The sequence below is a fragment of the Pleomorphomonas koreensis DSM 23070 genome, assembly GCF_000425185.1.
Lineage (GTDB): Bacteria > Pseudomonadota > Alphaproteobacteria > Rhizobiales > Pleomorphomonadaceae > Pleomorphomonas > Pleomorphomonas koreensis.
In genome coordinates, this window is record NZ_AULH01000001.1 from 1 (window position 1) to 115343 (window position 115343).

A 115343-nucleotide genomic window follows, 5' to 3' on the forward strand; every position below is an offset into this window, starting at 1 on the left:
GCCGGCCCCGGCTGCCGCGACCGCTCGCCCTGATGCTCGGCGAGATCGGCGAGGAGATCGCCCAGACCGGCATCGGTCCCGGCGCCGCCCCGGCCTCCGGCCTGGTCGAGCGGGTGCGCTCGCGCCTTGCCCGCCTGGAGGCGGCCGCCTCCCGTCGCGCCATGGCCGGCACCGGCCTTCTCGCCACCATCGGCTCCACCGCCCCGTTCATCGGCCTGTTCGGCACCGTCTGGGGCATCATGAACGCCTTCGTCGGCATCTCCGAAAGCCAGACCACCAACCTCGCCGTGGTGGCGCCGGGCATCGCCGAGGCGCTCTTGGCCACCGCCACCGGCCTCGTCGCCGCCATCCCGGCCGTCGTCGTCTACAACCACCTCGCCCGCCGCACCGCCGCCTACCGCGCCGAGATGACCGACCTCTCCGAGGGCCTCGTCCGCACGCTGTCGCGCGACATCGAAACCGGCCGCCTCGACGCCGCCGCCCTGGTGGCGCCGGTCCGGACCGCCAGCTGAAGGAGGATCGCCATGGCCGCCCGCCTCGACGACGGTGCCGAACTGTCCGAGACCCACGAGATCAACGTCACGCCGTTCATCGACGTCATGCTGGTTCTGCTGATCATCTTCATGGTGGCGGCACCGCTGGCCACCGTCGACGTGCCGGTCGACCTGCCCGGCTCGACGGCCGCCGCCTCGCCCCGCCCCGACAAGCCGCTCTACGTGACGGTCGGCGGGGACCTGTCGATCAGCGTCGGCGAGGACAAGGTGGCGCGCGAGGCGCTGGGCAGCCGTCTCGACGCGGCGACCGGCGGCGACAAGGCCGAACGCATCTTCCTCCGGGCCGACCGGACGGTGGCCTATGGCGACCTCGCCGCGACGATGAACCTCTTGAGGGCGGCCGGCTATCTCAAGGTGGCGCTGGTCGGCATCGAGCAGGCCGCAGCGCCGGCCCCGGCTGGCGGCTGAACGCCGGAGGGACGCAGGGCGAAGCGATGATCATCCGCATCCGACCGATGGCCGGGCTGTTGTCGCGGCGGTCCGGCCTCGTCCGCTGGTCGCTGGCCGGCGCGGCCGGCCTGATGCTGCACGGCGCGGTGCTGTGGTGGCTGCTGCCGACCGCTGGACCGGCGGCGGCGGTGGCGGCGCCCGAGACGGTGGTGATGATCGATCTGCCGCCTGAGCCGGAGCTGCCGCCGCTCGAAAGTGTCGAGCAGGCCGCCGTCGAGGAGGTCGAGGCCGAGACGCCGCCGGACGCGTCGGTCGAGACGCCGCCCGAGATGATCGACACCGTCGAACCGGTCGATACCGCCGACGTCGCCGAACCGCCCGATGCGCTGGAGACCGCCGAACCCGACATGCTCGACGCCGCCGAGCCGCCGGAGGAGCTGGCCGCGGCGGAGCCCGAGCCGGTCGAGCCGCAGCTGTCCGAGCCCGACATGCTGCCGCCCTCCGAGGTGGCCGTGCCGCTGCCGCCGCCACCGCCGCCGGAGATGGTCGAGACTGCCGAGGTCAAGCCCGAACCGAACAAGCCCGCACAGACCAAGCCCGAACGCAGGAAGCCCCAGCCGAAGAAGCCGCCGGTGAAGCAAGCCGAACAGCCCATGCCGCCGGCCGACGCGCAGGCGGCAGGCGCCGGGGCCGGCGGTCGGCTCGAAGACGCGCTCGCCGCCTACCGCGGCTCCATTCGCCGGGCGATCGTCGGCAAGCGGCGGGCCAGCGACGCCGACGGCGCCACCGGCCGGGCCGTGGTGCAACTGGCCATCGGCCGCGACGGCTCGGTGATCGGTCTGGCGGTCGCCGGTCCGCCGTCCGTCGCCGCCGCCGCCGAACGCCTCGTCCGCCGCGTCGGATCCTTCCCGCCCATCCCCGACGCACTCCCCGCACCGTTCAGGGCCACCGTCCCGATCGAGTTCGTCAGGGAGTGATGAAGCCAGGATTCGGGAGACGGACGACGACCGGAGCGAGATTTGGTCCGGCCTGTGGAAATTTTGGACTTTTTAACTCCACTATCCGTATTTCGATCAGGTGGAGACCGCCAAAATGCCGGATTCTCAGGATTTTTTTCGCGCCCGTCGCGGGAACACTTGCTCGGAGTTTGTGTTTTCGCAATGTTCGAGGCACTCTGTCGGCTATGTTGATTTGCTGATGGATATGTCCCTTATACCCGAGGTTGAAAAATGAAGACGCTCCTCCTCGCCGCTGCCGCCCTCGCGGTCGCCATCCTCCCCGCAACCGCTGCCGACTACCAGGTCAAGATGCTGAACAAGGGCGCCAAGGGCGTCATGGTGTTCGAGCCCGATCTCGTCAAGGTCCAGCCGGGTGACACGGTCACCTTCCTCTCCACCGATCCTGGCCACGATGCCATGAGCATCCCCAGCATGCTGCCCGAGGGCGCCCAGCCCTTCGAGGGCCAGCTCGGCAAGGACGTCACCGTCACCTTCACCCAGCCCGGCGTCTACGGCATCAAGTGCAAGCCGCACTACGTGATGGGCATGGTGGCCCTGGTGGTGGTCGGCGATCCGTCGCCCAACCTCGAGGCGGCCAAGGCGGCGAAGAACCCCGGCAAGGCCGGCAAGCTGTTCACCGAACTGCTCGGCAGCCTCTGACATGAACGGCAACGCCGGCCGACGGTGGCCGCTGCTCGCCGGCGCCTTCCGTCCGTTCTTCCTGCTGGCGGCGCTGTGGATGGCCTGCTCGGTCCTCCTCTGGGTGCCGCTCTACATGGGAGACGCCACGCTGCCGACGGCCTTCGCGCCGCGCGACTGGCATGTGCACGCCCTGCTGTTCGGGGGCGTGCCGGCCATCATCGCCGGCTTCGCGCTGACCGCCGTCTCAAGCTGGACCGGCCGGCCGCCCCTTTCGGGGTGGCCGCTCGCCGTGCTGTCTCTGATATGGCTGGCCGGCCGGGTTGCCGTGTCGGTGTCGGCGCTGACCGGGCCGCCCGTCGCGGCGCTGATCGACCTCGCCTTCCCGCTGGCGCTCGCCGTCGTTCTCGGCCGCGAGGTGATGCTGGCCGGCAACTGGCGCAACCTGCGCGTCGTCGGTCTCGTTCTCGTGCTGGCGCTGGCCGATGCCGGCTTCCACGCCGAGGCGATAACAGCCGGCCTCGCCGATATTTCCATCCGCGCGGCGCTGTCGGCCGTGCTGATGCTGATCCTTTTGATGGGCGGCCGCATCACGCCGGCCTTCACCCGCAACTGGTTGAAGGCGCGCGGCGAAAGCCGCCTGCCCGCTCCCTTCGACCGCCTCGACGCCGCCGCCATGGCGGTCTCCGGCCTCGCCTTCGTCAGTTGGACCGTCGGCCCCGCCTGGGTCGGCACGGCGCCGCTGCTGCTCGTCGCCGGCCTGTTGACGGCCGCCCGGCTGACCCGCTGGCGCGGCCTCGCCGCGCGGCGCGAGCCGCTGCTGCTGGTGCTGCACGTCGCCCTCGGCACCATCGCCGCCGGATTCCTGGCCGAGGGCCTTGCCATCTTCTGGCCGGCGGTGGTCGACCCGATGGCGGCACTGCATCTCTGGACCGCCGGCAGCGTCGGTCTGACCGTGCTCGGCGTGATGACGCGGGTGAGCCGGGGGCATACCGGCCGGCCGCTCATCGCCGGCCGGCTGGAGCTGGCGATCTACGGCCTGGTGTCGGCCGGCGCGATCCTGCGCATGGCGGCGCCCTACACGGGCGGCATCTACTATCACGTCATCGCCTGTGCCGGCCTCCTGTGGGCGGCGGCGTTCCTGACCTTTGCCGTCGGCTACGCCGGCATGCTGACCAGCCCGCGGTTCGACCAAAAGCCAATCTGAGCTGCGCCGCCAGTTTGTGCCAGCGCAACGAACGGCCGGGTTGTCTCCTTAAAATATGATGTAATAGTTCACCTTAGAAAGCATTGGTGCGGAGGGGCAATATGAGGCGGGCAGAAAGGACGGCGCCCTGGCTCGTCAGGCTGGCGGCGATGTGTCTTGCGTTTGCCGTGGCGATTCTCGCGGTGCCGGCCATGGCGGCGGGGCTTGCCGACTTCCTCGGCAAGGCGGCACCTTCCGAGCTGGTGCCGGGCGCCGACGCCTATGGCGACATCCGCGCCGACCTGCCGGCCGTGCCGGCGCTCAAGGGGGGGAACCGCATCGGCTGGGTATTCCTCAACACCGATTTCGTGCCGGCCACCGGCTATTCCGGCAAGCCCATCAACATCCTGATCGGCGTCGATGACCAGGCGGTGATCACCGGCGTCCGCCTCGTCAAGCATTCCGAACCGATCGTGCTGGTCGGCATCCCCGAGGCCAAGATCAAGGCGGTGATCGAGAAATACACCGGCCTCGACCTGAAGCGCGAGGCGAACGGCCCGGCCCACGACCTCGACATCGTCTCCGGCGCCACCGTCACCATCATGGTGATCGACGATTCGATCCGCCGCGCCGGCCTGAAGGCCGCCCGCGCCTTGGGTCTCGAAGGCTTCGGCGCCGGCGCCGGCCCGGTCGCCGACGCCAAGGTGGTCGACCGCTCCAAGGACGCGGTGACCGACTGGACGACGCTGCTCGGCGACGGCTCGGTGCGCCGCTTCAGCCTGTCGGTGGCCGAGATCAACGCCGCCTTCGACAAGCTGGGCGACCCGCGCGCCGCCGACCACCGCGAGGCCGGCGCCGACACCGATCCCTACATCGACATCTACGTCGGCCTGGCCAGCCAGCCGTCGATCGGCCGCACGCTGCTCGGCGAGGCCGCCTACGCCAACCTCGTCAAGCAACTCGGCGACGGCGGCGAAGCGATCTTCGTCGCCAGCACCGGCCACTGGTCGTTCAAGGGCTCGGGCTACGTGCGCGGCGGCATCTTCGATCGCATCACCCTTTTGCAGGGCGAGGCGACCATCCGCTTCCGCGACAAGGAGCATATGCGCGTCGTGCGCATGGCGCCGGCCGATTCGCCGAACTTCAACGAGGTCGATCTGTTCGTCATCCCCAAGGGGACCGGTTTCGATCCGGCGGCGCCCTGGCGGCTGCAACTGCTCGTCTCGCGCGCCGTCGGCGCCCTCGAGAAGCTGTTCCTGACCTACGACGTCGATTACACGCTGCCGCCTCCCTATCTTGCCGCCGCTCCAAAGCCGGCGCCCGCCGCGGTGGAACCGGCCGCCGGCGCTGCCGCCGACGTGGCGACCGCCGCCGACGAGGCGCCGGCCCGCGACCGGCTGTGGCTGCGCATCTGGGAGGCCAAGCGCACCGAGGTCATCATCCTCTCCGCCGCGCTGGCCGCGCTGACCGGCATCTTCTTCTTCCAGACCTTCGCGACGCGCAACGAGCGGGTGTTCAAGATCATCCGCCTGTCCTACCTCGCCTTCACGCTGGTGTTCGTCGGCTGGTACGCCAACGCCCAGCTCTCGGTGGTCAACCTGCTCGCCGTGCTCTCCGCGCTGGTCAGCGACTTCCGTTGGGAAACCTTCCTGATGGACCCGCTGATCTTCATCCTGTGGTTCGCGGTGGCGGCGGCCCTGCTGTTCTGGGCGCGCGGCGCCTATTGCGGCTGGCTGTGCCCGTTCGGCGCGTTGCAGGAATGGTCGAACCAGATCGCCCGCTGGCTGAGGGTGCCGCAGATCCGCCTGCCCTGGGGGCTGCACGAGCGCCTCTGGCCGATCAAGTACATGATCTTCCTCGGCCTGCTCGGCATCTCCTTCTATTCCCTCGACGTGGCCGAGCATTACGCGGAGATCGAGCCGTTCAAGACGGCGATCATCCTGAAGTTCGACCGCCCGTGGCCCTACATACTGATCGCGCTCGCCGCGCTGACGCCGGGCCTGTTCATAGAGCGCTTCTACTGCCGCTACGTCTGCCCGCTGGGCGGCGGCCTCGCCATCCCGGCCCGGTTGCACATGTTCCGCTGGCTGAAGCGCTACCGCGAATGCGGCAACCCCTGCCAGACCTGCGCCCACGAATGTCCGGTGCAGGCGATCCACCCGACCGGTGAGATCAATCCCAACGAATGCGTCTCCTGCCTGCATTGCCAGGTTCTCTACCGCAGCGCCGATCGCTGCCCGGTGGTGATCGGCAAACTGCGCAAGCGGGAGCGTTTCGAGCGTCAGAACGGTCTCGTCCGTACGGGGGCGGCGGCTGGCGCCGGAACCGCGGCCGCTTTGCCTGCGGGCGACGCGGCGGGTTCGGTGGAAGCGTAAAAAGACAACGAGGAGAGCATGATGAGTGAAGACACGAACAACCTGTCACGGCGATCGCTGCTGGGGGGAACGGCCAAGACGGCGGTGTTCGCCGGTGTCGCGGCCAGCGCCGTCGGCGGCCTGGTGGCCACCAGCGGCAGCCGCGCGGCCGAGCCGGCGGGCGGCAACGCCGAGGTGAAGCCGGGCGAACTCGACCAGTACTACGGCTTCTGGTCGTCGGGCCAGTGCGGCGAGCTGCGCATCATCGGCATGCCGTCGATGCGCGAGCTGATGCGCGTGCCGGTGTTCAACCGTTGCTCGGCCACCGGCTGGGGCCTCACCAACGAGAGCCTCAAGGTGCTGACCGAGAATCTCCTGCCCGACACCAAGGAGTTCCTCAAGAAGCGCGGCTGGGCCAACTACCAGAACGGCGACCTGCACCATCCGCACATGTCCTTCAACGAGGGCAAGTATGACGGCCGCTACATCTTCGTGAACGACAAGGCCAACACCCGCGTCGCCCGCATCCGTTGCGACGTCATGAAGTGCGACAAGGTCATCGAGATCCCCAACGCCTCGGACATCCACGGCCTGCGTCCGCAGAAGTGGCCGCGTACCGGCTATGTCTTCGCCAACGGCGAGCATCGTGTGCCGATCCCGAACGACGGCAAGATCCTCGACGATCCGAAGAAGTACTCGGCCATCTTCACCGCCGTCGACGGCGACGAGATGAAGGTTGCCTGGCAGGTGATCGTCGACGGCAACCTCGACAACTGCGACGCCGACTACAAGGGCAAGTACGCCTTCTCGACCTGCTACAACTCCGAAGAGGGCGTGACGCTGGCCGAGATGACGGCCGCCGAGCAGGACTGGGTGGTGGTCTTCAACATCGCCCGCATCGAGGAAGCGGTGAAGTCTGGCAAGGCCCAGATGATCGGCGGCGTGCCGGTGGTCGACGGCCGTCACGGCTCGCCCTACACCGCTTACGTGCCGGTCGCCAACAACCCGCACGGCTGCAACATGGCGCCCGACCGCCAGCATCTCTGCATCAACGGCAAGCTGTCGCCGACGGTGACGGTGATCGACGTCGATCTGCTCGACGCCGTCTTCGAGGGTGCCGATCCGCGCTCCTGCGTGGTCGCCGAGCCGGAACTGGGCCTCGGTCCGCTCCACACCGCCTTCGACGGTCGCGGCAACGCCTACACGACGCTGTTCCTCGACAGCCAGATGGTGAAGTGGAACATCGACAAGGCCAAGCGCGCCTTCAAGGGCGAGAAGGTCGATCCGATCATCAAGAAGCTCGACGTCGCCTATCAGCCCGGCCACAACCACTCGTCGATGGGCGAGACGCTGGAGACCGACGGCCAGTGGCTGGTATCGCTCAACAAGTTCTCCAAGGACCGCTTCCTCAACGTCGGTCCGCTCAAGCCGGAGAACGACCAGCTGATCTACATCGGCGACGACGACATGACGCTGATGCACGACGGTCCGGCCTTCGCCGAGCCGCATGACTGCATCATCGTGCGTGCCGACAAGGTCAACCCGCTGTCGGTGTGGAAGCGCGACGACCCGATGTTCGCCGACGCCGTGGCGCAGGCCAAGGCCGATGGCGTCGACATCGAGTCCGACAGCACGGTGATCCGCGACGGCAACAAGGTGCGCGTCTACATGACCGCCGTGGCGCCGGCCTTCGGCCTCGACAGCTTCGAGGTCAACCAGGGCGACGAGGTGACCATCTACGTCACCAACCTCGACGACGTCGACGATCTCACCCACGGCTTCACCCTCGGCAAGTTCGGCATCGCCATGGAAGTGGCGCCGCAGGCGACGGCGTCGGTGACCTTCACCGCCGACCGGCCGGGCGTGCACTGGTACTATTGCCAGTGGTTCTGCCACGCGCTCCACATGGAGATGCGCGGCCGCATGTTCGTGAAGCCGTCCGCCGCCTGAGGAAAGGGCCTGGTAACGCCATGACCAGCGTCGTCCGGCTTCTTGCCGCCGTCCTTCTCTGCTGCTCCGGCCGGCTGGCCGATGCGGCCGAGATCGTCGTCGGCCCGGCGCCGGACGCGCTCGCCAGGGCCATCGAGACAGCCGCGCCGGGGGATGTCCTCCGGCTCGGCGACACCTCCTACGACGGCCCGGTGGTCGTCGACAAGCCGCTGACGATCGTCGGCGGCCGCGACAGCCGCATCGTCGGCAAGGGCGAGGGCACCGTCGTCTCGGTCGAGGCCGACGACGTCACGCTGAAAGATCTCTACATCACCGGCTCCGGCCGCCGGCTCGACCGGCTCGACAGCGGCGTGGCGCTCGCCAAGGGCACGCGTCGCGGCCGCGTCGAAGGCAGCCGCATCATCAGGAACCTGATCGGCATCGACGTGCAGGGGGCGATCGACGCCACCGTCACCGGCAACACCATCGTCGGCCGCACCGATCTCCACCGCGCCGAGATGGGTTCCGGCATCTACGTCTGGAACGCCCCCGGCCTCACCGTCGAGTACAACGACATCCGCCGCGGCCGCGACGGCATCTTCGTCACCACCTCCAAGCAGGCGACCTACCGTTACAACCGCATGCAGGAGCTGCGCTTCGCCTTCCATTCCATGAACGCCGACGACATCGTGCTGGAACACAACGTGTCGCGCGGCAACGCGCTCGGTTTCGCGTTCATGTTCTCCCGCCGCATCACGGCGTCCGACAACCTCTCCGACGGCGACGCCACCCACGGCCTGTTCTTCAATTCGGTCACCAACTCCAGCCTCATCCACAACGAGGTGCGCGGCGGCGGCGAGAAGTGCATGTTCGTCTACGGCGCCACGCGCAACCGCATCGAGGGCAACCGCCTCGAAGGCTGCGACATCGGCATCCACCTGACCGGCGGCGCGGCGGAGAACGTCATCACCGGCAATGCCGTCATCGGCAACCGCACGCAGGTGAAATACGCCGGCACCCGCTGGCTCGAATGGAGCGGCGTGCCCGAGGACGCGGCGGGCGGCGCCTCCAGGCCGGTCGGAAACTTCTGGTCCGATCACGTCGCCTTCGACATCGACGGCGACGGCATCGCCGACAGCCCCTACCGCCCCAACGATACCGTGGACATATTGACCTGGAGCCAGCCGATGACCCGGCTGCTCCTGGGAGCGCCGGCGGTACAGCTCATCCGCTGGGCGCAGTCGCGCTTTCCCGGCCTGTTGCCCGGCGGCGTCATCGACAGCCATCCGCTGATGTCGCCCGACGGGACCGGCCCGCGTCCCCTCGCCACCGCCTTGACGGTCGGCTACGCGCCGGCCGGGGAGAACTGACATGTCGGACGCCATCCTCTCCGTCGAGGATCTCACCATCCGCTTCGGCGCCGTGACGGCGGTCGACGGCGTCAGCCTCGCCGTGGCGCCGAGCGAGCGGGTGGCGCTGCTCGGCCACAACGGCGCCGGCAAGTCGACCTTGTTCAAGACCGTGCTCGGCTTCCTGACCCCGACCGGCGGCCGCATCGACGTCGCCGGCTCGACGCCCGGTTCCGACGCGGCGCGCCGCGCCGTCAGCTACCTGCCCGAGCAGGTGGTGTTCCCGAAAGCGCTGACCGGCGCCGAGGTGCTGACCTATTTCGCCCGCCTGAAGGGCGTCTCGCCCGAGGCGGCGCTGCCGCTTCTCGACACCGTCGGCATCGCCGCCGCCGCCCACCGCGCCGTCGGCACCTATTCCAAGGGCATGCGGCAGCGGCTCGGCCTCGCCCAGGCGCTGATCGGTTCGCCGCGCCTGCTGCTGCTCGACGAGCCGACCTCCGGCCTCGATCCGGTGTCGCGGCGCGAGTTCTACGAGGTACTGGAGGCTTCGGCCCGCGCCGGCACGGCGGTGCTCCTGTCCTCGCACTCGCTGTCGGAGATCGAGAACCGCATCGATCGCATCGCCATCATGGCCAGGGGCGCCTTGCGCGCCGAGGGGTCGCTCGCCGAGCTGTCGCGCCGCGCCGGCCTGCCGATCCGCATCCGCGTCGAGGCGGCGGCCGGCCGCGCCGACGCCGTACACGCCCGCCTCGGCGGCGAGCGCGTCAACGGCCGCTCCGTCGTGCTCACCTGCCGCGCCGACGAGAAGGTTGGCGCGCTCGGCCGGCTCGCCGATCTCGGCGCCGACGTCGTCGACGTCGACATCGCCCTGCCGGACCTCGACGACGTCTACCGCCACTATTCCGCCGCCACCGACGAAGGAGCCGCCCGATGAACGGCCTCGACCGCATGGCGGCGGTGGCCGCCACCGAATTCCGCCTCGCCCTCCGCAACCGCTGGGTTCTCCTGTCGACGCTGGTCTTCACGCTGTTCGCGCTGGCGCTGGCCTTCCTCGGCTCCGGGCCGAGCGGCGCGCTGAAGGCCGACGCGCTGACCCTGACGGCGGCCAGCCTGTCGACGCTCACCGTCTACCTGGTGCCGCTGATGGCGCTCCTGGTCTCCTACGACAGCATCGCCGGCGAGATCGAGCGCGGTACGCTGGCGCTAGTGCTGGCGACGCCGGTGAAGCGCGGCGAACTGGTGCTGGCCAAGTTCTGCGGCCATCTCGCCGTGCTGACGCTGGCCATCGCCGTCGGCTACGGCATCGCCGGCCTGGTGATCGCCGTCGTCCATGGCGCCAATCCGGCCGGCCTCGTCGCCTGGGGGCGGCTGGTCGCCACGGCCGTGCTGCTCGGCGCCGTCTTCGTGGCGCTCGGCATGCTGCTGTCCAGCCTGCCGCGCCAGACCGGCACCGCCGCCGCAATGGCCATCGGCGCCTGGCTGGTGCTGGTGGTGCTCTACGACCTCGCGCTGCTCGGCGCGGTCATCGTCGACCAGGGCGGCGTCTTCACCAAGACGATCTTTCCGGCGCTGGTGCTCGCCAACCCCGGCGACGCCTTCCGCCTCTACAATCTGGCGCTGATCGAATCGAACGCCCCCATCGCCGGCCTCGACGGCCTCGCCCACACCCTGCCGTTCCCGGTTTCCAGCGCGCTCGTCGTGCTCGCCCTGTGGCTTTTCGCCGGCCTCGCCGGCGCCTGGGCCCTCACCCGGAGGATCCGTCCATGATCAACCGCCTCATCCCCGCGCTGGCGCTCGCCGCCTTCGTCGCCCTGCCGCTCGCCGCCTGCAAGGAAGAGACGGCGGTGAAGCCCGCCGCCATGGAGATGACTGACGAGGCGCTCGGCTACTATTGCCAGATGTATCTGGCCGACCACGGCGGCCCCAAGGCGCAGGTGCACGAGAAGGGCCAGGAGCAGCCGCTGTGGTTCTCGCAGGTTAGCGACGCGGTGGTCTACCTGCGCGGCGGCGAGAAGCGCGGCGACGTCACCGCCGTCTATGTGTCCGACATGGCCAAGGCCAAGAGCTGGGCCGAGCCCGGCCGCGACAACTGGATCGACGCCGATGCCGCCGTGTTCGTCATCGGCAGCCGGCAGGCCGGCGCCATGGGCATGCCGGAGGCCGTTCCCTTCGGCGATCGGAAGGCCGCCGAGGACTTCGTCGCCCGCGAGGGCGGCGCGATCGTCAAGCTCGCCGACATTCCGGACAGCTACATCGGCCCGGCCGGCCCCGGAACGGCCAGCCCCTCCGACATGCAGATGTGAGGTCCGCCATGGCAACTCTTCTCGATCGGCCGGTCGGCCGCCGCCGGTTCATCCGCGTCAGCGCGGCGCTGGCCGCCGCCGCTCTCCTGCCCGCCGCCGGGTTGGCTGCGGCGCCGGTCCGCCGCTGGTCCGGCCAGGCGCTTGGCGCCCATGCCTCGATCGAACTGGTCGGCGCCGATGCCCATCTCGCCGCCACCACCTTTGCCGAGGTCGAGGCGGAGATCGCCCGTCTCGAGGCGCTGTTCAGCCTCTACCGGTCGGACAGCGCGCTGAGCCGCCTCAACGTCGCCGGCCGTCTCGACGCGCCGGAGGCCGACGTCCTGCGCCTCCTGGCGCTGGTGCGCAGCGTGCATGACCGCACCGGCGGCCTGTTCGATCCCACGGTGCAGCCGCTGTTTGCCGCCTATGCCGCCCATTACGCCGGTGGCCGGACCGATGCCTTGCCCGCCGCCGTGCTGGCGGACAGGCTGGCGCTGGTCGGTTTCGGCGGCGTGGACTTCGACGAGGCCGGCGTGCGCTTCGCCCGGCCCGGCATGGCGCTGACGCTGAACGGCGTCGCCCAGGGCTACATCACCGACCGCGTCGCCGATCTCCTGAAGGCGCGCGGCTTTGCCGACGTGCTGCTCGACATCGGCGAGATCCGCGCCCTCGGCGGCGGCCGCGACGGCGACGGCTGGAAGGTTGGTCTTTCCGCCGGCCCCGACAGCGACGCGCTGGCCGCCACGCTGCGTCTCACCGACCGCGCCGTCGCCACCTCGGCCATGCGCGGCACCGTGCTCGACCCGGCCGGCCGCGTCGGCCACATCCTGCATCCGCGGCAGGGCGCCGTCGCCTCGGCCTTCTCGGCGGTCAGCGTCGTGGCGCCCGAGGCGGCGCTCGCCGATGCCCTGTCGACGGCGGTCGTGCTGATGCCGCCGGCCGAGGTCGCGACCCTCAATGGCGGCGGCGTCGAGGTCTACGCGACACCGGCCTGACGCCGCCCCGCCTGTCTCAGGCGGCGGGCGGCGTCAGGCCGCCGCAAACGAGGTCGGAATCACCGACGTCCTGGCGGCCATAGACCTTGAACATCGCGAAGACCTTCTGCATCTCGGCGCTGTCGAGGATGACCGGCGTGCCGACGGCGAGCGTCCGCCAGTACTGGGCGGCGATGGTCTCCACCTCGACCAGCAGCGACAGGGCCCGGCGCAGGTCGGCGCCGAGCACGATCAGGCCGTGGTTGGCGAGCAGGCAGGCGAGGCGGCCTTCCAGCGCCTTCAGCGCGTGGTCCGACAGCGCCTGCGAGCCGAAGGTGGCGTATTCGGCGCAGCGGATATCCTCGCCGCCGGCGGCGGCCACCATGTAGTGGACGGCCGGGATGTCGCGGCGCAGGCAGGAGATCACCGTCGAGAACATCGAGTGGGTGTGGATCACCGTGTCGATGTCCGTCCGCCGCTGCAAGATGTCGCGGTGGAAGCGCCATTCGCTGGTCGGCCGGCAGGGGCCGTAATAGGTGCCGTCGAAGGTCATCTCGACGATCTGGTCCTCGGTCATGTCGGCGTAGGGGATGCCGGTCGGCGTCACCAGGAACCGCCCGTCGCCGATCCGCACGCTGACGTTCCCCGATGTGCCCTGGTTGACGCCGGAGGCGTTCATGTCGCGGCAGGTCCGGATGATCTCGGTCCGGAGCGCGAGATGGGATCGATCGGCAAGGCTGGCGGGCATCATTGGGGTCCTTGGATGGAGGGACCGGCAGCGCCGGTCGACAGGTTGGTCGCGTGATGGCTCTTGGCGCGAGTGAGTGCCTATGTTAACTGAGGTTGTCAATTGTCAGGCCGAGGTGTCGCGCTTCGGACGATGGGGCTGGAAAGATCATGGCGCTGCGCTCTAGGACGAAGGACAAGGCCGAGCGGCCGGCCGCCACCGAGGCCGACGGCCGGACGCCGCTGCCGCGGCCGGGCGAATATCTCACCGATCCGCTGCTGTGGGCGTCCTGGCTCTACCACCACGACGAGCTGACGCAGAGCCAGATCGCCGACCTGATGGGCGTGTCGCGGGCGACGGTGGTCAACTATCTGCAGCAGGCGCGCGACCTGCACTACGTCAAGGTGGTGGTCCGGCCGGAGCTTCTGAATTCCATCGACCTCGCCCAGCAGCTGAAGCAGGCCTTCGGCCTCGCCGAATGCATGGTCATTCCCTTCGACGGCGGCATGCGGCCGCCGAGCGAGCGTATCGGCCGGGCCGGCGCCCAGTATCTCGACCAGATCCTGACCAACGGCGACGTGCTCGGCGTCGCCTGGGGACGCACGGTGCTGACGCTGGCCGAGAACCTGCCGGAGAAGGCCATGCCCGACAGCTGCGTCGTGCAGGTGATCGGCAGCCAGCGCTCGGCCTACGACGGCTTCACGGCCGAGGAATGCGTCGCCTTCATCGCCCGCCGTCTGCATGCCCGCTCGATCAGCCTGCACGCGCCGGCCGCGCTCTCCAACGCGGCGCTGCGCGACGCGCTGATGCGCGAGCCGACCATCCAGGAGCAGTTCGCCCGCATCCGTTCCTGCAACAAGCTGCTGTTCGGCATCTGCACGGTGAAGGCCAACAGCCTGGTGTTCGCCTCCGGCCTGATCTCGGTCGACGAGAGCAAGTATTACATCACGAAAGGGGCGGTCGGCGTCATCGCCGGCCGCTTCTACGACGTCGAGGGCAACTGGCTGCGCGGCAGCATGGACGACCGGATGATCGGCATCACCCTCGATGACGTGCGCGCCGTGCCGGCCCGCATCGCCGTTGCCGGCGGCCCCGACAAGACCGACGCCATCCTCGGCGCCCTGCGCGGCGGCTACCTCACCGCGCTGATCACCGACGAGCCGACCGCCCGCAACATCCTCGGCCGTCTCTAGGCGCTGGGCAGGCCGGGGCAGGCTCATGCGTCCCTCCGCTCGGGATAGAGCCCGAGCAGTCCCTCGCGGTTCGCCTCGGCGACGCCGCGCTCGGTGACGAGGCCGCTGACCAGACGGGCCGGCGTCACGTCGAAGCCGTAGTTGAGCGCCGGGCTGCCCTCGGGCAGGATGCCCACCGTTTCGAGCCGGCCATCGGCCGTGCGGCCGGTGATGTGGCTGAGTTCGCGGGCGTCGCGCTCCTCGATCGGGATGTCCCGGAGGCCGTCCTCGAGCGTCCAGTCGATGGTGGTGAACGGCAGGGCGACGTAGAACGGTACGCCGTTGTCATGGGCGGCCAGCGCCTTGAGGTAGGTGCCGATCTTGTTGCAGACGTCGCCGGTCGCCGTGGTGCGGTCGGTGCCGACGATCGCCATGTCGACGAGGCCGTGCTGCATCAGGTGGCCGCCCAAATTGTCGGCGATCACCGTGTGGTCGACGCCGTGCTGGCCGAGTTCGAAGGCGGTCAGGCTGGCGCCCTGGTTGCGCGGCCGCGTCTCGTCGACCCAGACGTGGACGGGGATGCCGGCCTCGAAGGCCATGTAGATCGGCGCCAGCGCCGTGCCCCAGTCGATGCAGGCCAGCCAGCCGGCGTTGCAGTGGGTGAGCACGTTGAAGCGCGGCGGCTTGCCCTTCTTCTCCCAGAGGTCGCGAATGATGGCCAGGCCGTGGCGGCCGATCGCCTTGCAGGTCTCGACGTCCTCGTCGCAGATCTCGGCGGCCCGGCGATAGGCAAGGCCCATGCGCTCGGACGGGGCGACGCTGGTGAGGCGGCCCCTGAGGTCGTCGAGGCCCCAGCGCAGGTTGACGGCGGTCGGGCGGGTGGCGAGCAGTGCCGCGTAGGCCCGCTCGAGGTTTTCGTCCGAGGAGTCCTCGCGCATGGCCAGCGCCAGGCCGTAGGCGCCGGTGGCGCCGATCAGCGGCGCGCCGCGCACCACCATGTCGCGGATGGCCGAGGCCGCCTCCTGCCAGGAGCGCAGGGTGCGCGTCCTGACCTCGAAGGGCAGCCGGGTCTGGTCGATGATCTCCACCCCCCAGCTGTCGTCCGCAACCCAGATCGTCCGCATGGTCTTGCCGTGGATCTTCATCAAAGCCTCCGGTCGCCGTCGCGCGCCCCAGGCGCCGAACAGTCCGTCGATGTGGGGTTATTGGAATGCGATCGTCCTGTCGTCAACGAGCGGCATCGGCGGCGACGACAGCCGCCGCCACGGCGCCGATATCGGCAAAGCGCGCCCGGTTGACCACCAGATCGCGGCCGAGCCGCAGCGCCCGCCGCTCGCCGCGCGCCCGCACCGCCGTGTCGGCGATGCTCTCGAAATCGGCGACATGGGCGAGGCCGAGGATGCGGCGGATCATCTTGCAGCCGGCAAAGCCCAGCGTGTCCTCGAACAGCGCCCGCATGTAGCGGGCCTGCTCCTCGGCCAGCGCCGCCCGGCTCTCGGCGTCGGTGAACAGCTCGGCGGTGAAGGCGTCGCCCTTGCCCTCGGTCGACCACAGCTCGACGAAGCGGGCCGAGAACAGCGTCCAGACGTCGACGATCTGCCTCAGGATCCAGGCGCGATAGCCGTCGCGGCCGCCCTTGTCGTCCTCGTGGCCGATCTGGCTGAGATAGGCGAGGATCAGGTTGCCGATCAGCGCGCCGACGTCGAAGCCCATCGGCCCGAAGAAGGCGAATTCCGGATCGATGACGCGCACGTCGTCGGCCGTCGCCATGATCGAGCCGGAATGCAGGTCGCCGTGCACCAGCGCCTCGGCGTGACAGAGGAACTTCAGCTTCATCGCCTGGGCCGCCGCCTTCAGCGGGCCGTCGGCGCGGAACTCCAGGGCGATGTCGTCCAGTTCAGGCGAGGTCCAGCGATTGAGCTTGGCCGCCCGGTAGGGGTCGGTGAACACCAGATCCTCGGTGATCCGGCAGAGTTCGGTATTGGCGCAGAACACCGCCATCTGCCGCTTCTTCTCGGCGGCCGGCAGATAGAGGTCGGAGGTCTTGAACAGGGTCTGCGCCATGAACTCGGCCAGCGTCGCCGCAAAGCGCGGAAACTCGACGCCGTCGATCAGTCCCTTGCGCATGATGACGTGCGGAGTGAGGAATTCCATCACCACCAGCGCCTGCATGGCGTCGAACAGCACCACCTTCGGCACCAGGCCCGGCGCGGCGGCATCCTCGGTCAGTAGCGCCTGGCTCTCGAAGAAGGCGCGGTCGAGCGGCAGCGGCCAGCCGTCGCCGACGAGACGCACGTAGGGCAGCGCCTGCTTGACGATCAGCGCGCCCTTCGGCCCGCGCACGATGAACACCAGGTTGAGATTGCCGTCGCCGACCTCGCTGACGTTCCAGTCCTGCGGCGCCGCGCCAAGAATGGCCGCGACCTCGGCAAAGCCGGCGAGATAGGACGCCAGCGTGCTTTCGGTCATCGGCCGGTAGTCGGCGCCGCCGGTGCGGGCGCTCCGAACGTCTGTCATCGGGTCTTCTCCATCCCTCGTCGCTGGTCCTGCCGCCGGCCGTATCGCTCCTCGCCGGCCGGCACAGGTTGTCGAGGGCGGAGGTTGGTCTGGTTTTCGTCATTTGTCAAGATCGATTGACAATTGATGTTCATGTGGCTAGGTTGCCGCCATCGGGTCTGGAGGAGGCCCCCTGCCAAGCATCCGTGGAGGCGGTTTTCGGCATGACAGAACCAGGGAGAGGGGTGATCCGCATCCGCGGGCTGAACAAGCGTTTCGGCAGCACGCATGCGGTCATCGACGTCGACCTCGACATCCGGCGCGGCGAGGTACTGGCGCTGATGGGCGCCAACGGCGCCGGCAAGTCGACGCTGATCAAGATTCTCTGCGGCGTGCATCCCGCCGATTCCGGCACGGTGGAGATCGACGGCGCGGCGGTGGACTTCCGCTCGCCGCTCGAAGCCTGCGCCGCCGGCATCCACACCGTCCACCAGATCATCAACGACGGCGTCGTGCAGCAGCTCACCGTTGCCGAGAACCTGGCGCTCGACGAGATCTGCCGGCCCGACGGGCCGCTGCTGCTGAGCCGCGCCGCCATCACGGCGCGGGCCCGCGACATCCAGGCGATCCTCGGCCTCGACCTGCCGCTCGGCAAGGCGATGAGCGAACTCGGCCAGGCCGAGCGCCAGCTGGTGGCCATCGCCCGCGCCCTGTCGCATGATCCGAAGGTGCTGATCCTCGACGAGCCGACCTCCTCGCTGTCCGAGGCCGAGGCGGCCCGGCTGTTCGCGCTGATCGAGGATCTGAGGGCGCGCGGCGTGGCGATTGTCTACATCAGCCACCGCATGTCCGACATTCGTCGCCTCGCCGACCGTGCGGTGGTGATGCGCGACGGCCGCACGCGCGCCGAGTTCGTCCGGCCGCTCGATTTCGACGGCATCGTCCACGCCATGGTCGGCCACCGGGTCGGCGAGGGCGGCCGCGAGCGCGGCACGGCCGGCGGCCGCACCGTGGTGGAGATCCGCGACTTCGCGCTGACGCCGACCTCGGCCCCCTTCGACCTCGACCTCCGCGAGGGCGAAGTGGTGGTGCTGACCGGCCTGATCGGCGCCGGCAGGACCGAGTTCGCCGATTGCCTGTTCGGCACCGCCGCGCCGCATGCCGGCACGGTAACCATCGACGGCAAGCCGTTCCGCGCCGCCTCGCCGCGCGAAGCGATCGCCGAGGGCGTGTTCATGGCCCACGAGGATCGCGGCAACTCGTCGCTGGTCGCCGAGTTCTCGGTACTGCACAACATGACGCTGCCGTTCCTGAGGCACTTTTCCCGGCTGTCGCTGGTCAGCCCCGACGACGAGCGGCGGGCGGCCGGCGGCCAGGTGGCCGACCTCGCCATCAAGTGCCCGTCGGTCGACGTGCCGATCGGCTCGCTGTCGGGCGGCAACCAGCAGAAGGTGGTGCTCGGCCGCTGGCTGATCCGGCCCTGCCGCCTGCTCATCCTCGACGAGCCCTTCCAGGGCGTCGACATCGGCGCCCGCCAGGACATCGGCCGCCGGCTGCGCGACACGGCGGCCGGCCGGGCGACGCTGGTCATCTGCGCCGACCTCGAGGAAGCGACCGAAATCGCCGACCGCATCCTGGTGATGCGCGACTTCTCGGTGGTCGGCGGCCATTCGATCGACGGCCTGTCGCTCGACGCGCTGGTCGCCGAGATCAGCGGTGCCGGCACCCACGCCACCTTCGCCTGACGCTTGAAGACAAAAGGCTTCCATCATGCAGACTCCATCTCCGAATCCGGCCGCGCCGACGGCTGCGGCCCCGGGCGGCTCGGCCAGACCGGCCTTTACCGTCAAGGACTTCGTCATCAAGTTCGGCCTCCTGATCATCCTCGCGGTGATGGTCATCGTCTTCTGGCGCCTGGAGCCGGCTTTCGCCAACGCCCGCAACCTATTCTCCATCCTGCAGGCGGTGTCGGTGACGGCTCTCCTGGCGCTCGGCGTCACCGTCACGCTGGCCATCGCCGGCTTCGACCTCTCCATCGGTTCGACGGCGGCCATGTCGCTGATGGCGTCGAGCTACGTGATGGTGATCCTCAACCAGGGCACCCTGCTCGCCGTTCTCGTCTGCCTGGCTCTCGGCGCCTTCATCGGCTTTCTCAACGGCGTGCTGATCGTCAAGGGCCGCATTCCCGACCTTCTGGCGACGCTCGGCATGATGTTCCTGCTGCTCGGCCTGCAACTGATCCCGACCGGCGGCCGCTCGATCGCCAAGGGCATGACGCTGTCCGACGGCTCGGCCGCCACCGGCAGCTTCACCGATGCTTTCCTGGCGCTCGGCCGCTACCGGCTGTTCGACCTGATCCCGCTGCCGGTGATCATCATGCTGGTGGCCGCCGTCATCCTCTGGGTGTTCATGGAGCGCTCGCGCCACGGCCGCGTGCTCTATGCCATCGGCGGCAACGAGAAGGCCACCCGTCTCGCCGGCGCGCCGGTCGAGCGCTACAAGATCGCCGCCTACATGATCTCCGGCCTGTTCGCCTCGGTCGGCGGCATCCTGCTCGCCGCCCGCGTCGGCCGCGGCGACGTCACCTCCGGCTCGTCGCTGCTGCTCGACTCGGTGGCCGCCGCGCTGATCGGCTATGCCGTGCTCGGCGCCAAGAAGCCCAACGTGTTCGGCACGGCGGTCGGCGCGCTGTTCGTCGGCACGCTGCTCAACGGCCTCACCATGCTCAACGCCCCCTATTACGCGCAGGACTTCGTCAAGGGCCTCGTCCTTGTCTTCGCCCTGCTGTTCACCTTCGGCTTCGCGTCCTCGCAGCGTCGCTGATGCCGGAAATCGCGAGGATATGCCGCGGCGTGCGGAGGAGGCGCGCCCCGGAGAATGGTCAACGGTCATTTGAGGAGTGAGAAAATGACGACAATCGACAGACGGACCTTCCTTGCCGGGCTTGCCACCGCCACGGCCGCCGCCGGCCTGCCGCTCCGCCCCGCCTTCGCCGAAGGCCTGGCCGGCGCCCCCGGCGTCGTCGGCGAGCGCAAGGTGAAGATCGCGCTGGTGCGCTATCTTTCGACCGGCGATTTCTTCCAGTTCTATCTGGCCGGCGTGACGCGCCAGGCCGAGGCGCTCGGCTTCGACCTGCACGTGCTCGACTCCCGCCAGGACGCGGCCTTGCAGGCGGAGATGCTGCAGCAGGCGATGAACCTCGGCGTCGACGGCATCATCCTCCAGCACGGCCTGACCGAAACGCTGAAGGACCCGGCGGCGCAGGCGGTGGCCGAGGGCTTCAAGGTGGTCGCCTTCGACGTCAACTGCGAGAACCCCGATATCCCGCAGATCGAGCAGAACGACCGCGAGCTGGCCCGCCTCGCCCTTGAGCAGGCGATCGCCGACAACGGCGAGAGTTTCAAGGCCGGCTACGTCTACGTGCCGGGCATCGCCCCGCTCGACCGCCGCGACGAGACCTGGCAGGCGTTCAAGAAGAAGTATCCGGGCATCGAGGAAGTGGCGCACTGGGGCACCATGAACAACCCGATCGCCAACTCGGTGGCCGACCAGACGGCGGCGGTGCTGCGCGCCAATCCCGACATCTCCGTCATCTTCGCCCCCTATGACGAGTTCGCCAAGGGCGCCAAGACCGCCGTCGACGAAGCCGGCCTCAACGAGAAGATCAAGATCTACTCGGCCGACATCTCGACGCCGGACATTTCGGCGATGGTCGAGGACAACAGCGCCTGGGCGGCCACGGCGGCGACGTCGTCGGCGGTGGTCGGCGAGGTCTGCGTGCGCACGCTGGCGCTGCAACTGGCCGGCGTCGAGACGGGCCAGCAGGTGGTGGTGCCGCCGACGCTGATCACCCGGCAGATGCTGATCGAGAAGGGCATCCGCAACATGGATGATCTCGCGGCCAAGCTGCCGCAGTTCTCCAAGGCCGATGTTTCCATGGCCGCGTGGATTCCCGAGCCGAAGCGCTGATCGCATACGCCCTGCGAACGAAGAAGCCGGCATCCTCGGGGGGTGCCGGCTTCTCCTTTGGAGCGGTATCAGCGGAGGACGCCTGCTCCTTGGCCGTCACTCCGCCGGCTGATACGGCCGGAAGAAGTCCTCTCCGGCCCAGGGGCGGCGCCGGATCGGCATGGAGCGGATCGCTCTTGACGAAGCTCGCGGCCGGTTGGGCTCGCCGCCGACATATTTGGCCAGCGCCGGATAGGGATAGACCGGCCGTTCGCGCTGCATCGCCGGTTCGGCCGGGGCGGCCGGCGCGCCGGCCGGCTTCCCGGTCTTCTTGGCCGTCGGCAGGCCGAAGGAATTGCCGCCGTCGGTTGCGGTGCGCGTGACGACGGCGTCCGGCGCCGCCCCGTCCTCGACGCAGGCCATCAGCGGCTTCAGGAAATCGACCGAGCCCATGCCCTCGCCGTTAACGCAATGGTAGATGCCGCGCAGCAGGTAGAGCCGCTCGAAGCCGGCGACCGCCACCCCGACGATCTCCTTCATAAGCGCCTCCAACACCGCTTCGCGGCCGCCATCCGGGCAGCCGGTGAAGCAGAGGCGTTGCTCGGCCTGCCCGCAGAAGGCGATCAGCTTCGTGGCGGCCATCCTCCATGGCCCGCCGCGATCCCCGGACCTGCGAGGCAAGTGCTCGCAACCATCTCGCGACTTGCCCGATCAGGGCAGGGCGTTGAGGAAGGTCAGTGTGGACGTGCCGCCAACGGCAACATCCTTCAGCCAGACGGCGAACTTCAGACTGTGCGGCGTGGCCATGTGAGCCTTGAAGGCGGCCTCGTCGGCATAGGTCTCGACGACTTCGAAACGGTGGGGTTCGTCGCGCCGCTGGTAGACCTGGAACAGCCGGTTGCCCGGTTCGGCGCGGACTTCCCTGGCCAGATCGCACAGGCCCGTCGCCAGCTTTTCCGACAGACCGTCGTGCGCCTCCAAATGGGCGATCAGAGAGATTTCCATGGTACCTCCTTGTTCCTTCGGCGGAAAAGCTGCCAGCTGCCACCGACGCGACGGCGCCCGCCTCCATTCCGTCCGGGATGCGATGTCCGGCGGACGGCCGTGGCGGGCAGGCATGCCGTTTCAAGCTTCAAGTCCGTGCGCGGCGCCGATCCCGGATTGGAGCGGCGCCGCAAAGGCACACGAACGCGTCAGTGGATCTCGTCGCCGGGGGCGGCGTGCCGATAATCCCCTTCGACGGCGTCGAGCACGTCGTAAAAGGGCGCGCTCAGGCGGTAGAGGTCGTTGAACACCGTGAAGAGGCGCGAATACTTGTCCTGCCAGGCCGGATTGGGCTGAATTTCCCGGTCGAACCGTACGCAGGCGCGGACGGCGGCCGCCGTGTCCGCGAACGTGCCGAGCCCGAGGCCGCCGATCATGGCGCAGCCGACGATGCCGTTCTCGGCGTCGGCGGTGCGCAGGATCGGCAGGCCGTAGATCGACGCCTTGACCGTCAGCACGAAGTCGGAGCGCGAGCCGCCGCCCGAGGCGATCAGCCGGCTGATCGGACCGGTGGCCGCCGTCAGGTCGTCGAGGCAGCGGCGGGCACCGAAGGCCGAGCCTTCGATAACCGCGCGGTGCATGTCGCCGGCGCGGTGGCGGCGAGTGAGCCCGAAGAATTGCGCGCGCGCGTTATGCCGGGCGGCGTTGCGCTCGCCGGAAAGATAGGGGAGGAACACGAGCCCGCCGCAGCCGGCCGGCGATCCCTCCGCCATGGCGGCGATCTCGGCATAGGACAGCGCGTTGTCGTGGAAGGCGAGGCGCGCCCAGCGCATGGCGTCGCCACCGGCGTCGAGGATGGTGAACACGCCCCAGGCCCGGTTGGCGAGGTGGAGGTTGTTCACGCCAACGGCGGGGCGCGGGGCGTCGCTGACGACGGTCAGCAGCGTGGAGGTCCCGGTGCTGTCGGAGGCGACGCCGGATTCATGGACGCCGGAACCCAGGATGGAGGCCGCCATGTCGGAGGTGCCGGCCACGACCGGCAGACCTTCCGGCAGGCCGGTCGAGCGACAGACCGCCGGCAACACCGCGCCGATGACGTCCGTCGCCGCCTTGATCTCCGGCAAGAAGCCGGGATCGAGCCCGAACAGCGCCAGCAGGCCGCCGTCGTAGCGGCCGGTGCGGGCGTCGAGAAGATAGAAGCAGGAGGCTTCGCTGAGATCGGTGGCGCGCACGCCGGTCAGGCAGGCGTTGATGAAGTCCTTCGGCATCAGCACGCCGGTCGCCTTGCTCCATGCCTCCGGCCGGTGCGTCTTCAGCCACATCAGCTTGAAGGCCGGCCAGGCCGTGGTCGGCGGATTGCCGGTCAGCGTCATGATCCGCGACAGGTCGTCGCGCGCCGAAAACGCCCTGACCTCGGCCTCGCAACGCTTGTCATTCCAGAGCGGCACCTCGTCGAGCACCGGGCGAAGGTTGTCGTCGACCAGAACGGTGCCGTGCATTTGGCCGCAGGTGGCAATGCACAGCAGCTGGTTCGCGGCGCTCGGATGTTCGGCCAGGATCTGACGGATGCCGGCCTCCGCGTTGGCCCACCACTGACTTGCGCGCTGCTCGCTCCAGCCGTGTTTCGGCGTGAGTTGGTCGTGTTCGCGCTGAACCATGGCCTCGATGCGGCCGTCGAGGCCGACCAGTGCCACGCGGACGCTGCCCGTGCCGATGTCGATCGCCAAAATTCTGTCGCGCGTCATATGGGGAACCACCTTTTTGATTGCGTAGTGCTACCATAAATCTGGAATACCACAAAAGGGTCAGCCTATCATACTAATGGCTAATGACGCCCTCGGCGTTGTGGCGAACTCCTGAAAAGAAATTTTATAACAGTCATATAAGTGAGAATCGGAGCAGTGCCGTCTTTGATTCATCGCCGTTGACACTGTCCCGTCGCTGGTGCATAGACACCTGGTATTCCAGATTTGTGTAGCAAAACTTCGTTTTGAGAGGTGGGAATGGCCACTCATTTCGTGATCCGGATACAGGCGGCTCTCGAAGCGGGTGAACTGTCCCGCGGAGAGCGACTGGTGGCGCAATTTGTCCTGGCCGCGCCGGAGGAGGCGATGCGCCTGTCGCTGGCCAGGCTGGCGGAAGCGGTCGGGGTCAGCGAGCCGACGGTGCTGCGCTGCTGCCGCAAGCTCGGCTGCGACAGTTTGCAGGAGTTTCGCATCAAGATGGCCGGCGCCGAGGCGATCGGCCTGCCGGCGACCCACGCCGAAATTCAGCCGGGCAGTTCGGTGGGCGAGATCGCCGCCCGCGTTCTCGACTTCTCCGTCAGCAATCTCGACAACCTCAGGCGCCAGATCGACGTCGGAGCCCTGGAGCGGGTCGTCAAGCTTATGGCCGGCGCCCGATCGCTGCATTTCTGGGGGAACGGCGCTTCCGGCATCGTTGCCCGCGATGCCCAGCAGAAATTTCCGCTGTTCGGCATTCCCTGCGTCGCCGAGACCGACAGCCACCAGATTCTGATCAACGCCGCCTCGCTGTCGTCCGCGGACGTGGTGGTCGTCTTCTCCAACACCGGCCGCAACGCCACCATGAAGCCGTCGATCGACGCGGCACGCGCCAACGGCGCGGCGGTGGTGGTGGTTGCCTCCTCGGCCGAGGCGCCGCTCGCCCGGTCGGCCGACGTCGTGCTCTGCGTGCCGACCCTCGACAACACCGACATCTACACGCCGACCATCTCGCGTATCGCCGCCCTCTGCATCGTCGACATCCTGTCCATTGCCACGGCGCAGATGCGAGGCGCCGCCGGCGCCTTGAAGATCAAGTCCATGAAAGAGGCGATCATCCGCAATTTTCGGGGCGAAACCTCCCCCGGGACTGAAGAAACGAATCCGGAGAATTCCTGATGTCTGCCATTGCAAGCCGTTTTGCGCGCCTTATCGACCTGAGCGCTGTCCAGGCGATCAACTCCGAACGCGACGTCCGTGAGGTCGCCGCCTACGCCCTCGAACGGGACATCATCGCCGTCCACGTGCTGCCCTGCTGGGTGCCGCTGCTTCGCGATCTGCTGCCCAAGGGCGGGTCGACGCTGGTCGGCGCGCCGATCGGCTTCCCGAGCGGCGCCCACGTCACCGACATCAAGGTGGCCGAGGCCCGCCGCCTGGTGGCCGACGGCGCCGAGGAAGTGGACATGGTGATGTGCATCGCCAAGGCGCTGAGCGGCGACTTCGCCTATGTCGGCGCCGACATCCGCGCCGTCGCCGAGGCGGTGGCGCCGACGCCGATCAAGGTGATCTTCGAATGCCATCACCTCGACGAGGCGACCATCCGGCGCTGCTGCGACATTGCCATCGACAACGGTACCAGGTGGATCAAGACGGCGACCGGCTGGGCGCCGACCGGCGCCACGGTGGCCAACCTCACCATCATTGCCGACCAGGTGCGTGACCGCGTCGGCCTCAAGGCGGCCGGCGGCGTCAGGACGCTGGAAGATGTCCGGGCGTTCTACCGCCTCGGCGTGCGCCGCTTCGGCATGAGCCTTTCGGCTGCTCGTTCCCTGCTCGAACACCTCGACGCGAAGCCGGAATCCTTCCCCGAACTGGCCGGCACCTGACAGATCACTGGGAGAGCAAGATGAAATACAAGACCGTTCCGGCCCTGCCCGACGCTCGCATTTCGACCATCGGCTTTGGCTGCTGGTCGCTGGGGGCCGGGTCCGGCTGGCGCGATTCCGACGACGCGGAATCGATCGCCACCGTGCACAAGGCCATCGACTGCGGCGTCACCTTCTTCGACACGGCGCCGGTCTACGGCTTCCACGGCTCGGAGACGCTGCTCGGCAAGGCGCTGGCGGGACGGCGCGACCAGATCTTCCTGGCGAGCAAGTGCGGCCTTCTCTGGGACGACAGCCGTACCACGCGGCGCGATCTGTCCTACCAGGCCGTCATCGCCGATGTGGAAGGCTCGCTCGGCCGCCTCGGGACCGACCACCTCGACCTCCTGCAACTGCACTGGCCCGACCACGCGACGCCGCTTGAGGAGACGGCGCGGGCGCTGCGGCGGTTGCTCGACGAGGGCAAGATCGGCGCGGTCGGCGTCACCAACTACTCGGTCGCCGACACGCTGGCGCTGGCAAGGCTCGTTCCGGTGAGCACCTATCAGGGGCTCTACAACATGCTGGAACGCAACACCGACAGCTATCACGCCATTCCCCTGGAGTATCAGGCCGAGCGCGAGATCCTGCCGCTCTGCCTTGAAAGAGGCATGGCCTTCCTGCCCTACAGCCCGCTGTTCCAGGGCCTCCTGACCGGCCGCTTCAACGCCGACAGCAAATTCGGCTCCAACGACATCCGCTCGGCCAATCCCAAGCTGGCCGGCGACGGCTACCGCCGCTACGTCGCCGTCGTCGACGAGCTGAGGCCGATCGCCCGTGAGGCCGGCGTCAGCATGACGCACCTGGCGCTCGCCTGGCTCTGCCGCAATCCGGCCGTCACCTCGGTCCTCTGCGGCGCCCACCGGCCCGACCAGATCGCCGACAACGCCGCGGCGGCCGACGTCGAGCTGTCCGAGACAACTCTCAACGATATCAGGGAGGTGCTGGAGACCAACAACCTTTAGGACCGTTTGGAGGAACGTCAAAAACTTGCGCCGGCACGCCGATCGGCGGTCGGCATCCACCTGGGAGGATAACATGAGGAAGTTCATCGTAGGCTTGTGCGCCGCCACCGCGCTGGCGCTGGTCACCGGCTCGGCCTTCGCCAAGGATCCGATCGAGGTCGCCGTCATCATCAAGGCCACCAATTCGGAGTTCTGGCAGGCGGTGCTGGTCGGCGCCCAGAACTACGCCAAGGAGCACGAGGGCGTCACCGTCACCACCAACGGCCCGCCGTCGGAGGCCGACATCGACCAGCAGGTGTCGATTCTCGAAGATACCGTGTCGCGCGGGCCGGCCGGCATCGTCATCTCCTCGACCAGCTCGGAAGCCACCGTGCCGGCCATCGAGCGGGCGATGGACCAGGGCATTCCGGTGGTCACCATCGACAACCGCGTCAAGACCGACAAGGTCACCTCGTTCCTCGCCACCGATAACGTCGCCGGCGGCAAGATGGCGGCCAAGCAGATGGTCGAAGAGCTGAAGGCGGCCGGCAAGCCGCTCACCGGCAAGGTCGCGCTGATCAGCTCGATGGCCGGCGTGCAGGTGCTGATCGACCGCGACAGCGGCTTCGAGCAGGGCCTCAAGGAATACGCCCCCGACCTGACGCTGATGCCGGCGCGCTACGTCAACAACGACATCTTCACCGCCGTCAACACGGCGCAGGATCTCGTGCTGTCCAATCCGGACCTGGTCGGCGTCTTCGCCGACAACAACACCACCGGCAGCGGCGTCGCCAAGGTGCTGGGCGAGACGGGCAAGCAGGACGCCATCGTCGCCATTGCCTTCGATTCCGATCCGCAGGAAGTCGAGGCGCTGCGCGCCGGCACGCTGAAGGCGCTGGTGGTGCAGGACCCCTACGGCATGGGCTACAAGGGCGTCGACAGCGTCGTCAAGGCGCTCGCCGGCGAGAAGCTGCCCGCCTATGTCGACACCGGCGCCAGCATCGTCACCAAGGCCAACATGGAAGAGGAGGCCTACAAGAACCTTCTCGATCCGCTGGGCCGCGCCATCAAGTGACCAGGCAGCGAGGCCGGCGTGTCAGCGCCGGCCTCGACATACACGCGTTGACGCAAGACCGGGGCGCATGGAGGAGAGCGGTCATGGCCGAGTTGATCGCCGCAAGCGGTATTTCAAAGGCATTTCCGGGGGTTCGCGCCCTTGATCAGGTGGATTTCGTCCTCAAGCCCGGCGAGGTTCATGCGCTGGTCGGCGAGAACGGCGCCGGCAAGTCGACGCTGATCAAGATCCTGATGGGCGTCTACCGCCGGGATTCCGGCAGCTTCACCGTCAAGGGGCGCGACATCCACGACTTCAGCCCGCAGGCGGCGCAGGCGAGCGGCATGGCCGCCGTCTACCAGGATATCTCGCTCGCCCGCACGCTGACGGTGGGGGAGAACTTCTTCCTCGGCCACATGCCGACCGGCCGCTGGGGCACCATCGACTGGACTGCCGCCTACGACCGCTGCGGCGCCCTCCTCAGGGAACTCGGCCTGGACGACATCGATCCGCGCGCGCCGCTCAGCAGCCTGTCGGTCGCCAAGCAGGAGATGGTGGCCATCGCCAAGCCGGTGTTCGAGAACGCCGACATCCTGGTGTTCGACGAGCCGACGGCGCTGCTCGCCGCTGAGGAGACGGAGCTGCTGTTCTCGATCATCCGGCGGCTGAAGGCCGAGGGCAAGGGCATCATCTACATCTCCCACCGCATGGAGGAGATCTTCGCCATCTGCGACAGCGTCACCGTGCTGAAAGACGGCCGCCACGTCCGCACCATGCCGGTCGCCGACACCAATCCCGACGATCTGGTGCGGCTGATGGTCGGCCGGTCGATGGAGGACATGTACACCATCAAGCGCGCGCGGCCCGGCGAGGTGGCGCTGAAGGTCGACGGCCTGACGCGCGAGCCGCGCTTTCGCGATATCAGCTTCGACGTCCGCCACGGCGAGATATTCGGCCTGTTCGGTCTGGTCGGTTCGGGGCGCACGGAAATCATGCGGGCGATCTTCGGCGCCGATGCCTTCGACCGCGGAGAAATCCACCTCGACGGCAAGCCGGTGCGCTTCACCCATCCCAGCCAGGCGATTGCCGCCGGCATCGGCTTCATGAGCGAGGACCGCAAGAACCAGTCGATCGCCCTGCCGCTGTCGGTGCGGACCAACATCAATCTCGCCCACTATCCGGCCATCTCGCCGTTCGGCGTCATCGACCGGACCGCGGAGCGGGACGCGGCGCGCACCTACGTCGACCGGCTGGCGATCAAGACGCCGTCCGATGCGGTGGCCATTCGCAACCTCAGCGGCGGCAATCAGCAGAAGGTCGTCCTCGGCAAGAATCTGGCAGCCAAGTCGCGGATTCTGGTCTGCGACGAGCCGACCATCGGCGTCGACGTCGGCGCCAAGAGCGAGATCTACAAGATCTTCGAAAAGCTGACGGAAGGAGGCGTCGCCATTCTCATGGTGTCCTCCTACCTGCCGGAAATCATGGGTTTGGCCGACCGGATCCTGGTCATCTACGAGGGGCGGCCGATGGCGATCGTCGACCGTTCCGACTTTGACGAAGAGAAGCTGGTTCGCCTGGCTTCCGGACTTCAGGCCTGAGACGCGTGAGCGGAGGAAATGACTGTGGCAGACAAACTCGAAATCGCGGCGCGCCCGGGGATTGCCGCGCTCGGCAGGTTCAGGATCGGCACCAGCGCCACGCTCATGGCGATCGTCGTGGTGCTGTTCGCCTTCCTGAGCATGACCTCGGCCGTCTTCCCGACGCCGGAGAACCTCTCCAATCTCCTGAGGCAGACGTCGATCAACGGCATCATCGCGCTCGGCATGCTGATGGTGATCATCACCGCCGGCATCGACCTCAGCGTCGGCGCGGTGGTGGCCATCGCCGGCATCGTCAACGCGCTGATGCTGCAGGCCGGCGTCTCGATGTGGCTCAGCATCCCGCTGACCATCCTGATCGGCGCCTCGATCGGCGTGTTCAACGGCATCCTGGTGCACGAGGTGTCGATCACCCCGTTCATCGCCACGCTGGGCACGCTGACCATCGTCCGCGGTCTGGTGATGATCATGTCGGGCGCCCGCATGGTGGCCAACCTGCCCAAGGAATTCGGCCAGATCGCCTCCGGCAGCGTGTTCGGCATTCCCAGCATGTTCATCATCTGGATGGTGCTGTTCGCGGTGACGGTGTTCCTGCTCAACTACACCCAGCTCGGCCGCAACTTCTTCATCATCGGATCGAGCAGGGAAGTGGCGCGGCTCTCCGGCATCCGCCTGCGGCCGAACATCTACGCCGTCTACGGCCTGTCGAGCGCCTATGCGGCGCTGGCCGGCATCCTCCTGAGTTCGCGCCTCAGCATGGGCGTGCCGACGGCCGGCATCTCCTACGAACTCGACGCCATCGCCGCGGTGGTGATCGGCGGCGGCAGCCTGTTCGGAGCGGCCGGCAGCGCCATCGGCGCCGTGCTCGGGGCGATCATCATGCAGACCATCCGCAACGGCGGCAACCTGCTCGGCATCGACCCCTTTGCCTTGCAGGTGATCATCGGCGCGCTGATCCTGATCGCCGTCGGCATCGACCAGATTCGCGTCCGCAAGGCCGAGAAGGGCTGACCTCCGTCACCGGAAGCTGGACACGGCCCATGGGCCGTGTTCCGATGGGCAGGATTGACATGGTGGAGACGCGCGTGGGCATCAAGGGCGATATCGCCAGTATCGGAGAATGCATGGTGGAGCTGGCGCCGGCCGGCGGCGGGCTGTTCCAGCAGGGGTTTGCTGGCGACACCCTGAACACGGCCTGGTATCTCAGGGCCTTGCTGCCGAGGGAAACGCGAAAGGTGCGCTACGTCTCGGCCGTCGGCACCGACGCAATATCCGGGGCCATGCTGGCCTTTCTCGCCGATCATGGCATCGACACCGGATCGATTGCCCGTCTGCCGGATCGCACCGTCGGCCTCTACCTGATCACGCTCGACGGCGCCGAGCGGTCGTTCTCATACTGGCGCTCGGTGTCGGCGGCCCGGCAGCTCGCGGCCGATCAGGCCCGGTTGACGGCGGCGCTCGATGGCGTGGCGGTCGCCTATCTCTCGGGCATCACGCTGGCAATCCTCGATCCCGAGAGCCGGGGGCGGCTGTTCGAAGTGCTGTCGGATCTGCGCCGGCGCGGCGGCGCGATCGTCTTCGATCCCAACATCAGACCCCGCCTCTGGGACAGCGCCGCGACCATGGCCGAGGTCATCACCGAGGGCTACAGGGCCTCGACCATCGCCCTGCCGACCTTTCCCGACGATGCCGCCCTCTATGGCGACGCGTCGCCGCACGAGACCGCGCGGCGCATCGCCGATCTCGGAGTTCGCGAGATCGCGGTGAAGGACGGAGGCAACCCGGCGCTGGTCTGGGTTGACGGCACCCCGGCCATGGTTCCGCCTTCTCCCGTCGCGCGTGCCGTTGATACCACCGGGGCCGGCGACAGCTTCAACGGCGGCTATCTGGCGGCACGCGTCGCCGGGCGCTCTCCGCTCGAGGCGGCACGGCTTGGCCACGCAGTGGCGGGCCGCGTCATCTGCGAGCGCGGCGCGCTCGCCCCCATGCCCCTGTTTGCCGACCTGATGGTCGGCTGATCCCGTTCGTTACAAGGAAGTGCTGCCATGGTCGATCTTGCTGCTCTGACCGGTGTCCTGACCCGCGCCCCGGTGGTGCCGGTGCTGATCATCGACCGGCTCGCCGATGCCGGGCCGCTCGGAAGCGCCCTGGTGCGCGGCGGCCTACCGGCGCTGGAGGTCACCTTGCGGACGCCGGTCGCGCTCGAGGCCATCCGGGCGATGGCCGACATCCCCGGCGGCGTGGTGGGGGCGGGAACCGTGCTCGACGCCGGGCAGGCCAAGGCGGCGGTCGAGGCGGGGGCGAAGTTCCTGGTAAGCCCCGGCGCGACGCCGACGCTGATCGACGCGGCGCATGCCCTCGGCGTACCGCTGCTGCCGGGCGTCGCCACGGCATCGGAGGCGATGGCGGCGCGCGAGCGCGGGCTCCGGCTGCTGAAATTCTTCCCGGCCGGTCCGGCCGGCGGCCCCGCCTATCTCAAGGCGTTGGCCTCGCCGCTTCAGGATATCCGCTTCTGCCCGACCGGCGGCGTCGGCCCCGAAAATGCCCTCGACTATCTGTCGCTTCCCAATGTCATCTGCGTCGGCGGCTCGTGGGTCGCCCCAGGCGACGCCGTCAGGGCCGGAGACTGGACAAGGATCGAAAGCCTCGCCCGCGGTGCCGCCGCGTTGCGCGGCTGATCCAGCCCGTGAATCGACAGCCTTCGCCTGGCGGCCAGCCGCCTCAGCCTGGTCGGCGAATGCTCTGGCGGGACGCTTGACAGAGAAATGTTGCGCCAAAGGCGAAGCGTGCCGATTGCCCGCCGGACGGCTCGCCGGCGCGCGCCTCGGCACCTCTGATTTCGATCTGCCTTGGTGGCTGGCGCGTCGGCGAATGAGGCTGGGCGCACGAGGCCGGCCGTCCATGACGTCAAGGACCGTTTGCCCCATCCGGAGGGGCGAAGCCGGTTTCTCTCGTAAAATACTTTGTAAAAAATCTGATGTTTCTGATTTCAACGGTGGCGCAAGGCACCCGTGGAATCAATCAAACTGCGGCGTGGGCCGGGCGTCGCCCTCGATTGCCGCAACAATCTTGGCGAAAGCATCGCCTGGGACGAACGGGCTGGCCGTTTGTGGTGGGCGAACATCCATGCCGGTGAGGTATAGAGCTGGACCCCGTTCGGACCGGATGCCCCCGAGGTCTTCACCATCGGCGATCGGGTCGGGCAATCGGCTTGCCAGCGGGTAACGCTCTGGTTCCGGCGCTCGAAAAGGGATTTGCCTTTTGCGATCCGAGGCCAGGCGTCTTGCAGCCCATCGGCGACGTTGAAACGGACTTGCCGACCACCCGGCTCAACGATGGCCGGATCGACCCGGCGGGCCGCTTTCTGTGTGGCGGCATGGACGAGGCAGTGCCCCAACGGCATATCTCCGCCGTCTACTCGCTCGATCCGGACGGCACCATCAAGCGTCGCATCGGTGGCGTTGCCTGTGCCAACTCCATCTGCTGGAGCCCCGACGGCCGGACGCTTTATTTTGCCAACATGCCGCTTCGCCGTATCGACGCCTGCGATTACGACGTCGCCAGCGGTGAGATATCCAGTCCTCATCTCTTCGCCTCGCGGGAAGGCGAGCCGGGTCTTGCCGACGGGTTCGGCCGTCGACGCGGAGGGGTATCTCTCGAACGCCCAGTTAGGCGGCGGCAAGCTGGTTCGCTGCGCGCCGGATGCAGGCCGTATTGCGTCGCTCGGACGGCGGAACTTCCATGCCGCGGCGCGGGCAGCCTTCGCGGTGATCACCACCGGCGACCAGCGCTTCTAAGGCACCCCGATCCTCCGCAAGGGAGCGATTGCGCCCTGAAGGCAGAACACTCCTGCGCCAACGAGTTGGTTTTGACCGCGCGCGGGTTGTCAGTCTGAAGAAATACCCTATGGCTGCAACATTGCCCATCGCCGAGACGGATCGTGACCGGCACAACTGAATCCGATGTGGACAGAATGGCCACTGCAAAGCTCATGACGGACATTGCCGAGCCCCCGGTCGAGCCTATTACCCTCGAAACCCTTGCGGGCCGCTATTGGATGCCCTGAGCGCCGACGTGTTGTCCGGCCGCCTGCGTCCCGGCCGGCGCGTCGATCTCGGCCACTACGCCACCATCTGGAACGTCTCGCTGACCCCGTTGCGCGACGCTGCAAAGCAGCTGGAGGTTCTGGGCTTCCTGAAGGTGTCATGCCACGGCGCGGCATCTTTGTCGCCGAGCTGACCGCCAGGGAAGTCAAGGATATCTTCGATCTGCGGATCGCCCTCGAAAGCATGGCGGTGAGACGGACGACGCCGCGTATTCCGCGCGCCGAAGTCGAACGCGTCCGCCAGCTCTATATCGAGGCCGGTGACGCTGAGAAACGTGATGAGCAGGACGAGTCGCTATCCAGGGTCGACCTTTTGATTCACAAGCTGGCGCTCGACTGCTGCGGCAATGCCCGCCTCCGGAAGATGATGGAGGACATCTGGGACCTCGCCGAATGGTGCCAGAACACCATTGCCTTGCGGCTCAACGAACCGTTCATGACCACCTTGCCCGAGCATCTGGCCATTTGCGATGCCATATTGTCCGGTAATCCCGAGGCCGCCTCCGACGCGATGTTCGATCATCTGGCCCTGACATCGGAGCGTATCCCGACGATTCTGCAACAGGAGAACCGGCAAGGCGGGGCTTGGTCCTGTTGCGGCAAGCGCAGGTGGTCGCCGGGCCTCAAGCGCCTGGCATCTCCGAGTCCGCGGCGGCGATGTCGCTGACGCTCTCGTCGTAGGTCAGGCTGACCCGTTCGATATGCCGCTTCAGGAGCGTCAGGCATGCCGGAAGGTCGCGTGCCCTGATCAGTTCGAGCATCTGATGATGCTCTTCGTCCGAGTGGCGGGTATGGTCCGGCTTGCGGGACAGGTGGGTTCTCAGCGCGGCCAGTTTCCCGACATACAGGGTGTAGGTGCTTTCCAGGTAGCCGTTGTCGCAGCATTCGAAGAAGACCTGGTGGTAGTCGGTGTCGGCGTTGAGATAAGCGCGCTCGTCATGGGCCGCGTGGGCTTTCTCCATGGCCTCGACGACGACGGCGAGCTTCCGGGCCAGTTCCTCGGGGTGCCGTTCGATGGCATGGCGCAGCGCGGCCTCTTCGAGGGCGTAGCGCAGTTCGCAGATTTCCCGGATCTCGCGAGCCGACAGCGTGAAGACGGTGACGCCGCGTTGCGGGTAGATGTTGACCAGCCCCTCCAGGCGGAGCTGGGCGAGAGCCTCGCGCACCGGGGTCTTGGAGACATTCAGCTTTTCTGCGAGCTGTCGCTCCGACAGCACCTCGCCGAGCCCGAAATCACCTTCGACGATGGCATGGCGAATACGGTTCGCCACTTCCTCGGCCATTGAGCGTGGACGCTCGATCGGGCGCATCATGTCTCCTTGGGATTGCTTCCCGCCGCGGTTGCCACCGACCCGATCTTGATGGAACAGCTCCTGGAAGCCCGTCAACAGAAATCTGGAACCGGCCGTCGGCGGCGACCGGTTGCCGGCTGGAAGGCTAGGCGGGATTCTGCGGCAGCCGGCGACGAAGTCGCGGCCGCGACGCACCAGTTCCCCGACCGTCATGCGCGGCGTATAGAGCGCCGAACCAAGCCCGAAGCCGTCGGCGCCCGCCTCAAGGTAGGGCTTCATCGTGCCGGGCGCGATGCCGCCGACTGGAAGCGGGCCCACCCGCCTCGGCAATGCGGCGCGCCAGGCCTTCACCACCGGGGGAGGGATCATCTCGGCGGGAAAGAGCTTGAGAAAGGTGGCGCCGGCCCCGAGGGCGGCAAAGGCCGAGTTCGCGGCAGGCGGCGGCGACGAGCGGGCTGAAGTTGGAGGCAACGATCAGCCGGCCACCGGCGGCCTGCACCTCTCGCATCTCCTCGGGACGCAATACCGTTCCCGCGCCGATGATGGCGTCGGCGCCGTATCGCTCGGCGGCGCGGCGAATGCTCACGAGGGCGTCGGGGCTGTTGAGCGGGATCTCCAGAATGCGGAATTCAGTGCCGATCAGCCCGCCGATCGCCGGCTCGGCCTCGTCCGGGTTATGCCTCTCAGAATGGCCACCAGCGGACAGGCGGCGATCGCCTGGGTCCAGGATTGCTCATGACAGCTTCGCCAGCCTCCCGATCTCGAAAAGGCCGCGCCGGGCCATGCCCGGTTCGGCCACGACGGCCCTGCGCCCGAACACCTCGAAGACAAGGCGATACCGCTCGGTCAGACGCCCCGGCCGATGATGGTCGGCCCGTCGACGGCCGAATGGGTGGCAAGCCCGGCTCTGACCCCGTCGCCGATCAGAAGGCCCGAGAGATAGTCGGGTACGGTATCGTCGGCCAGTTGCCTGAAAAGCACCAGCGTCCTGGCCGAGAAGGCGAGGGACAACACGCCTTGCGGTTCTCCAGGGCGGCCCGGACCCCCGCCTGGAAGGCCTCCGCGCGGAATGGGCCGTTCTCGGCGAGACGGCCGAGGATCGACTGGCCCCTCAGCAGAGCGAAGGCTTCCCCGGTCATGCAGGTGTCGAAGGCGCGGATTTCGCCATTCGCCGCCGGCACCCACTGTGGGTACCGGGCATCACGAACATGCCGCCCGGCAGGTCGCTCGCCGCGATATGGCCGACGAGCTCTGTCTCCTCGCCGCGCATGACGTCCGGTGTCGTGCCGGCGTCGAGGCGGGCGAGACCGGTCACGAAATGGATGGTGTGCCCGGATCGGGTCGTGAAGGGGGGCAGGTTATCGGCAAGCTGCCTGGCGGAGGCCGGAAGCGGCAGGTAGGGCGTCTCATGCCAGCCGTTGCGGCTGGTTAACATGCCCGATGCGATGACCTGTAGTCCCGGATAATCGACCAGCCACCCGCCGATCCCGGCATGAAAGACGTCCTCGAACCGGCCGTCGGCGACGGTCAGGATGCCGGAGGGAGCCGCTTTCTCGGCCACGACCGCGCCGTCGCCGGCCATCAGCCAGGCCCGGAACGAGCTGGTTCCCCAGTCCAGTCCGATCCGTTGCGGTGTCATGTTGCGTTTCCTCTTGGGGTACGCCGCTGCCCCGCCGTCGTTCCAGGCTGGTGGCAGCTGCCGTTCGTTGTCGCTCACCCGGTCGGAACCTCCTGATCGGCGGCTGCGATGTCGGCGACCTCGGCCGCGTAGGTCGACTTGGTGCGGCCAATGTGGCCCTCCAGCACGCTCATGCAGGCGGCGATCTCCCGCGTCCGCACCAGGTCGAGCATGCGGCAATGGTCCGCGAACGACCGCTCGGTATGGTGCGGCTTGCGGGCGAGGTGGGTGCGCAGCGCGGCGATCTTTCCGACGTGAAGGCTATAGGTGTCCTGCAAGTATAGATTGTCGCAACACTGGAAGAATACCTCGTGATAGGCGGTGTCGGCCGCGAGATAGCGGCGGTGGTCCGCTTCGGCCCGCGCCAGCCGCATCTCGTCCACCAGACGCGCCAGCCCGTCGGCGAGCTGGGCCGGATTGCGCTCGAGCGCATAGCGGAGAGCGGCCGACTCGAGTGCCTGCCGCAGTTCGCAGATGTCGCGGATCTCGCGGGCGGACAGGGTGAAGACCGTGGCGCCGCGCTGCGGATAGACCCGCACCAATCCCTCCATGCGCAATTGCGCAAGAGCCTCTCGAACCGGCGTTTTGGACACCCCCAGCCGGTCGGCCAGCTGCCGTTCCGAGATGGCCTCTCCCAGCCCGAGATCGCCATCGACGATGGCCCGGCGAATGCGGTCGGCCACCTCTTCAGCAAAGGACGGCGGCCTCTGGATCGGGCGCATCACGTTTCTCCCGTCTTACGGAAACGCCTCTTGACTGACGTCTGGCGTCTGGTGTGCCAGACATCAAGTGCCAGCTCAACAAGGTTTTGGAGCCGGTCCACCGGACTGCGGAGGGGCGGATGGAAGCGGAAGTGGCGGTTGCCTGTGCCAACCAGCACGGCGAGGGTGCCGTCTGGTCGGGCGAGCATGGCCTCGTCCTGTGGACCGACATCCAGGGCGAGCGGCTGTGGCGGCTCGATCCGGCCGGCGGCCGGGCGGCCGAGCATCCTCGTCGCGGCCGCCCGCCGGTCATGGAGCCGGACGAGCGCCGCCGCCGCGTACTCGGACGCTGCCGTCTTTGCCGAGCACGGCTATGCCGAGGCCGGTATCGAGGAGACCGCCGGGGCCTGCGGCATGTCGCGCAAGACCATCCACGCCCTTTGTCCGAGCAAGGAGGAACTGCTGTCGGCACCACTGGCGGCCGCCGTGCCGGCCGGCGAGGCGATCGAGACCTTCATCGGCGCCGATTTCGAGGAGTCCGTCAACCGCGTCATGGACCGCATCTGCGCGGCGGCGCTGGCGCCAGATCGCGCTGTTGCGCCTGGTCATCGCCGAGGCGCGTCTGGTGCCCGAACTCGCCGCCGTCTGTTACCGGAGCACCGTCAAGCGTGGCCGCCGCTTCCTCGCCGCCGAGCTGAACAGGCTGGGCGCCGCCTTCGGCCGGCCGGCCGACGACGCCGGGCAACTTGCCGACATCCTGTTCGGCGCTGCGGTGGCCGGTCCGCTGATCCGCGCCCTGGTGGGCGACGGCGCCACCCGTACGCCGGAGGATACCGTCCGCCGTACCCGGCGCGTTGTGGCGGCGCTGGCCCGCCCGCCGCCCGGCTGATGCTTCAGGCGCCCGCCGCGTAGAGGCGGGCGTAGCCGCCGCCGCGCATCAGCAGATCATCGTGGCTACCCTGCTCGGCGATGCCCTCGGCGTCGACGACGACGATGCGGTCGGCGTTGCGGATGGTGCTGAGCCGATGGGCGATCACCAGCGAGGTGCGGCCCTTGGCCAGCTCGGAGAGCGAGGCCTGGATCTCCCGCTCGGTTGCCGTATCAAGCGCCGACGTCGCCTCGTCGAGGATCAGGATCGGCGGATCCTTCAGGAACATGCGGGCGATGGCGATGCGCTGCTTCTGGCCGCCACTGAGCTTGACGCCGCGCTCGCCGACGATGGTGTCGAGCCCGTCGGAGAGGTCGGCGAGGAAGCCGCCGAGCTGCGCCCGCGCCGCGGCGGCGGCGATCTCCGCCTCCGAGGCGCCGAGCCGGCCGTAGGCGATGTTCTCGCGGATGGTGCCGCCGAACAGGAACACGTCCTGCTGCACGATGCCGATCTGCCGCCTCAGCGAGGCGACGGTCATGTCGCGGATATCGATGCCGTCGATGGTGATGGCGCCCTCCGTCACCTCGTAGAAGCGCGGCAAGAGCGAACAGAGCGTGGTCTTGCCGACCCCCGACGGGCCGACGAAGGCGACGGTCTCGCCGGCGGCGATGTCGAGGTCGATGCCGGCGAGCAACGGCTTGTCGCCGCCGTAGCTGAAGCCGACGCCCGAGAAGCGCACGTGGCCGGCAAACGGCGGCGCGGCGATGGCGCCCGGCCGGTCGGCGATGTCCGGCTCGGTGGCGAGGAAGCCGAGGTAGCGGCGGAAACCGGCGATGCCCTTCGGATAGGTCTCGATCACCGCGTTGATCTTCTCGACCGGCCGGAAGAACACGCCGACCAGCAGCAGGAAGCCGACGAAGCCGCCGGCCGTGAGATCGCCCATCAGCACCAGCCGGCTGCCGGCGATCAGCACCACCAGCTGCACGAGGCGCATCGACAGGAAGGACAGGGCGTTGGTGGCGGCCATCAGCCGGTAGGCGGCGAGCTTGGTGGTACGGTAGGCGGAGTTGTCGACCGCGAACAACCGCCGCTCGTGGTCCTCGTTGGCGAAGGCCTGGACGACGCGCATGCCGCCGACGTTCTCCTCGATGCGCACATTGAAGCCGGCGACGCGGCCGTAGAGCTGGTGCCAGTTGTCGGTCATGCGGCCGCCGTAGCGGGCGGTGATGAAGGCGACGGCCGGCACGATGGCGGCGGTGATCAGCGCCAGCTCGACATTGACGGAGAGCATCAACAGGAAGGCGCCGAAGAAGGTCATCACGGCGATGAACAGGTCCTCCGGCCCGTGATGGGCGATCTCGCCGATCTCCTCGAGGTCCTTGGTCAGCCGGGCGACCAGATGGCCGGACTTCTGGTTGTCGAAATACCGGAAGGAGAGCTTCTGCAGATGGTCGAAGCTGCGCCGCCTCAGCTCGGTCTCGATGTTGATGCCGAGCATGTGGCCGAAATAGACGACGATGGCGTTGAGACCGGCGCTGAGCAGGTAGACGACGAGCAGCGCCAGCGCTGCCACGACGATCAGCGTCCAGTCCGACGACGGCAACAGACGGTCGATGTAGAGCTTGACGGCCAGCGGAAAGCCGAGTTCCAGGAGGCCGGCGACCACGGCGCAGCCGAAGTCGAGCAGGAACAGGCCGCGATAGGGGCGATAATAGGAGAAGAAGGTTCTGAGCATGGGGCCGGGAGAATGCCCCATCCCGCTGCGAAGGAAAAGGCCCGACAAACTTCCGGCACGGCGGTGCAGGGCCGCCGTGCCGTCCAGGCGTGTCCTATGGCACCAGATGGCCGGCGGCGCGGAACAGCCGGTACCATTCCTCGCGACTGAGCGTCACGCCGGCGCCGGCCACCGATTCGCGGACGCGGTCGGGCCGCGTCGTGCCGAGCACCACCTGCATGTTGGCCGGGTGGCGGGTGATCCAGGCGACGGCGATGCCGGTCGGCGTCACGCCGTGGGCGGCGGCGATCTCGTCGAGCGCGTCGTTGAGCGGGCCGCAATTCTCGCGGTCGCCGACGAACGGGCCGTCGAAGAAGCCCTTCTGGAACGGCGACCAGGCCTGCAGCGTCATGCCCTCCTTGCGCGAGTAGTCGAGGAGGCCGAGCGTGCGGTCGACCGACTGCTCGAGGCCGGCCATGTTGATGGCGACGCCCTGGGCGATCAGCGGCGCGTGGGTGATCGAGAGCTGCACCTGGTTGACCAGCAGCGGCTGCTTCACCGCCGTCTTCAGGAGTTCGATCTGGCCGGGCGTCTGGTTGGAGACACCGAAGTGCCGCACCTTGCCGGACGACTGCAGCTTGTCGAAGGCCGAGGCGACCTCCTCCGGCTCGACCAGCGCGTCGGGCCGGTGCAGCAGCAGCACGTCGAGATAGTCGGTGCGGAGCGCCTTCAGCGAGCCGTCGACCGCCTCGAGGAGATGCGCCTCGGAGAAGTCGAAATAGCCCTTGCGGATGCCGGCCTTGCTCTGGATGACGATCTTCTCGCGCTCGGCCGGCGTCAGCTTCATCGCCTCGCCGAAGCGCTTCTCGCAGAGATGCAGCTCGCCGCCATAGATGTCGGCGTGGTCGATCATGTTGATGCCGGCGTCGATGGCGGTCTTGACCAGCGCGCGGATGTCGGCGTCGCTCATCTTGGCGATGCGCATCAGGCCGAGAATGACGGAGGACACCGAGAGGTCGCTTCGGGGGATCTGGTAGGTCTTCATGGCTTGCCTTCGTTCGGGAGCCGCCCGCGCGGCGGAAAGGGACGGATGGACGATGCGCTGCCGCCGGCCATCCGTCCAACAGATTGCGGAGATGCCGTCAATCTTCCGGGCAGATGAGCGGCCGGCTCAGTATTCCTTCTCGAAATAGACGCCGATCTTCGACTGCTCCTGCGTCGCCTCGGCCCGCGCCTTGACGTCGTCGGTGATGTCGAGGTTGACCGACACGCCGGTCTGACCGCCGGCGCCGGCCGTGACGCCGAGATAGACGCGCTCGCTGATGTAGCGGCCGGCCGTCACCGCCGCGTTGCCTTCGGCGTCGGTGGTGACGTCGAGGTCGTCGAGGCCGATGCCGGCCCTCAGCTTGTCGAGGAGACCGTTACTGCTGCCGCCGGCCAACTGCGTCACCGCCTCGGCCAGGAGAGCGATCTGCACCGGCGACAGGTCGGAGATCGAGCGCTTGAACAGGAAGCGGGCGAGGATCTCGTCCTGTGGCAGCTCCGGCGACGAGGTGAGCACGATGGTCGGGTCGGAGGCGTAGCCCTCGACGCTGGCGGTGACCGAGATCGATTCCGAGGTGCTGGTCGCCGACAGCCGGATATAGGGATCGAGGTCGCCTTGCAGCGTCACCTCGCCCTCGTCGAAGGTGATGCGCTGGCCGATCACCAGCACGCGGCCGCGGATCAGCTTGAAGCTGCCGACCGGCTGCACGTCGGCGAGCGTGCCGCGCACCGTGAGATGGCCGCCCAATTCGGCATCGATGCCGCGGCCGCGCACGAACAGCCCGCGCGGCGCGTCGACGGCGACATCGAGAGCAACGGAGAGACCGCCGCCCGCCTTCGCCCGGCCGCCGCCCGCCGCCTCCCCGATGTGGGCCAGCGTTGCCTTGACGCCGGGCGGCGGGTCGCGATGCCTGACGTCGAGCAGCGCGCCGGCCGCGCCGCCGCCCTCGGGCACGGTGATCTCGGCGCGGGCGATGTCCACCCGGCCGCTCACCGTCAGTCCGTCGGCCAGCGAGCCGCCGACGGCGAGCGCGGCGCCGAGGTCGGCGGTGACCATGCGGCCGTCGGTGACGCGCGCCTTGGTGGCGCTGACGCGGATGTCCACCGGCAGGCTGTCGGAGATGCCGATGCTGCCCTCGGCCGACAAGCGGCCGCCGCCCTTGACGGTGGCGGTCGCCCGTTCGATGCGGACGCGGTCGCCGGCCAGTTGCAGCGCCACGTCGATGGCGTCGAGCCGCATGGTGGTGATGGGGTCGGTGACCGAGGCGCCGCTCACCGTCACCCGGCCGGAGAGGTCGGGCGCGGCAAGGCTGCCGGCCGCCCGGATCGTCGCCTGCGCCGAGCCCGACAGGCGGATGCCGCGGCTGGCGACGAAGGGTTGCGCCAGCGCCAGCGGCAGGTCGGCGCGGGCATCCACGGCAAGGCCGGTGCCGGACAGCGGCACGACGCCCTTCGCCTCGGCGCCGAAGCCGGCCGGGCCGGTCAGCCTGGCCGAGGCGAGCGTCACCTTGTCGCCGTCGAGCCGGCCGGAGGCGGTGGCGGCGAACGGCCCGAGGCCGGCCAGCTGCGGCGCGGCGATGCCGCCGGCCTTCACCTCGAACCGGGTGCCGGCGCCCTCGGTCCTTGCCGTGCCGTCGACGCTGGCGACGCTGGCGGCCGGCGTGGTGATGCCCTTCACCGCGAAGCGGCCGTCGATCTTCGGCGCGCCCAGGAGGTCGGCGACGGCCGCCTCGACGTCGGCGGAGGCGATGCGGTTGCCGGCGACGGCGAGGCCGGTCGCCCGGCCGCTGACCTTGGCGCCCTGCTTGCCGGCCTCCGGAGCGAGCGTCACCTCGGCATCGAGCCGGCCGGCGACCTCGGTCAGCAGGAGCGGCGCCAGCGCCGTCAGATCGGGCGCCTTGACGGCGAGTTTGCCGGTCGTGAGACCATCGGCGGCGAGCGTCAGGTCGCCGGTGACGCGGCTGTCGGCGACGGTGAACGTGAGGTCGCGCAGGCTGTTGCTGTCGGCCGTGTGAGCAAGGCTGGCCGTCAGGGTCAGCGGCTGGCCCTTCAGCCGGCCGCCGCCATCGACGGTGCCGTTGAAATCGCCGCCGTCGAGCCGGCCCTTGAGGTCGACGCCGAGGCCGTCGAGGGCGTTGCCGGCAAGCGTCAGGCGGTCGGAGGAAAGCCGCGCCGTCACGTCGAGCGGACCGCCGCCGCCCTTCAGCGACAGCATGAGCCCGGCCGACCCTTGCGCCTTCGGCTCGACGCGGCCGACGTTGTCGACGGTCAGCGTCGCGGTGACGTCGGTATGGTCGAGCGCATACTGGCCGTCGGCGGTCAGCGTCAGCGCCGGGTTGGCGACGCGCAAGGCGCGGAACTTCAGCCCGTCGGTGTCGCGGGCGATGGCGCCGGTCAGCCGGGTCTGGCCGGTCAGCAGGCCGTCGAGCTGGGCTATGCCGGCCGAAAGGTCGCCGGCATTGCCGTCGAGGGTGAGATCGAAGGCGCCGGTCAGCGGCGTCAGCGTTCCCTCGGCGGCGATGTCGGCGCTGCCCTTGAGCGGCCGGCCGGCCAGGCCCGAGAACGGGGCGAGCGAGGCGGCTTTCAGCATCGGCCGCCCCTCGATGCGGCCGTCCTCCACCTTGCCGGCGAACGAGGCTTCGACGGTGGGGGTGGCGAGCTTCAGGGCGTCGATGGTGAGCGGCGCGCCGGCCATCCAGCGGCCGGAGCCGGAGAAGGTGGCTTCGCCGCCGACCGCCGCGCCGACCGCCGGGTCGGTGAAGGCGAGGCCGCGCGAGCCGCCGCTGAGCGTGAAGTCGACACGGCGTTTTGCAGGGTCGGCGAGGTCGGTGGCGCCGCCGCCGCCGGTGATCTCGATCGTCGCGGCGGTCAACTCCGGCGTCGTCAGCCTCTCGGCGGCGAGGTCGAGGCTCCAGCGGCCGGCGTCGCCGAAGGAGAAGCGGAAGCGGCCCTCGCCGAGGCGGGTCGGCGCGTCGGCGCCGCCGAGCGGCAGCGCGCCGTCGCGGGCGGCGAGCCGGCCGCCGAGGTCGATGGCGGTCGGAAAGCCGTCGGTGGCGAAGGCGGCCGAGCCGTTCAGCGTCAGCACCGGCGCGGCGAGCGCCAGCTTGTCGATGGTGACAGGGCCGGCGTCGGCGACGCGGCCGGCCAGTTCCAGCGTCGATCGGCCGGCGACATAGAGGGCGTAGTCGGGCTGCACCAGCGCCGCCAGATCGCCGTTGAGCGTGGCGCCGAACCGGTAGCCGTCGCTGTCGCGGCCGATGGTGGCGCGGCCGGACAGCCGGTCGACGCCGTCGGTGGCAAGACCGAGATCGGCGGCGAAATCGGCGAGCGGTCCCCCGCCCTTCACCTTCAACCCGACCGACGGGCGGCCGGGCAGGTCGATGAGACCGGCGATGACGCCGCCGGCCGGCTCCTGGACATCGAGGTCGATGTCGAGCCGCTTGCTTTCGGCGGCGTAGGCGGCCTTCAGCGTCGCCTCGCCCGGCCGGTCGTCGGTGCGACGGACGGCGAGGTCGGCGATGAGCGATCCGCCCTCGAGGCTGCCAGAGGCGTTGACGGTGAGCCGCGCTTCGGACCCGGTCACCGGCGCTCCGAGCACCACGTCGGGCACGGCGAGGCGGCCGATCTTCACGGCGACCGGCAGGTCCGGCAGGCTGAAGCCCTCGCTGGCCGCCGGGTCGACGGTCTCGGCCGGCAGCGGCTTGCGGCTCACCTCGATCCGCTCGGCGTCGAGACTGTCGACGTCGAGCCGGCCGCGCAGCAGCGCCAGACGGCTCCAGATCAGATGCACGCCCTCGATCTTCAGCCAGACGCCCTCGCGGTCGGCGACGGTGATCGACGACAGCCGGACATCCGACGACAGCGCGCCGTCAATGGCGCCGAGCGTGATCTTGCGGTCGGGCGTCGAGATCTTCTGTTCGACGAAGCGGACGAAGGCGCCCTTGTCGGCGCTGTCGTCGTCCTGGGCGCCGGCCAGCGTCAGCATCGCCGGCGCGGCGATCAGCGACAGCAGGACAAGGAGGGCGGCTCGGAGTTTCATGGCGCCCTCCTCAGAAGCTCTGGCCGAGGCCGACATACAGGCCGAACTTGGAATCGCCCGGCTCGGCGTCGAGCGGCAGCGCCACGTCGAGCCGGATCGGGCCGAGGCCGGTGTAGTAGCGGATGCCGGCGCCGGCGGCGAGGCGCAGGCCGTTCGAGAAATCGGGATAGCTGGAGGCAAAGGCGTTGCCGGCGTCGACGAAGCCGACCACGCCGAAGCTGTCGGTCACCCTGGCACGCAGTTCGACCGAGCCTTCCAGCTTGGAACGGCCGCCGACCACCGAGCCGTTCTCCTTGGGCCCGAGGCTGCGATAGGCGTAGCCGCGCACCGACGAGCCGCCGCCGGCATAGTAGAGCCGGCCGTTGGGCATCTCGTCGCGCGGCGCGCCCAGCACCGAGCCGACGGCGAGGCGGCCGGCCAGCACGAAGCGGCCGTCGCGGTCGAGCGGCAGGTAGGAGGCGACGGAGGCATCGCCGATGACGCCGGCGTTGCCGAAATTCGCTTCATAGAACGGTTCGAGGCCGAACTTGGCGTTGAAGCCCTCGTGCGGATCGGTCTTGTCGTCGCGGCTGTCGTAGGCGAGGCTGGCCGGCAGGCCGGCGAGCAGGAATTTGTCGGTGCCGTTGACGTCCTCGTCGCGCGAGGCGGTGACGCCGAGGCCGAGCGTGGCGGTGAGCTGTTCGGTGATGGCGTGGCTGAGCGCCACCTTGGCGGCGATCGCCGTCTCGGTATAGGTGTCGGGCGTCTCGCGCTTGGCTTCCAGCGCGGCGGTAAGGTCGGTGAACGGCGTGAAGACGCCCGGCCGGACGAAGGTGGCCGAGAAATCGTAGTTGAAGTCCTTGGGGTCGATGCCGGCGATGCCGTTGACCGCCCCCGACAGCTTCAGCGATTCGGCGTGGCCCCACAGGTTGCGGTGCTGCCAGTAGGCCTCGACGCCGGCGCCGTCCTCGGTGGCGTAGCTGGCGCCGCCACCGACCACCCGGAGCGGCCGTTCGGCGACGTTGAGGGTAAGCGGCAGCTCGCCGTTCGGGCCGAGCGTCTTGGCTTCCTCGATGCGCTGGCTGGAGAACACCTGCAGGCGGCGGAGGTTCTTCTGGCCGCGCTCGATGACCGCCGGGCTGTAGGGCGTGCCGGGCTCGATGCCGGTCATCCAGCCGGTGTAGACGGGATCCATCCGGCTGGTGCCGGTGACCGCCAGTGGCCCGAAGGTGGCGGCCGGACCGGGATCGACGGTGATCGTCACGTCGAGCATCGACGTGTCATGCTGGGCGATGGTGTCGCGCTTGACGATGGTGGCGAGCGGATGGCCGCGCCGCCGCCAGGCGTCGACCAGCAGCTTCTCCGATCCGGTGACGGCGCCGGCCCGCGCCGGCTGGCCGGCGGCGAGGCCGATCTCGGCCGGCGTCGATTTCTTGAAGTCCTCGTCCTCCGGGCCGGGCGGCGGCGCGCCGGCGATCTCCACCTTGCCGAAGCGGAACAGCGGGCCGGGCATGACGCGGATCGCCACCTTCACCGGCTGCGGCAGCTCGGCGTCGGGCGCGATTGTCTGGGGGTCGCGGCCGTCGACGGCGATCTCCACCGTGCCGCCGTAGCGGCCCTCGCGATAGAGGGCGGCGGTGATGCGGCCGTATTCGGCCTTGACGCGGCTGAGGAAGGCGGCGGTCGAGGGCGGCGGCGTGTCGTCGCGGCCGGTCCACAGCGCCGATGCCGAGAGCACGGCGGCGTGCAGGGCGTCGTCGGCGCCGACCGTGTCGATGGCGACGGTATAGTGCTGGGCATCGGGCGAGACGTCCGGGTCTGGCGCTTTCTCGAAGAAGCGGAAGCCGAACAGCTCGAAGGCCGAAGCCGCCGGAACGAACGGCGCCGTCAGCGCGGCGGCCAGCGCCGGCGCGGCAATCAGGCGGGCAATCCGAGAAGGCTGCCGTCTTCCTTTCCCCCGCATCGAGCCGCCTTTCCTCACTCACGCTACCCTACGTTGCTCCTCCTCGGAGCGCCTCGCCAGTAGAGTAGAATAGATCGGGGTTAGCAAACAGGAAAGATGGCAGCGAAGGGCAATTCGTCCCCTTTTCCGCCGGAAAGGGTCCGGAAAGACACGCTTCGGGCGGTGGCGCGGGGCAAGACGCCTCTCGCCAACTCCGGCGGGCGCGGCAACCGGTCCGACGCCGGGAATTGCCGGCGGGCAGGAAAATGGAGTGTTTCCGGGATCTTGTCGATCGCGGAAACACTCGTGGAAGTTGGGGGAGAGATCAGCGGATGCGCAAGCCGCTTTCGTTGAACACGTAGCGCCGGTCGGCCGGGCAGCCGAGCGCGATGGTGTCGCCGGAGCGCACGTCCGGTCCGTCGCGATACTCGACGATCAGCGGCTGGCCATCGGCGAGCTGGCAGTAGAGATAGCGGGTGCCGCCGAGGTATTCGAGCACGTCGACGCGCGCCTCGATGCCGTCGGCGACGCCGACCTGCAGATGCTCCGGCCGGAGGCCGAAGGTCACCTTGTCGCCGGCCGCGAGGCCGTCGCCGGCGATCGGCGCCGCCTCCGGCCGGCCGGCCAGCTTCACCTGACCGTCGCCGAGCCAGACGGCGTCGAGCAGGTTCATGCGCGGCGAGCCGATGAAGCCGGCGACGAAGGCGTTGTCGGGGTCCTCGTAGACCTTGCGCGGGCTGCCGGCCTGCTCGACGACGCCGTCGCGCAGCACGACGATCATGTCGGCGAGCGTCATCGCCTCGGTCTGGTCGTGCGTCACGTAGATCATGGTGTTGCCGAGTTCGCGATGCAGCCGGGCGATCTCGACGCGCATGGAGACGCGCAGCTCGGCGTCGAGGTTGCTGAGCGGCTCGTCGAACAGGAACACCTCCGGCTTGCGCACGATGGCCCGGCCGATGGCGACGCGCTGCCGCTGGCCGCCGGACAATTGGCCCGGCCGCCGGTCGAGTAACTGCTCGATCTTCAGGATGGCGGCCGCCGCCGCCACCCGCTCGTCGATCACCGCCTTCTCGGTGCGCTGCATCTTCAGCCCGAAGGCGAGGTTGTCGCGCACCGTCATGTGCGGGTAGAGGGCGTAGGACTGGAACACCATGGCGATGCCGCGCACCGACGGGTCGAGATCGGTGACGTCGCGGCCCTTGATGGCGATCTCGCCGTCGGTCACCTCCTCGAGCCCGGCGATCATCCTGAGCAGCGTCGACTTGCCGCAGCCCGACGGCCCGACGAACACCACGAAGGCGCCTTCGGGGACTGTCAGGTTGACGCCGTGGATGACCTCCATCGAGCCGTAGCTCTTGCGCACCTCGATCAGTTGAACGCCGCTGTCGGACATCGGTCAGGCTCCGGTCTTCTGGTCGCCGCCGCGCATCCAGACGAGCATCTCGCCCGGCGCGCGGTTGTCCCAGAGATGATAGGGCACGAAGCGCGCCGTGGCGGGCTCGGTCGAGGGCGGCGCCTCGCGGTAGAGCGAGCCCTCGAAGCCGGTGCTGAGGTCGCGCGTCGCCTCGACGTCGAGGGCGACGGCGCCGCCGAGGTCGTCGACGATGGTCTCGCCTGCCCTGGCCGGATCGCCGGTGACAGTGAGCGCGTTGAGGCCATCGCCGTTGTCGACGGCTTCGGCGCAGTAGACCAGCGGCCCGCGCATCAGCGCGAAGCGGCCGGCATCCTGGCGGACGCGCGGATCGGCCCACAGCGCCCGCGGGATCAGCGGCAGGTCGAGATCGACCACCTCGCGGCCGGTCCACTCGCGCTCAAGGCGGGCGTAGCCGCCGACCGTGACGGCGGCGAGATCGACCGCCACGCCGTCGACCGCGAGCTTCGCCTCCTTCGCCCAGCCGGGAATGCGCAGGGAGACGGCGAAGCGGGCCGGCCGTTCCGGCGTGACGGCGATCCGCACGGCGCCGTTCCAGGGATAGCGGGTGGATTGCGTCAGTTCGATCTTCGTGCCGGCCACCTCGGCCTTCACCGCGCTCTCGCCGTAGAGATGGACGGCGATCTCGTCGTCGGCGACGGCATACATGTAGGAGCCGATCGAGGCGACGAGGCGGGCGATGTTGGGCGGGCAGCAGGGGCAGCGGTGCCAGATCCAGCGGTGGTGCTTGCCGGCGCTCTCCAGCGGGTTCTCGTAGAAGAAGGTCTTGCCGTCGAGCGACAGGCCGCTCAGCGAGCCGTTGTAGAGGGCGATCTCCATGATGTCGGCGAAGCGGCGGTCGGGGCCGCGGCCGAGCATGCGGTTGGCCCAGAACACCAGGCCGACCGAGGCGCAGGTCTCGGCATAGGCGCTTTCGTTCGGGAGGTCGTAATAGTCGGTGAAGCCCTCGTTGGCCGCCGACGGCCCGATGCCGCCGGTGACGTACATCTGCTTGGTGACGAGGTCGTCCCAGAGGGTTTCGAGAGCGGCGGTCAGCGTGTCGTCGTTGTATTCGGTGGCGATGTCGGCCATGCCCGAATAGAGATACATGGCGCGCACCGCGTGGCCGACCACCTTCGTCTGCTCGCGCACCGGCTGGTGGGCCTGGTTGTATTCGTAGGTCTTCTGGATGAAGTCGGCCGGGTCGCGGCCGTCGCGGATTGCCTCCTCGGTGAAGTAATGCGGCTCGGTGCCGCGCTCGTCGATGAAATACTTGGCGAGGTCGAGATACTTCTGCTCGCCGGTGACGCGGCCAAGCTTGACGAGGGCAAGCTCCACTTCCTCATGGCCGCAGTAGCCGGCGATCTTGCCCGGCCCGTGGCCGAACACCCCGATCATGTAGTCGGCGTAGCGGCACATGATGTCGAGCAGCTTGCGCTTGCCGGTGGCCTGGTAGTAGGCGACGGCGCCCTCCATCAGGTGGCCGGCGCAATAGAGTTCGTGGAAGTCGCGGAGGTTGGTCCAGCGGCGGCCCGGCTGGACGCGCTGGAACCAGGCGTTGACGTAGCCGTCGGCGTCCTGAAGCTGCTCGTACATGTCGATGATCTTGTCGACGCGCGCCTCCAGTTCGGGATTCGGCCGCCGATAGAGGGAAAAGGCGACCGTCTCGATCGACTTGCCGAGGTCGCTGTCCCAGAACATCTGCATCGTGCCGCCCCAGGGCTGGATCGGGATGACAATGCCGGGGCTGGGCTGCGTCGTGTCGATGGCGCGCACCATGCCGGCCTCGACGCAGCGGTCGAGCAGGGTTTCGGCGGTGGCGTCGCAGACGGCGTCCTGGCGGGCGCCGAACAGGCCGCCGAGCACGACGGACGGCACGGGGACGGGGCGGAACTGGCGGTCTTGTCTGGTCATGGTTCTGGCATCCATCAGGGGGAGGATCACTTCACGGCGCCGGCCATCAGGCCGCGCATGTAGTAGCGTTGCAGGAGCAGGAAGACGAACAGGCAGGGCACGCTCATCACCGTGACGCCGGCCTGGACGGCGCCCCAGTCGATGGCGCCGAGCCGTCCGGCGCGCACCGCCGAGATCAGGATCGGCAGCGTGAACTTGGAATTGTCGGAGAGCAGCACCAGGGCGGCCAGGAACTCGTTCCACGAGTTGAGGAAGGCGAAGATCGCCACGGTGACGATGCCCGGCAGCACCAGCGGCAGCAGCACGCGGACCAGCAGGCGGAAGTCGCGGGCGCCGTCGATGCGGGCCGCTTCCTCGATCTCCTTGGGCACCGCGTCGAAGGCGTTGCGCATCATGAACACCGAGAACGGCAGTTGCAGCGTCACGTAGACCAGCGTCAGGCCGATCAGCGAGTTGTTGAGGCCGAGCCGGGCGAGGATGATGAACAGCGGCGTCAGGATCGACTGGAACGGGATCATCAGCGTGGCGATGATCAGCACGAACAGCGCGTTCTTGAACAGGAAGCGGTAGCGCGAGAAGCCGTAGCCGGCGAGCAGGCTGACGATGACGGTGAGCAGCGCCGTGCCGATCGCCACCGCCGCCGAGTTCAGCGTGTGCTGCCAGACGCCGGCGCCGAAGCTGTCGAGGCTGCGGTAGGCGTCGAGGCTGACGCCGGTGGTCGGCCAGGGCGGGATCGGCGGCAGCCGCGCTTCGGTGCCGTGGCGGAACGACGAGAGTATGGTGATGGCGAACGGCGCCAGGAAGAAGATGGCGAGCAGGAGGCCGGTGCCGTGGTAGCCGCCGGCCGAGAACAGCGCCCGGCGGGCGCGGGCTTCTTTCTTGGTGGTCATGGCCGGTCCTCCCCGACGCGCAGCAGCCAGAGCTGGAAGATGCTGATCAGCACCAGGATGAACAGGAGTACCAGCGACATGGCCGCGCCGTAGCCGAGGTTGAACGACACGAAGGACTGGTTGAAGATGTAGTAGACCACCGAGATCATCTTGTTCTGCGGCCCGCCGGCCGTCATGATGTAGAACTGGTCGAAGGCCAGGATCGAGCCGGTCACCGACAGGATCAGCGACAGCGCCATGGTCTTGCGCATCAAGGGCAGCGTCACGTAGATGAAGCGCTTCCAGCGGTTGGCGCCGTCGATGCGCGCCGCTTCCCCGAGTTCGGTCGGGATCGCCTGCAGGCCGGTGAGCAGGATGATCATGGTGAAGCCGGCCACCTTCCACACCACCATCAGGCAGATGATGAAGAAGGCGCTGTCGAAGCTGGCGAAGAAGTTGGTCTTGAGATCGATCAGCCCCAGCCAGGCGAGCATCGGGTTGAGGAAGCCGCTGTCGACGTTGGCGAACCACACCCAGAGCAGCGAGGCCGAGGCGAGGCCCACCACCACCGGCATGAAGATCGCCGTGCGGTAGACGCCGACCATCCGCCGCTGCCGCTCGACGAACATGGCGAGCGGGAAGGCCAGCGCGAAGATGGCGATGGTGATGATCACCGTATAGTAGGCGGTAAATCCGAGCGCCGAATAGAAGCGGCTGTCGGACATCATGCGGATGTAGTTGCCGAGGCCGATGAAGCGGGTGCCGCCGAGCATCGGCCACTTGTGCAGGCTCATCCAGAAGGTGAACAGCACCGGCAGGATGAAGAAGACGATCACCAGCGCCATGGCCGGCGCGATGTAGAGAAGGCCCTTCCATTGCGACCGGCGCGGTGACCGGCGTTTCGGCCGCGGCCGGCGGACGGGAAGGGAAACGGTATCGGCGAGTGTCATCGCGGCCGCTCTCTTGGGCCATCCGCCCGCAAGGCCGAAGCCTTGGGACGGGAGGCGTAAAACCGGGGGAAAGGCCGGCCGGAAGACGGTGCCCCCCGGCCGGGTCGTCATGGGTTCGACCGGCGCCGTTACTGGGCGTTGTCGATGATCGACTGCATCTCTTCCTGGGCGTTGGCGAAGGCGGCGTCGACGTCGTCGCCGAAGATGGCGGCGTTGGTGAACGAGGCCCACGGGCCATTGGCGCTGTTGATCAGGTCGTTGAATTGCAGCGTGTAGGGCGTCTTGGCGACGGCGATGGCGTCGACGCCGACCTGCATGCGCGGATCGAGGTCTTTGAGCACCTCGGCGGCGATGTCCGAACGGGTCGGCAGGCTGCCGTACTTGGCCATCACCTTCTGTCCTTCCAGCGAATAGGCGTATTCGAGGAAGTTCTTGGCAAGGCCGGCGCGCGGCGAGCCCTTGGTGACGACGAAGTTGTCGCCGCCGGCAAACGACGAGGTCTTGCCGTCGACGCTGGGGATCAGCGAGACGCCGAAGTGGATGTCCGGATGCTCGGTGACCAGCGTGCCGATGGCGAAGGCGCCGAGATTCTGCTGGCCGATCTTGCCGTTGGTGATCGACAGGAAGTTGGTGCCGGTGTCGGAGGCGGCGCCCGGCGGCACCACGCCCGCCTTGACCATGTCGCGATAGTAGCCGACCGCCTTGCGCATCTCAGGCGTGTCGAGCGTCGCCGTCTTGCCGTCCTCGGACAGGAAGTCGGCGCCGGCGCCCCAGGTCAGCGGCATGAAGGTGAAGATCATGCAGCCGCCGCAGCCGCCGCCGGAGAAGTAGAAGCCGTAGGTGTCGTCGCCGAGGGCGCGGATCTTCTTGGCGTTCTCCGAGATTTCCTCCCAGGTGGTCGGCGCCTTGTCCGGGTCGAGGCCGGCCTTCTGGTAGAGGTCCTTGTTCCAGGCGAACACCGAGGTCTCGACCGACAGCGGCAGGCCGTAGATCTTGTCCTCATAGGTGCCGAGCTTGACGTGGCTCGGCGACAGCGAGGCAAAGTAGGGCAGGGCCTTGGCCCAGTCGGTGAGGTCCTCGAGCTGGCCGGCTGCCGCGAAGGCGGGATTGTAGATCAGGTCGAGCGACAGCGCGTCGGGCGCCTGGCCGCCGGCGATGGCGGTGGCGTATTTCTGCACCAGCTCGGAGAACGGCACTTCGGTCAGCTGGATCTTGTCGTCGTGGCTGGCGTTGTAGGCCTCGACCAGCTTGGTGAACGAGGCGCCGATGCCGCTGCGCACCCACATCTGCAGCGTATCGGCGCTGGCCGCCCCGCTGGCGAAACAGAACGTGACGAGGCTGGCCGCGGCCAGCAGCTTGTTGATCTTCATCTCTCTCTCCTCCAAAGCGGGTTTCCTCTTCCCCGCGAAGTCGATGGTCTTCAGGCCGGGACTTCCAGGCCCCGGCAGGACTGGCGGATCACCAGCGAGCACGGCAGCTTGCGGATGCCGGGCTGTACCTCGCGGCCCTCCGACATCGCCAGCACCAGGCGGCCGGCCTCGCGGCCGAGCGTCTTGAGGTTCATGTCCACCGTCGTCAGGGGCGGCCGCGTCTGGGCCGCCATGATGTCCCAGTTGTCGAAGCCGACCACGGCGACGTCCTCGGGCACCCGGACGCCGCGCTCGCGCAGGGCGTCGATGACGCCGCGGGCGATCTGGTCGTTACCGCAGAAGATGCCGTCCGGCCGGTCTCCGCCGCGGTCCCAGAGCTGCGCCACCGCCTCGTGTCCCCAGGCTTCCGACCAGACGCCGTGCAGCACCTCCGGCGGCCCGTCGATCGTCGCGCGATAGGCGTCGGCGCGTTCGCGCACCGACTGGAAGGTCTTGGGGCCGGTGACGTTGACGATCCGCCGGCAGCCGGCGTCGATCAGGCAGCGTACGGCCAGTCGGGCGCCCTGTTCGTCGTCGGAGCGCAGCGTCACTCCGTCGGGCGTCCCCTTGGTGAAGGCGTAGACCACCGGCACGTGAAGCCCCGACAGATCCACCGGCAACTGCCTGTCCAGCCGCTTGCCGGAGGCGATGATGCCGTCGACGCTCTTGTCGAGCATGGCATCGACGTGAACGCGCGCCCGGTCCGAGTCGTCCTCGATGGCGCACAGGAACACCGATACGCCGTGTCCAACCAGTTCCTCCGATATGCCGGCCATCACCGGCAGGGTGAAGCGGCCGTAGGTATCGTTGGTCAGGAGACCGATGGTGAAGCTGCGCTTGGTGATCAGTCCCCTGGCCAGCGCATTCGGACGGAAGCCGACTTCCTGCGCCACCTTCTTCACCCGCTCCCGCGTCTCCGGACTCATCCGCCCGCTGCCGTTCAGGGCCTTGGAGGCGGTGGAGATCGACACGCCGGCGACGGCGGCGACGAGGTGGATGGTGACGCGGCCGCGCTTGCCGCCGATGGTGCTCAGTTTTTCCTCCCCTACGTTTGTTGATGTGAAAAAACCTTTTCTCTTACACGAAGTCAAGGTGAGAAAACATTTTCCCATGTTTTGCGGCAGGACGGCCGGGTCGTTGAACGTCATGCCGCCATGTATTTGGCGATGCTGGATTTTGGCGTACGCCGCGTTTTCTCAGGCAATCGAGTCAGCGTGGTCCGGCGGCGCCGGCCTAGACTAAAAGCGGAGGGGCGCCGGCCGGTTTAGGGGGTGGAGAGACGTGAGGGGGCGCGGCTCCGGGGAAGGACACCGCCCGGCCGGCGAACGAAAACGGAGGAGCGATCCGCCGGGACCGCTCCTCCGCCATTGTCGTTGCCTCGGGCCGCCCGTCAGGCGAGTAGGTGGCCGACGGCCTTGCGCCAGCCGGCGAGATGCTTCTCGCGCGCCTCGGCCGGGAGAGCCGGCGTGAACCGCGTCTCCTCGCCGCCCGAGGTCATGGCGATGCCGAGGCCGTGGAAGGCCACCGACGCCGCGCCGAGGGCACTGACCTCGGGGAACTTGCCGCGGCGGAGCGGCCGGTCGAGGATGTCGGCCTGGAACTGCATCAGGGCGTCGTTCAGCGAGGCGCCGCCGTCGACGGAGAGGCCGGCAAGCGGCGCGCCGATGTCGGCCTCCATGGCGGCGAACACGTCGGCCACCTGGAAGGCCACCGCCTCGACGGCCGCCCGCGCCAGATGCGCCGGCTGGGTGCCGAGCGAGAGGCCGGAAATCTCGCCGCGCACGTCGTTGCGCCACCACGGCGCCCCGAGGCCGACCAGCGCCGGCACGAAGGCGACGCCGTTGCTCGACGGCACGGTCATGGCGAGGTCGGCCAGCGCCTTGGCGTCCTTGAGGCCGAGCAGCGAGGCCATGAAGGCGACGGTCTGGCCGGAGACGGAGATGTTGCCCTCAAGGGCGTGCCACACCGTGCCGCCGAGGCTCCAGGCGATGGTGCCGGAGAGGCCGTGGCGCGAGCGCACCCGCTCGGGCACCAGCGACATCAGCGACGTGCCGGTGCCGTAGGTCGCCTTGACGGTGCCGGGCGTCCGTACGCCGTGGCCGAACAGCGCGGCGTGCGAGTCGCCCATCATGCCGTGGATGGGCAGCCCGGCGGGGAGGGCGGTGGCGCCGGCCGCCGTGTCGCCGAAGCGGCTGTCGGAGGCTTTGACCTCGGCCAGCATCGCCCTGGGCACGCCGAACAGCGCGCAGAGGTCGTCGCTCCAGGCGAGCCGTCCGGTGTCGTAGAGCTGGGTGCGGCTGGCGTTGGAATGGTCGGTGGCGTGCACCTTGCCGCTGGTGAAATTCCACAAGAGCCAACTGTCGACGGTGCCGGCCCTGATGGCGCCGGCTGCTGCCCGCGCCCGTCCGTCGGGAATGCGGTCGATCAGCCAGGCGATCTTGCTGGCCGGGAACAGCGGGTTGATGCCGAGGCCGGTTGTCGCCTCGACGAAATCGCCGTGGCCGGCGGCGATCAGCGCCTCGCAGGCGGCGGCGGTGCGGCGGCATTGCCAGATGACGCAGGGGGCGAGCGGCTTTCCCGTCGCCGCGTCCCAGACGACGATCGACTCGCGCTGGTTGGAGACGGCGAGCGCCGCCACGTCGGCGGCGCGCGGGTGGGCGGCGAGTTCGTCGACCACCGCCCGGACCGCCGCCCAGATGGCTTCGGCCGACTGCTCGGCCCAGCCGGGCTCGGGATAGTCGACGCTCATCGGCCGCGAGGCGGCGGCGACCACCGCGCCGGTGCGGTCGACCAGCAGCGCCTTGGTGTTGGTGGTTCCCTGGTCGATGGCGAGAATGAGCGCGCGGTCCATCATTGCCTCTTGCGGCTTATCGCCTTCAGCGCGGCGGCGGAAATGCCGGCGGCGGTCAGACCGAAATGCTCGAACAGGAAGTCTACCGAGCCGGTGGGTACGAAGCCAGGGAAGCCGACCATTTCCATCGGCACCGGCCGGTTGAGGGCCAGCGTCTCGGCCACGGCGCCGCCGAGGCCGCCGCGCACGCTGGCCTCCTCGACGGTGACCACGGCGCCGGTGCCGGCGGCGTCGATCACCGCTCCGACGTCGAGCGGGTTCATCCAGGCCATGTTGACGACGCGCGCCGACACGCCTTCGGCGGCCAGCCGATCGGCGGCAGCCAGCGCCCGGCTGAGCATGACGCCGTGGGCGAGGATGGCGACGTCGTCGCCGGCCCGCAGCACCTCGGCCTTGCCCGGCTCGACGCCGACGCGCGTGTGCGGCACCGCCGGCACCGGATAGCGGCTGACGCGGACAAACACCGGCCCCTCGTAGGCGGCGGCGAAGCGCAGCGCCGCCTCCATCTCCTCGGGGTCGGACGGCACGATGGTCAGGAGGTTGGTGAGCGGCCGCAGCCAGGCGAGGTCCTCGATCGAATGGTGGGTGGGGCCGAGTTCGCCGTAGGCAATGCCCGGCGACTGGCCGCACAGCTTGACGTTGGTGTTGGAATAGGCGACGTCGGCCTTCACCTGTTCGAGCGCCCGCCCGGTCAGGAAGCAGGAGGCGCAGGAGACGAAGGGGATCTTGCCGCCGTTGGCGAGGCCGGCGCCGACGCCGACCATGTTCTGCTCGGCGATGCCGACGTTGATGGTCCGCTCCGGCCAGCGCTTCTTGAAGCCGCCGAGCTTGGACGAGCCGACGCTGTCGTTGACCACGACGACGATGCGCTCGTCGGCCTCGGCCAGCGATTCCATCGTCCTGGCGAAGGTGTCGCGGCAGTCGTAAAGGCCGGCGTCGATCTTGGGGGCGGCGGACATCAGATCAGCTCCTTCATCGCCTGGGCGAACTGGTCGGCATTGGGCACGCCATGGTGCCAGGAGACGTTGTCCTCCATGAAGGACACGCCCTTGCCCTTGATGGTGTTGGCGATGACGCAGAGCGGCTTGTCGCGGCCGGCCGGATCGGCGCCGAGCACGTCGAGGAGGGCGGCGTGGTCGTGGCCGTCGATCATCTCGACGTGGAAGCCGAAGGCCCGCCACTTGTCGTCGAGCGGGTCGAGGCCATTGGTGGATTCGGTGCGGTCGCCCTGTTGCAGGCGGTTGCGGTCGACGATGACGGTGAGGCGGTTGAGCCTGTGGTGGCCGGCCGCCATGGCGGCCTCCCAGTTGGAGCCCTCCTGCAATTCGCCGTCGCCGGTCAGCACGAAGGTGCGGTAGTCCTTGCCGGAGAGCTTGCCGGCGATGGCGATGCCGACGGCGACCGGCAGGCCGTGGCCGAGCGGCCCGGTGTTGGTCTCGATGCCGGGGAGATAGTTGCGGTTGGGATGGCCGTTCAGCTTGGAGAGCGGCTGCATGTAGGTCTTGAGCTGGGCCTCGGGGAAATAGCCGGCGAGAGCCAGCACCGAATAGAAGGCGCCGGTGCAGTGGCCCTTGCTCATGATGAAGCGGTCGCGATCGGGATGGCGCGGCTCGGCCGGGTCGTAGCGCATGACGCCGAAATAGAGGCTCGCCAGCACGTCGGCCGCCGAGAAATCGCCGCCGGGATGGCCGAGCTGAGCGTCGTGGACCATGGTGAAGGCGCAGCGGCGGATGCCGAGCGCCTTGGCGCGGACCAAGTCGATCCTGTCGGCGCCGGAAACCGGCGCCGGGGCGAGTGTGAGGGACATGTGTCGTTCTCCCGCGTTGCGGCCGGCGGCCGTCAACAGAAGGCCTTGAGGCCGGAGGCCGTCAGCAAAAAGCCTTGAGGCCGGAGGCCGTCAGCAAAAAGCCTTGAGGCCGAGCGTCGGCGCGGCCTCGCCGTTGTGGTGGTAGATGGGCAGCTTCAGGTAGCGGCTGACCGCCTCCTCGACGATGCCGGCCACCTCTCCGCGCACCATGGCGACGTGATGCTCGAAGCCGTTCTGCGTCACCACCTTGAGGAGCTGCCTCAGCTTCTCGACGCGGATCACCGCGATGCCGCCATCCATGCCGTAGGGGTCGTCGGTGAATTCGCCGTCGCCCACATAGGCCTTGAGGGTGGCGTTGAGGTCGTCGGAGGAGAAGCGCAGGAAGCTCATCGGCCCGGCCTTCACCTTGCCCTTGACGGCGCCGAAGCACTTGTCGCGACCGATGGTCTCGCCGAGCACGTCGAGTTCGCCGATGTTGGGCGTGTCGCCGAAGAAGCTCTTCGGATAGTTGCCGCAGTGGGTGCCGACGCACTTCTCCGGGTCGTAGCCGTAGTTGTTGTTCCAGTCGAGGATGGCGGCCGGCTGGCCGGCGGCCAGCGTCAGCGCGTACATCGAGAGCGTGCCGAGCACGTCGACCTCGCAGGCGCTTGGCATCAGCTTCTCGCCCATCATGCTCATCGACAGGCAGGTGGCGCAGCCGTAGTTGTCCTGGAGCGACCGCCAGCACTGGATCGCCGAGGCGTCGCAGTCGTTCTCGCCCATCCACTCGTCGATGGCGATGCCCCACTTGGCCTGCTTCAGCACCTGCTCCGGCCGGATGTGGGCGTCGATCCTGCCGTAGCCGCCGATCGCCGCCAGCTTGTCCTTGACGGAGGCCGCGCCGTCGTCGATCGCCCTGGCGCGGCCGATGATCTCCGACAGGTCGACCGGCACCACGGTGACGCCGATCGCCTGCAACAGCTTCTCCGAATAGCGCATGGTCTGGAACGGCGCCGTGCGGGCGCCGATGGCGCCGATGCGGGCGTGGCGGATGCCGCGCACCGTGCGGCAGACGCGGGAGAAGGCGTCGAGGTCGCGGCCGAACTCCTCGCCGTCGAGGTCGGAGGTGTGGCTGGTGGTCTCGCTGAAGGGGATGCCGTAGTTGTAGAAGTTGTTGGCCACCGAGATCTTGCCGCAGAAGGCGTCGCGGCGGCTCTTGACGTCGACCTTGTCGAACTCGTCGTTGCAGGCCTGGAGGAGGATCGGCACGTTGAGGCCGGCGGCCATCACCATCTCGACGATGGCGATCTCGTCGCCGAAGTTGGCGAGCGAGATGACGAGGCCGTCGATGTCGTCCCGGTGGGCGGCGAAAAAGCGGCCGTAGAGCTTGGCGTCGTCGCGCGTCTGCACGGCGCCGTTCACCGTGGCGTCCACCGGCGGCATCAGCGTGCGGATGCCGAGGCGCGCCGCCTGCGCTTCGAGGTCGTCGCGCGCCTTGATGCAGGGGGCGCCGTTGAAGAACTGCCGGCTGCCCACCACCAGGCCGAGGGTCACGTCGCGCTTGAACTTGTCCGTCATGTCCGTCCTCCCGTCGGTCGGTATGTCCGCCGACATGAATTTCAGTTTTCGATTTTTATCGCTTTCTTTCGTTTGATGATGTTTTTTAGGGGCCGTTTTGTCAATAGGATTTTTGCGTCGATCCGCACCGTTGCGGGGCCTGTCGCGGCCTCCGGCGGCCGGGCGCGGCAAAAAGGCATGGCCGGCGGCCGGCAAACGGCGTTATAAGGCTCGCAAGAAAGCGAAGGTTCCAATGGCGACAGAATCATCGAATGGTAGCGGAACGGACGTAGCGCCGGCCGGCCGGCGCGGCGCCGCGGCGTCGGAAACGACTACCTTCACCGGCCTGCTCGCCGAGCCCCGGCGCATGAAGATCCTGGAATGGCTGCAGGAGGAGGGCAGCGCCCGCGTCCGCGAGCTGTCGCAGGCCTTCAAGGTGTCGGAGGCGACCATCCGCCAGGACCTCGAACGGCTGGAGCAGGACGGCCACATCCTGCGCGAGCACGGCGGCGCCTACCTCAAGACCGTGCAGCAGCAGGTCGGCACCATGTCGCTGCAGCACATCGAGAACATGGACAGGAAGCGCAAGATCGGCGCCAGGGCGGCGTCGCTGGTCAAGAACAACGAGACCATCATCCTCGACGCCGGCTCGACCACCACCGAGATCGCCCAGCGCCTGACGACGCGCGAGAACCTCACCGTCATCACCAACGCGCTGAACATCGCCATCATCCTCGGCGCCGTGCCGGGCTATGCCGTGCACATGCCGGGCGGCCAGTTCAAGGCGCCGACGCTGTCGCTTTCGGGCGACAAGTCGGTCGAGTATTTTCGCAACATCTTCGCCTCGAAGCTGTTCCTCGCCACCGCCGGCGTGTCGGTCGACGCCGGCCTCACCTATCCGAGTTTCGCCGACCTCCAGCTCAAGGAGGCGATGATCAAGGCGGCCGCCCACGTCTATCTCGTGGCCGATTCCTCGAAGATCAACCGCACCTCCTTCACCCGCCTCGGCAACCTCGACGTGATCCATTCCTTCGTCACCGACGACGGCATCGCCGACAGCGACGCCAAGGAATTCGAGCGACGCGGCATCGAGCTGATCGTCGCGAGCTGACCACCGCTCGGACACTCCCTGCAATTCCCTTGTACGCCGGCCATCGACCGGTCGGCTGGCCTCCGGCTGGCCGCCGCTGCTGCGTGCCCGGTGGTCGCCGGCCGCCGTGAGATCATCGACTTTCGAGTGTCATCGACTTTTGTCTAATGGCGTCGGATCGGCGGAAGACGTTCGCTATCGGATGATCGATCCCTTTGGCGGATGACTGTTTTTTCCGGGAAACTCGGCAGGGGACGGCCGATGCGCGGGCCGTCCGGCTGTTCTGGCGACCAGGATCGGATCAGAACCACAAATGATCCGTTGACAAACGATAGAAAACGAAAATAATCGAAACATCAGGTCCGGGGCGAGGCTCCCCGAAGACCATGGGCATCCCACGATCGGACTGACGGTCCGGTCGGAAAGCGGCTGCCGGAGGAAAAGCGAGGCGTTCGCCTGTCGACCTGATGATCCGGTCGGGCCGATGAACGCTTTAGGGAGGACGAGCATGCCAGACCATGCCGAGCCGCGCGGCCGTCGTGCCGGCGGGGCCGACGAACATTCGCTCGCCGTTGCCGATGGCCGGGCGGCACTTTCCAGGCGTCATGTCGTGGCCGGCCTGCTGGCGCTCGCGGCGGGCGGCTGCAAGATCCTGCCGATCGTCAGCAAGGAGGAAGCGGCCCAGCAGAAGTTCAACGGCGCCGACTACGTCGCCAAGCTGTGGGACGCCGAGGTCATTCCGGTGGTCCGCGACAAGGCGCATCCGATCGAGGCGGTGCTGTCCGCCGTCGAGGGCGGCCTCGACAAGGCCGGCCCGGAGTTCGGCCACCGCCCGGCCGAGGAGGGCAGCCCCTGGAGCTTCGTCGTCAGGGGCACGGCGACCATCAAGGAGAAGAACACCGCCTCGCGCGCCGGCACGGCGCTGATCGAGGTATCGACCGAGAAAGGCCCCGTCCCCGTCACCATCCAGATCGGCCCGGTGATCAAGGGCAATTCGCTGCGCGACGCCATGCCCTTCATCAACTTCCAGAACTTCACCAACCAGCTCGAATTCGCCGAGGTCGGCCGCGCCTTCAACGGCCGCGTCACCACCGAGTTGCAGCCGGCCATCGACGCGCTGGCCCCCGGCCAGACCATCGACTACGCCGGCACCTTCTCGCTGAATTCGGCCTCCGACAGGATCCTGCTGACGCCGGTGTTGCTCGGCCCGGCGGGAGGCGCCAAGTGAGCGCCGTCGAGAAGGCCGACACGCCCGAGGTGATCCTCAGGGCCGAGAAGATGACCCGCGTCTTTCCGGGCACCGTCGCCCTGGAGGACGTCGACTTCGACGTCTACGAGCGCTCGGTCAACGTGCTGATCGGCGAGAACGGCGCCGGCAAGTCGACCTTGATGCGCATCCTCGCCGGCGTCGACCAGCCGACCTCCGGCCGCATCGTCATGGGCGGCGAGGAAGTGCGGTTCTCCTCGGTGCTCGACGCGGCGCGGCAGGGCATCGGCATCGTCTTCCAGGAACTGAACCTCTGCCCCAACCTCACGGTCACCGAGAACATCTTCCTCGGCCGCGATATGACCCGCGCCGGCGTCCACATCGATATGGCGCGCCAGCGCGAGCGGGCACGGGAACTGCTCGCCCGCCTCGAGCACGACATCGACCCGGATACGCTGGTCGACGACCTCCGCATCGGCGAGCAGCAGATCGTCGAGATCGCCAAGGCGCTGGCCGACGACGCCCGCGTGCTGATCATGGACGAGCCGACGTCGGCGCTGTCGGCCTCCGAGGTGGAGGTGCTGTTCCGCGTCATCGCCGAGCTGAAGAAGTCCGGCGTCGCCATCATCTACATCTCGCACCGCCTGGAAGAGCTGGTGCGCATCGGCGACTATTTCACCGTGCTGCGCGACGGCCGCTTCCAGGCCAGCGCCCCCAAGGGCGAGGCGACCATCCCCTGGATCATCCGCCAGATGCTCGGCACCTCGGAATTCGCCAGGCGCCAGGCGCGTCAGGTGAAAGTCGGCGAGGCCGTGCTGTCGGTGAAGGGGCTGAAGCTGCCGCGCGTCGGCGGCGGCTATCTGGTCGACGACGTCAGCGTCGACTTCCGGGCCGGCGAGATCGTCGGCATCTACGGCTTGCTGGGCGCCGGCCGCTCGGAGCTGTTCGAGAGCCTGTTCGGCCTCCGGGCCGAAGCGCGCGGCGAGGTGGCCATCGGCGGCCGACGGGCCGATCAGTTGCCGGTGTCCCGGCGCATTGCCGCCGGCCTGTTCCTGGTGCCGGAGGACCGGCAGCGCGACGGCCTCGTCCAGAATCTCACCGTCGGCAAGAACCTGTCGCTGGCCAGCCTTGCCAAGGTGACCCGGTTCTTCACCGTGCAGACCGGCCCCGAGCGCCAGGCGATCGACCGGCTGTTCCGCGCGCTGCGCATCAAGGCGCCGTCGCCGGACACGCCGATCACCTCGCTGTCGGGCGGCAACCAGCAGAAGGTGGTGATCGGCAAGAGCCTGATGACCGAGCCGCGCGTGCTGCTGCTCGACGAGCCCACCCGCGGCATCGACATCGGCGCCAAGGAGGAGGTGTTCCGCACCATGCGCGAGCTGGCCGACCAGGGCCTCGCCGTGGTGTTCGCCACCTCCGACCTCAAGGAGGTGCATGCGGTGTCCGACCGCGTGCTGGTGATGAGCCAGGGGCGGATCACCGCCGACCTGCCCGATCATCAGGCCACCGACGAGGTGATCGTCCGCGCCTCCACCAGGGGACACGCCGACCCCATTCCTGCCCACGACCACCCGGCTCAGGATCAGTGACCATGACCAATACCGTTGCCACCCCGGCGGCCGACGCGCCCAAAGGACAGTCGACGCTGCTCCTGCTGCTGCTGAAGCTCAGGACCTTCATCGCGCTGATCGCCGTCGTCGTCTTCTTCAGCCTGATGGCGCCCAACTTCGTCACCGTCGCCAACGCGGTGATCGTCTCCAAGCACGTGGCGATCAACGCCTTCCTGGCCATCGGCATGACCTTCGTCATCCTGACCGGCGGCATCGATCTCTCCGTCGGCGCCATCGTCGGCCTGGTCGGCATGGTGGCCGGCGCGCTGGTGCTCTACGGCATCCCGCTCGAGATGTTCGGCGTGGTGATCTATCCCTCCGTCTGGGAGATGATCGGCATCGCGCTGCTGGTCGGCACCTTCGTCGGCCTCGTCAATGGCCTCCTGATCACCCGCATGCAGGTGGCGCCGTTCATCGCCACGCTCGGCATGATGTATGTCGCCCGCGGCACGGCGCTGCTGATGTCGGGCGGCGCCACCTTCCCCAATCTCGTCGGCAAGCCCGAGTTCGGCAATCAGGGCTTCCCGGTGCTCGGCTCCGGCACCATCCTCGGCATTCCCCTGTCGATCTGGCTGCTGCTGGTGGTCGCCGCCATCGCCGCCTACATCGCCACCAAGACGCCGTTCGGCCGGCAGATCTACGCCGTCGGCGGCAACGAGCGCGCCGCCACGCTGTCGGGCGTCAACGTCAACCGGGTGAAGCTCGCCGTCTACATGATCTCCGGCTTCTGCGCCGCCATCGCCGGCCTGGTCGTCGCCTCGCAGCTGGTCGCCTCGCATCCGGCCTCCGGCGAAACCTTCGAGATGAACGCCATCGCCGCGGCGGTGCTCGGCGGCACCTCGCTGTCGGGCGGCCGCGGCACCATCGGCGGCACCATCGTCGGCGCCTTCGTCATCGGCGTGCTGTCCGACGGCCTCGTCATGATGGGCGTCTCCGAGTTCTGGCAGATGGTGATCAAGGGCGTCGTCATCGTCGGCGCCGTCATTCTCGACCAGATGCAGCGCCGCATCGCCCGCAACGCCCGGCTTGGTTGAGATCCGGGCTGACAATTCCGGCGCCGGCCGAAGCCCCGGCCGGCACCGACGACCGCGGCCGTCGACCCCCGACGTAGCCGCGACCCGCTGGAGGTAACAGCGGTTTTAGTGGAGGAGAAAGACAGATGTCGCTTCGCAACACGCTCAAGACGGTTTCCCTCGGTCTTCTGGCCGGCATCGCGCTGACCGCCTCGGCGCTCGCCGCCGACGGCAAGCTGATCGTCATCATCACCCCGAGCCACGACAACCCCTTCTTCAAGCAGGAAGCGGTTGGCGCCCAGGCCAAGGCCCAGGAACTCGGCTACGAGGCGGCGATCTACAGCCATGACGACGACGCCAACAAGCAGAACGACCTGATCGACTCGGCCATCGCCCAGAAGGCGGCGGCGATCATCCTCGACAACGCCGGCGCCGACGCCACCGTCGCCGCCGTGCAGAAGGCCAAGGACGCCGGCGTGCCGTCCTTCCTGATCGACCGCGAGATCAACGCCACCGGCATCGCCGTCACCCAGATCGTCTCCAACAACTATCAGGGCGCGACGCTGGTCGCCGAGAGCTTCGTCGACGCCATGGGCGAGAAGGGCAACTTCGTCGAGCTGGTCGGCAAGGAATCCGACACCAACGCCGGCGTGCGCTCCAAGGGCTTCCATGACGTGATCGACCAGTATCCCGACATGAAGATGGTCGCCCAGCAGAGCGCCAACTGGAGCCAGACCGAAGCCTTCTCGAAGATGGAATCGATCCTCCAGGCCAACCCGGACATCCAGGGCGTGATCTCCGGCAACGACACCATGGCCATGGGCGCCATGGCCGCCCTCGAGGCCGCCGGCCGCAAGGACGTGCTGGTCGCCGGCTTCGACGGCTCCAACGATGTGCGCGACGCCATCCTGGCCGGCAAGATCCACGCCACCGGCCTGCAGCCGGCCTTCCGCCAGGCCCAGTATGCCGTCGAGCTGGCCGACAAGTATCTCAAGGAAGGTTCCACCGGCCAGCCCGAGAAGATCTCCATGGACTGCGTGCTGATCACCAAGGACAACGCCGCCAAGCTCGACAACTTCGCGCTCAAGGACTGATCCCCTCCAAGGTCGGTCCTCCCGCCGGCCCGGGCCTCGCGCCCGGACCGGCCCTCTCCCCAACGCGGCAGGCAGGCGCCCCGGCGCCTGCCTGTGGCATATCCGGGCCTTGCCATGCCTTGAGCGATTACGGATCGACACGGCGCCGCCGCTCGGCTAGTTGCTGCGGGACGGCGCGCGGAAGGGGCTTTGCCGATTTCCGCAGGTCCCCGCTCGGCTTGCCGGCCATGCCGCAAGCCGCCAGAACGGAATGAGCAGATGCCCTTTCGGATGATCGCCCTCGACCTCGACGGCACGGTTCTCGATCGCGAGGGGCGCGTCCGCCCCCGTACCGTCGAGGCGCTCGACGCGGCGCGGGCGCGCGGCCTTGAGGTGGTGCTGGTCACCGGCCGTCACCATTCGGTGGCCCGGCCGTACTACGAGGAGCTGGAACTCCAGGGGCCGACCATCTGCTGCAACGGCACCTATGTCTACGATTTTCCCGCCAGCCGCGTGCTGAGCGGCGAGCCCTTCGCGTCCGCCGATGCCCGCCGCCTCGTCGCCTCCTGCCGCCGCCATGGCGTCGAGGTCTGGGCCTATCTCGATGACGCCATGCTCTACGAGGTGCCCACGCCGCATCTTCTGAAGCTTGGCGTCTGGATCGACGGGCTCGCCACCCGGCCGAAGCCGCAGCTCAGGCAGGTCAGGTCGCTCGAGGCGGTGCTCGAGGCGATGCCCGCCGTCTGGAAATTCGTCGTCACCCATCGCGATGCCGGCCGCCTCGCCGGCTGGTTCCGCGACGCGGAGACCATGCCGGCCTACGGCGTCGAATACTCCTGGCACGACCGCATCGACGTCATGCCGGCCGGCCGCAGCAAGGGCAGCCGGCTGTTCGCCTGGGCGGCCGATCGCGGCATCGATCCGGCCGACATCGTCGCCTTCGGCGACAATTTCAACGATCTCGCCATGCTGACCGGCGCCGGCCTCGGCATCGCCATGGGCAACGCCCCCGAGGGCGTCAGGGCGGCGGTGGCCGAGGTGATCGGCGGCAACGACACCGACGCCATCGCCGAGCGCATCGAGCGGCTGCTCGCCTGAGAGCCATCGTGCATACGGATTGGGCGTGCCCGGCCGTTGACCGGCGCCGGGCGAGCCGTTACCGTTTTATCCTTCAGAAACAACGAGTCCCGGCAGCGACTATCGAAAGCCGCGCCGCCGGCCGTCGTTCCATCCGGGCCGATGGTGGCGATCCGCCGCCGGCGGCGATATGGTAGAGAAGTGAAGCGCCTGCCGTCGCCCATGGACCGGGCGGTGCGCCGGACGACGGAACGGCGGACAAACTGCCGTCATGATCGAAAAAGGGGAACCCGAACATGACCATGCCTATCCTGACGCAGCATCTGAGACATCTGTCGGCGGGCGCAGCGCTTGCCGCCTTCGTTGCCCTTGGCGGCCCGGCCTTCGCCGGCACGCCGGCCGACACGCTGGTCGAGGCCTTCGCCATCGACGACATCATCTCGCTCGATCCGCAGGAAGCCTTCGAGATCTCGACGGCCGAGGTCACCGGCAACACCTATTCGCTGCTGGTCCGCCTCGACATCAACGACACCACCAGGGTCGAGCCCGACATCGCACAGAGCTGGACCATTTCCGATGACGGCCTCACCTATACCTTCAAGCTGAAGCCCGACCTGAAGTTCGCCTCCGGCAACCCGATCACCGCCGACGACGTCGTGTTCACGATCGAGCGGCTGATCAAGATGGACAAGAGCCCGGCCTTCCTGCTCAACCAGTTCGGTCTCACCGGCGACAACGTGACCGACAAGGTCAAGGCCGTCGATCCCTCCACCGTCACGCTCACTGTCGACAAGCCCTACGCCTCGTCCTTCGTGCTCAACGTGCTGTCGTCGGCGCCGGCCGCCGTGGTCGACAAGAAGCTGGTCATGGAGCACGCCAAGGCGGTGACGCCGTCCGACGAATACAAGTGGGACACCGACTTCGGCAACGACTGGCTGAAGACCAACTCCGCCGGCTCCGGCGCCTTCAAGATCATGGTCTGGAAGGCCAACGAGGCGGTCGTTCTCGAACGCAACGACAACTATTTCGGCGAGCCGGCCAAGCTGAAGCGGGTGATCTACCGCCACATGAAGGAGAGCGCCGGCCAGCGCCTGGCGCTGGAGAACGGCGACGTCGACATCGCCCGCAACCTCGAACCGGGCGACCTCGACGCCGTCGCCAAGAACGCCGATCTCGCCACCACCTCGGCGCCCAAGGGCACTGTCTACTACATCTCGCTCAACCAGAAGAATCCCAACCTGTCCAAGCCCGAAGTGGTCGAGGCCTTCAAATATCTGGTCGATTATGACGCCATCGGCGCCACGCTGATCAAGGGCGTCGGCGAGATCCACCAGTCCTTCCTGCCCAAGGGCCAGCTCGGTTCCATCGACGACAAGCCGTTCAAGCTGGATGTCGCCAAGGCCAAGGAGCTGCTCGCCAAGGCCGGGCTCCAGGACGGCTTCTCCGTCACCATGGATACCCGCAACACCCAGCCGGTGACCGGCATCGCCGAGAGCTTCCAGCAGTCGCTGGCCGAGGCCGGCGTCAAGCTGCAGATCATCCCCGGCGACGGCAAGCAGACGCTGACCAAGTACCGCGCCCGCCAGCACGACATGTACATCGGCCAGTGGGGCTCGGACTATTGGGATCCCAACTCCAACGCCGAGACCTTCACCGCCAACCCGGACAATTCCGACGAGGGCAAGGTCAAGACGCTGGCCTGGCGCAACGCCTGGGATCCCAAGGAACTCGACACCGAGACCAAGGCGGCCCTCCTCGAGAAGGACACCGCCAAGCGCGCCGCCATGTATGCCGACCTGCAGAAGAAGGTGCAGGAGAGCGGCCCCTTCGTGATGCTCTACCAGCAGACCGAGGTGGCGGCCTATGCGGCCAAGCTGAAGGGCTTCAAGCTGGGACCGTCCTTCGACACCAACTTCGTCGCCCCGATCTCCAAGGAATGATCGGCCGCGCCGCCTCCTCCAGGGGGCGGCGCTTCCGAATCCCCCGCAAGTGAGGAAGCCCTTGTCTCTCTCCGACGCCAGACGGAGCCTGGCTTTCAGGCGCGCCCGCGGCGTGCTGGCCGATATCGGCCGCTTCGCCGTCATGCTGGCCACCACCTATCTCGGCCTGATCGCCGTCACCTTCTTCATCGGCCGCGTCGTGCCGGTCGATCCGGTGCTGGCGATCGTCGGCGACCGGGCGCCGATGGCGGTGGTCGAGCGTATCCGCGAGGAGATGGGCTTCAACCTGCCGCTCTGGCAGCAGTTCCTGATCTATCTCCGCCAGGCGCTGACCGGCGACTTCGGCATATCCGTGCTGACCACCCATCCGGTGATGGAGGACATCATCAGGGTGTTCCCGGCGACGCTGGAGCTGGCCACCGTCGGCACGCTGATCGGCGCCGGCCTCGGCGTGCCGCTCGGCGTGCTCGCCGCCGTCCGTCGCGGCTCCATCGCCGACCAGGTGGTGCGCATCGTCGGCCTGATCGGCTATTCGGTGCCGATCTTCTGGCTGGGCCTCCTGTCGCTGCTGCTGTTCTACGCCAAGCTGAAATGGGTGGCCTATCCCGGCCGGCTCGACGTCGCCTACGAATACACCTTCACGCCCATCACCGGCCTCTATCTCGTCGACGCCGCCTGGACGGGCCAGTGGGACGTGCTCTGGGACGCCTTCCGCCACATCATCCTGCCCGGCGCGCTGCTCGGCTATTTCTCGCTCGCCTACATCAGCCGCATGACGCGCTCCTTCATGCTGAACGAGCTTGGCCAGGAGTATATCGTCGCCGCCCGCGCCAAGGGCCTCAGCGAACGCCGCATCATCTGGGTCCACGCGCTCCGCAACGCCGCCGTGCCGCTCACCACCGTCGTCGCCCTGTCCTACGCCGGCCTCCTCGAGGGATCGGTGCTGACCGAGACGGTGTTCTCCTGGCCGGGCATCGGCCTCTACATCACCAACTCGCTGCAGAACGCCGACATGAACGCCGTGCTCGGCGGCACCATCGTCATCGGCACGGTGTTCATCGCCATCAATCTGTTGTCCGACCTGCTCTACCGCATGCTCGATCCGAGGACGCACGCCAAATGACCGCTCCCTCGACGCCCTCCGCCGCAGGCTGGCGGGACTGGCTGCTCACCGCCGAGCCGCGCTCGCGCGGGCAGGCCCGGCTCGGCCGCGCCTACGTCACCTGGCGGCGCTTCTCGGAGAACCGGCTCGCCGTCACCGGCCTCCTGATCATCTTGGTCCTGGTGCTGGTTGCCGCCTTCGCCGCCTTCCTTGCCCCGCATTCGGCCACCGTCGGCGATCTCGCCGGCGCCCGCCTCAAGCCGCCGGGCACGCCCGGCTTCCTGCTCGGCACCGACGATCTCGGCCGCGACATCCTGTCCCGCCTCATCTACGGCTCGCGCATCACGCTCGCCGTGGTGGCGCTGGTCGCCGTCATCGCCGCGCCGGTCGGGCTGTTGATCGGCACGGTGGCCGGCTTTGCCGGCGGCTATATCGACGCGGCGCTGATGCGCGTCACCGACATCTTCCTCGCCTTCCCCAAGCTGATCCTGGCGCTGGCCTTCGTCGCCGCCCTCGGGCCGGGCATCGAGAACGCGGTGATCGCCATCGCGCTGACCTCCTGGCCGCCCTATGCCCGCCTCGCCCGCGCCGAGACGCTCGGCGTGCGCAACTCCGACTACATCGCCGCCGTCCGCCTGATGGGCGCCTCGCCGGCCCGCATCGTCGTCCGCCACATCATGCCGATGTGCCTCTCCTCGCTGATCGTCCGCGTCACCCTCGACATGGCCGGCATCATCCTGACGGCGGCCGGCCTCGGCTTCCTCGGCCTCGGCGCCCAGCCGCCGCTGCCCGAATGGGGGGCGATGATCGCTTCCGGTCGCCGCTTCATCCTCGATCAGTGGTGGGTCGCCACCATGCCCGGCATCGCCATCCTGATCGTCAGCCTCGGCTTCAACCTCCTGGGCGACGGCCTGCGCGACGCCCTCGACCCCAGGGAGGCCGGCCGATGACGCTGCTCGCCGTCCGCAACCTGTCGGTCACCTACCCGACCCGCACCGGCCTCATCGAGGCGGTGCGCGGCATCTCCTTCGACCTCGGCCGCGAACGGCTGGGCATCGTCGGCGAGAGCGGCTCGGGCAAGTCGCAGACCGGCCGCGCCGTCATGGGCCTGACGCCCAAGCCCGGCATCGTCCGCGCCGACGCCATGACCTTCTCCGGCGTCGATCTCCTGAACGCCGGCCCGGCCGACTGGCGGACCTTGCGCGGCAGCCGCATGGCGATGATCCTCCAGGACCCCAAGTTCTCGCTCAACCCGGTGATGACCATCGGCCGCCAGATCACCGAGACGCTGCGCCAGCACGAGAAGGTCACCAAGAAGGAGGCGCGGCAACGGGCGCTCGCCATGCTGGAGGCGGTGCAGATCCGCGATCCGGAACGGCTGTTCGGCCTCTACCCGCACGAGGTGTCGGGCGGCATGGGCCAGCGGGCGATGATCGCCATGATGCTGGTCTGCGGCCCGGAACTGCTGATCGCCGACGAGCCGACCTCGGCGCTCGACGTCACCGTCCAGCTGGAAGTGCTCGGCATCCTCGACCGGCTGGTGCGCGACACCGGCATGGGCCTGATCTTCATCAGCCACGACCTGCGCCTGGTCTCCTCCTTCTGCGACCGGGTGATCGTCATGTATGCCGGCCGCATCGTCGAGGAACTGGCCACCGCCGACCTCAGCCACGCCCGCCATCCCTATACGCGCGGGCTCTTGGACTGCACGCCGAAGATCGGCGAGGACCGCCATCCGCTGCCCGTCCTCGAACGGCGGAAGGAGTGGGCCGCATGACCATCGAGATCGCCATCGACGGGTTGTCGGTGACCTTCCGCGAGTTCCGGGCGCTGAAGGCGGTGAGCATCGCCGTGGAGAAGGGCGAGTCCTTCGGCCTGGTCGGCGAGAGCGGCTCGGGCAAGTCGACGCTCTTGCGCGCCATCACCGGGCTGGCGCCGTCGAGCGGCGGTTCGATCACCGTTGCCGGCGAGACGCTCTCCGGCAGCCGCCGCAGCCACGCCTTCCGCCGCGCCGTGCAGATGGTGTTCCAGGACCCCTATGCCTCGCTGCACCCGCGCCAGACCGTCGACCGCCAGTTGGTCGAGCCGCTGGCCATCCACGGCATCGGCGACGCCGAGACGCGCATTCTCCGGGCGCTCGACGAGGTCGGCCTCGGTCCGTCCTTCCGCTTCCGCTATCCGCACCAGCTCTCCGGCGGCCAGCGCCAGCGCGTCGCCATCGCCCGCGCGCTGATCGTCGAGCCGGAGATCCTGCTGCTCGACGAGCCGACCTCGGCGCTCGATGCCTCGGTGCAGGCCGAGGTGCTGAATCTGCTGGAAGAGGTGCGCGCCCGCCGCGGCCTCACCTACCTGATGGTCAGCCACGATCTCGGCGTCGTCACCCACATGTGCAGCCGCCTCGCGGTGATGCGCGAGGGCGAGGTGGTGGAAATGCTCTCTGCCGCCGATCTCGCCGCCGGCCGCACGGTGTCCGACTACACCGCCAGGCTGATGGTGGCGAGCAAGGGTTTTTCGCGGGAGGCGGCCGGCTGAGACGCCGCGCGCCCCCGCAACGTCATCGGAATTTCGCCCCGTGGAAACCGACCTCTACCTGCCCGTCAAGCGCCACCTCGAAAGCCTCGGGCTCGCCGTCAAGGGCGAGGTGAAAGGCTGTGACCTCGTCGGCCTTTCGGACGGCGAACCGGAACTGCTGGTGATCGGCGAACTGAAACGCGCCTTCACGCTGGAGCTGGTGTTGCAGGCGGTCGACCGCACGGCGGCGGCCGACGAGATATGGCTCGCCATCGCCGCCTCCAAGCGCGGCCGCGGCCGCGAGGGCGACCCGCGCGTCAGAAAGCTATGTCGGTTCCTCGGCTTCGGCCTCATGGCCGTCACCGCGACGGGCCGGATCGAGGTGATCGTCGAGCCGGCGCCCTGGAAGCCGCGACGCGACGGCCGCCGCCGTTCGCGCATCGTCGACGAATTCCGTCGCCGGCGCGGCGATCCCGTCCTGGGCGGCTCGACGCGCCTGCCGCAGATGACCGCCTACCGGCAGCAGGCGCTCGCCGTTGCCCGGGCGCTGGCGGACGGGCCGGCGCGGCCGCGCGACCTCAGGCCGGTCGCTCCCGACGCCGCCAAAATCCTGCAAGCCGATGTCTACGGCTGGTTCGAGCGGGTGGAGCGCGGCGTCTACCGGCTGACCGACGCCGGCCGGGTGGCGCTGGTCACCTGGGCGGAGCATCTGCCGGCCGCCGCCTGAGACTCACGCCATCGTGTGGGACAAGTAGTTCCTGGGGGGTGGCGATTTTGCGCTGGAACGCCATATTGCCCTAATCCCCAGCGATCACCGGAGCGACCGCCCCGCATGAATCCCCATTACGATCCCGGCAAACCTCACCACACGTCCGACGGCTTCCGCGACCCCGAGGCCGATCATCGCACGTCCTTCCGCGACGTGCTGGCCTGGAAGCGGGACTCGCGTCGTGCCGGTCTGCCCAAGCCGCCGGCCGCGCCGACGCCGGTCGTCGAGCCGGACCTCGACCGCATCGCCGGGCCCGAGACCTCGGCCACCTTCATCGGCCATTCGACGGTGCTGCTGCGCATGGGCGGCCTCTCCATCCTGACCGATCCGGTATTCAGCGAGCGTGCCTCGCCGGTCGGCTTTCTCGGCCCCCGGCGCGCCGTGCCGCCCGGCATCACCCTCGACCGCCTGCCGCCCATCGACGTGGTGGTGATCTCGCACGGCCATTACGACCATCTCGACCGCGCCTCGGTGCGCCACCTCGCCCGGCGCGGCGGCGACCGCACCCTGTTCGTGGTTCCGCTCGGCGTCGGCCAGTTGCTGAAGCGCTGGGGCATCGACAATTCCGTCGAACTCGACTGGTGGGAGAGCCACCTTTATCGCGGCGTCGAGTTCATGCTGACGCCGGCGCGACATTGGTCGGCGCGCGGCCTTCGCGATCGCAACCAGATGCTGTGGGGCGCTGTCGCGATGTTCGCGGACGGCTTCTCCTGCTACTTCGGCGGCGACAGCGGCTATGGCCCGCACTACCGGGCGACGCGCCAGCATCTGGCCGGCCGCGAGCGCAACGGCATCCTGTTCGATCTGTCGCTGATGCCGATCGGCGCCTACGAGCCGCGCCATATCATGAAGGCGCATCACATGGACCCCGAGGAGGCGGTCACCGCCCACCGCGAGATCGGCGCCAGGGCGAGCATCGCCATCCACTGGGGTTGCTTCCAGCTCACCGACGAGCCGCTCGATGAGCCGCCGCAGCGCTTGGCGACGGCGCGCGCCGCCGCCGGCCTTGAGGAGGATGCCTTCGTCGCCCTGCCGGTCGGCGGCAGCTGGTGGCGGACCGGGGCCTAACGGCTCCGGCGCGGCTCAGAAATAGACGCGCACCGCGTGGTTCTCCCGATAGGCGACCAGCCGGCCGCCGGCTCGTGCCGTGTCGGCGACGAGGCCGAGGTCCTTCAGCTCGGCGTCGCTCCAGCGCCGGTGCAACTGCGGCACGGCGGAGATCAGGCCGCGCGTGTAGGCGTGCTGCGGATCGCCGAACACCGCCTCGGTCGCCCCCATCTCGACGATGGCGCCCTTCTGCAGGATGACGATGCGGTCGGAAATATAGTTGCCGAGCGCCAGATCGTGGGTGACGAAGATGATCGACAGGCCCCGTTGCTTGAGGTCTCCGAGGAGGTTGAGCACGTCGATGCGCGTCGATGCGTCGAGCATCGAGATGATCTCGTCAGCGATCAGCAGGCGGATGTCGAGGACCAGCGCCCGGGCGATCAACAGGCGCTGCAACTGACCGCCGCTCATCTGGTGCGGATACTTGTCGAGGGCGGCCACCTCGAGCCCGACGGCATTGAGCGCGCCGGTCAGACGCGTCGCGAAGGCGGCGTCGTCGAGGTCGGCCAGGAACTCGCGGCGTAGCGTGCGGAAGACGCGCCCGACCTTGAAGATCGGGTTGAACGAGCTGAACGGGTCCTGGAACACGCCTTGGACGCGGCGGTAATAGGCCTTGAGGGACGGTCCCTTCAGCGTCGAGATGTCCTCGCCGTCGAAAGTGATGCGGCCTTCGCTGACCGAGGTGAGGCGCAGGATCATCCGGCCGACCGTGGTCTTGCCGGAGCCGCTCTCGCCGATCAGCGACACCACCTCGCCCGGCTTCACCTCGAAGTCGACGTCGTGGATGACGCGCGTCTTCTTGCCGCCGAAGGCGCCGGAGCGGTAGAGCTTGGAGACGTTCTCAACCTTCAGCATGGGCGTCCGCCTTCCAGCAAGCGACCTGATGGCCGGGGGCGATCTCGACGAAGGGCGGTTCCACGGCGCACTTGTCGAAGGCCAGGGGGCAGCGATCGCGGAAGCGGCAGCCCTGCGGCGGCGCCAGCAGCGACGGCGGCCGGCCCTTGATGCCCGGCAGCCGCCGTTCCTCGAAGCGGATGCCCACCTCGGGCAGCGAGCCCAGCAGGAGGCGCGTGTAGGGATGGGCCGGCGCCTCGATGATGGTGCGGGTCGGCGCCTTCTCGGCCAGCTTGCCGGCATACATGATCAGGATGCTGTCGGCGATCTGGGCGAGGATGGCCAGATCGTGGGTGACGACGATCATCGACTTGACGAAGCCGCGGTCGCGGAACTCCACCAGCGCGCCGGCCACCTTCTTCTGCGAGGCGACGTCGAGCGCCGAGGTCACCTCGTCGGCGATCAGCAGCGACGGGTCGAGCAGCGTCGACAGCACCATGACGACGCGCTGCTTCATGCCGCCGGACAGCTCGATCGGGTACATGCCGAGCACGTCGGGCGCAAGGCCGAGGATGGCGAGGCGCCGCTCCAGCTCGGGCCTGAGGGTCGCTCCCCTGATGCCGCGCGAATCGAGCAACTCGTCGATCATCCGGCCGATGCGGCGCGTCGGGTTGAGCGCGCTCATGGCGTATTGCGGCACGATCGAAATCTTGCGGAAGCGGTGGGGCACCATTGCCCTGTCGTCGGCGATCGGCAGCGCCGCGCCGTCGAGCGACACCTCGCCGCCGACATACTGCATGCGCTCCTCGAGGCGGATCAGCGCCTTGCCGAGCGTCGACTTGCCGCAGCCCGATTCGCCGGCCAGGCCCATGATCTCGCCGTCGGCCACCGAGAAGCTGACGCCGTCGAGCGCTTTGACCGAGCCGGACAGCGTCCGATAGTGAATCCTGAGGTCGGATACCGCCAGCATGTCAGAGCGCCCTCAGCTTGGGATTGAACACCTCGTCGAGGCCGACGTTCATCACGTAGAGCGAGCCGACGATTCCCGTGATGGCGAGGCCCGGCGGCACGAACCACCACCACATGCCGAGTTGCAGCGCGGCGTTCATCACCGAATAGTTCATCATCAGCCCGAGCGAGATGCCGTCGGTCGGCCCGAGGCCGATGAAGTCGAGCATGGCGGCGGTGAGGATGGCGCCGCCGAACAGCAGGATGAAGGTCATCACCAGATAGGAGCTCATGTTCGGCGCGATCTGGCCGAAGATGATGCGGAACGTGCCCTCGCCGTTGAGGCGGGCCATATCGACGAAGTCGCGCGAGGTCAGCGAGAAGGTCTGGGCGCGGATGGCACGCGCCGCCCACGGCCAGGAGGTGAGGCCGATGAACAGCGCCTCGGTGCCGAGGCCGCGCACCGAGAGATAGGCGGCGACCACCAGGAGCACGGCGAAGGTGGGAATGACCAGCACGACGTTGGTCAGCATGTTCAGCACTTCGTCGACGAGGCCGCCGCGATAGCCGGCGAAGAAGCCGACGAACATGCCGATCGCCGCCGCCGTGATGCCGCCGAGCGCGCCGACGATGAAGCTGGAGCGCAGGCCGTGCACGAATTGCGAGAACACGTCCTGCCCGAACAGCGTGGTGCCGAACCAGTGCTCGGCCGATGGCGGCAGGCCGGGCGGCGCGTCGAAGGTCATCGGCTGGTAGGCGGCCAGCATCGGTCCGAAGATGGCGGCGAGGAGGAACAGTACGAAGACGACGGTGCCGATCACCAGCTTGGTGTTGCGGCTGGCGAAATAGAGGAACTCGTTGCCGTGGGTTTTGCCGGCGGCGGCCGGCGCGGCGCTGTCGGTGCTGGTCATGCGGCGTCTCCCTGCAGGCCGACACGCGTGCGCGGGTCGACGACGACGTAGACGATGTCGACGATGAGATTGGCCAAGAGCACGCCGACGATGATGAACAGGAACACCCCCTGGATGACGAAATAGTCCTGGTTTTGGATGCCCGACAGCACCAGCCAGCCGAGGCCGGGATAGGAGAAGACGATCTCGGTGGCCAGCGCGCCGCCGACCACGGCCCCGAGTTGCAGGGCGAGGCCGGTGATCTGCGGCAGCATGGCGTTGCGGAAGGCGTATTTGCGAACGAGGCGCGCCGGCGCGCCGAGCGCCTGCAGGTAGTTGGCGTAGTCGCTTTCCAGCTCGTAGATGATCATGTTGCGCATGCCGATCGCCCAGCCGCCCAGCGCCACCAGGAACAGCGAGGCGAACGGCAGCACCCAGTGGAACACCAGGCTGCCGAAGAAGCGCCACGTCCACTCGGCCTTCAGCGCCTGGTCGTAGCCGAAGGCCAGCGGGAACCAGCCGAGCACCGAGCCGAGGAGCCAGGCCAGCAGGATGCCGAGCCACATGTAGGGCGTGGCGGTGAGCAGGTAGCCGAGCGGCAGCACCGTGTTGTCGAGGATCTTGCGGCGGGCGGCCAGCGCGCCGACCATGTTGCCGACGTACCAGGAGAGCAAGATCGACGGCAGCAGCAGGCCGAGCGTGTAGGGCAGGGCGCGGCCGATCAGCGTGGTCACCGGCGTCGGGAACAGCATGATCGAGCGGCCGAGGTCGCCGTTGAAGAGCGCCTTCCAGAAATTGAAGTATTGCTGCCACAGCGGCTGGTCGAGGTTGAAGGCGGCCATGAAATAGGAGGTCAGCGCCGCGTTGGCATCCGGCATCATGGCGATGCGCGACACCAGCGCGTCGACCGGATTGCCCGGCATGAAGCGCGGGATGGCCCAGTCGATCGTCACCGCGACGATGAAGGTCAGGAGATAGATGAACAGCTTCCGGGCAAGGTAGCGCAGCACGGTCGGGGCTCCGGAAATCGCGACGAAAAGGCCGATCCCCCGAAGGAGCGGTCGCGGCGCGCTGCCGCGGCCGCCCGTGGGCGCCGGCAACCTTGTCGATCGGGCGGGGCGGAGCATCCCGGCGGCACGTCCGCCGGGATGCGGGAGCGACGCATGCGGGACCCGGCGGCTGAGGCCGGATCCCGCCTGCCGGTCACTGGCCGGCCGGCTCGAGGTGGGTGATCGTGTCGAGGCCGGTCATCTGCAACCAGCCGCGCCAGGAGATCGGGATGAACTGGCGGTCGGTGCCGTCGGCCGGCCAGTTGGTCCAGGTGGTGGTGCTCATCTGCGCCCAAGCGCCGTTGTACCACAGCGGAATCATCGGCAGCTCGTCCATGAAGCGGACCTGCAGCTTGCCGGTGATCTCCTTCATCTTGTCGATGTCGGAGCGCGGCGTCTTGGCGAGCGCCACGGTGAGGTCCCAGGCCTCCTTGTCCTCGAAGCGCGCGAAGTTGTAGTTGGTCTGCGACTTCAGGATCGGCAGCTGGTAGAGGTAGCGGTAGTAGGTGTAGGGCGTGTCGCTGAGCGGCTGGGAATTCTCGATCATCAGATCGAAATTGCCGGTGTTGCGAGACGACTGGTAGGTGTTGAAGTCCGGATACTTCGGCGTGATCTTGATGCCGACTTCCTTGGCGTCGGCCGAGATCATCTGCACCGCCTGCATCCAGTCCGACCAGCCCGACGGGACTTCGATCTTCAGGTCGATCGGCTCGCCCTTCGGCGTCTGGTAGAAGCCGTCGGCGCCCTTCTTGTAGCCGGCCTTGTCGAGGATCTCGGCCGCCTTCTTGGGATCGTAGCTGAAGCCGTGCTCCTTCACCGCCGCCTGGTCGATGTACTTGTCCCACACCGGCAGGAGGCCGGTCGGGCTGGCCGGCAGCACGACGTTGCCGTAGTCGACCTTGGCGATCTGGTCGGTGTTGATGGAGAAGGCCAGCGCCCGGCGGAAGGCGGCGTCATCGAGCGGCGCCTTCTTGGTGTTGGGCAGCAGCCAGGAGGTGACGGCCGGCAGCATGTAGGGCGGCTTGTCGTAATAGGTGTGCAGGCCGTAGCCGCCGGCGATCAGCGTCGCCACGCCCGGCAGGAAGTTGTTGTTGAGGTCCTGGCGGCCGGCCAGCAGCAGGCCGAGCGCCACGTTGTTCGAGGAGTTGACGAGGTCGATGATGTACTTCGGCTTTGGGTCGGGCGAGATGCCGGCCTTCGACGCCCACCAGCCGTCCGGCGTCTTGGTCCAGACGACGCGGGTGGTCGGGTCGTAGCCGGACTTGTCGAACACATAGGGGCCGGTGCCGATCGGCGCGTCCGGCGTCCAGGAGGTGATCTCGGCCTCGGTGGCGTGGTCCTTCCACTGCGAGGGCTTCATCATCGGGATGTTCCAGACGGCGTTCTGCCAGGCCTGGTAGTTGGGCGTGCCGTCGAAGGTCACCGTCACGGTGTTGCCGGAGGTCTCGACGCTCTTGATGGACTTGTAGAGGTCGCTCCACCAGATGGTCGGCAGCTTGCCGAGGTCGATGTTCCACTTGACGTCTTCGGCGGTGAAGTCCTCGCCGTCGCTCCACTTGATGCCCGAGCGGATGGTCACCTTGTAGACGGTGTCGCTCTCCCACTCGCCCTTCTCGGCCAGCCAGTCGATATACTTGTCGGCGATCGGATCGTAACGGAACAGCGTCTCGTTGACGAGGCCGACCAAGCCGTTGGCGAAATTGCCGAAATAGGGGTTGAAGCCGACGATGTTGCCCCACTGGGCGCCGCTCATGTAGAGCGTCTCGTTGCGCGGATACTCGCCCGACTGGGCGAGCGCCGAGCCGGCCACCGTGGCCATCAGCGCGGCGGCCGTCACCACCGCGAAGGTGCGGCGATCGATAGCAAAGGACATAGATTCCTCCCTTTCCTCCTCCTGCGGCGGCGACCTCCTCGCCACCTCCGAAGATCTTCTCGACGGGCGTTTCTGCCGGGAGCCGGTTGTCGGGCCGGGGCTGTCGGCGTCGACGGTCAGGAAAAGGGGAGCACCCAAACGATCCGACCGGAAAGCCAACGGCGGAACAAGGGCAGGGACTGCCCCCATTCATTCCCAACCCCGGCAAGCCCTTGTTTTTCCTTGCGAATCTTCTCCAGGATCCGGTCGGATACGCGGCGGCCTGCCCCAAGCGCCTCCCGCGGGCTGCCCGCGGCACTCTCGATCTGTAACGTTACAGTAGACTTAGCGAAACGCGCAACGATACGCAAGCCTCCGTTTCGTTCTTCGCCAAAGGGAGATAGGATGACAGTTCGGGAGGAGCGGCGCCGAAAGCGGCGACCGGAAAACAGCCCTTGAACGGCGAGACAATGCTTGACGAAGAGATGCGCGCCGGCCGCCGGCCGACGCTGAAGACCATCGCCCGCCTCGCCGGTCTCGGCGTGACGACGGTGTCGCGCGCCCTGCACGACGCGCCGGACATCGGCGAGGAGACCAAGGCGCGCGTCCGCTTCCTGGCCGAGCAGCTCGGCTACCAGCCGAACCGGGCCGGCGTCCGTCTCCGGACCGGGCGCAGCCACGTCATCGCGCTGGTGCTGGCCACCGAATCGGAGGAGCTGGGCATCAATTCGCAGCTGATCTACGGCATCTCCGAGGCGCTGTCGGCCTCGACCTACCAGCTGGTGGTCATGCTGCACGATCCGGCCGCCGATCCGCTCGGCCCGGTGCGCAACATCGTCGAGGCCGGTACCGCCGACGGCATCCTGTTCGCGCGCATCGAGCCCGACGATGCCCGCGTCCGCTTCCTCACCGAGCGCGGCGTGCCCTTCGCGACGCACGGCCGCACCGACATGGGGCTGGAGCATCCCTATTTCGACTTCGACAACGACGCCTATGCGGAAAGCGCCGTGCGGCGCCTCGCCAGCCTCGGCCGCCGCTCCCTGGCGCTGGTCGGGCCGCCGCCGCATCTGACCTATGCCCGCCACATGGCCGCCGGGTTCCAACGCGGCGTCAAGGCCCTGGGCCTCAGGGAGATTCCGTTCGGCGCCATCGACACCGACAGTCCGCACGAACTGATCCAGGCCGAGATCTACCGGCTGATCGAAAGCGGGGAACGTCCGGACGGCTTCGTCTGCGGCAGCGCCGTGGCGGCGCTGTCGGCCACCGCCGGCGCCGAGGCCGCCGGTCTGGTGCTCGGCCGCGATTTCGACGTGGTGGTGAAGGAATCCTCCAACCTGTTCCGGAAGTTCCGGCCGGCCATCGAGACGGCGCACGAGGATTTCCGCGCTGCCGGGCGCTGGCTCGCCGAGGCGATCGTCGGCCGCATCGAGGGCACCGCCGACGTCGGCATCCATTTCCTCGACGTGCCGCGGCTGGCGGCCCCGGCGGAAATGCCGGTGGAAACGCCGGTGGAAACGAAGGAAAAGGCGGCCGTCGGTGGCGCTTGACCGGCGCACGCCGCGGAAACGGCAAAGCGCCCGATCCGGTCAGGGAAATCGAGCGCTCGGCGTCGGCCGGGGTGGTCGGCCGCGATCGGTGTGCCCTTGCGGGCGGGCGGCTCAGCCGCCGAAGGCGTAGCTGCCGCGCGCCACATGGCGCTCGCGGGCTTCGAGGTCGTAGCGATCGGTGGCGGCGGCGATGTACACCAGCTCGCGCTCGCCGGCGGCCGGGGCGCGGAAGGTCTTGGCGAGGCGCTTGAGATTGCCGAACATGATCGTCTTCCTTTCCTGTTCCGGGCGATCCCGGAACCCTTGGTCTCATCTTTTCTTTGCACCCCGAATATAACGCCGTCGCCTCGCCTGTCCAAGACCTGCAAGCCTCTGCCGCGATTCGTATTTTCTTGTGGTGAGCTTCAGTTTTCCCGAGACGGGCCGGCAGCGGACAAGAAAAAGCCCGCCGGCCGCCCCGGAGCTTCCGGAACGGCCGGCGGGCGCCGGCATGGCCGGAAAGGCGTCAGTCGGCGGTCTTCGGGCCGCGGTCGAGCAGCGCGTAGAGCAGGATGGCGCCGAAGGTGGCGGTGCCGATGCCGCCCAGCGTGAAGCCGCCGATGTTCAGCGTCAGGTCGCCGGCGCCGGCGATCACCGCCGCCGCCGTGGTGATCAGGTTCTTGGTCTCGGAGAAGTCGACCTTGTTCTCCACCCAGATGCGGCCGGCCGTGGCGGTGATCAGGCCGAAGATGACGATGGAGAGGCCGCCGATCACCGGGCCGGGGATGGTGCCGATCAGCGCGCCGAACTTCGGCGAGAAGCCCAGGAGGATGGCGATCACCGCCGCCACCACGAACACCAGCGTCGAGTAGATGCGGGTGACGGCCATCACACCCATGTTCTCGGCGTAGGTGGTGACGCCGGTGCCGCCGAACGAGCCGGACAGCATGGTGGCGAGGCCGTCGCCCAGGAAGGCCCGGCCGACGTAGGGATCGAGGCTGCGGCCGGTCATGGCGCCGATCGCCTTGATGTGCCCGAGGTTCTCGGCGACCAGGATGATCGCCACCGGCGCGATCAGCGCCATGGCGCTGGTCGAGAAGACCGGGGCGGTGAAGGACGGCATGCCGAACCACGGCGCGGCGTCGAGTCTCGCGAAGTCGATCGGCGCATCGCCGAACGGAGCGGCGCCCAGCCAGTAGATGATGTAGCCGACGAGGCCGCCGATCAGCACCGGAATGCGGCGCAGCATGCCCGGCGCGTAGACGGCGGCGGCGCCCACCGCCACGATGGTGATCAGGCCGACCACCCGGTCGAAGCCGGTGGCCGAGATGCCCTTGACGGCGATCGGCGCCAGGTTGAGGCCGATGGCCGCCACGATGCCGCCCGTCACCACCGGCGGCATCAGCTTCTCGATCCAGCCATAGCCGATCTTGATGACCACGAGGCCGATCAGCGCGTAGAGAGCGCCGGCCGCGATGATGCCGCCGAGCGCCACGCCGATGTTGATGTTGGCGCCGGTGCCGGAATAGCCGGAGGCGGCCATCACCACGGCGATGAAGGCGAAGCTCGAGCCGAGGTAGGACGGCACGCGGCCGCCGACCACCAGGAAGAAGATCAGCGTGCCGATGCCGGAGAACAGCACCGCGACGTTGGGGTCGAACCCCATGATGATCGGCGCCAGCACCGTCGAGCCGAACATGGCGACCACGTGCTGGAAACCGGCGATGAGGGTCTGCGGCCAGGGCAGCCGCTCATCGGGAGCGACGCGGTCGGCGGTGGTCGGCTTCCAGCGCGGAAACCAGCCTTCGGCTGGGCTGTCTGTCATGATCATCTCGTCTTGTGATGCGGCGTCCCCCGGACGGCCGCGTGGAAAGGCGAGATCGTCACTATCCCCAAGCTCGGCAAAGGCGAAAGAGCAGCCGAATACGGCCGCTGTCGGCGGCTCGGTGCATGAGGTGCTGATTCTGAACATGAAAACGTACATTTTGACCAGATGGTCAGAATTCAACCTATTGGTAATCCACAGAAAAATCAGTACCGGCCGGCTTTGTGGCAGGAGCCGTCGCCGCCAGCCCCGTTGACAGGGAAAGGCGCCTGCCGGCAGATGAGGCATGCAAGGTGTTCCGTCGGCATGCCGCCGCCGGGATGAAACGGGAACGGGGAACGGATTGCATCCGAAGCCCCGGCCGCCCCCGCGACTGTGCGTGGTGAGTCTCCGTCCAAGGCGCCACCGGGAAACCCCTGGGAAGGCGGACGGCAGACGGCGATCCACGAGCCAGGAGACCGGCCTTGCGGCAATGATCGGCTTCCGTCGGGTGAGACGGAAAAGGAGATGGACATGCATATCGAACCCGGCCTGGTGGCCGACGGCAAAATGTGGCTCAGCTATCTGACGGCGGCGGGCGCCGCCGGTTACGGCCTGAGGCTCGCGTGGCGGACGGCCCGCGACAGCGGCGTCCTGTCGCTCGGCCTGCGCAGCGCTGCCGCCACGGCGCTGGTCTTCTGCTTCTTCGAAGTGTTGCCGCACTACCCGGTCGGCGTGTCCGAGGTGCATCTCATCCTGGGATCGACGCTGTTCCTGATCCTCGGCGCCGCGCCGGCCGCCTTCGGCCTGGCCCTCGGCCTGCTGATCCAGGGGCTGTTCTTCGCCCCCTTCGACCTGCCGCAATACGGCATGAATGTCACCACGCTGCTGGTGCCGCTGTTCGGGTTGGCGGCGCTTGCCCGCCTGGTCATCGCGCCGGCGACGCCTTATGTCGAACTGAAATATCGGCAGGCGCTGGCCCTCTCCACCGCCTACCAGGCGGGCATCGTCGCCTGGGTCGGTTTCTGGGCCTTCTATGGCCAGGGCTTCACCGTCGACAACTTCGCCGCCATCAGTTCGTTCGGCGGCGCCTACATGCTGGTGATCCTCGTCGAGCCGCTGGTCGATCTGGCGGTGCTGGCCGGCGCCAAGCTGCTGCACGGCCTGCGCGGCAGCTTCCTGGTCGAACGCCGTCTCTACGACGCCGCCTGACGGTTGCCATGGACCATCCCGGAGCGGCGGGCGCCCGGACCCGTCCGGACCGCCGCTCCTGCCATTCGCTCGCGTGTCTGATTTCCCCGGAAAACGCCGCGTTTGTCGGGCTGACGCCGCGCCGTCGCCGCTCCGGATCACCGGACGGCTAGGCCCTTCCGCGCCGGCGTCACGCCGGCCGGTCTCCCACTTCCACGCGGCGCTCACCCGCCCGTCCGAGACGCCCGACCTCCGGCGGTCTTGACAGCCGCAAACCTTTCCGCATAACGTCGTAAACGTTTACGGGAGCAAGTGGACAAGCTGAAAGGCAGGGAGGAGAGCCCTGTCGGACGGGGTGTTTCGAGCGTCATCGCATGCCGGCCGGCATGTATGGCGAACGATGGGTTGCACCTTGTCGCGACCTTGGGTGTTCTGCCGGATCGCCGTCCGCTTTCGCTCCCGCCGGCGCCGTCCGTCGGCCACCGGAGAGCAGGAGGAGTAGGGAGCATGAAGACATCGGCAATCCTCGGGGCGGTGCTCTACGCCGGCGCCGCGGCGCTCGGCATGGCGGCGCACGCCGCCGATCCCGTCACCATCACCATCTGGTGCCAGGACGATGAACGCCAGCCGGGCCTCAACCTCGCCAAGGAATTCGGCGAGAAGAACCCCGACATCAAGGTCGTCTATCGCCAGATCCACTTCGACGACGTCACCTCGGAAGCGATGCGCGCCTATTCGACCGGCCAGGCGCCCGACATCATCGCCATCGACAATCCCGAGCACGCGCTGTTCGCCTCGCACGGCGTCTTCCTCGACCTCACCGACCGCATCGCCAAGTCGGAAGTGATCCACAAGGAGGACTATTTCCCCGGCCCGCTCGCCTCCGTCACCTGGGACGGCAAGCTCTACGGCGTGCCCAAGGCGACCAACACCATCGCCCTCTACTACAACGCCGACCTGTTCAAGGCGAAGGGCCTCGATCCCGACAAGCCGCCCCAGACCTGGGACGAGCTGGTCGACGCCGCCCGCAAGCTGAACGACCCGGCGAGCAACGTCTACGGCATCGCCTTCTCGGCCAAGGCCAGCGAGGAAGGCACCTTCCAGTTCCTGCCCTGGGCGCAGATGACCGGCGGCGGCTTCGACCACATCAACACCGACGGCGCCGTCCGCGCGCTCTCCATCTGGAAGACGCTGCTCGACGAGAAGCTCGCCTCGCCCGACACGCTGACCCGCGGCCAGTGGGATTCCACCGGCACCTTCAATTCGGGCAACGCCGCCATGGTCATCTCCGGGCCGTGGGAGCTCAACCGCATGTCGCAGGAGGCGAAGTTCGACTGGCGCGTGGCGCTCCTGCCGGTGCCGGAAGCCGGCGCGCCGCGCTCGTCGGCCATGGGCGACTTCAACTGGGCGATCTTCAAGAGTTCCAAGCATCCCGACGAAGCCTTCAAGGCGCTGGAATACTTCGTTTCGCAGGACCCGCGCGTGTTCCCCGTGTGGGGCCAGCTCGCCGCCCGCGCCAACGTCGAGATCCCGCCGACCGGCGACGCCAAGAAGGACGCGGCCGTCAAGGTGTTCATGGAGCAGCTGAAATACGCCCAGCCGCGCGGGCCGCATCCCGACTGGATGAAGATATCCAAGGCCATCCAGGACGCCATCCAGTCGGCGCTGACCGGCGGGGCGACCCCCAAGGACGCGCTCGACCAGGCGGCCGCCACCATCAAGGGCATCCTCGGCTGATCCCCCGACGGCGCTCCGGCTTTGGCCGGGGCGCCAGCCCGTTGACCGCAATCGCCCGCCGGGGCAAAGCTCCGTGCCCGCCGCCGGGGCGGACGTGGGGAGGACCGATGCGACGCCTCTATTCCAGCCTCGTCGACGGCCGCGGCTTCGACCTCTGCCTGATCGGCGTGCCGCTGGCCTTTCTCATCGTGCTGTCGGGCCTGCCGCTCGTCTACAACGTGGTGATGAGCTTCCAGGCCGTCGACATGTTCAGCCTCGGCAGCTTCATCCGCCCGTGGGTCGGCTTCCAGAACTACCGGGAATTGGTCGCCCAGCCGGAATTCTGGCCGATCATGGGGCATACGGCGACCTTCCTCGCCGCCTCCATCGCCGGCCAGTTCCTCCTCGGCTTCGCGCTCGCCCTGTTCTTCTGGCTGGATTTCCCCGGCGCCTCCTGGCTGCGCGGCCTGTTCCTGGTGTCCTGGGTGATGCCGGGCCTCGTCGTCGGCGCCGTCTGGAACTGGCTGCTCTCCGGCGACTTCGGCGTCTTCAACTTCGTGCTGCGCGAATTGCACGTCATCTCCGGCAACGTGTTCTGGCGCTCCGACCCGACGTTCGCGCTCTGGAGCGTCATCATCGCCAACATCTGGCTCGGCACCTCCTTCAACATGATCCTGCTGTCGGTCGGCCTGTCGTCGATCCCGGCCGATCTCTACGAGGCGGCCGAGCTGGACGGCGCCGGCGCGCTGACCCGCTTCTGGACCATCACCCTGCCGATGATGCGCTCGACCATCGGCGCGCTGATCTCGCTCGGCCTGATCTTCACGCTGCAACAGTTCGACCTGTTCGCCGCCATCACCTCCGGCGGGCCGAACAACGCCTCCAACGTGGCGCAATACTGGGCCTGGGACCTGTCGTTCAAGCAATACGACTTCGCCAAGGGCGCCGCCATCTCGGTGATCATGATCGCCGTGGTGATGCTGGCCTCCGTCTACTACGTCCGGTCGACCCGTCACGAGGTGCGAGGATGAGCGAGACCTTCCGCAACCGGCTGCTGCTTCTCGTCGCGCTGGCGCTCGCCGCCGTCTACCTGTTCCCGCTCTACTGGATGTACATCACCGCGCTGAAGACCGGCTCGGAGATGTTCAGGACGCCGCCCTCCTTCTGGCCGGACGAACCCCAATGGGCGATCTTCCCCTTCGTGTTCCAGTTGAAGGGCATGGCGCAGTTCCTGTGGAACTCGGTGGTGATCGCCTCCGGCTCGGTGGCGCTGATCGCCTGCCTCGGCACCGGCGCCGCCTATGTGCTCGCCCGCTACCGCAACGTCTGGGTCGACGTCGGCCTGTTCCTGGTCTTGATGCTGCAGGTGCTGCCGGCCTCGCTGATGATCACGCCGATCTTCGTGCTGTTCACGCTGACCGGCCTCCTCGACTTCCCGCGCACGGCGGTGGTGCTGGCGATCGCCGCCAAGAGCATGCCCTTCTTCATCGTGCTGGTGCGCGCCACCTTCATGAGCGTGCCGATGGAGCTGGAGGAGGCGGCGCTGGTCGACGGCAACTCGCGGGCCGGCGCCTTCTGGTCGATCGTGCTGCCGCTGGCCAGGAACGGCATCCTCGTCTCGGCCATCCTGATCTTCATGCAGGCCTTCGGCGAGTTCGTCTACTCGAAGTCGCTGATCCAGGAGATCGAGCTGCAACCCAGCTCGGTCGGCCTCAACGCCTTCATGGGCCCCAACACCAACGAATGGAACCGGATCATGGCCTTCGCCTCGATCTACGTCACTCCCATCCTGGCGACCTTCGTGCTGCTGCAGCGGCGCATCGTCTCCGGTCTGACCTCCGGAGCCCTGAAGTGATGAAGCAGATCGTCTTTTCCGGCGTCAACAAATACTACGGCGCCTTCCACGCCCTCAAGGACATCGACCTTGCGATCGACAAGGGCAGCTTCGTGGCGCTGGTCGGGCCGTCGGGCTGCGGCAAGTCGACGCTGTTGCGCTCGCTGGCCGGTCTCGAAAAAATCACCGGCGGCGACATCTCGATCGCCGGCGAGGTGGTGACGGCCCTGCCGCCGCGTCGGCGCGACGTCGCCATGGTGTTCCAGAGCTACGCCCTCTATCCGCACATGACGGTGGAGGAGAACCTCACCTATTCGCTGAAGGTGCACGGCGTTTCCAAGGCCGAGCGGAAGCGCGCCGCCGGGGAGGTGGCCGCCACCACCGGCCTCTCCGGCCTCCTGCACCGCTATCCGCGCGAACTGTCGGGCGGCCAGCGCCAGCGCGTCGCCATGAGCCGGGCGATCATCCGCAATCCCAAGGCCTTCCTGTTCGACGAGCCGCTTTCCAATCTCGACGCCGCCCTGCGCGTCCACATGCGGAAAGAGATCCGCGCCCTGCACGACCGGCTCGGCGCCACCTCGGTCTACGTCACCCACGACCAGATCGAGGCGATGACCATGGCCGACCACGTCGTCGTCATGCGGGCCGGCGTCATCGAGCAGCAGGGCCGGCCGCTCGACCTCTACGACAAGCCGGCCAACAAGTTCGTCGCCGGCTTCATCGGCTCGCCGGCCATGAACTTCATTCCCGCGACGGTGGAGGAGGGCGGCAGGGTGACCGTCGACCTCGGCGCCGGTCCGGTCGAGCTTGCCGTCGCCGTCGCCGCGCCCGTCGGCGCGCGGGTGTTGATCGGCATCCGGCCCGAGCACCTGACGCTGACCGCGCCCGGCGACGGCCGCCTCGTTGCCGCCGTCGCCTTCACCGAATCGACCGGCTTCACCACCTTCGTCAGCACGGCGACGACGCCCGAGCTGATGGTGGTGGAAACCGGCCGCCGGGCGGTCGCCAGCGGCGATCGGGTCGGCCTCGCCTTCGACGATGCCAGCGTCCACGTCTTCGACGCGGAGACGGAACAGCGGCTCTGATCGATTTCCAGGTTTGAAGAAAAACCCCGGAAGCGGCGCTTCCGGGGTTTTCCTGCTTCGGATCGATCGCCGTGGAGAAGGCGCGGCCGTCAGGCCGGTGGGAGTGTGATCCGAAGCGGACCGGCGGCGCGGAGGGTGGCGCCGCCGGAACGCTGCTCGAAGTCGTCGCCGCCATCGGCCGCGACGATGCGCGGCACGCCGACGAGGCGGAGGGCATAGGGGAGGTCGCGGTCGGGCGTCGCGGTCAGCACGTCGCCGTCGCGCCGCACCGTCAGCTTCAGCGCCGGCGCGCCGCTGCGATGGTCCGGCACGGTCGCCGTGGCGGAGGCGCCGTCGGCGAGCTGATAGAGGGCGAAGGTGATACCGTCGGCGTAGTCGTAGTCCGGCCGGCTGTCGTCCTTGCCGAAGGCGACGAGGCTGTTCGGCCGCACGTAGAGCGGCAGGCTCATGACGCCGTGGTTCTCGCGCCGCCAGGCCGGGCCGTCCACCACCTCGCCGGTGAGAAGCTGCGTCCAGCGGCCTTCGGGCAGGTAGACCGTCACCTCGCCGTCCCGATCGAACACCGGTGCGACGAGCAATGACGGACCCAGCATGAACTGCCGGTCGAGCGTTTCGGCGCCGGGGTCGTCGGGGAACTCCAGCAGCATCGCCCTGAGCATCGGCACGCCGGTCGCCGACGCCTCGACGGCGGCAGCGTAGAGATAGGGCATCAGCGAACACTTGAGGCGCGTGAAGTCGCGCAGCACCGCCTCCGCCTCCTGGTCGAACAGCCAGGGCACGCGGTAGGACTTGGAGCCGTGCAGGCGGCTGTGGCTGGACAGGAGGCCGAAGGCGCACCAGCGCTTGTAGACATCGGCCTCGGCGGTGTTCTCGAAGCCGCCGATGTCGTGGCTCCAGAAGCCGAAGCCGGAGAGGCCGAGCGACAGGCCGCCGCGCAGCGTCTCGGCCATCGCCGGATAGTCGGAATAGCAGTCGCCGCCCCAGTGGACGGGGAAGCGCTGGCCGCCGACCGTGGCCGAGCGGGCGAACAGCACGCTCTCGCCGCGCGTCTCGACCAGCGCGTCGTGGACGATCCTGTTGTAGAGGAAGGAATAGGAGTTGTGCATCCGCTCGGGGTCCGAGCCGTCGTGCCAGACGACGTCGGTCGGGATGCGCTCGCCGAAATCGGTCTTGAAGGCGTCGACGCCCATGGCGATCAGCCGCCGCAGATGGCCGGCGTACCAGTCCGCCGCTTCGGGATTGGTGAAGTCGACGATGGCCTGGCCGGCCTGCCAGAGATCCCATTGCCAGACGCCGCCGTCCGGCCGCTTCACGAGGTAGCCCTTCTCCGCCGCCTCGTCGAACAGCTTCGACGCCTGGGCGATATAGGGATTGATCCAGAGGCAGATCTTCAGCCCCTTGTCCCTGAGCCGCCTCAGCATGCCCTCGGGATCGGGGAACACCGCCGGGTCCCACTCGAAATCGCACCAGTGCAGGCCGCGCATCCAGAAGCAGTCGAAATGGAAGACGTGGAGGGGGATGTCGCGCTCGAACATGCCGTCGACGAAGGCATTGACGGTGTCCTCGTCATAGTCAGTGGTGAACGACGTCGTCAGCCACAGGCCGAACGACCAGGCCGGCGGCAGCGCCGGCCGGCCGGTCAGTCGGGTGTAGCGGTCCAGCACCGCCTTCGGCGTCGGGCCGTCGATCAGGTAATATTGCAGCGCCTCGCCGGTCACCGCGAACTGCACCTTCGACACCTTCTCCGACGCCACCTCGAAGCCGACGCGGCCGGGATCGTCGACGAACAGGCCCCAGCCGCGGTTGGTCAGGAAGAACGGGATGTTCTTGTAGGCCTGGGTGGTCGAGGTGCCGCCGTCCTCGTTCCAGATGTCGATGCTCTGGCCGTTCTTGACGAAAGGCGAGAAGCGTTCGCCGAGGCCGTAGACCAGCGTGCCGACCTCGAGGTCGAGCCGCTCGAAGACGTGCGGCGGCTCGACGGCGACGCTGGCGTGGCCGGTCTCGCGCGGGCCGGTGCCGGTGAGCCGCTTGCCGCCGCGCGTCACCTCGGTCCGCCAGGTGCCGTCCTTGGGAATCGTCAGCGTCAGGCCGCCGGAGGTGAAGGCGAGGGCGGTGTCGCCGTCGTCGATGACCGGCCGGAAATCCTCGTCGGAGAACAGCTCGAAGACGGGGCCGCGCTTTGCCGCCCCCCGGTGGTGCTCGATGCGGACGCCGATGACGCCCTCGATCGGCGCGGTCAGCGTCAGCGTCAGGGTCGGCGCGTTGATCTGGTCGGCCCGGCCGCGGCCGCGCACGGCGAGCGCCAGCACCTCTGCCTTGCGCTCCTCGACCCTCACCGCATGCACATGGTGCGGATTGAGGATGTTCATCCCCTCCGGCAGCAGCCAGTTGCCGTCGCTGAACTTCATCAACCGTCCTCCCCGGCGCGCTCCGCCGGGCGGGGAGCGCGCGCCGGCCGTTCGTCGCCAAGACCTTCGTGGGTCTTGCGATTCCACGGCCTTCCTCTATTCCGTAAACGTTTACGACGATAGCGGCGCCGGCGCCGCCTGTCAAAGGGCTTTTGTATCGGCGCGGATATCGGCAAAGGGCAGGTTTCTCCGGCGGCACCGGGCATTCCGCCTATTGCCCGACCGCCGCATTTCTGCTGAAAGACGGGTGGCGGATGGTCGGCCTTTCCGGAATGGGCTCCGGCGCTGGATGCGGAGGGCGAGGGATTGGGCATCAAGGAGCTGGCGCGCCATCTCAACATCTCCATCGGCACGGTGTCGCGGGCGCTGAACGGTCACCCTGAGGTCAACGCCGAAACGCGCAAGCGCGTGCTGGAGGCGGCGGCGGCGCTCGGCTACGCGCCCGACCAGGCCGGCCGCAGCCTGCGCCAGGGCACGCTCAACGTCGTGGCGCTGCCGCTCTCCACCGATCTCTCGTCCAAGACCGACACCATGTTCTTCATGGAGCTGTCGCGCGGCATCCAGGACCGGCTCTCCGAGCACGGCCTCGATCTGGTCATCCATCTCAACAAGCCCGGCCTCGACATGCTCGACCGGGTGAAGCGCATCGTCGAGCGCCGTCAGGCCGATGCGCTGATCCTTGCCGAGACGCGCGACGACGATCCGCGTCTCGACTACCTGGCCGGCCGCAGCTTCCCCTTCGCCACCATGGGCCGCTCCTGGTCCGGCGGCAGCCATCCCTGGATGGACCTCGATTTCGACTTCGCCATGCGGGCCGCCGTCGACCGTCTGGCCGGCTTCGGCCACCGGCGCATCGCGCTGGTCACCGGCGATCCCGGCTACATGCTCGACACCATGCTGCGCGACGCCTACCGGCGCGAACTCACCGGCCACGCCCTGGCCGTCGACGAAGAACTGATGATCAAGGCCGACACCCACGAGGAGGGCGGCTACCAGGCGATGACCCGTTTCCTCGCCCTCGACGCGCCGCCGACGGCGGTGATCTTTCCGCACTACCGGGCGGTGGTCGGTGCCTATTCCTGCCTCGCGGAGGCCGGCCTGCAGCCGGGCCGCGATATCGCCATCCTCAGTTGCTCGGCCGACACCACCATCGCCCAGTTCATGGCGCCGCCGCTCACCTGCTTCCGCATCGACCTCTACAGCCTCGGCCGCCGCCTTGCCGAGGCGCTGCTCGCCGCCATGCCGCGCTTTGCCGAAAGCTACGGCGGCGCTCTCGTGCAGGAGGTCTGGCCCTGGGAACTGGTGGGCCGCGACAGCGACGGCTTCCTGCTGCGATGACGGCGGCATAGATTTCCCGAAGCCGCCGATTCGTGGCTCCGGAGAGTCCCATGCGTGAAGAAAGCCTGTCCTTTCCGCCCTATCCGACCGAGCCGGCTGGCCGCGACGAGGCGGTCGATGTCCGCGTCGCGACGCTGGGGGACGGCCGCCGCATCTTCGAGATGATCACCACCGCGCCGCAGCGCGACGACGGGCCGCGCCGCCGCCGCATCGAGGAGCGGCCGGGCGAGCCGCGCGTCGTCACCGGCTCGCCGCTGTTCGACGCCCTCCACGCCCAGGCGATCGACGATGCCCGCCTCAATGCCGTGTCGTCGATCCGCGACGGCGCCTATCGCCACGGCGAGCCGATTGCCTGCGACTGTTTCGAGACCGGCGAGAAGTGGACCTACGTCTGGACGCGCGACGCCGCCTATGCCGTCCATCTCGGCCTCGCCGCCCTCGACCCAGAACGGGCGGCCACCACGCTGCTCTACAAGGTCAGCGCCTTCCGCGACGGTCTCGCGCCGCCAGCGCTGCCGGCCGACGGCTTGCAGATCGTCCAGGACACCGGCTCGGGCGGCAGCTGGCCGGTCAGCACCGACCGCGTTTCATGGGCCTTCGGCGCCGAGGCGCTCTTGGCGACGCTGCATGGCGATGCCCGCGCCGCCTTCGCCGCCACCGCCTTCCGGGCGCTGTCCGGCACCGTCGAGGCCGACCGTCTCGCCGCCTGGGATGCCGCCGACGGCCTCTATCGCGGCGAGCAATCGTTCCTCGACTGGCGCGACCAGACCTACGCCCCCTGGGTGATCGACGACCTCACCGCCATCGCCACATCGAAGGCGCTTTCCACCAACGCCTGCCACTTCAAGGCGCTGAGCCTTGCCGCCCGTCTCGCTGCCGAGCGCGGCGACGACGGCCTTTCCCGCCGCTACGCCGGCTGGGCCGCCGACCTCCGGACGGCGATCGACCGCGGCTTCTGGCTGGAGAGACACGGCCTCTACGCCTCGATCACCACGCCCGACAGCCCGGCGCGACCGGTCGAAAAGTTCGACATGCTCGGCCTCGCGCTGGCCATCCTGACCGGCGTCGCCGACGGCAGGCGGGCGCGACGCATCCTCGCCACGTATCCGCATGTGCCGTTCGGCGTGCCGGTCTGCTACCCGGCCCAGCCGGACGTCGCCTGCTATCACAACCGCGCCATCTGGCCCTTCGTCACCGCCTACGAACTGCTGGCCGCCGCCGAGGCCGGGGTGGTCGCCGCCTTCGACCACGCCTTCGATTCGCTGGTCCGCGGCGCGGCGCTGCATCTCGACAACGTCGAGAACCTCGAATGGCTGACCGGCAAGTCGGCCTTCGACGACGGCCCGGTCATCTCCTCGCGCCGTCAGCTATGGTCGGTCGGCGGCTATCTCGGCATGGTGACGAAGGCCGTGTTCGGCTACCGGCCGCACGCGGACGGCCTCCGTCTCGCCCCCTTCCTCACCGCCCATGTCCGCGACCGGCTGGGCGGCGGGCAGGCAGAACTGCACGGCCTCGTCCACCACGGCCGCCGGCTGTCGATCGTTCTGCATCTGCCGCCGCGCGACGCTCGCCGCGGCCATTTTGCCCTGCGCGAGGTACGGCTCGACGGCGAGACGGTCGACGGCGTCATCGCCGACGCCTGCTTGCGCGACGGCAGCCGCCTCGACGTCCATTTCGGCGATCTCGTGCCGGACGGCCTGGAGATCGCCATGATCCCCACCGTCGACGCCCTAACCCACGACGACCCGCGCGTTTTCTCGCCGCGCGAGCCGGTGATCACCGACCTCGTCGTCGAGGACGGCCGGGTGCGGCTCAATTTCGAGGGACAGGCGCCGCGCTCCGGCCGGCGCGAACCGCTGCGCTTCAGCGTGCTGCGCGACGGCGAGGTGGCGGCGCGCAATCTTGCCGATGGCGTCTGGTTCGATCCCGCGCCGCTCCGGCCCGGCATCCGCCGCGCCTATCGCGTCGTCGCGCGCTTCGCCGACACCGGCAACGCCTCGCATCCGTCGCGGGAGGCGGCGATCGAGGAGGGTGCCGTCGTTACCATCGGCGTCGATGGCGCCGGCGTCGAGCGACGGGACGGGCGGCTGGTCTTCGCCGAGGTGACGGTGCCTGAGGCCGGCGACTACCGGCTGGCCTTCCTCTACCGCAACCACCGCTTCCACATTCAGACCGGCGTCACCAACGCGGTGAAGACGGTGGAGGTGTTCGATGCCGAGGGGCAAAAGGTGGGTTCAGGCGTCGTCGAGATGCCGCACATGACGCCGGTCAACCCGCTTCGCCGCTCGACGGCGCTGCCGTTGCGGCTCGCCGCCGGCCGCTACCGGGTCGAGGTCAGCGATTTCTTCAACATGAGCTGTCTGGAATCGAACGCAAACTACATCAGTCCGGGCGGCATGAGCGGCCCGCTGAACGACGCCGACATCCGCGCCCTCGATCTCGTCAGGATCGGCTAGAAGTTGCCGCTGTCGCGCAAGCTGTGCTCGACGCGCAGGATGCGGCGGGTCAGCGTCAGCGACAGCACCAGACCGGGCACCGACATGACGCAGACGAAGATGACGATCGGCGTCTCGCTGAGGCCGAGCATGCTGCCGACCGCCCAGGCGAAGGCCACCAGCGCGCCGAGCATCTCGGAGACGATCAGCAGCGTCGCCCCGATCGCCGAGATGACGGCGTCGGTCTTGGTGTAGCGCACCTCGTGGGGCAGGTTGTCGGCATTGACCAGCATGGCATGAAGTCCTGTGGGCGGCCGTGGCGGCCGCCGTTCGTTGGCGCGCATCAAGGGCCAGCGGCGCCCCGCTGTCAAGTGCGGACGGCTCCAAACGGCAAATCGCCCGAAGCCGCAAGCCGGGCTATCGCCCGGACCCATCCGGAGGTTCCACCTCCGGACCTCCGGTTTTCTTGTCAAAAAGCTGGTGGGTGCGGGAGGCTGCGCCTCCCGCGCGGGGATCGGGGCGGCAGCCCCGAATTCCGCCGATGCGGCCGGACACCCAAAGCCGCAAAGCAGAACGGAAGCACGAGAGCCGGAGCCACCGGCGATTGAGGCAAAAGAAAACAGCCGGCGTGGGGGGTCCCGCGCCGGCCGCATGTCGTTCGTCAGGACGGGAAGGTCACTCGGCCTTCGGCTCGCCCTTGTCGTCCTGCTTGATCTCCTGGCCGGTGGCCTGGTCAACCACCTTCATCGACAGGCGGACCTTGCCGCGCTCGTCGAAGCCCATCAGCTTCACCCACACCTTGTCGCCTTCCTTGACGACGTCCTTGACGTTCTGGACGCGCTGCGGGGCGAGCTGGGAGACGTGGACGAGGCCGTCGCGGGTGCCGAAGAAGTTGACGAAGGCGCCGAAGTCGACGCACTTCACCACGGTGCCCTCGTAGATGGCGCCGACTTCCGGCTCGGCGGCGATGCCCTTCACCCAGTTCATGGCGGCCTGGATCGCCTTGAGGTCGGACGAGGCGAACTTGACGGTGCCGTCGTCCTGGATGTCGATCTTGGCGCCGGTCTTCTCGACGATCTCGCGGATGACCTTGCCGCCCGAACCGATCACTTCACGGATCTTGTCGGGGTTGATCTTCATCACCTCGATGCGCGGCGCGTGCTCGCCGATCGACGAACGGGCGCCGGTCAGCGCCTTGGACATCTCGCCGAGGATGTGCTCGCGGCCACCCTTGGCCTGGGCGAGGGCGACCTTCATGATCTCCTCGGTGATGCCGGTGATCTTGATGTCCATCTGCAGCGAGGTGATGCCGGCGGCCGTGCCGGCCACCTTGAAGTCCATGTCGCCGAGGTGATCCTCGTCGCCGAGGATGTCGGAGAGCACCGCGAAGCGGTCGCCTTCCTTGATCAGGCCCATGGCGATGCCGGCGGTCGGCGCCTTCAGCGGCACGCCGGCGTCCATCAGCGCCAGCGACGAGCCGCAGACGGTGGCCATCGACGACGAGCCGTTCGACTCGGTGATCTCCGACACCACGCGGATGGTGTAGGGGAACTCGTGATGGGCCGGCAGCTCCGGATGGATGGCGCGCCAGGCCAGCTTGCCGTGGCCGATTTCGCGGCGGCCGGGCGAACCCATGCGGCCGGTCTCGCCGACCGAGAAGGGCGGGAAGTTGTAGTGCAGCAGGAAGCGTTCCTTGCGAGTGCCTTCCAGCGTCTCGATATACTGCTCGTCCTCGCCGGTGCCGAGGGTCGCCACCACCAGCGCCTGCGTCTCGCCGCGGGTGAACAGCGCCGAGCCGTGGGCGCGCGGCAGCACGCCGACCTGGGCGACGATCGGCCGCACGGTCGCGAGATCGCGGCCGTCGATACGGCTGCCGGTGTCGAGGATGTTCCAGCGGACGATCTTGGCCTGCAGGTCATGGAAGACGTTGGAGACCGTCTCCTTGTCGAAGCGCGGCTCGGCGCCTTCCGGGAACAGCTCGCCCATCACCTTGGCGCGGGCGGCGTCGACGGCGGCGTAGCGCTCCTGCTTGGCGGTGATCCTGTAGGCGGCGCGCAGATCCTGCTCGGCGATGCCGAGCACGGCGGTCTCGACCTCGGACATGTCCTTGGCGACGAAGTCGCGCGGCTCCTTGGCGGCGCGCTCGGCCAGGCGGATGATGGCGTCGATCACCGGCTGGAAGCCGCGGTGGCCGAACATCACGGCGCCGAGCATGGTGTCTTCGTCAAGCTCCTGCGCTTCCGATTCCACCATCAGCACGGCGTCGCCGGTGCCGGCGACCACCAGGTCGAGCTTCGAATCGGCCATCTTGTCGACCGGCGGATTGAGGACGTAGGCGCCCTCGATCAGGCCGACGCGGGCGGCGCCCACCGGGCCCATGAAGGGCACGCCGGAGATGGTCAGCGCCGCCGAGGCGGCGACCATGGCCAGCACGTCCGGCGCGTTCTCCAGGTCGTGGCTGAGCACGGTGACGATCACCTGGGTGTCGCACTTGTAGCCATCGGGGAACAGCGGCCGGATCGGCCGGTCGATCAGGCGGGAGGTCAGCACTTCGTGCTCGGCCGGACGGCCTTCGCGCTTGAAGTAGCCGCCGGGGATCTTGCCGGCCGCGAAGGCCTTTTCCTGGTAGTTGACGGTCAGCGGAAAGAAGTCCTGGCCGGGCTTCGGCTCCTTGGCGGAGACGACGGTGGCGAGAACCGACGTCTCGCCGAGCGTCGCGAGCACCGCGCCGTCGGCCTGGCGGGCGATGCGGCCCGTCTCGAGCGTCAGCTTCTGGCCGGCCCAGTCGATCTCGACTTTCTGGATATCGAACATGCGTTTGTTCCGTTCTTGTCTGGTCCGGCGTGCGAAGCCCACGGGCAAGACGGCGAGAGGCTCCCCCGATAAGCGGCCGGGAGCCTCTGGCAATCCTGCCCCAGGGTGCGGAACACGCCGGAGCGGCGCTCGCCCCGGCGGGGCGACGGCGCCTGTGGTTCTTGCCCGCGGGCCGCGGGCGGACCCCATGCCGCCCTTCGGGGGGCGGCGGGAAACCGGAGCCGCGCCGGCGGACCGGAGCGGCGAAGGGGGAGGGCGGCGACCCGCCCGTCCCCGGTCGTCAGGTTAGCGGCGCAGGCCGAGGCGGCCGATCAGCGCGTTGTAACGGGCAACGTCCTTGCGCTTCAGGTAGTCGAGAAGCTGGCGACGCTGGCTCACCAGCTTCAGCAGGCCGCGACGGGAATGGTTGTCCTTGACGTGGCTCTTGAAGTGCTCGGTGAGGTTGGAAATGCGCTCCGACAGGACGGCGACCTGGACTTCCGGCGAACCGGTGTCGCCTTCGGCGGTGGCGTATTCCTTGATGAGAGCGGCCTTGCGCTCGGCAGTGATCGACATCGGAGACTCCTTGTCGTTGGATAACAAAAATGGCCCGGCCGGGATGTCGTCCAGCCGGGTCGGCGCAACCTGTGTCATCAGGTTGCGGTTTCTCTACAGGAAAATGTGCCTGAAAGCCAGTGGCATTCCGGACGCCGGCTTAGTCCGGCAGGATCAGCCGCACCGGCTTCAGTTCGCCATGCTCCACCTTGGCGATGGCGATCAGCCGGCCGCGCTCGAACACGCCGACCGCCTCCTCCTCGACCGGCGCGTCGCGGCCGCGCAACAGCACCGGATTGCCGTTCCTGAGCCGGATCGCCTGGTCGGAGGTGACGTCGAGCTGCGGCAGGTCGGCGAGCGCCGCCTCGACCGGCGCGAGCAGCGACAGCGCCTCGCCGTCCGCCTCCAGCGCCGCCTGCAACGCGTCGATGGTCACCATGTCGGCGTCCGCGAACGGCCCGACGGCGAGCCGCCTCAACTCGATGACGTGGCCGGCCGTGCCGAGCAGGCGGCCCATGTCGCGGGCGATCGCCCGGACATAGGTGCCCTTGCCGCATTCGGCCTCGAAGACGGCGGTGTCGGCGTCCGGGCAGTCGAGGAGATCGAGCCGGTGCACCATCACCGGCCGTGCCTTGAGCTCCACCGTCTCGCCGGCGCGGGCGAGGTCATAGGCCCGCTCGCCGTCGACCTTGATCGCCGAGAAGGCTGGCGGCGTCTGCATGATCTCGCCCTCGAATTCGTCGAGCACGGCGTCGATGTCGTCGGCGCTTGGCCGGTGGTCGGAGGCGCGGACCACCTCGCCCTCGGCGTCGTCGGTCGTCGTCTCGGCGCCCCAGCGCACGGTGAACCGGTAGAGCTTGTCGCCGTCCATCACGTAGGGCACGGTCTTGGTCGCCTCGCCGAGGGCGATCGGCAACAGGCCGGAGGCGAGCGGGTCGAGCGTGCCGGCGTGGCCGGCCTTGGGCGTGCCGAAAATGCGCTTCATGGCGCCGACCGCCTGCGTCGAGGTCATGCCGTAGGGCTTGTCGAGCACCACCCAGCCGTGGACCGTGCCTTTTTTCTTGCGAGCCATGTCTGAACCTTGTGCGGCGCCGGCCGGGGATGGAACCCGGAGCGGCGGGAAATGCCGGGGCGGACGACGCGTCCGGAAGGCGCCGCTCCTACACCGGCCCCGGCCGGAAGGCAAGGCCCGACCGATTGCGGCCGATGAGCCGGCATGGAAAGGTGGGAGCGACGAATCTTCCCGGAGTTCCAATGTCCCTCGGCGTCTTCGCCGCCGTGCTGGCGGCCGCCCTCGTCCATGCCGGCTGGAACCTGCTGATCAAGGGTGCCGCCGACAAGCTCGCCATGACCCTGTCGGTGGCGACATGTGCCGGCCTGATCGCGGCGGCGATCCTGCCGTTTCTGCCGCTGCCGGTACCGGCAAGCTGGCCCTATCTCGCCGCCTCGGTGCTGCTCCAGAGCGTCTACTACCTGCTGATCGCCCGCGCCTACCGCGTCGCCGACATGAGCCTTGCCTATCCGCTGATGCGCGGCACGGCGCCGCTCGTCGTGGCGCTGTGCGGCGCCGCCGTGTTCGGCGAAACGCTTGGCGGCGGAGAATGGCTGGCCGTCGGCCTGATCTCGGCCGGCATCGCGGCGCTGGCCCTCGGCGCCGCCCGGTCGGCGGGGGTGGCGACGGCGCTGCTCAACGCTCTGGTCATCGCCAGCTACACGCTGGTCGACGCCAGAGGCGCGCGACTTTCCGAAGCGCCGGCCGCCTACGTGCTGCTGCTCGCCGTGCCGACCGGCGCCGTCACCGTGGCGACGGCGCTGGCGGGCGGTGCCCGGCCACGCTTCGACCGGCGCACGCTCGGTCTCGGCCTGGTCGGCGGCGCGGCGACCACGCTGTCCTACGGCATCGCCCTCTGGGCGATGACGCGGGCGCCGGTGGCGCCGGTCGCCGCCCTGCGCGAGACGTCGATCGTCTTCGGGCTCTTGGGCGGCCGGCTGCTGTTCGGCGAGCGGATCGGCGGCCGTCGCCTCGCCGCCGTCCTCATGGTGGTGATCGGGGTGATCGCGCTGCGCCTTGCCTGACGGTCAGCCGGCGGCGGCGTCGCGGGCGGCGATCAGCGCCGCCTCGTCGGCTTGCGCCTTGCGCCAGGCTGGCCGGCTGGTGATCCGCTCGATATAGGCGGCGACGGCCGGCGTTTTCTCGAAGATGCCGAAACCGGTCACCCAGGCGAGCGCCGTCCCCCAGAGCACGTCGGCGGCCGAGAAGCGCTCGCCCAGCCAGTAGGGCGCAGAGCGCTCCACCTGGGCGTTGACCAGGGCGACGACGCTGGCATGGTCGGCGTAAGGGGCGGTCGAGCGCGGCAGCGGCGGCCGCTGCATGGCGTGATCGACCAGCGCCGGCTCGAAGGAGCTGCCGTAGAACACCATCCAGCGCAGATAGGGCGCCCGCTTCGGATCGTCGAAGGCAGGGGCGAGGCCGGCCGCCGGGAACAGGTCGGCGAGATAGAGGGCGACGGCCGCCTGCTCGGTGACCAACTCGCCGCGATGGCTGATGGCCGGCACCTTGCCGAGCGGATTGACAGCGAGGTAGCCGGTCGCGAGATGGCTGCCGCCGCGGATGTCGAGGACGTCGAGGTCATAGGGAACGCCCAGTTCCTCGAGGAGCACGCGGATGGCGAAGGCGCGGCTCTGCGGCGCGTAGTGGAAGACGAGGCGGTCGTCGGTCATGGATCATCTCTCCTCGGGGCGTCGGCCCCATGGCGAAAATGTCCGACGACCGGCCGTCAGGATCTGGCAGCTTCGATACAGACGGAAGATGTCAGCGATCCCCCGGTTCCGAATCGTCGCCGGCGAGGTCGCGCGCCACGTCCGGCGAATGCAGCAGCGCGTCGATGTGGGCGGTCTCGTCGAAGCGGTCGTCGTAGCGGAAGACGAGGTCGGGCGCGAACTTGAGGTTGATGCGGCGCGCCACCTGGCCGCGCAGCCAGCGGGCGTGGCGGCCCAGCGCCTTCTCGGCCGCCTTGGGATCGCCGCCGCCGAGCGGCGTGATGTAGACGGTGGCGTTCCTGAGATCGGGGCTGACGCGCACCTCCGGCACGGTGATCATCATCGCCGTCACCGCGTCGTCCGTCAGCTCGCCGCGCGACAGGATGTCGGCGAGCGCATGGCGGATCAGCTCGCCGACGCGCAGCTGGCGCTGGGAGGGGGCGCGGGCCTCGCCCTGGGAAGAACCGTGATGGGGCATGCTTGCCTCCTGAAACGAACGAAGCGGCAGGGTCCTCCCGCCGCTTCGTGGATGCCTTGAGGAACGCGTCAGAGCGTGCGGGCGATTTCCTCGACGCGGAAGCACTCGATGACGTCGCCGGCCCGCATGTCCTGATAGGCCTCGAAGTTCATGCCGCACTCCTGGCCGGCGTGAACTTCCTTGACGTCGTCCTTGAAGCGCTTGAGCGTGCCGAGCTTGCCCTCGTGGATCACCACGTTGTCGCGGATGAGGCGCACCGAGGCGCCGCGCTCCACCATGCCCTCGGTGACGCGGCAGCCGGCCACCTTGCCGACCTTGGAGATGTTGAACACCTCCAGGATCTCGGCGTTGCCGAGGAAGGTCTCGCGCCGCTCGGGGGTGAGCATGCCGCTCATCGCCGCCTTCACGTCGTCGACGAGGTTGTAGATGATGTTGTAGTAGCGGATCTCGATGCCGTCGCGGTCGGCCGCGTCGCGCGCCTGCTTGTTGGCGCGGACGTTGAAGCCGATGATCGCCGCGTCGGAGGCCGAGGCCAGCGTGACGTCGGACTCGGTGACGCCGCCGACGCCGCCATGGATGACGCGCGCCGCCACTTCCTCGTTGCCGAGCTTCTCGAGCGAGGCGACGATGGCTTCCAGCGAGCCCTGCACGTCGGTCTTGACGACCAGCGGGAACTCCTTCTTGCCGGCGGTCTGCAGCTTGCTCATCATCTGCTCGAGCGAGCCGCGCGAGCCGGAGGCCCGCTTGGCGACGTTCTCGCGCTTCTGGCGGACGCGGTATTCGGTGATCTCGCGGGCACGCGCCTCGTTCTCGACCACCGCAACGCGGTCGCCGGCGTCGGGCGTGCCCTGGAAGCCGAGCACCTCGACCGGCATGGCCGGGCCGGCGGCGGTGACGGTGGCGCCGCGATCGTCGAGCAGCGCGCGGACGCGGCCCCATTCGGAGCCGGCCACCACGATGTCGCCGACCTTCAGCGTGCCGCGATCGACCAGCACGGTGGCCACCGGACCACGGCCCTTGTCGAGCTTGGCCTCGATGACGATGCCTTCGGCGGCGCGGTCCGGGTTGGCCCGGAGTTCCAGCACTTCCGACTGCAAGAGGATCATTTCGAGCAGCTTGTCGAGGTTGGTCTTGGCCTTGGCCGACACCTCCACCTCAAGCGTGTCGCCGCCCATCGATTCCACCTGCACCTCGTGGCGCAGCAGCTCGGTGCGCACCCGCTCGGGATTGGCGTCGGGCTTGTCGATCTTGTTGATGGCGACGATGAGCGGCACGCCGGCCGCCTTGGCGTGGCTGATCGCCTCCACCGTCTGCGGCATGACGCCGTCGTCGGCCGCCACCACGAGAATGACGATGTCGGTCACCTTGGCGCCGCGGGCGCGCATCGCCGAGAAGGCGGCGTGGCCCGGAGTGTCGATGAAGGTGATCTTCTGGCCGTTCTGCTCGACCTGATAGGCGCCGATGTGCTGGGTGATGCCGCCCGCCTCGCCGGCCACCACGTTGGCGTGGCGCAGCGCGTCGAGCAGCGAGGTCTTGCCGTGGTCGACGTGGCCCATGATGGTGACCACCGGCGGCCGCGGCTGGGTGTCCCCCGCCTCGTCGGGCGCGTCGAACAGGCCCTCCTCGACGTCGGCTTCCGACACGCGCTTCACCGTGTGGCCCATCTCGGTGGCGATCAGCTCGGCGGTGTCGGCGTCGATGACGTCGTTGATCTTCAGCATCTGGCCCTGCTTCATCAGCAGGCGGATGACGTCGACGGCGCGCTCGGCCATGCGGTTGGCCAGCTCCTGGATGGTGATCGCCTCGGGCAGCACCACTTCGCGCAGCACCTTCTCGCGCGGGCCGGTCTGCTGGCCGCGACGTTCCTTCTCGCGCTTGCGCTTCAGCGCGGCGAGCGAGCGGGAGCGTTCGCCCTCGTCGTCGGAGAGGGCGGCGGAAATGGTCAGGCGGCCCTTGCGGCGGTCGTCCTCGCCGGCCTTCTTGACCGGCGCCGGCACCGGCACGCGCGCCTTCTTGGCGGCGAGCAGCTTGCCGCGCGGGTTTTCCTCGTCCTCTTCAGTGGCGGTCTTGCCGCGCGGAGCGGCGACCTCCGCGGCGGGACGCGGCTTTTCGGCGACGGCGGGCTTCTTCTCGGCCGGCTTGGCCGGCTCGACGGCCGGCGCCGCCTTGGCGCGCGCCTCTTCCTCGGCTGCCAGACGAGCTTCCTCGACGGCGCGGGCGGCGGCCTCCTCGGCCTCGCGCTTGGCGCGTTCCTCGGCCTCGACCTTCAGGCGGGCCTCTTCCTCGGCGCGGCGCTTCGCCTCTTCCTCGGCGCGCTTGCGCGCCTCGGCCTCGCGGGCGATGGCCTCGGCGAGGGCGGCCTGGCGGGCCTCGATCTCGTCCTGGCTGAGGGTGCGCAGCACCATGCCGCCCGGCGCCGGCCGGCGCTGCTCGCGCGGGGCGGCCGGAGCGGCCTCGCGGCGCTGCGGCTTCAGGCTTTCGGCGATCGACCGCTGGAGCTGCGCCGTCTGCGTCGACTGGGCGCCCTCGAGCGGGCCGCCCTCGCCGTGCTTGCGCGACTTCTTGGTCTCCACCACGACGGCCTTCGTCCGGCCATGGCTGAAGCTCTGCTTGACCGTTCCCTGCTCGACGGTGCGCCGGGAAAGGGTCAGCGTCTTCTTGGGCGCCATGGACGTGCTCTTGTCGTCGGTGTTCTTCGTATCGCTCATGCCGTGTTCTATCCTTGCGGGCCGCTGCCACGCCCCGGATGGGCGACGCAATGGCCGATCGTATTCGCGAACCTCAGGAAAGGTACGCTGTCCAGTCCGTCTCCGGCGCTTCGCCCCTGTAGCGGGCCAGCGCTGCAGCGCATTTCAGGAAGCTGGTGCTCGCCCCACCGGCGAGCAGTGCAGCATGTATCACATTTGCGCCACCCAATGCCAAATCCATTTCGCTCGAGGCGAAGATTCCGGCGATGACCTTCGGCCCGGAAGGCGGCGGTTGTTGCCATAATGCCGCATTCGCAGGCGTTTCGTCCGTTTCCTCGGTTGCACCGACCAGCGCGCCGGTTGCGCGAAGGCGCCGCCGCACCGCCTGTCCGATCTTGCGGCGGCCGTCGTCGGCCGCCTCGCGGGCGTGCAGCACGGCGACGACGCCGCCCTTGCCGACCGCCCCGGTCACCTGGTCGAAACCGGTCACCACCAGACCCGCCTTGCGCGCCATGGAGAGGGACGACAGCGCCGCCTTCAACAGCAGCGCCTCGACCATCTCCGGCAGGTCGCCGGCCGCCTTCGCCTCGGCCTTGAGGCCGCGCGAAAAGGCCTTCTTCCGCACCGCCTCGGCGACCATGTCGCGGCGTGAGGTCACCCAGACGCCGCGTCCGGGCAGATTGCCGCGGATGTCCGGCACCACGGCGCCGTCCGGCCCCAGCACGAAACGCACGAGACCCTCGGGCGGTTGCGCGACGCGCGTCACGATGCAACTGCGTTCCGCCGTCTCGGGCTTGGGTGCCATCATCCTCGTTCCGGTTGCGGGAGGCCGCGTTGGGCGGCCTCCTCGGGCATTTGTCAGTCGGCCGTCTCCTCGGCGACTTCTTCCTCGGCAGCGGCTTCCTCGGCAGCGGCTTCCTCGTCCTCGGCCGGCGGCTCGATCCAGCCGGCGGCGACGCGCGCCGCCATGACGATGGCCTCGGCGTCGGTGCGGCTGACGTCGAGATCGGAGAACAGGCCGCGGTTGCGGATGGTCTCGCCGCCCTTGCGCTCGGTCCAGCCGACGAGGTCGTCGGTGGCGCAGCCGGCCAGGTCTTCCACCGTCTTGATGCCGTCCTTGCCGAGGGCGACCATCATCGCCGTGGTGACGCCCGGCACTTCGCGCAAGCCATCCTCGACGCCGAGCTTGATGCGCTCCTCGTCGAGTTCACGCTCCTTGGCGTCGAGATAGTCCTGGGCGCGCGCCTGGATCTCAACGGCGGTCTCCTCGTCGAAGCCCTCGATGGCGGCGATCTCGTCGCCCTCCACCATGGTCAGCTCCTCGACGGAGGAGAAGCCCTCGGTGGCAAGCAACTGGCCGACCACCTCGTCGACGTTGAGCGCGTTCATGAACAGCTCGGTGCGCTCGTTGAATTCCTTCTGGCGCCGCTCGCTCTCTTCCTGTTCGGTCATGATGTCGATGGCCCAGCCGGTCAGCTGGCTGGCCAGACGCACGTTCTGGCCGCGCCGGCCGATGGCCAGCGACAGCTGGTCGTCGGGCACCACCACCTCGATGCGCTCGGCGTCCTCGTCGAGCACCACCTTGGCGACTTCCGCCGGCTGCAGCGCATTGACGATGAAGGTGGCCGGATCGGGCGACCAGGGGATGATGTCGATCTTCTCGCCCTGCAGCTCCTGCACCACCGCCTGGACGCGGCTGCCGCGCATGCCGACGCAGGCGCCGACCGGGTCGATCGACGAATCCTTGGAGATGACGGCGATCTTGGCGCGCGAGCCGGGGTCGCGGGCCACCGACTTGACCTCGATGATGCCGTCGTAGATTTCCGGCACTTCCGAGGCGAACAGCTTGGCCATGAACAGCGGATGGGTGCGGGAGAGGAACACCTGCGGCCCGCGCTGCTCGCGGCGCACGTCATGGATGATGGCGCGGATGCGGTCGCCGTAGCGGAAGCTCTCGCGCGGGATCAGCTCGTCGCGGCGGCAGATCGCCTCGCCGCGGCCGAGGTCGACGATGACGTTGCCGTATTCGACGCGCTTGACGACGCCGTTCACCACCTCGCCGATGCGGTCCTTGAACTCGTCGAACTGGCGATCGCGCTCGGCCTCGCGCACCTTCTGCACGATCACCTGCTTGGCCGACTGGGCGGCGATGCGGCCGAAATCGATCGGCGGCAGCGGCTCGGAGATGAAGTCGCCGACCATGGCCGCCGGGTTGCGGCGCTGCGCCTCGGCGAGGTCGACCTCGGTCGAGAAGTTCTCGACGGCTTCCACCACCTGCAACAGGCGCTGCAGCTTGATCTCGCCGGTGCGCGGGTTGATCTCGGCGCGGACGTCGGTCTCCGAACCGTAGCGCGAGCGGGCCGCCTTCTGGATGGCGTCCTCCATCGCGGCGATGACGATCTGCCGGTCGATCGACTTCTCGCGGGCCACCGCGTCGGCGATCTGCAAGAGTTCCAAACGGTTCGCACTGACGGCCATAGTCTTCGTCTCCTGCCCTCGATGGGGTCCTGTTCCGTCCTTCGGGGATGATCCCGGTTTGCTGTCCGGGCGGCGGACCGCCCGGCGTCCTCGTCAGCTCTTGCCCGCCTTCAGCGCCTCGCGGATCAGCGCCTCGTTGAGCACGAGGCGCGCTTCCGCGACGCCGTCGAGCGGGAATTCGATGTCCTTGGTGCCGTCCTCGAGCGCCTGCAGCAGATGCAGGCCGCCCTTGTCGTCCGCAACACCGGTCAGCCAGCCGCGAAACCGCTTGCGGCCGTGCACCGGCACGGCGAGTTCCAGCTTGGCCTCGAAGCCCGACCAGCGCACGAAGTCCGAACGCCGCACCAGGATGCGGTCCATGCCCGGCGACGACATTTCCAGCGTGTAGGGCTTGCCGATCGGGTCGTCGACGTCGAGGAGCGGCGAGATGACGTTGCTGGCCGTCTCGCAATCCTCGACGCTCATCGTGCCGTCGGCCTTCTCGGCGAAGATCTGCAGCGTCGCGCCGTTCATGCCGGTCATCCGCACCCGGACGAGGCGGTAGCCGAGGTCGAGCAGCGCCGGCTCGACGATGGCGGCGACGCGTGCCTCGACGCCGGTCTCGCTGACGAGGCGCGGCTCGTCGAGCGCGCTGTCGACGCTCTGGCCGCCGAGCGGCGGAAGGGGCGGCTGGTCCTCGGTGGTCATCGGTGGGCGGCATCCCTCGCGGCGCGCCGGCCGTCGCGGGCAATAAAAAAGAGCGGGACCTTTCGGACCCACTCCCAACCCGCTTCAGCAGCGCATCAGAACTGATACGCCCCATATAGGCCGCTTTCGCGCGGAAATCAATGCCTCGGCCGCAAGGGCCGTCAGGCGACCGTTTTCCGCGCCGCGCGGCGAAACGTCAGATAGGCGGAGCCGCGCCCCTCGCGCCGCGCCTTGGCCTCGTAGCGGGTGCCGGGCCAGCCGTCCCACGGCTGCCGCCAGTCGTCGGGCGCCGAAGCCGTCCAGGCGAAGGCCGGATTGGCGCGGACGTGGCGCAGCGTCCAGTCGACGTAGGTGTCGATGTCGGAGGCAAACCAGAACTCGCCGCCGTCCTTCAGCACGCGGGCGAAGCGGGCGACGGTGTCGGCGCCGACGAAGCGGCGCTTCCAGTGACGCTTCTTCGGCCAGGGATCGGGGTAGAGCAACAGCACGCGGGTCAGCGACGCCTCGGGCAGCCAGTCGAGCACGCGCACGCCGTCCTCGCCGGACAGCCTGATGTTGGCGATATCGGCGTCGGCGATGCGGCCGAGTGCCTTGGTCATGCCGTTGACGAAGGGCTCGACGCCGATGAAGCCGACATCGGGCCGTTCGAGCGCCCGATGGACGAGATGCTCGCCGCCGCCGAAGCCGATCTCCAGCCGGATCTCGGCCGGCGCCTGCGGGAACAGCGCCGCAAGGTCGGCCGGGGCGGGCGCCGAAAGGTCGAGCGCCAGCCGCGGCAGCAGGCTTTCCAGCCGCTCGGCCTGACCCTTCCTCAGCGTCTTGCCCTTGCGGCGGCCGAAGAAGGCGTTCTCCCGCGGCTCTCCCGCTCTCTGGTCCAGGCCGTGGTGGTCGGTCATCGTCGTCCGTCGCATGAAAAAGCCCCGGTCACGGGGCGACCGGGGCCGTCTTTAGCTGGTTCCCGCCCGTTAGGCGAGGGCCGACTTCAGCGCGTCGACCAGATCGAGCGCCTCCCAGGAAAAGCCGCCGTCGGCTTCGGCCGGCCGGCCGAAGTGGCCGTAGGCGGCGGTGCGGGCGTAGATCGGCCGGTTGAGGCCGAGCCGCTCGCGGATGCCGCGCGGGCTGAGGCGGACGAAGTCGCGATTGCCGAGCACCTTCTCGATGCGCGCCGGATCGACGGTGCCGGTATCATGCAGGTCGACGTAGATGGACAGCGGATCGCTGACGCCGATGGCGTAGGAGAGCTGGATGGTGGCGCGGTCGGCGAGGCCGGCGGCGACGATGTTCTTGGCCAGCCAGCGGGCGGCATAGGCGGCCGAGCGGTCGACCTTGGTCGGGTCCTTGCCCGAGAAGGCGCCGCCGCCGTGCGGCGCCGCGCCGCCGTAGGTGTCGACGATGATCTTGCGACCGGTCAGGCCGGCGTCGCCGTCCGGGCCTCCGATCACGAACTTGCCGGTCGGGTTGACGTGCCAGACGGTGTCCTCGTTGACCCAGCCGGCCGGCAGGGCGGCGATGACATGCGGCTCGACGATGCGGCGCACGTCGGCCGAACTGAGGCCGTCGGCGTGCTGGGTGGACAGCACGATCTGCTGCGCCCGCACCGCCTTGCCGTTCTCGTAGGCGACGGTCACCTGGCTCTTGGCGTCGGGGCCGAGCAGCGGCTCCTGGCCGGACTTGCGGGCCACGGCGAGGTCGGAGAGGATCTTGTGGGCATAGTAGATCGGCGCCGGCATCAGCTCCGGCGTCTCGCGGCAGGCATAGCCGAACATGATGCCCTGGTCGCCGGCGCCCTCGTCCTTGTCGGCGGCGGCGTCGACGCCCTGGGCGATGTCCGACGACTGCTCGTGCAGCAGGATCTCGATGCGGGCGTTCTGCCAGTGGAAGCCGTTCTGGGCGTAGCCGATGTCGCGGATCGCCTCGCGCGTCAGGTGCTCGATCAGCGCGTTGTCGACGGATTTCGGACCGCGCGTCTCGCCGGCGATGACGACGCGGTTGGTGGTGGCCAGCGTCTCGGCCGCCACGCGCGCCTGCGGTTCGGCGGCGAGGAAGGCATCGACGATGGTGTCGGAAATGCGGTCGCAGACCTTGTCGGGATGGCCTTCCGAGACGGACTCGGAAGTGAAGAGGTAGTTCTGGCGGGACATAGGGTTTACCCCTCAAAGAAAACGCCGGCACACGGCTCGGCGGCGAACACTGTTCTGTCGCGTGGGCTGTCCGTCGCGGCGCCCTCTTTTCGCAAAGCCCCGCAAGAAGCGCAAGCCTCCGCCGCCGCCCGGTGCAGTTTTGCAAGGCACCGTGCGTCGCGGCCACGATGGCGGCAGGTTCGTTTCCCGCCGCCGGCCGTCACCGGAAATCCGTTTCTGTTCGACCGCCAGAGGGGAGGGGTGCCGACGACCCTCCAAAAGCAAACGGCGGACCGCGCCGGCCGAGCCGGCACGATCCGCCGCCATCCGGCGCGGAGATCCGATCAGGCGTCGCCTTCCTCGGCGGCCAGCGTCTGCACGAGGTCGACGATGCGCCGGCGGACGCGGGCGTCCTTGATGCGGACGAAAGACGTGTTGAGCGACAGCCCCTCCGTCGACGACAGGAAGTCGACGACATATGTGTGGCTGGAACTCTCGGCAAAGCCTGCCGCTTCCTCCGGCGTGCCGGGCGCGTCCTCGAAGAAGAAGGACACCGGAACCTTCAGCACGGTGGCGATGTGCTGGAGACGGCTGGCGCCGACGCGGTTGGTGCCCTTTTCGTATTTCTGGATCTGCTGGAACGTGATGCCGAGCGCCTCGCCCAGCTTTTCCTGGCTCATGCCAAGCATCATGCGACGGAGCCGTACGCGACTGCCGACGTGGACATCAATTGGATTGGGGGACTTCTTGCTGGCCATATTAATCTCGTCTGCGGGTTGAACCCGCGGTTATCGATGAGGCTCGCAAGGCGCGGTCTTTAATTTGTTGTCTTGCGGCCCATTTCTTGGCAAACGAACATAACAGCATCGTTGCGCGCTGCGATTGTTGTCCGCGAACGAGAAGTTGTCAACTCCTGGGTCTGCGTTTTCCCTTTCCCATCAGGGAAAGCAGCAGCGAAACCATGAGGAACGTCAAGAGGAACGCCGGTCCGAAACGGTGAAAGACCACCGGCGGGCGTTCGGCCGGCAGGTGGCCGTCGAGTACACCCTCCTCGCCGATCGGCAGGCTTGCAACGATGCGGCCATAGGCATCGACGATCGCCGAAATGCCGGTATTGGCGGCGCGTACCAGCGGCAGTCCCTCCTCGATCGCCCTGAGGCGGGCGGCGTCGAGATGCTGGTAGGGGCCGGCGCTGCGGCCGAACCAGCCGTCGTTGGTGACGTTGACGAGGTAGTCGGGTCGGCCGCCGTCCGGCAATGCCTCCCCGGAGAAGATCGCCTCGTAGCAGATCAGCACCGAGAACGACGGATGGCCGTCGACCGAAATCAGGTTGCGGCGGGGACCGGGCGAGAAGCCGCCGATGCCGCGGAACAGTTCGGCGATGCCCAGCCGGCCGACGAGGCCATCGAAGGGCATGTACTCGCCGAACGGCACCAAATGCACCTTGTCGTAGGCGGCGCGGATGGCGCCGGTATCGTCGATGACGAACAGCGAGTTGTAGTAGCGCCGGCCGCCGGTGGCATCGTCGGCCGGCTCGACACGCGGCGCGCCGGTGAACAGCAGCGTGCCGGGCGACAGGAGGTCGGCGATGCGGGCGAGCGCCGTCGGCTCCTCGGTCAGGAAGAAGGGCAGCGCCGTCTCCGGCCAGACGATCTCGGTGAAGGAGATGGCGCCGAGCGTCTGGTCGTCGGTCTTGCGGTCGGAGAGGGCGACGAGTTTGTCGATTGCCGCCTGTCGCGTTTCGGGCGACCACTTGACCGCCTGCTCGATGTTCGGCTGGACGATGCGGATCCGGCTGCCGGCCACCACCGCCTGGCCCACCGGCGCCGCGCCGGACAGGCGATGGATGCCCCAGCCGAGGTCGGCGGCGACGAGCAGGAGCACCAGCGCCAGCGTCAGCCGCCGCAGTCCGGGCCGGTTTCGCCGGTCGTCGATCCGGTCGCCGATAAACAGCGCCGGCGCCGCGAACACGGCGATGCCGGCGAAGGTGAGGCCGTAGACGCCGACGACGCTCGCCGCCTGCGCCGTGAGGTCGGTGAAGGCGACGGCCTGCCCGATGAGATTCCAGGGAAAGCCGGTCAGCAGATGGCCGCGCAGCCATTCCGAGACGCCGAGCCCCAGGGCGAGCGCGAAGATGCGCGTCGGACCGTCGCTCCACAGGAGGCGGGCGACAACGGCGCCGAGGGCGGTGAACAGCGCGAGGCCGGCGGCGAGGCCGGCGACGGCGAAGGGCATCAGCGGGATGAGCGCGGCGCGGCCCTCGGCGAAGAAAGCGATGCCCACCCAGTAGAGACCGATGAGGAAGTAGCCGAAGCCGAACCACCAGCCGACGGCGGCCGCCGGCCTGAGGCGCCGGACGCCGCGCGGCCCGGCGACGACGGCGCCGTCGATCAGCAACACCAGCGCCGGCAGCGTCAGGAACAGGATCGGCGCGGCGTGCACCGGCGCCATGGCCAGCGCCGACAGCCCGCCGGCGGCGAAGGCGGCGAGATGCCGACGCCACCCCCAGAGGAGCAGCAGCCGCTCTGCCCAGTTCTCGAACATGCGCCTCTCCAAGCCCTGGCGAATCGGTGGCTCACGCGGCAAGCAATAGAGCATCGAACCGAAAAGTGCAGGCGCTTTTCAAAAAGCCCGATGCCCGAGCAAAAGGTCAAGGCGCCGCCGGCACGGAAATGGCGGACCGGCCGCAGGCGAGGCAGCCATCCTCTCTTTCGGGAAAAGGGCATCCCTTGTCGGCCGCGCGCCCTGTCGGCCCGAGATCCTCCGCCTGCGCGGAGGAAGACAGCCATATATTTGTTTTACATATATAATTAGCCGTCGTCCGCCAAGGCGGAGGATCCCGTGCTGGAAAGGCGGCCAGCGAATACAGGACTCCCCTCGGAACGGCGGCTGCCTTGACGAGGCCCGGCCCGCGAGGGATTTCCCCTCACTCAGGCGCCGATTTCGGAGGCCTCCGCCGTCTCGGCCGGCGCCGCTCTCGCCACCAGCCGCACCGTCTTGATGCGGCGCGGGTCGGCGTCGAGCACCTCCACCTCCCAGCCGGGCAGGTCGTCGGAGACGATCACCTCGCCGCGTGCCGGGATGCGGCCGAGGGCGGCGAACAGCAGCCCGCCCAGCGTGTCGACGTCCTCGTCGTAGTCGGCGAAGCTGAAGGAGGGGCCGATCACCGCCCGGACCTCGTCGAGGTCGGCGCGGGCGTCGGCGAGGTAGACGCCCTCCTGCACGGTCCTGACCAGCGGGCCGTCCTCGTCGTCGTGCTCGTCGTCGATCTCGCCGACGATGGTCTCGACCACGTCCTCGATGGAGACGATGCCGTCGGTGCCGCCGTATTCGTCGATCACCAGCGCCATCTGGATGTGCGTCGCCTGCATCTTCTGGAGAAGATCGGTGGCCGGCATCGACGGCGGCACGAACAGCACGGCGCGAACCAGCCTGGCGGCGTCGAGGGTGATGCCGAGGTCGACCTTGCCGACGTCGAGCCGTTCCTCGGCGTCCGCCGCGGCGCCGTCGATGCGCGCCTTGCCGGTGATGTGGGTGATCAGGTCCTTGATGTGGACCATGCCGATGGCGTCGTCGAGCGTCTCGCGATAGACCGGCATGCGCGAGTGGCCGGACGCCTCGAACAGTTCCAGCAGTTCGGAGAGCGTCGTGTCGGCGTCGACGGCGGCGATGTCGGCGCGCGGCACCATCACGTCGGCGACGCGCGTTTCGCGCAGGCGCAGGATGTTGCGGATCAGCGTCCGCTCCTCCGGCGAGAAGGCGGCGTCGAGCGCGTCCTCCTGGCTGAGCGCCGCCTCGAGGTTCTGCCTCAGCGTCGCCGAGGTCTTGAAGCCGAAGGCATCGCGCAGCCGCGCGAGCCAGCTCGTTCCCGTTCCACTGTCGGCCGGGGCGCTGGATTGGGCCGCCACGGCCGTCGTCTGACTGCCCGTACTTTGACTGTCGCTGTCGCTCATCGTCCTTCTTCCGCGCCGCCTCCGGCCCTCCCGGCCGCCGGCGGTCGTCCCGATTGCCGTCCCTCAGCGGCCGGCGCCGCCCATCGGCGCGTCGGCATAGGGGTCGGCGATGCCGAGCCGGGCGAGGATGGCCGTCTCGAGGCCCTCCATCTCCCCGGCTTCGTCGTCATTGAGGTGATCATACCCGACGAGATGCAGGAATCCATGCACGATCATGTGCAGGAAATGATCGCGGAAGGCGATGCCTTCCTCGGCCGCCTCGCGCGCCACCGTCTCGTGCGCCACCGCGATGTCGCCGAGCAGCGGCCCGTAGGCGTCGGCATCGGGGTCGTCCTGGGGGAAGGACAGCACGTTGGTCGGCTTGTCGAAGCCGCGGTGGTCGCGGTTGAGGACGCGGATCGCCGCGTCGCCCGTCAGCAGCAGCGATAGCTCGGCATCCTCGGCGATCTCGGCATCGGCCATGGCCGACGCCATGGCGACGGCCGCCTCGACGCCGGCGCGCCAGTCCTCCGCCTCGCCCCACAGCGGGCTTTCGGCGAGGATATCGACGGCGACGACGCTCATGGCTTGCCTCCGGCGCGGGCGGCGAGGCGCTCGCGGCTGTCGTCGTCATAGGCCTTGACGATGCGCGCCACCAGCTCGTGGCGAACGACGTCCTCGTGGGTAAAGCGTACCTGCACCACGCCGGACGTGTCGGTGAGGATGCGGCTCGCCTCGACGAGGCCGGACACCTGCCCGGCCGGCAGGTCGATCTGGCTGGGATCGCCGGTGACGATCATCTTCGAGCCGTCGCCGAGGCGGGTCAGGAACATCTTCATCTGCATCGACGTGGTGTTCTGCGCCTCGTCGAGGATGACCGCCGCGTTGGCGAGCGTGCGGCCACGCATGAAGGCCAGCGGCGCGATCTCGATGGCGCCGGAGGTGAGCGCCCGCTCCACCCGCTCGGGCGGCATCATGTCGTAGAGCGCGTCGTAGAGTGGCCGGAGATAGGGGTCGATCTTCTCGCGCATGTCGCCGGGCAGGAAGCCCAGCCGCTCGCCGGCCTCGACGGCCGGACGCGACAGCACGACGCGCGCCACCTCGCCGCGTTCGAGCAGGGCGGCGGCGTGCGCCACGGCCAGATAGGTCTTGCCGGTGCCGGCCGGGCCGAGGCCGAACACCAGCGTCGAGCGGTCCATGGCGCGGATATAGGCGTCCTGCGCCGGGTTGCGGGCGACCACCGTCTTGCGGCGGGTGGCGATGGCGGCGAGCTGCAGCCGCGAGCCGCTGTCGATGGTCGGCAGCGGCAACTGGTCGCCGGCGGAGAGCGCCATGCGGATCGCCCCTTCGACGTCGGCCGAGGTGATCGCCTGGCCGGCCTGCAGGCGGCCGTACAGCGTTTCCAGCACGTCACGGGCGCGCTCGGCCGCCTCGTGGGAGCCCCGGATGGTCACCTGGTTGCCGCGCGCCGTGGCGTCGACGTCGAGCTTCTGCTCGATCAGCGCCAGATGCTGGTCGAACTGGCCGTAGAGCGGGCCGATCAGCCGGTTGTCCTCGAAGACCAGCACCAGATGGGTGAGGTCGGACGCATAGGTCATGTGGCGTTCCCCGGAGTGGCGCGCGGCGGTGTTGCCGGCGCGGCTGTCATGCCGACCGCCGCGCAGCGGCCGGCTCGCCGGCCAGCGAGCCGATCAGGCTGTGGCCGAGTGCCGCCTCGATGGTCACGTCGGCGATTTCACCGATCAGCGAGGACGGCGCCATGACGGCCACCGGTTGCAGATAGGGCGAGCGGCCGACGATCTGGCCGGCGAGACGGCCGGGCTTGTCGAACAGCACCGGCAGCGTCCGGCCGATCAGGCGTTCGGCAAAGGCCGTCTGTTGCGCCTCGATCAGCGCCTGGAGCCGATGCAGGCGCTCGCTCTTCACCGCTTCCGGCACCTGCCCGTCCATCGTCGCGGCCGGCGTGCCGGGGCGCGGCGAGTACTTGAAGGAGAAGCAGGCGGCGTAGTCGACGGCGCGGACGACGTCCATGGTCGCCTCGAAGTCGGCGTCGGTCTCGCCGGGGAAGCCGACGATGAAGTCGCCGGACAGCGCCATGTCCGGCCGCGCCG

At 68.5% G+C, this 115343-nt stretch carries 99 protein-coding genes, 3 pseudogenes and 1 riboswitch (1 of these 103 running past the window's edge); of the genes and pseudogenes, 52 read left to right on the forward strand and 50 right to left on the reverse strand.

Going from position 1 to position 115343, the window contains the following annotated elements:
- The 12 genes from H512_RS21855 to H512_RS21875 all read left to right on the forward strand — a co-directional run.
- On the forward strand, positions 1–512 hold a 512-nt coding region (locus H512_RS21855; protein ID WP_210162637.1), incomplete at its 5' end, for a MotA/TolQ/ExbB proton channel family protein.
- Between the two features lie 12 nt (positions 513–524).
- A complete protein-coding gene (exbD, locus tag H512_RS0100010; protein WP_026781780.1) occupies positions 525–962 on the forward strand; it encodes a TonB system transport protein ExbD in 438 nt (145 codons plus the stop codon).
- A gap of 26 nt (positions 963–988) precedes the next feature.
- The gene (locus tag H512_RS0100015) at positions 989–1921 is read left to right on the forward strand and encodes an energy transducer TonB (RefSeq protein ID WP_026781781.1); all 933 of its coding nucleotides are present in this window, start codon (positions 989–991) and stop codon (positions 1919–1921) included.
- 252 nt (positions 1922–2173) lie between these two features.
- Positions 2174–2602 (forward strand): pseudoazurin, encoded by a 429-nt coding sequence (locus H512_RS0100020; protein WP_026781782.1) that lies wholly within the window; start codon positions 2174–2176, stop codon positions 2600–2602.
- A 1-nt stretch (position 2603) separates the two neighbouring features.
- The gene (locus tag H512_RS0100025; protein WP_026781783.1) at positions 2604–3788 is read left to right on the forward strand and encodes an NnrS family protein; all 1185 of its coding nucleotides are present in this window, start codon (positions 2604–2606) and stop codon (positions 3786–3788) included.
- Between the two features lie 101 nt (positions 3789–3889).
- On the forward strand, positions 3890–6142 hold the full coding sequence (locus H512_RS21860) for a NosR/NirI family protein (RefSeq protein WP_084798216.1): 2253 nt from the start codon (positions 3890–3892) through the stop codon (positions 6140–6142).
- Positions 6143–6163: 21 nt separating this feature from the next.
- Entirely contained in the window at positions 6164–8071 is a 1908-nt protein-coding gene (gene nosZ / locus H512_RS0100035) for a TAT-dependent nitrous-oxide reductase (protein WP_026781784.1), read from the forward strand.
- Positions 8072–8091: 20 nt separating this feature from the next.
- A complete protein-coding gene (locus H512_RS21865) occupies positions 8092–9420 on the forward strand; it encodes a nitrous oxide reductase family maturation protein NosD (protein ID WP_053239414.1) in 1329 nt (442 codons plus the stop codon).
- A gap of 1 nt (position 9421) precedes the next feature.
- Complete coding sequence (locus H512_RS0100045) at positions 9422–10333, forward strand: ABC transporter ATP-binding protein (protein ID WP_026781785.1); 912 nt, start codon at positions 9422–9424, stop codon at positions 10331–10333.
- Positions 10330–11166, forward strand: a complete 837-nt coding sequence (locus tag H512_RS0100050; RefSeq protein ID WP_026781786.1) for an ABC transporter permease — start codon at positions 10330–10332, stop codon at positions 11164–11166. The genes H512_RS0100045 and H512_RS0100050 overlap by 4 nt, the downstream gene beginning before the upstream one ends.
- A complete protein-coding gene (locus H512_RS21870; RefSeq protein WP_053239415.1) occupies positions 11163–11702 on the forward strand; it encodes a nitrous oxide reductase accessory protein NosL in 540 nt (179 codons plus the stop codon). Before H512_RS0100050 ends, H512_RS21870 begins: the two co-directional genes overlap by 4 nt.
- A gap of 8 nt (positions 11703–11710) precedes the next feature.
- Positions 11711–12676: an FAD:protein FMN transferase gene (locus H512_RS21875; RefSeq protein WP_036789339.1), complete on the forward strand. Its 966-nt coding sequence runs from the start codon at positions 11711–11713 to the stop codon at positions 12674–12676.
- A gap of 16 nt (positions 12677–12692) precedes the next feature.
- Here the strand turns inward: H512_RS21875 and H512_RS21880 are convergent, their stop codons facing one another.
- On the reverse strand, positions 12693–13406 hold the full coding sequence (locus H512_RS21880; RefSeq protein ID WP_245585320.1) for a class II aldolase/adducin family protein: 714 nt from the start codon (positions 13404–13406) through the stop codon (positions 12693–12695).
- 146 nt (positions 13407–13552) lie between these two features.
- Between H512_RS21880 and H512_RS0100070 the strand changes: the two genes are divergently transcribed.
- Entirely contained in the window at positions 13553–14575 is a 1023-nt protein-coding gene (locus H512_RS0100070) for a sugar-binding transcriptional regulator (protein ID WP_053239416.1), read from the forward strand.
- 23 nt (positions 14576–14598) lie between these two features.
- Here H512_RS0100070 and mtnA read toward each other — a convergent pair whose 3' ends face one another.
- Both mtnA and mtnK read right to left on the reverse strand, forming a co-directional pair.
- Entirely contained in the window at positions 14599–15699 is a 1101-nt protein-coding gene (gene mtnA, locus H512_RS0100075; RefSeq protein ID WP_026781788.1) for an S-methyl-5-thioribose-1-phosphate isomerase, read from the reverse strand.
- A gap of 82 nt (positions 15700–15781) precedes the next feature.
- Positions 15782–17071, reverse strand: coding sequence for an S-methyl-5-thioribose kinase (gene mtnK / locus H512_RS0100080; protein WP_053239417.1), 1290 nt, complete (start codon positions 17069–17071; stop codon positions 15782–15784).
- Positions 17072–17274: 203 nt separating this feature from the next.
- Here mtnK and H512_RS0100085 point away from each other — a divergent pair, with 203 nt between their 5' ends.
- The 3 genes from H512_RS0100085 (at position 17275) to H512_RS0100095 (ending at position 21019) form a co-directional block, all read left to right on the forward strand.
- On the forward strand, positions 17275–18795 hold the full coding sequence (locus H512_RS0100085) for a sugar ABC transporter ATP-binding protein (protein WP_026781790.1): 1521 nt from the start codon (positions 17275–17277) through the stop codon (positions 18793–18795).
- Positions 18796–18820: 25 nt separating this feature from the next.
- Entirely contained in the window at positions 18821–19873 is a 1053-nt protein-coding gene (locus H512_RS0100090) for an ABC transporter permease (protein ID WP_026781791.1), read from the forward strand.
- Positions 19874–19957: 84 nt separating this feature from the next.
- Complete coding sequence (locus tag H512_RS0100095; protein WP_036789342.1) at positions 19958–21019, forward strand: substrate-binding domain-containing protein; 1062 nt, start codon at positions 19958–19960, stop codon at positions 21017–21019.
- A gap of 96 nt (positions 21020–21115) precedes the next feature.
- Here H512_RS0100095 and H512_RS0100100 read toward each other — a convergent pair whose 3' ends face one another.
- From H512_RS0100100 to H512_RS21885, 3 genes are all read right to left on the reverse strand, one after another.
- The gene (locus H512_RS0100100) at positions 21116–21640 is read right to left on the reverse strand and encodes a tannase/feruloyl esterase family alpha/beta hydrolase (RefSeq protein WP_026781793.1); all 525 of its coding nucleotides are present in this window, start codon (positions 21638–21640) and stop codon (positions 21116–21118) included.
- 69 nt (positions 21641–21709) lie between these two features.
- Positions 21710–22003: a putative quinol monooxygenase gene (locus tag H512_RS0100105; RefSeq protein ID WP_026781794.1), complete on the reverse strand. Its 294-nt coding sequence runs from the start codon at positions 22001–22003 to the stop codon at positions 21710–21712.
- A gap of 188 nt (positions 22004–22191) precedes the next feature.
- On the reverse strand, positions 22192–23727 hold the full coding sequence (locus tag H512_RS21885; RefSeq protein ID WP_053239418.1) for a xylulokinase: 1536 nt from the start codon (positions 23725–23727) through the stop codon (positions 22192–22194).
- A 258-nt stretch (positions 23728–23985) separates the two neighbouring features.
- On the opposite strand from H512_RS21885, the gene H512_RS21890 reads away from it, so the two are divergent.
- The 11 genes from H512_RS21890 (at position 23986) to H512_RS0100165 (ending at position 33996) form a co-directional block, all read left to right on the forward strand.
- Positions 23986–24882: a MurR/RpiR family transcriptional regulator gene (locus tag H512_RS21890; RefSeq protein WP_084798218.1), complete on the forward strand. Its 897-nt coding sequence runs from the start codon at positions 23986–23988 to the stop codon at positions 24880–24882.
- Positions 24882–25589 (forward strand): deoxyribose-phosphate aldolase, encoded by a 708-nt coding sequence (deoC, locus tag H512_RS0100120; RefSeq protein ID WP_036789345.1) that lies wholly within the window; start codon positions 24882–24884, stop codon positions 25587–25589. The genes H512_RS21890 and deoC overlap by 1 nt, the downstream gene beginning before the upstream one ends.
- A gap of 20 nt (positions 25590–25609) precedes the next feature.
- Positions 25610–26593, forward strand: a complete 984-nt coding sequence (locus H512_RS0100125) for an aldo/keto reductase (protein ID WP_026781796.1) — start codon at positions 25610–25612, stop codon at positions 26591–26593.
- 73 nt (positions 26594–26666) lie between these two features.
- Complete coding sequence (locus tag H512_RS0100130) at positions 26667–27647, forward strand: ABC transporter substrate-binding protein (RefSeq protein WP_026781797.1); 981 nt, start codon at positions 26667–26669, stop codon at positions 27645–27647.
- Positions 27648–27730: 83 nt separating this feature from the next.
- Positions 27731–29224, forward strand: a complete 1494-nt coding sequence (locus H512_RS0100135; protein ID WP_026781798.1) for a sugar ABC transporter ATP-binding protein — start codon at positions 27731–27733, stop codon at positions 29222–29224.
- A gap of 24 nt (positions 29225–29248) precedes the next feature.
- Positions 29249–30235 (forward strand): ABC transporter permease, encoded by a 987-nt coding sequence (locus H512_RS0100140; protein ID WP_210162638.1) that lies wholly within the window; start codon positions 29249–29251, stop codon positions 30233–30235.
- Positions 30236–30309: 74 nt separating this feature from the next.
- Positions 30310–31242 (forward strand): sugar kinase, encoded by a 933-nt coding sequence (locus H512_RS0100145; RefSeq protein WP_026781800.1) that lies wholly within the window; start codon positions 30310–30312, stop codon positions 31240–31242.
- Between the two features lie 27 nt (positions 31243–31269).
- Positions 31270–31902: a bifunctional 4-hydroxy-2-oxoglutarate aldolase/2-dehydro-3-deoxy-phosphogluconate aldolase gene (eda, locus tag H512_RS0100150; protein ID WP_026781801.1), complete on the forward strand. Its 633-nt coding sequence runs from the start codon at positions 31270–31272 to the stop codon at positions 31900–31902.
- A gap of 533 nt (positions 31903–32435) precedes the next feature.
- Complete coding sequence (locus H512_RS26105; RefSeq protein WP_169507104.1) at positions 32436–33119, forward strand: SMP-30/gluconolactonase/LRE family protein; 684 nt, start codon at positions 32436–32438, stop codon at positions 33117–33119.
- A 179-nt stretch (positions 33120–33298) separates the two neighbouring features.
- Positions 33299–33463, forward strand: a complete 165-nt coding sequence (locus H512_RS0100160; RefSeq protein WP_210162639.1) for a hypothetical protein — start codon at positions 33299–33301, stop codon at positions 33461–33463.
- Positions 33430–33996: a GntR family transcriptional regulator gene (locus tag H512_RS0100165; RefSeq protein ID WP_026781804.1), complete on the forward strand. Its 567-nt coding sequence runs from the start codon at positions 33430–33432 to the stop codon at positions 33994–33996. The genes H512_RS0100160 and H512_RS0100165 overlap by 34 nt, the downstream gene beginning before the upstream one ends.
- On the opposite strand, the gene H512_RS0100170 is transcribed toward H512_RS0100165, so the two are convergent.
- The 4 genes and pseudogenes from H512_RS0100170 to H512_RS0100185 form a co-directional block, all read right to left on the reverse strand.
- Entirely contained in the window at positions 33953–34900 is a 948-nt protein-coding gene (locus H512_RS0100170) for a GntR family transcriptional regulator (RefSeq protein WP_210162640.1), read from the reverse strand. The genes H512_RS0100165 and H512_RS0100170 overlap by 44 nt on opposite strands.
- Positions 34884–35351, reverse strand: coding sequence for a beta/alpha barrel domain-containing protein (locus H512_RS27825; RefSeq protein WP_156899286.1), 468 nt, complete (start codon positions 35349–35351; stop codon positions 34884–34886). Before H512_RS27825 ends, H512_RS0100170 begins: the two co-directional genes overlap by 17 nt.
- A gap of 116 nt (positions 35352–35467) precedes the next feature.
- Positions 35468–36260 (reverse strand): annotated as a pseudogene (locus H512_RS27830) (2-dehydro-3-deoxygalactonokinase).
- 74 nt (positions 36261–36334) lie between these two features.
- The gene (locus H512_RS0100185; RefSeq protein ID WP_026781807.1) at positions 36335–37021 is read right to left on the reverse strand and encodes a GntR family transcriptional regulator; all 687 of its coding nucleotides are present in this window, start codon (positions 37019–37021) and stop codon (positions 36335–36337) included.
- 119 nt (positions 37022–37140) lie between these two features.
- On the opposite strand from H512_RS0100185, the pseudogene H512_RS27835 reads away from it, so the two are divergent.
- The 3 genes and pseudogenes from H512_RS27835 to H512_RS27525 form a co-directional block, all read left to right on the forward strand.
- A pseudogene (locus tag H512_RS27835) lies at positions 37141–37287 on the forward strand (SMP-30/gluconolactonase/LRE family protein); the annotation flags it as partial.
- A pseudogene (locus tag H512_RS27840) lies at positions 37286–37459 on the forward strand (TetR family transcriptional regulator); the annotation flags it as partial. The pseudogenes H512_RS27835 and H512_RS27840, both read left to right, overlap by 2 nt.
- 136 nt (positions 37460–37595) lie before the next feature.
- Positions 37596–37889, forward strand: coding sequence for a hypothetical protein (locus tag H512_RS27525; protein WP_026781809.1), 294 nt, complete (start codon positions 37596–37598; stop codon positions 37887–37889).
- A 4-nt stretch (positions 37890–37893) separates the two neighbouring features.
- Here H512_RS27525 and H512_RS0100205 read toward each other — a convergent pair whose 3' ends face one another.
- From H512_RS0100205 to H512_RS0100270, 14 genes are all read right to left on the reverse strand, one after another.
- Positions 37894–39603: an ABC transporter ATP-binding protein gene (locus H512_RS0100205; RefSeq protein WP_026781810.1), complete on the reverse strand. Its 1710-nt coding sequence runs from the start codon at positions 39601–39603 to the stop codon at positions 37894–37896.
- A 94-nt stretch (positions 39604–39697) separates the two neighbouring features.
- Positions 39698–40627, reverse strand: a complete 930-nt coding sequence (locus H512_RS0100210) for an aldo/keto reductase (protein WP_026781811.1) — start codon at positions 40625–40627, stop codon at positions 39698–39700.
- Positions 40628–40753: 126 nt separating this feature from the next.
- Positions 40754–44665 carry a translocation/assembly module TamB domain-containing protein gene (locus tag H512_RS0100215; RefSeq protein ID WP_026781812.1) on the reverse strand — a complete coding sequence of 1304 codons (3912 nt, stop codon included), beginning with the start codon at positions 44663–44665 and terminating at the stop codon, positions 40754–40756.
- Positions 44666–44675: 10 nt separating this feature from the next.
- On the reverse strand, positions 44676–46607 hold the full coding sequence (locus tag H512_RS0100220; protein ID WP_053239421.1) for an autotransporter assembly complex protein TamA: 1932 nt from the start codon (positions 46605–46607) through the stop codon (positions 44676–44678).
- Between the two features lie 304 nt (positions 46608–46911).
- Positions 46912–47979 carry an ABC transporter ATP-binding protein gene (locus H512_RS0100225; RefSeq protein WP_026781814.1) on the reverse strand — a complete coding sequence of 356 codons (1068 nt, stop codon included), beginning with the start codon at positions 47977–47979 and terminating at the stop codon, positions 46912–46914.
- A 3-nt stretch (positions 47980–47982) separates the two neighbouring features.
- Complete coding sequence (locus H512_RS0100230; protein ID WP_156899261.1) at positions 47983–49911, reverse strand: glycoside hydrolase family 127 protein; 1929 nt, start codon at positions 49909–49911, stop codon at positions 47983–47985.
- A 26-nt stretch (positions 49912–49937) separates the two neighbouring features.
- On the reverse strand, positions 49938–50801 hold the full coding sequence (locus tag H512_RS0100235; protein WP_026781816.1) for a carbohydrate ABC transporter permease: 864 nt from the start codon (positions 50799–50801) through the stop codon (positions 49938–49940).
- A complete protein-coding gene (locus tag H512_RS0100240) occupies positions 50798–51730 on the reverse strand; it encodes a carbohydrate ABC transporter permease (protein WP_026781817.1) in 933 nt (310 codons plus the stop codon). Before H512_RS0100240 ends, H512_RS0100235 begins: the two co-directional genes overlap by 4 nt.
- Before the next feature lie 128 nt (positions 51731–51858).
- Positions 51859–53100: an ABC transporter substrate-binding protein gene (locus tag H512_RS0100245; protein WP_036789350.1), complete on the reverse strand. Its 1242-nt coding sequence runs from the start codon at positions 53098–53100 to the stop codon at positions 51859–51861.
- A 50-nt stretch (positions 53101–53150) separates the two neighbouring features.
- Positions 53151–54173: a LacI family DNA-binding transcriptional regulator gene (locus tag H512_RS0100250; protein ID WP_026781819.1), complete on the reverse strand. Its 1023-nt coding sequence runs from the start codon at positions 54171–54173 to the stop codon at positions 53151–53153.
- A gap of 356 nt (positions 54174–54529) precedes the next feature.
- A complete protein-coding gene (locus tag H512_RS21900) occupies positions 54530–55993 on the reverse strand; it encodes an FGGY family carbohydrate kinase (protein ID WP_245585322.1) in 1464 nt (487 codons plus the stop codon).
- Complete coding sequence (locus H512_RS0100260) at positions 55990–56949, reverse strand: transketolase family protein (protein WP_026781820.1); 960 nt, start codon at positions 56947–56949, stop codon at positions 55990–55992. The genes H512_RS21900 and H512_RS0100260 overlap by 4 nt, the downstream gene beginning before the upstream one ends.
- The gene (locus H512_RS0100265) at positions 56949–57701 is read right to left on the reverse strand and encodes a transketolase (protein WP_036789490.1); all 753 of its coding nucleotides are present in this window, start codon (positions 57699–57701) and stop codon (positions 56949–56951) included. Before H512_RS0100265 ends, H512_RS0100260 begins: the two co-directional genes overlap by 1 nt.
- A 186-nt stretch (positions 57702–57887) precedes the next feature.
- A complete protein-coding gene (locus tag H512_RS0100270; RefSeq protein WP_026781822.1) occupies positions 57888–59354 on the reverse strand; it encodes an L-fucose/L-arabinose isomerase family protein in 1467 nt (488 codons plus the stop codon).
- 346 nt (positions 59355–59700) lie between these two features.
- Here H512_RS0100270 and H512_RS0100275 point away from each other — a divergent pair, with 346 nt between their 5' ends.
- The 13 genes from H512_RS0100275 to H512_RS0100335 all read left to right on the forward strand — a co-directional run bounded on the left by H512_RS0100275 (position 59701) and on the right by H512_RS0100335 (position 73793).
- Positions 59701–60444, forward strand: coding sequence for a DeoR/GlpR family DNA-binding transcription regulator (locus H512_RS0100275; protein ID WP_245585323.1), 744 nt, complete (start codon positions 59701–59703; stop codon positions 60442–60444).
- A gap of 487 nt (positions 60445–60931) precedes the next feature.
- Positions 60932–61651 (forward strand): DUF2291 family protein, encoded by a 720-nt coding sequence (locus H512_RS0100280; protein ID WP_026781824.1) that lies wholly within the window; start codon positions 60932–60934, stop codon positions 61649–61651.
- The gene (locus H512_RS0100285) at positions 61648–63219 is read left to right on the forward strand and encodes an ATP-binding cassette domain-containing protein (protein WP_026781825.1); all 1572 of its coding nucleotides are present in this window, start codon (positions 61648–61650) and stop codon (positions 63217–63219) included. The genes H512_RS0100280 and H512_RS0100285 overlap by 4 nt, the downstream gene beginning before the upstream one ends.
- A gap of 2 nt (positions 63220–63221) precedes the next feature.
- Positions 63222–64274: an ABC transporter permease gene (locus H512_RS0100290; RefSeq protein WP_026781826.1), complete on the forward strand. Its 1053-nt coding sequence runs from the start codon at positions 63222–63224 to the stop codon at positions 64272–64274.
- Positions 64275–64399: 125 nt separating this feature from the next.
- On the forward strand, positions 64400–65347 hold the full coding sequence (locus tag H512_RS0100295) for a D-ribose ABC transporter substrate-binding protein (RefSeq protein WP_026781827.1): 948 nt from the start codon (positions 64400–64402) through the stop codon (positions 65345–65347).
- Between the two features lie 258 nt (positions 65348–65605).
- Positions 65606–66424 (forward strand): pyridoxal phosphatase, encoded by an 819-nt coding sequence (locus tag H512_RS0100300; RefSeq protein ID WP_026781828.1) that lies wholly within the window; start codon positions 65606–65608, stop codon positions 66422–66424.
- A 275-nt stretch (positions 66425–66699) separates the two neighbouring features.
- Positions 66700–68343: an ABC transporter substrate-binding protein gene (locus H512_RS0100305; RefSeq protein WP_026781829.1), complete on the forward strand. Its 1644-nt coding sequence runs from the start codon at positions 66700–66702 to the stop codon at positions 68341–68343.
- 88 nt (positions 68344–68431) lie between these two features.
- On the forward strand, positions 68432–69466 hold the full coding sequence (locus H512_RS0100310; protein WP_425414150.1) for an ABC transporter permease: 1035 nt from the start codon (positions 68432–68434) through the stop codon (positions 69464–69466).
- Positions 69463–70395, forward strand: coding sequence for an ABC transporter permease (locus tag H512_RS0100315; RefSeq protein ID WP_026781831.1), 933 nt, complete (start codon positions 69463–69465; stop codon positions 70393–70395). The genes H512_RS0100310 and H512_RS0100315 overlap by 4 nt, the downstream gene beginning before the upstream one ends.
- Positions 70392–71222, forward strand: coding sequence for an ABC transporter ATP-binding protein (locus H512_RS0100320; protein ID WP_026781832.1), 831 nt, complete (start codon positions 70392–70394; stop codon positions 71220–71222). The genes H512_RS0100315 and H512_RS0100320 overlap by 4 nt, the downstream gene beginning before the upstream one ends.
- On the forward strand, positions 71219–71977 hold the full coding sequence (locus tag H512_RS0100325) for an ABC transporter ATP-binding protein (protein ID WP_026781833.1): 759 nt from the start codon (positions 71219–71221) through the stop codon (positions 71975–71977). The genes H512_RS0100320 and H512_RS0100325 overlap by 4 nt, the downstream gene beginning before the upstream one ends.
- A 40-nt stretch (positions 71978–72017) precedes the next feature.
- Entirely contained in the window at positions 72018–72683 is a 666-nt protein-coding gene (locus H512_RS0100330; protein ID WP_026781834.1) for a DUF2161 domain-containing phosphodiesterase, read from the forward strand.
- Between the two features lie 105 nt (positions 72684–72788).
- A complete protein-coding gene (locus tag H512_RS0100335; protein ID WP_026781835.1) occupies positions 72789–73793 on the forward strand; it encodes an MBL fold metallo-hydrolase in 1005 nt (334 codons plus the stop codon).
- 15 nt (positions 73794–73808) lie between these two features.
- Here H512_RS0100335 and H512_RS21905 read toward each other — a convergent pair whose 3' ends face one another.
- The 5 genes from H512_RS21905 to H512_RS0100360 all read right to left on the reverse strand — a co-directional run bounded on the left by H512_RS21905 (position 73809) and on the right by H512_RS0100360 (position 79426).
- The gene (locus tag H512_RS21905; protein WP_053239424.1) at positions 73809–74687 is read right to left on the reverse strand and encodes an ABC transporter ATP-binding protein; all 879 of its coding nucleotides are present in this window, start codon (positions 74685–74687) and stop codon (positions 73809–73811) included.
- Positions 74674–75636 (reverse strand): ABC transporter ATP-binding protein, encoded by a 963-nt coding sequence (locus H512_RS0100345; RefSeq protein ID WP_026781836.1) that lies wholly within the window; start codon positions 75634–75636, stop codon positions 74674–74676. The genes H512_RS21905 and H512_RS0100345 overlap by 14 nt, the downstream gene beginning before the upstream one ends.
- A gap of 1 nt (position 75637) precedes the next feature.
- Entirely contained in the window at positions 75638–76525 is an 888-nt protein-coding gene (locus H512_RS0100350; protein WP_026781837.1) for an ABC transporter permease, read from the reverse strand.
- The gene (locus H512_RS0100355; RefSeq protein WP_026781838.1) at positions 76522–77514 is read right to left on the reverse strand and encodes an ABC transporter permease; all 993 of its coding nucleotides are present in this window, start codon (positions 77512–77514) and stop codon (positions 76522–76524) included. The genes H512_RS0100350 and H512_RS0100355 overlap by 4 nt, the downstream gene beginning before the upstream one ends.
- A gap of 193 nt (positions 77515–77707) precedes the next feature.
- The gene (locus tag H512_RS0100360) at positions 77708–79426 is read right to left on the reverse strand and encodes an ABC transporter substrate-binding protein (protein WP_053239425.1); all 1719 of its coding nucleotides are present in this window, start codon (positions 79424–79426) and stop codon (positions 77708–77710) included.
- 449 nt (positions 79427–79875) lie between these two features.
- Between H512_RS0100360 and H512_RS21910 the strand changes: the two genes are divergently transcribed.
- Entirely contained in the window at positions 79876–80952 is a 1077-nt protein-coding gene (locus H512_RS21910) for a LacI family transcriptional regulator (protein WP_053239480.1), read from the forward strand.
- Between the two features lie 111 nt (positions 80953–81063).
- Here the strand turns inward: H512_RS21910 and H512_RS26800 are convergent, their stop codons facing one another.
- Both H512_RS26800 and H512_RS0100375 read right to left on the reverse strand, forming a co-directional pair.
- Positions 81064–81216 carry a DUF3563 domain-containing protein gene (locus H512_RS26800; protein WP_156899263.1) on the reverse strand — a complete coding sequence of 51 codons (153 nt, stop codon included), beginning with the start codon at positions 81214–81216 and terminating at the stop codon, positions 81064–81066.
- 241 nt (positions 81217–81457) lie between these two features.
- Positions 81458–82756: a solute carrier family 23 protein gene (locus tag H512_RS0100375; RefSeq protein ID WP_026781840.1), complete on the reverse strand. Its 1299-nt coding sequence runs from the start codon at positions 82754–82756 to the stop codon at positions 81458–81460.
- 274 nt (positions 82757–83030) lie between these two features.
- Positions 83031–83237: riboswitch (cobalamin riboswitch) on the forward strand.
- Positions 83238–83269: 32 nt separating this feature from the next.
- On the opposite strand from H512_RS0100375, the gene H512_RS0100380 reads away from it, so the two are divergent.
- The 5 genes from H512_RS0100380 to H512_RS0100400 all read left to right on the forward strand — a co-directional run bounded on the left by H512_RS0100380 (position 83270) and on the right by H512_RS0100400 (position 88561).
- Positions 83270–83947 carry an energy-coupling factor ABC transporter permease gene (locus tag H512_RS0100380; protein WP_026781841.1) on the forward strand — a complete coding sequence of 226 codons (678 nt, stop codon included), beginning with the start codon at positions 83270–83272 and terminating at the stop codon, positions 83945–83947.
- A 486-nt stretch (positions 83948–84433) separates the two neighbouring features.
- Complete coding sequence (locus H512_RS0100385) at positions 84434–85663, forward strand: ABC transporter substrate-binding protein (protein ID WP_026781842.1); 1230 nt, start codon at positions 84434–84436, stop codon at positions 85661–85663.
- Between the two features lie 107 nt (positions 85664–85770).
- A complete protein-coding gene (locus H512_RS0100390) occupies positions 85771–86673 on the forward strand; it encodes a carbohydrate ABC transporter permease (RefSeq protein WP_026781843.1) in 903 nt (300 codons plus the stop codon).
- A complete protein-coding gene (locus H512_RS0100395; RefSeq protein ID WP_026781844.1) occupies positions 86670–87497 on the forward strand; it encodes a carbohydrate ABC transporter permease in 828 nt (275 codons plus the stop codon). Before H512_RS0100390 ends, H512_RS0100395 begins: the two co-directional genes overlap by 4 nt.
- Positions 87494–88561, forward strand: coding sequence for an ABC transporter ATP-binding protein (locus H512_RS0100400; protein WP_026781845.1), 1068 nt, complete (start codon positions 87494–87496; stop codon positions 88559–88561). Before H512_RS0100395 ends, H512_RS0100400 begins: the two co-directional genes overlap by 4 nt.
- Positions 88562–88650: 89 nt before the next feature.
- Here H512_RS0100400 and yicI read toward each other — a convergent pair whose 3' ends face one another.
- A complete protein-coding gene (gene yicI, locus H512_RS21915) occupies positions 88651–90969 on the reverse strand; it encodes an alpha-xylosidase (protein ID WP_053239426.1) in 2319 nt (772 codons plus the stop codon).
- 306 nt (positions 90970–91275) lie between these two features.
- Here yicI and H512_RS0100410 point away from each other — a divergent pair, with 306 nt between their 5' ends.
- Positions 91276–92307: a LacI family DNA-binding transcriptional regulator gene (locus tag H512_RS0100410; protein WP_026781846.1), complete on the forward strand. Its 1032-nt coding sequence runs from the start codon at positions 91276–91278 to the stop codon at positions 92305–92307.
- A 50-nt stretch (positions 92308–92357) separates the two neighbouring features.
- Complete coding sequence (locus H512_RS21920) at positions 92358–94763, forward strand: MGH1-like glycoside hydrolase domain-containing protein (protein ID WP_053239428.1); 2406 nt, start codon at positions 92358–92360, stop codon at positions 94761–94763.
- Here H512_RS21920 and H512_RS0100420 read toward each other — a convergent pair.
- The 4 genes from H512_RS0100420 to truB form a co-directional block, all read right to left on the reverse strand.
- A complete protein-coding gene (locus tag H512_RS0100420; protein WP_026781847.1) occupies positions 94760–95035 on the reverse strand; it encodes a hypothetical protein in 276 nt (91 codons plus the stop codon). The two genes, H512_RS21920 and H512_RS0100420, sit on opposite strands and share 4 nt — an antisense overlap.
- Positions 95036–95417: 382 nt before the next feature.
- The gene (pnp, locus tag H512_RS0100425) at positions 95418–97556 is read right to left on the reverse strand and encodes a polyribonucleotide nucleotidyltransferase (RefSeq protein ID WP_026781848.1); all 2139 of its coding nucleotides are present in this window, start codon (positions 97554–97556) and stop codon (positions 95418–95420) included.
- 285 nt (positions 97557–97841) lie between these two features.
- Positions 97842–98111, reverse strand: coding sequence for a 30S ribosomal protein S15 (rpsO, locus tag H512_RS0100430; protein WP_026781849.1), 270 nt, complete (start codon positions 98109–98111; stop codon positions 97842–97844).
- A gap of 139 nt (positions 98112–98250) precedes the next feature.
- Complete coding sequence (gene truB / locus H512_RS0100435; RefSeq protein WP_026781850.1) at positions 98251–99162, reverse strand: tRNA pseudouridine(55) synthase TruB; 912 nt, start codon at positions 99160–99162, stop codon at positions 98251–98253.
- A gap of 182 nt (positions 99163–99344) precedes the next feature.
- Between truB and H512_RS0100440 the strand changes: the two genes are divergently transcribed.
- On the forward strand, positions 99345–100166 hold the full coding sequence (locus H512_RS0100440) for an EamA family transporter (protein ID WP_026781851.1): 822 nt from the start codon (positions 99345–99347) through the stop codon (positions 100164–100166).
- Positions 100167–100169: 3 nt separating this feature from the next.
- On the opposite strand, the gene H512_RS0100445 is transcribed toward H512_RS0100440, so the two are convergent.
- The 14 genes from H512_RS0100445 to miaB form a co-directional block, all read right to left on the reverse strand.
- Entirely contained in the window at positions 100170–100811 is a 642-nt protein-coding gene (locus tag H512_RS0100445) for a glutathione S-transferase family protein (protein ID WP_026781852.1), read from the reverse strand.
- Between the two features lie 91 nt (positions 100812–100902).
- Entirely contained in the window at positions 100903–101328 is a 426-nt protein-coding gene (rbfA, locus tag H512_RS0100450) for a 30S ribosome-binding factor RbfA (RefSeq protein ID WP_026781853.1), read from the reverse strand.
- Positions 101329–101396: 68 nt separating this feature from the next.
- On the reverse strand, positions 101397–104036 hold the full coding sequence (gene infB / locus H512_RS0100455) for a translation initiation factor IF-2 (RefSeq protein WP_026781854.1): 2640 nt from the start codon (positions 104034–104036) through the stop codon (positions 101397–101399).
- A gap of 73 nt (positions 104037–104109) precedes the next feature.
- On the reverse strand, positions 104110–104823 hold the full coding sequence (locus H512_RS0100460; protein ID WP_026781855.1) for an RNA-binding protein: 714 nt from the start codon (positions 104821–104823) through the stop codon (positions 104110–104112).
- Positions 104824–104873: 50 nt separating this feature from the next.
- A complete protein-coding gene (gene nusA / locus H512_RS21925; protein ID WP_036789357.1) occupies positions 104874–106493 on the reverse strand; it encodes a transcription termination factor NusA in 1620 nt (539 codons plus the stop codon).
- A gap of 93 nt (positions 106494–106586) precedes the next feature.
- Complete coding sequence (gene rimP, locus H512_RS21930; RefSeq protein WP_053239429.1) at positions 106587–107180, reverse strand: ribosome maturation factor RimP; 594 nt, start codon at positions 107178–107180, stop codon at positions 106587–106589.
- A 161-nt stretch (positions 107181–107341) separates the two neighbouring features.
- A complete protein-coding gene (trmB, locus tag H512_RS0100475) occupies positions 107342–108076 on the reverse strand; it encodes a tRNA (guanosine(46)-N7)-methyltransferase TrmB (protein ID WP_053239430.1) in 735 nt (244 codons plus the stop codon).
- Between the two features lie 69 nt (positions 108077–108145).
- Positions 108146–109321, reverse strand: a complete 1176-nt coding sequence (metK, locus tag H512_RS0100480) for a methionine adenosyltransferase (protein ID WP_026781857.1) — start codon at positions 109319–109321, stop codon at positions 108146–108148.
- 323 nt (positions 109322–109644) lie between these two features.
- On the reverse strand, positions 109645–110058 hold the full coding sequence (locus H512_RS0100485) for a helix-turn-helix domain-containing protein (protein ID WP_026781858.1): 414 nt from the start codon (positions 110056–110058) through the stop codon (positions 109645–109647).
- Positions 110059–110206: 148 nt separating this feature from the next.
- Complete coding sequence (gene lnt, locus H512_RS0100490; RefSeq protein ID WP_026781859.1) at positions 110207–111844, reverse strand: apolipoprotein N-acyltransferase; 1638 nt, start codon at positions 111842–111844, stop codon at positions 110207–110209.
- 386 nt (positions 111845–112230) lie between these two features.
- Complete coding sequence (locus H512_RS21935) at positions 112231–113253, reverse strand: hemolysin family protein (protein WP_084798226.1); 1023 nt, start codon at positions 113251–113253, stop codon at positions 112231–112233.
- A 63-nt stretch (positions 113254–113316) separates the two neighbouring features.
- The gene (ybeY, locus tag H512_RS0100500) at positions 113317–113817 is read right to left on the reverse strand and encodes an rRNA maturation RNase YbeY (protein ID WP_026781860.1); all 501 of its coding nucleotides are present in this window, start codon (positions 113815–113817) and stop codon (positions 113317–113319) included.
- On the reverse strand, positions 113814–114830 hold the full coding sequence (locus H512_RS0100505) for a PhoH family protein (protein WP_026781861.1): 1017 nt from the start codon (positions 114828–114830) through the stop codon (positions 113814–113816). The genes ybeY and H512_RS0100505 overlap by 4 nt, the downstream gene beginning before the upstream one ends.
- 46 nt (positions 114831–114876) lie before the next feature.
- Positions 114877–115343: the end of a tRNA (N6-isopentenyl adenosine(37)-C2)-methylthiotransferase MiaB gene (gene miaB / locus H512_RS0100510; RefSeq protein WP_026781862.1), read on the reverse strand. It continues 949 nt past the right edge of the window; 467 of the gene's 1416 nt are visible here — the last part of the coding sequence; the start codon falls outside the window, past its right edge — the gene reads right to left on this strand; the stop codon is at positions 114877–114879.

Coding starts and splice junctions, on each gene's coding strand:
- exbD (WP_026781780.1), top strand. CDS start 525: ATGGCCGCCCGCCTCGACGACGGTGCCGAACTGTCCGAGACCCACGAG.
- H512_RS0100015 (WP_026781781.1), top strand. CDS start 989: ATGATCATCCGCATCCGACCGATGGCCGGGCTGTTGTCGCGGCGGTCC.
- H512_RS0100020 (WP_026781782.1), top strand. CDS start 2,174: ATGAAGACGCTCCTCCTCGCCGCTGCCGCCCTCGCGGTCGCCATCCTC.
- H512_RS0100025 (WP_026781783.1), top strand. CDS start 2,604: ATGAACGGCAACGCCGGCCGACGGTGGCCGCTGCTCGCCGGCGCCTTC.
- H512_RS21860 (WP_084798216.1), top strand. CDS start 3,890: ATGAGGCGGGCAGAAAGGACGGCGCCCTGGCTCGTCAGGCTGGCGGCG.
- nosZ (WP_026781784.1), top strand. CDS start 6,164: ATGAGTGAAGACACGAACAACCTGTCACGGCGATCGCTGCTGGGGGGA.
- H512_RS21865 (WP_053239414.1), top strand. CDS start 8,092: ATGACCAGCGTCGTCCGGCTTCTTGCCGCCGTCCTTCTCTGCTGCTCC.
- H512_RS0100045 (WP_026781785.1), top strand. CDS start 9,422: ATGTCGGACGCCATCCTCTCCGTCGAGGATCTCACCATCCGCTTCGGC.
- H512_RS0100050 (WP_026781786.1), top strand. CDS start 10,330: ATGAACGGCCTCGACCGCATGGCGGCGGTGGCCGCCACCGAATTCCGC.
- H512_RS21870 (WP_053239415.1), top strand. CDS start 11,163: ATGATCAACCGCCTCATCCCCGCGCTGGCGCTCGCCGCCTTCGTCGCC.
- H512_RS21875 (WP_036789339.1), top strand. CDS start 11,711: ATGGCAACTCTTCTCGATCGGCCGGTCGGCCGCCGCCGGTTCATCCGC.
- H512_RS21880 (WP_245585320.1), bottom strand. CDS start 13,406: ATGATGCCCGCCAGCCTTGCCGATCGATCCCATCTCGCGCTCCGGACC.
- H512_RS0100070 (WP_053239416.1), top strand. CDS start 13,553: ATGGCGCTGCGCTCTAGGACGAAGGACAAGGCCGAGCGGCCGGCCGCC.
- mtnA (WP_026781788.1), bottom strand. CDS start 15,699: ATGAAGATCCACGGCAAGACCATGCGGACGATCTGGGTTGCGGACGAC.
- mtnK (WP_053239417.1), bottom strand. CDS start 17,071: ATGACAGACGTTCGGAGCGCCCGCACCGGCGGCGCCGACTACCGGCCG.
- H512_RS0100085 (WP_026781790.1), top strand. CDS start 17,275: ATGACAGAACCAGGGAGAGGGGTGATCCGCATCCGCGGGCTGAACAAG.
- H512_RS0100090 (WP_026781791.1), top strand. CDS start 18,821: ATGCAGACTCCATCTCCGAATCCGGCCGCGCCGACGGCTGCGGCCCCG.
- H512_RS0100095 (WP_036789342.1), top strand. CDS start 19,958: ATGACGACAATCGACAGACGGACCTTCCTTGCCGGGCTTGCCACCGCC.
- H512_RS0100100 (WP_026781793.1), bottom strand. CDS start 21,640: ATGGCCGCCACGAAGCTGATCGCCTTCTGCGGGCAGGCCGAGCAACGC.
- H512_RS0100105 (WP_026781794.1), bottom strand. CDS start 22,003: ATGGAAATCTCTCTGATCGCCCATTTGGAGGCGCACGACGGTCTGTCG.
- H512_RS21885 (WP_053239418.1), bottom strand. CDS start 23,727: ATGACGCGCGACAGAATTTTGGCGATCGACATCGGCACGGGCAGCGTC.
- H512_RS21890 (WP_084798218.1), top strand. CDS start 23,986: ATGGCCACTCATTTCGTGATCCGGATACAGGCGGCTCTCGAAGCGGGT.
- deoC (WP_036789345.1), top strand. CDS start 24,882: ATGTCTGCCATTGCAAGCCGTTTTGCGCGCCTTATCGACCTGAGCGCT.
- H512_RS0100125 (WP_026781796.1), top strand. CDS start 25,610: ATGAAATACAAGACCGTTCCGGCCCTGCCCGACGCTCGCATTTCGACC.
- H512_RS0100130 (WP_026781797.1), top strand. CDS start 26,667: ATGAGGAAGTTCATCGTAGGCTTGTGCGCCGCCACCGCGCTGGCGCTG.
- H512_RS0100135 (WP_026781798.1), top strand. CDS start 27,731: ATGGCCGAGTTGATCGCCGCAAGCGGTATTTCAAAGGCATTTCCGGGG.
- eda (WP_026781801.1), top strand. CDS start 31,270: ATGGTCGATCTTGCTGCTCTGACCGGTGTCCTGACCCGCGCCCCGGTG.
- H512_RS0100165 (WP_026781804.1), top strand. CDS start 33,430: ATGCCACGGCGCGGCATCTTTGTCGCCGAGCTGACCGCCAGGGAAGTC.
- H512_RS0100170 (WP_210162640.1), bottom strand. CDS start 34,900: ATGAAGCCCTACCTTGAGGCGGGCGCCGACGGCTTCGGGCTTGGTTCG.
- H512_RS0100185 (WP_026781807.1), bottom strand. CDS start 37,021: ATGCGCCCGATCCAGAGGCCGCCGTCCTTTGCTGAAGAGGTGGCCGAC.
- H512_RS0100205 (WP_026781810.1), bottom strand. CDS start 39,603: ATGCTCAGAACCTTCTTCTCCTATTATCGCCCCTATCGCGGCCTGTTC.
- H512_RS0100210 (WP_026781811.1), bottom strand. CDS start 40,627: ATGAAGACCTACCAGATCCCCCGAAGCGACCTCTCGGTGTCCTCCGTC.
- H512_RS0100215 (WP_026781812.1), bottom strand. CDS start 44,665: ATGAAACTCCGAGCCGCCCTCCTTGTCCTGCTGTCGCTGATCGCCGCG.
- H512_RS0100220 (WP_053239421.1), bottom strand. CDS start 46,607: ATGCGGGGGAAAGGAAGACGGCAGCCTTCTCGGATTGCCCGCCTGATT.
- H512_RS0100225 (WP_026781814.1), bottom strand. CDS start 47,979: ATGTCCGACAGCGGCGTTCAACTGATCGAGGTGCGCAAGAGCTACGGC.
- H512_RS0100230 (WP_156899261.1), bottom strand. CDS start 49,911: ATGACCAGACAAGACCGCCAGTTCCGCCCCGTCCCCGTGCCGTCCGTC.
- H512_RS0100235 (WP_026781816.1), bottom strand. CDS start 50,801: ATGACCACCAAGAAAGAAGCCCGCGCCCGCCGGGCGCTGTTCTCGGCC.
- H512_RS0100240 (WP_026781817.1), bottom strand. CDS start 51,730: ATGACACTCGCCGATACCGTTTCCCTTCCCGTCCGCCGGCCGCGGCCG.
- H512_RS0100245 (WP_036789350.1), bottom strand. CDS start 53,100: ATGAAGATCAACAAGCTGCTGGCCGCGGCCAGCCTCGTCACGTTCTGT.
- H512_RS21900 (WP_245585322.1), bottom strand. CDS start 55,993: ATGATGGACCGCGCGCTCATTCTCGCCATCGACCAGGGAACCACCAAC.
- H512_RS0100260 (WP_026781820.1), bottom strand. CDS start 56,949: ATGTCCGCCGCCCCCAAGATCGACGCCGGCCTTTACGACTGCCGCGAC.
- H512_RS0100265 (WP_036789490.1), bottom strand. CDS start 57,701: ATGGTCCACGACGCTCAGCTCGGCCATCCCGGCGGCGATTTCTCGGCG.
- H512_RS0100270 (WP_026781822.1), bottom strand. CDS start 59,354: ATGACGGACAAGTTCAAGCGCGACGTGACCCTCGGCCTGGTGGTGGGC.
- H512_RS0100275 (WP_245585323.1), top strand. CDS start 59,701: ATGAAGATCCTGGAATGGCTGCAGGAGGAGGGCAGCGCCCGCGTCCGC.
- H512_RS0100280 (WP_026781824.1), top strand. CDS start 60,932: ATGCCAGACCATGCCGAGCCGCGCGGCCGTCGTGCCGGCGGGGCCGAC.
- H512_RS0100290 (WP_026781826.1), top strand. CDS start 63,222: ATGACCAATACCGTTGCCACCCCGGCGGCCGACGCGCCCAAAGGACAG.
- H512_RS0100295 (WP_026781827.1), top strand. CDS start 64,400: ATGTCGCTTCGCAACACGCTCAAGACGGTTTCCCTCGGTCTTCTGGCC.
- H512_RS0100300 (WP_026781828.1), top strand. CDS start 65,606: ATGCCCTTTCGGATGATCGCCCTCGACCTCGACGGCACGGTTCTCGAT.
- H512_RS0100305 (WP_026781829.1), top strand. CDS start 66,700: ATGACCATGCCTATCCTGACGCAGCATCTGAGACATCTGTCGGCGGGC.
- H512_RS0100315 (WP_026781831.1), top strand. CDS start 69,463: ATGACCGCTCCCTCGACGCCCTCCGCCGCAGGCTGGCGGGACTGGCTG.
- H512_RS0100320 (WP_026781832.1), top strand. CDS start 70,392: ATGACGCTGCTCGCCGTCCGCAACCTGTCGGTCACCTACCCGACCCGC.
- H512_RS0100325 (WP_026781833.1), top strand. CDS start 71,219: ATGACCATCGAGATCGCCATCGACGGGTTGTCGGTGACCTTCCGCGAG.
- H512_RS0100335 (WP_026781835.1), top strand. CDS start 72,789: ATGAATCCCCATTACGATCCCGGCAAACCTCACCACACGTCCGACGGC.
- H512_RS21905 (WP_053239424.1), bottom strand. CDS start 74,687: ATGCTGAAGGTTGAGAACGTCTCCAAGCTCTACCGCTCCGGCGCCTTC.
- H512_RS0100345 (WP_026781836.1), bottom strand. CDS start 75,636: ATGCTGGCGGTATCCGACCTCAGGATTCACTATCGGACGCTGTCCGGC.
- H512_RS0100350 (WP_026781837.1), bottom strand. CDS start 76,525: ATGACCAGCACCGACAGCGCCGCGCCGGCCGCCGCCGGCAAAACCCAC.
- H512_RS0100360 (WP_053239425.1), bottom strand. CDS start 79,426: ATGTCCTTTGCTATCGATCGCCGCACCTTCGCGGTGGTGACGGCCGCC.
- H512_RS21910 (WP_053239480.1), top strand. CDS start 79,876: ATGCTTGACGAAGAGATGCGCGCCGGCCGCCGGCCGACGCTGAAGACC.
- H512_RS26800 (WP_156899263.1), bottom strand. CDS start 81,216: ATGTTCGGCAATCTCAAGCGCCTCGCCAAGACCTTCCGCGCCCCGGCC.
- H512_RS0100375 (WP_026781840.1), bottom strand. CDS start 82,756: ATGACAGACAGCCCAGCCGAAGGCTGGTTTCCGCGCTGGAAGCCGACC.
- H512_RS0100380 (WP_026781841.1), top strand. CDS start 83,270: ATGCATATCGAACCCGGCCTGGTGGCCGACGGCAAAATGTGGCTCAGC.
- H512_RS0100385 (WP_026781842.1), top strand. CDS start 84,434: ATGAAGACATCGGCAATCCTCGGGGCGGTGCTCTACGCCGGCGCCGCG.
- H512_RS0100390 (WP_026781843.1), top strand. CDS start 85,771: ATGCGACGCCTCTATTCCAGCCTCGTCGACGGCCGCGGCTTCGACCTC.
- H512_RS0100395 (WP_026781844.1), top strand. CDS start 86,670: ATGAGCGAGACCTTCCGCAACCGGCTGCTGCTTCTCGTCGCGCTGGCG.
- yicI (WP_053239426.1), bottom strand. CDS start 90,969: ATGAAGTTCAGCGACGGCAACTGGCTGCTGCCGGAGGGGATGAACATC.
- H512_RS21920 (WP_053239428.1), top strand. CDS start 92,358: ATGCGTGAAGAAAGCCTGTCCTTTCCGCCCTATCCGACCGAGCCGGCT.
- H512_RS0100420 (WP_026781847.1), bottom strand. CDS start 95,035: ATGCTGGTCAATGCCGACAACCTGCCCCACGAGGTGCGCTACACCAAG.
- pnp (WP_026781848.1), bottom strand. CDS start 97,556: ATGTTCGATATCCAGAAAGTCGAGATCGACTGGGCCGGCCAGAAGCTG.
- rpsO (WP_026781849.1), bottom strand. CDS start 98,111: ATGTCGATCACTGCCGAGCGCAAGGCCGCTCTCATCAAGGAATACGCC.
- truB (WP_026781850.1), bottom strand. CDS start 99,162: ATGGCTCGCAAGAAAAAAGGCACGGTCCACGGCTGGGTGGTGCTCGAC.
- H512_RS0100440 (WP_026781851.1), top strand. CDS start 99,345: ATGTCCCTCGGCGTCTTCGCCGCCGTGCTGGCGGCCGCCCTCGTCCAT.
- H512_RS0100445 (WP_026781852.1), bottom strand. CDS start 100,811: ATGACCGACGACCGCCTCGTCTTCCACTACGCGCCGCAGAGCCGCGCC.
- rbfA (WP_026781853.1), bottom strand. CDS start 101,328: ATGCCCCATCACGGTTCTTCCCAGGGCGAGGCCCGCGCCCCCTCCCAG.
- infB (WP_026781854.1), bottom strand. CDS start 104,036: ATGAGCGATACGAAGAACACCGACGACAAGAGCACGTCCATGGCGCCC.
- H512_RS0100460 (WP_026781855.1), bottom strand. CDS start 104,823: ATGATGGCACCCAAGCCCGAGACGGCGGAACGCAGTTGCATCGTGACG.
- nusA (WP_036789357.1), bottom strand. CDS start 106,493: ATGGCCGTCAGTGCGAACCGTTTGGAACTCTTGCAGATCGCCGACGCG.
- rimP (WP_053239429.1), bottom strand. CDS start 107,180: ATGACCACCGAGGACCAGCCGCCCCTTCCGCCGCTCGGCGGCCAGAGC.
- trmB (WP_053239430.1), bottom strand. CDS start 108,076: ATGACCGACCACCACGGCCTGGACCAGAGAGCGGGAGAGCCGCGGGAG.
- metK (WP_026781857.1), bottom strand. CDS start 109,321: ATGTCCCGCCAGAACTACCTCTTCACTTCCGAGTCCGTCTCGGAAGGC.
- H512_RS0100485 (WP_026781858.1), bottom strand. CDS start 110,058: ATGGCCAGCAAGAAGTCCCCCAATCCAATTGATGTCCACGTCGGCAGT.
- lnt (WP_026781859.1), bottom strand. CDS start 111,844: ATGTTCGAGAACTGGGCAGAGCGGCTGCTGCTCCTCTGGGGGTGGCGT.
- H512_RS21935 (WP_084798226.1), bottom strand. CDS start 113,253: ATGAGCGACAGCGACAGTCAAAGTACGGGCAGTCAGACGACGGCCGTG.
- ybeY (WP_026781860.1), bottom strand. CDS start 113,817: ATGAGCGTCGTCGCCGTCGATATCCTCGCCGAAAGCCCGCTGTGGGGC.
- H512_RS0100505 (WP_026781861.1), bottom strand. CDS start 114,830: ATGACCTATGCGTCCGACCTCACCCATCTGGTGCTGGTCTTCGAGGAC.